Below are 115,343 nucleotides of genomic sequence, written 5' to 3' on the forward strand. Positions count from 1 at the left end.
CCAAACGTCAGCACCGTGTCCTGCCCCACTGTCGCGGCATGGGCACGCAAGTCATCGGTCGGCAACACCCCCTGCACGCCCAGGAACACCAGTTTGTCGTTGGACGTAAACCCGACCACCCGGTCCTGGCCGAACGCCCCGTTGAACAGGAACGTGTCCGCCCCGCCACCCGACTCCATCAGGTCGTTGCCGGCGCCACCGACAAAGACGTCATTACCGGCGCCACCCACCAGATGATCGTTACCATCGAGCCCGAACAGCCAGTCACCGCCAGCATGCGCCTTGAGCGTGTCCGCACCGCTGGTGCCTTTGACACTCGACTCATACGCGGTGAGGTTGTTGCCGACCTTCAAGCCGCTGCTGGTAACGCTGTGGGTCACGTCGTCCTTGAACAGCCCCCAGAGGAAGCCCGGCTCCTTGGTGACGATGCTGCCGATATCGCGGGTGATGCTGATCCCGCCTTTGGCATCGCGGATGTACAGGTTGCCGGCGCCGTCGTTGGCAAAGTCGAAGGTGTTCACCGATTTCTGCAAGTCGAGGGTGTTGTTGCCGGCGCCGCCGAGGATGACGTTGTAGCCGCCACTGTCGCGGAAGGTGTCGTTGCCGGCGCGGCCCTCCAGATAGTCGTTGCCACTGCCGCCCTGGATCAGGTCGTTGGCGTCGCTGCCGATGATAAAGGTGCTGCCCTTGTGGGTTTCGGCATTGCGATTGAGGTCCTGCACCCAGGTATTGGCGCGCGCCGGGTCCGACAGGTTGGCGACGATGATCGTCGAGTCCTTGCTGGTCAGGTCGTAGAACTTCGACTCGATGATCCGGTTCATGCCGTCGCCGTAAGCAGTCGGCAGGTGTGAGATCCAGGTCGGGATGTTGAGGATCGAGAACGGCAGCAGATTCCACGCGGTCGAGGCGTAGTGATCGTTGAAGCTGACGATGTTGTCGGTGGCCGATTCCTTCGGCGCGTCGTGCACGCCGATCGAGGCGCCGGTGAAATTCGAGCCGTCGAGGGCGCGGAATACCGGATCGTTTTCGTAACCGACGTTGAGCACCTTGTCGGTGCTGCTTTGGGTCGGTGAGGCGTAGGCAATGTAGTTGGAATCGGCGAAGAACCCGCCCCATTTACCGCCGCTCAGGTCGGCCATGCTGTTGACTGCCAACCCGCCGAGGCTGTGGCCGCTGACCAGCACGTCCTTGCCGGTCAGGCCGTTGGCCTTGGCGAACGCCACGACATCACTGAGCAGATTGCCGAAGGCCTCACCGACGTAGTTCCTGGCGTAGTCCTTGGGACCGAACGCCGCCAGCAGGTCGTTGATCACATCGCCGATGGAGTCGAGGATCAGGTTTTCCCGCGGGCCGCTGGTGCCGCGAAAGGCGATGCCGATTTCGGTCAGATGGCCCTGGGCGTCGTACTTGCCGAGGATTTCAACCTGCGCGGTAGCGTAACCGGCCTTCTCGCCGAAGAAGGTGCCGCGTGCGTCGGTCTTGCCTTCATACCCCAGTTGCGACGCGGTGATCGGCGTCCAGCCGGCCTTCTTCACGGCGTCGAGGGCGAGTTTTTCCGAGTCGGGGTTCCACGGAATGCCGGGGATAACCCCCTGGGAATCCGTGCCGCCCAGCAACGCCGTGACCAGCGTGGCCGGCAGGCCAAGGCCGAAGCCGTTGTGCTGATAACCCGTGGCAAAGCCGTTATCGAGGTTGTGGTAGGAATACAGCGTGATCGCCATGGCGTCGCTGAACAGCGCCTTGGAATCGGCTGTGCCGAAGTTTTTGTAGTCATACACACCCATTGCTATTGCCTCTCTTTTGTTGGAATTGTCAGAGATAGCTCACAGCCAGGGCGCCCCTTGGGGGACGCCCCGGAGCATTTCAGAAACTACGTTTAGCGTTTAACTGCAGGAGTGGGGCTGCTGGCGATAGCGATGTGTCTGATTAATAAATGCAAACTGACACACCGCTATCGCGAGCAGGCTCGCTCCTGCAGGGAGTACTAGGCAAAAACGAATGCCGAGTCCGACAGGTTAGCCACTCCCACCCCGATCAGGGTCACGGCATAGTCGCCAATCTTCAGCACGGTGTCGGCCCCGGACTGCGACGCGTGCTGCTTGTAGTCGTAGCCCTGCCCCGCGCCTTCGACGCCCATGAACACCAGTTTGTCGCTGCCCTGGTAGCCATTGATGGCATCGAAGCCGAACGCGCCGCTGAACAGGAAGGTGTTGTTGCCACCCACCGCCGTCATCACGTCGTTTCCGGCGCCGCCGACGAAGGTCACGTGGCCCTTGTCGCTGACCAGTTTGTCGTCGCCACCGAGGCCGAACAGCCAGCCACCGTCGGCGGTCGCGTGCAACGCATTGCCGTACGCATCGCCGTTGAGCGAATGGGTGTACTGGGTCAGTTGGTTGCCATTGCTCAAGCCCTTGGCCGTGACGCCCCAGGTGATGTCCTTGCTGCCCCACCACGACCCCGCCTCCTTGCTCACCAGCGCACCGATGTCGCGAGTCATGCTGATGCCGCCGTAGGCGTCGCGCACGTACAGCGTGCCGTCTCCGTCGTTGGCGAAGCTGAAGTTCTGCAACGGTTTCTGCAATTCGAAGGTGTTGTGGCCCTGGCCACCGAGCAGGATGTTGAAGCCACCGTCGTCACGGAACCGGTCATCGCCGGCACGGCCTTCAAGGAAGTCGTTGCCCGCCCCGCCCTTGAGCCAGTCGTTGCTGTCGGTGCCGATGATGAAGGTGCTGCCGGTGTGCGGCTCGCCGCTGCGCCCGAGGTCCTCGACCCAGGTTTTGCCCCGGGATGCTTGCTCCAGGTTGGAGACGATGATCGTCGAGTCCTTGTCGGTGAGGTTGTAGAACTTCGAGTCGATCACCCGATTCAAGCCATCGGCATACCCCAGCGAACTGTGCGCCGACCAGCTCAGCGGATTGATGATGCTGAACGGCACCAGGTTCTGTGCGGTGGACGCATAGTGGTCGTTGAAGTTGACGATGTTATCGGTGGTCGAATCATGCGGCTTGTCGTGCTTGCCCATCGAGGCGCTGCTGAACGTGGTGCCATCAAGCACGCGGAACACCGGGTCGTTCTCATAGCCGATGTTCAATACATTGTTGCCGGTGCTGCTCTGGGTCGGCGAGGCAAATGCGATGTAGTTGGCGTCCTTGAAGAACCCGCCCCAATTGTTTGCACTCAACTCGGCCACGCTGTTGACCCCGAGCCCGCCGAGGCTGTGGCCGCTGATCAAGACGTCCTTGGCAGCGATGCCATTGGCGATGGCAAACGCAGCGACGGCCTTGAGCAGGTTGTCGAAGGCGTTTTTGGCGTAGTTGCTCGCATAATCCGCTGGCCCGAACGCCGCCAGCAGGTTGTTTTTCATGTCGCCGAAGGTGTCGCTGTAGTCCAGCCCGCCGGTACCACGGAAGGCCACACCGATACCGATCAGTTTGCCGGAGGCGTCGTATTTGCCGAGCACTTCGCCTTCGGCGCTGGTAAAGCCGTCCTTCTCGCCGAAGAACGTGCCCTTGTCGCCAACCTTGCCCTGATAGCCCAGCGCCGTCGCGGTCACCGGGGCCCAGGCCGTCGCGGGCAACGGTTTGCCGGTCGGTGTGTAGGCGTACAACGTCAGCGCGATGGCGTCGCTGTACAACGCTTTGCCATCAGCATTCTTGTAATCGAACAGTCCCATGCTGTGCCCTCTCTTCCTTCAAGACCGGCAGTTCTCGCAAGAACTGCCGGCATGCCTTAGAACTGCCAGTCGAGGGTCAGACCCACGCCGTGGTTCTTCTCGTTGTTACCGATCAGCCCGTTGTAATCCAGGTTCACCCGCACATCGCGATTAAGCGCCAGACCGGCGCGTACGCCCACCACCGCCGCATCACGATCCATCGACACGCTCTGCACGGTGAACGCGCTGTTGCCATTGGCGAAGGCCAGGTGGCTGTCCGCATCGACGCTGCTCAGGTTGTGCTGCCAGCCAAGGCTCGCCCCCAGTTCCAGCTGATGCTGGTCCGACACGGCAAACGTGCGCTTGGCACGCACACCCAGGGTCGAGAGCACCACGTCGCGGTTGTCTTCGCCGCCTTTGAGCGCCGCCGCGTCACCCTTTTCGGTGAAGCTTTCGGTGTTCAGGTGCACGTACGAAAGATTGGCGAACGGCTCCAGGTTCATCGGTTGCAGGCCCAGGTCGTAAGCCGCTTCAGTGAACACCTGAGTCGTGGCGGCGTCGTGCTTGGTTTTCTGTCTGCCGCTGACACCACCGAACTGCAGCTCACGCTTCACGTCCACGCGATGCCAGCTGTAGGCCGCACCGGCGGTCAGGCGCAGTGCGTCGATCTGATGCCCCAGGTACGCACCCAAGTGGTAGCTGTCGACCGACGCCGACGAATGCGTGCCACTGCCCATGTTCAACGAGCTGTCGCTGTAACCGGTAACGAAACCCAAGCGAGTATCTTCAGCAATCAAGCCGTCGACACCGGCCAGCAAGCCACTGATCGAGCTGTTGGAGTCGGCATTGTCATGCCCGCCATCGCTCTTGCCCCACGAACCCAGGACCTTGACCCAGGCGTTGCTGCGGTCATCGGTCGGTGCACCGGCGTTGAACAGGTCACGTTCGCGCAGACGCTCGCCCACTGCCTCACGCAGGTAACGGCTGTCGTTGATCAGCAGCGTGCCGATAGCCGGGTGGATTTCGCCGGACAGTTGCTGGAAGGCCTGTTGCGCCGAGGCCGCGTTCGGCGACAACAGCAGGGTTTCGAACAGCGCATTGCCCGCGCCCAGCCGTTCAGCAGCAGCACCGACCGCACGCTGGTTCGGCGTCAGGCCGACGCTGGCGAAGGAGGCTTCGTTGCGCCCGACCGCCAGCTGGATACCGCCCGCCGAGTAATCGAGGATGCCACCGAGGAACGCGTAATCCGGCAATACCTGACCGAAGCGGCCTTCGATCCCGCCCGCTGCTTGCAGGATGTTGTAGCGGGTGCCGAGCAGGCTTTGCACTTCGCTGGTGGTCAGCAAGGTCGGGCTGTTTTCCAGGGACATGCTCACCGTCGCGCCTTCAATCACCGCTTTGCCGGTGGCGATGATCTGGTCGCTGCTGGTCGGCGACAGTTCAACGGCATAGGTCGAGCCCGGGGCGAAGGTCACGTCGCCGGCCACGTTCAAGGTGCCGATGGAGTTGCCGGGTGCCACGGTACCGCCGCTTTTCACCGACAGCGCGCCAATATGGCCGTTACCGCCGAGGACGCCGCCGTCATTCACGGTCACCGCCGATTGCAGCGAACCGTTGATCGCCAGTCGTCCCTGATTGACCAGGGTCGGGCCGCTGTAGGTGTTGTTGCCGGTCAACACCAGAGTGCCGAGGCCCTGCTTGGTCAAACCGCCATGACCGGAAATATCGTTGCGCCAGGTGTCGAGGCCGCAGGTGATGTCGGTGCAGACACGCTCGGTGGGCTTGCCCTTGTCGATGATCGCGCCGATACCCGGCAAATCAGCGACGAACTGACCCGAGCCGTAAGCCCCCTGAATGCGGAACTCTTCGGGGATGTCCTGCTCGGTGACGAACATCGCCGGGCCGTCGATGCCCTTGCGCAGGTTGATCATGCCCCAGCCGTACAGGGCGTCGATGCCCGGTGCGCCGAGGTCGGTGGCGGTAGTGCGCAGGACCGTGGCGACCTGGTCGCCGGACATGTACGGGAAGCGCTCCATCAGCACCGCCATCGAGCCGGCCACGTGTGGCGCGGCCATCGAGGTGCCATTGTAATTTTTGTAACCGGTGGTCAGGTTGTCGGCGTTGGTGCCTTCGATGATCGCGCTGTAGATTTTCGTGCCCGGCGCCGAGACGCAGAAACTCGCGGTGTAGCCGCAACGCGAAGAGAACGTGCTCATGATGTACGGATTGGCGCTGGCCAGGTCCGGGTTCTTCTGCAACGCAGCGACGGTGATCCAGTTGGGCGCGATGTCCGGGACGAAATAGCCGAGGCCGGCGATGGCGTCCGGGTTGTTGAGGTTGTAGTCGTTACCGGCGGCGAAGATCGTCACGATACCGCTGCGGGCCGCCGCGATTGCACCGTCGTAGGCGCCACCGGGTTTGGTGCCGAGCAGTGTGCGGATTTCGTTGAACTGCAATTGCGCGTCGTTGACGGTGAAGTGCGGGTACGCCGGATCGCGGCCACCGAGGTCGAAACGGTCGGTGATGCCGATGCCCCAGCTGTTGTTGATGATCCGCGCGCCGCTGGCGATCAGCGCATCCCAACCGGCCTTGTACACCGCGCCGTCGTTACCGCGGACGATACCGTCTTCCGGGCCGGGATCGCCGTTGTCGGCGCTGATGATCTGTGCGCCGAACGCTACGCCGTGCATCGGCCCACCGTCACGACTGCCAGCGGCGATACCGCCGACGTGGGTGCCGTGGGCACCGAGCTTGCCGTCGGAACCGACCGAGGGCGAGCCGTCGTACAGGAACGCATCACCCGCCTTCACCGGAATGTACGGGTCGGTGTATTCGCGGATCCCGCGCGTGACCAGGGTGATCACCTTGTTGCTGCCGGAGAACTCCGGGTGCGCGGCGTACACCGGCTGGTCGAAAATGCCCAGCTTCACGCCTTTGCCGGTATAGCCGGCGGCATAGGCGTAATCGGCACCGATCGCACCCAGGCCCCAGTCGGCCTGGAATTCGGTGCTGCGCCAACTCGAGGGATCGCCCTTGCGACCGTTTTCCACGTAGGGCGCCGCGTGCGCGGTGCCCCAACTGGTCAGTGCGCACAACACGGCGCACGTGAGGGTTTTCAGGGCAAAGCGGCCACCCGTTTGCGCGGGGGTATTGTTGTTATTCATCCAGCGACCTTCCTTAGTGATGTTGCGAAAAATCCGTTTATCTCGAATGCATGCACTGCCTTGTGGCGAGGGGATTTAAGCGGCCCCCTGCAACCTTTCAGGCAAACCGAGTCGTATGGGGCTGCGACTGCTGCGCAGCCGAACGGGGATAAATCCCCTCGCCACAGGTCTGTGTTTGCGCAGCCTGCGGCAGCTCTCGCAGGGATTGGCATCCCTCCCCTCGGTCAGAACTGCCAGTTCAAACTCAAGCCAACGCCATGACTCTTCTCGCGGCTGGACAGTTGTCCGGTGTAATCGAGGTTCACCCGCACGTCCTTGCTCAACGCCAGACCGGCCTGCACGCCCACCAATGCGGCATCGCGCAGCAGTGCCGAGCTCTCCACCGAATACGGCGTGCCGCCGCTGGCAAAACGCAGGTGCTGCCCGGAGTCGATAGCGCTCAGGCTGTGCTGCCAGCCGAGGTGGCCGCTGACGTCCAGCGATTGCTGCGCCGACAGGTTGAAGGTCTTCAGCACGCGCACACCGAGGGTGCTCAGTACCGCATCACGCTGGTCGCCGGTGCTTTTCAATGCCGCCGCATTGCCCTTTTCCCTGAAGCCTTCGGTGTCCAGGTGCACATACGCGAGGTTGGCGAACGGCTCCAGTGCCAACGGTTGCAGGTGCAGTCGATACGCCGCTTCACCGAACACCTGCGTGGTGCTCGCATCGACCTTGGCCTTCTGTTTGCCGCTGACGTTGCCGTACTGCAAGTCGCGCTTCACATCCGCACGGTGCCAGCTGTACGCCGCTCCGGTGCTCAAGCGCCAGGCGCCGGTTTCATGGCCGGCGTACGCGCCGAGGTGATAGCTGTCGACCTTGGCCGATGAATGCGTGCCCGAGCCCATGCTCAATGAGCTGTCGCTGTAGCCGGTGACCAGCCCGATGCGGGTCTGCTCGTCGAGGGCGCCGTCGACACCGGCCAGCAGGCCGCCAATCGAGGTGCTGTAACCCGCCGTGTCATGGCTCGAATCGGTGGTACCCCAGGCGCCGAGGGCCTTGATCCAGCCGTTGCTGTGCGCCGCCGAGGCATCGTGCAGACGCTCACCCAGCGCGTCGCGCAACTGGCGGCTGTCATTGATCAGCATCGAGCCGAGCGCCGGATAGATCTCGCCGCTCAACTGCTGGAAGGCGTGTTGCGCGGCCGGCGCGTCGGCTGCCAGCAACAGGCTTTCATACACCGAATTGCCAGCGCCGAGACCTTCCACCGCCGCCGCCACCGCACGTTGGTTCGGGGTCTGGCCGACGCTGGCGAACGCGGTTGAATTACGTTCTATGTCGAGCTGAATGCCGTTGCCGGAATAGTCGAGGCTGCCACCGATAAACAGGTAATTCGGCAGCACCGCACCGAACCGGCCCTGTATGCCGCCCGCCGCTTGCAGGATGTCGTACTGGCGCCCTAGCAGGCTTTGCGTCTCGGCGCTGCTGAGCAGTGTCGGGCTGTTTTCCAGCGACAGGCTGACCGTGGCGCCGCTAACGGTTGCCGTGCCGCCGGCAACGATCCGATCGCTGCTGGTCGGCGAGAGTTCTACCGCGTAAGTCGAACCCGGCGCGAAGGTTACGTCACCGGCCACGTTCAAGGTGCCGATGGAATTGCCCGGCGCCACGCGGCTGCCGCTGTTGGCGGTCAACGCGCCGATGCGCCCGGAACCGCCGAGCGTAGCGTTGTCGTTCACGGTCACGGCAGACGTCAGCGCACCGTTCACCGTCAACAAGCCGCCATTGACCGTGGTCGGGCCGCGATAGGTATTGTTGCCGGTGAGAATCAGCTGCCCGGCGCCGGACTTGATCAGGCTGCCCTGATAAATCCGCTGCGTCGCCGCTGCGTCGCGGGCGCTGCCGATGGCATAGTCGGTCTGATCCTGCTGACTGGCACCGCCCGGGACGCCGTTCTGCCAGCCCTTGTCCTGCAGGGTTTGCTGCCAGGCATTGTGTTCGGCGAGGTCCTCGCTCTGACGCTGGATCAGTGCCTTGTCGGAGATGTCATTGCTCCAGATATCGCGCTGCCCCGCCCCCAGACTGGCATCGAACGCGCCGAGCAACTGGCCCGGCCCGCGCATGGCCCGGTTCAGGTTGGCCACGCCCCAGCCGACCTGAGCGGTCGGTGCGTCGGTAGCCGAGCCATCGAGCTGCGTGGCGGTGGTCAGCAGTACTTCAAGCGCCTGCTGATTGTTCATGTACGGGTAACGTTCCATCACCAGCGCCAGGGCGCCGGTGGCGTGCGGCGCCGCCATCGAGGTGCCGGACTTGATCGCGTAACCGCCACCGGGGATGGTGCTGTCGATCTTCGCCCCCGGCGTGGTGATGCACCAGTACTTGGCGAGACCGCATTGGTTGTACTTCTGCTGATTGCCCTGGTCGAGCCCGGAGACGGCCAGCCAGTGACCTTCAAGGTCCGGCTGAAAGTACGGCAGCGCGGAACGCACGCTGGCATTCGGGTAACCGCTGTTGCCGGCACTGAACACGTTGATCACACCACGGCGCGACACGTCGCCTGCGGCGTCGAGCCAGGTGCCTTGGTTGTAGTGTTGGGCGTAGGCGGCGTGCAGATCGGCCAGGGTGCGATAGCTGACATCCGGCGGCTGACTGCCCCAGCTGTTGTTGATCGCGCGCACGCCGGCATCGGCCAGGGCGTCATACACCGCTTTGAAATAACGCGGGTCGGGGTTGGGGCCGAACAGGAAGCTGTCGTTCTTGTTGGTGTTGCCGACGTAGAGCTGCGCGTTATACGCCACCCCGTGCATGCCGCTGCCGTCGCGGGACGCCCCCATGGTGCCGACCACGTGGGTGCCGTGGGAGTCGTTGTTGGAGTTGAGGGTGCCGTCGACGTTGAACAGCGAGCCGTCAACGTAGCTGCCGCTGGCCAGTACCGGGTGATAGCGGTCGCTGGCGAACTCGGGATGGGCGGCATCGAAACCGGAATCGAGCGCGCCGATTTTCACCCCTTTGCCGGTGATGCCGGCGGCATAGGCTTGGTCGGCCTGCATGCGTTCCAGGCCCCAGTCGCGCAGAAACTCGGTGCTGCGCCAACTGGCGGGATCGCCGGGTTTGCCGGTTTCCAGGTACTGCGCCTGGGCCTGCGCAACAGAAACTGCAAGCAACAGGGTGCCGACCGATGCCGGCTTGAAGCGTACGTCCATGTTCACCACTCACTTTTATTGTTTTATGCAGGTTTTTCTGCGGTGCTGCCTGTTCCCCTCACCCCAGCCCTCTCCCCGAGGGAGAGGGAGCAGACCGAGATGTCTTGCGTCATTCAACGACCTGAAGAAACGGGTCGAATGTGGATTCAGCGCCACTCGATCAGGTCGGTGTACCTCTGAAATATCCCCCAATCGGTCCCCTCTCCCCCCGGGTGAAGCAGCCGACCGGGCTGTCTTGCGTCATTCACCGACCTGAAGAATCGGGTCGAATGTGGATTCAGCGCCGCTCGATCAGGTCGGTGTACCTCTGAAATATCCCCCAATCGGTCTCCTTTCCCTCCGGGTGAAGCAGCCGACCGAGCTGTCTTGCGTCATTCACCGACCTGAAGAATCGGGTCGAATGTGGATTCAGCACCGCTCGATCAGGTCGGTGTACCTCCGAAATATCCCCCAATCGGTCCCCTCTCCCTCTGGGAGAGGGTTAGGGTGAGGGCTGTTGAGCTACCACAAAAGCTTCATCCACCCGCGCCAGATCCTGTTCGTTCAAGGTCCCGGCGTAGTAATGCAATTTGGTCCAGGCCATCAAATAGTCGTACCGCGCCTGCGCCAGATCGCGGCGGGTGGTGAACAGTTGCTGTTCGGCATTCAAGGCGTCGAGGTTGGTCCGTTCGCCGCCGAGAATGCTCTGTTTGGTCGACACTACCAGCGCTTCCGCCGAGGTCAGCGCTTTCTGGTAAGCACGCAATTTGTTCACCCCGGACAGGCATGCACTGAACTGACGCCGCAGCTCGATCAGCGTCTCGCGCGTCTTGCCATCCAGTTCGTACTCCGCCTGTTCCATGGTGCGACTGGCCTGGCGCGTCGATGCCGACACCCCGCCACCGGCATACAACGGCACGCTGACTTCAAAACCGATGGTGTTGGTTTCGTACCGCTGGTTGTAGGTATTGCCGCTTTCCGATTCGTTCTGGCGCATCGACGCGTAGGCGCTGACTTTCGGCAAGTGCCCGGCGCGGTTGCGCTCCACTTCGTAGCGTGCCACTTCCACCGCCTGGCGTTGCGACGCCAGGTTGGGGTTATTGCTGATCGCCATTTCGTGCCAGGTGTCGTAGTTGGCCGGCATCAGCGCGAAGGTTTGGAAGTTCTGATTCAGCGGCACCAGATCACCGATATCCACCGCCGGCACACCGACCAGAGCGCCCAGTTCACGCAGCGCGGCATCCTGCTCGTTGCGCGCCTCGATCTCTTCGGCGGTCGCCAGTTCGTAACGCGACTCGGCTTCGAGAATGTCGGTGCGGGTGCCCTCGCCCTGTTTGAACATGTGCTCGTTTTGCTGGAACTGCTGCTCGTAGGCCTTCTTCTTCGCCTGGGCGATATCAATCTGATCCTGGGCAAACAAGGCCTTGGTGTAGTTGTCCAGCACCCGCACCAGCAGTTCCTGACTCTTGCCACGGAAGTTCTCGTCGGCGAACAGCGACTGCGCCACGCCTTTGCGATACGCGGCATAAGCCTCGTAGTCGAGCAACGGTTGTTGCAGGGTCAGGGCCGAGCCGTAACTGCTGTAGTTGCGGTCATCGGTACGATTGCGCGCACGTTCGTCGAGCGAGGTCGCCTTCGACGAGTTACGGCCCTTGTTGTAGGTGTAACCGATTTTCGGCAACAGCCCGGCGCGGCCAATGGCGCGGTTCTCCAGGCCGGCATCACGCTCCTTGATCGCGCCGAGGAACACCGGGTCGTTGCGCAACGCTTGTTCGTAAATCTCGAACGGCCCCATCGCCGCCACTGCCGTGTGACTCGCCAGCAGCATCATTGCCGCCGCGAGCATGGAAAGCTTATTCATACAGCCGAACATCCTTATTCCTCGGTCAACGCGGAGCCTGCCCGGTCGAGCAGCGGTTTGAACAGATAGTTGAGGAGTGAACGTTCACCGGTACGCACGAACATCTCTGCCGGCATGCCGGGCTTGATCACCAGACCGTTGAGTTTTTCCATGGCCTGATCGCTGACACTGCTGCGCAACACGTAGTACGGCACGCCGGTTTTTTCGTCGATCATCTGGTCGGCAGAAATCAGGCTGACTTCACCCGGTACCCGCGGGGTTTTGCTCTGGTTGAACGCGGTGAACAGGATGTCCACCGGCAAATGCGTACCGACCTTGTCGATCAGGTTGATCGGCAAGTGCCCTTCCACTTCCAGGCTGGTGCCTTGGGGTACGATCTCCAGCAGGGTTTCGCCCTGCCGGACCACGGCGCCTTCGGTGTGCACGCCGAGGTTGACCGCCACGCCATCGGCGGTGGCGACAATCTCGCTGTGTTGCAGGTCGAAACCGGCGGAGGTCAGTTGCTCGGACAGCGTGACGCTTTTCAACTGGGCATCGGCCAGTTGCGTGCGTACTTCCTTCTGATATTCCTCGCCGTGCTGTTGCAGTTTCAGCCGCGATTCGAGGATGCCCTGCTCCACACGGCCGCTTTCCCCGGTGTTCTCTGCCAGTTGTTGCTGCACTTGCGACAATTGACGCTGATATTCCATCAAACGGTTGCGCGGGATGTAGCCATTGTCTGCCAGCGGCTGCAGGTTGCTCAGCTGTTGCTGCAGTGAGTCGGCCTGAGCATTGAGATCAGTGCGCGCACGGCGCATGCCGGCCAGTTGCGCGGTGGCGCCTTCGATGCTGGCGCGCAACCCGGCCTGCTCGCGGTAGAACGCTTCGCGGCGGCTGCTGAACAGTTGACGCTGGCCTTCGAGCACCAGGGCCAGACGCGGGTCCGGATCACTGCTCAGTTCGGCCGGAAAGGTCACCTGCTTGAGGTTGTCACGCTCGGCCTGCCAACGCGCCAGGCTGGCCCAGGCCATGCGGTATTGCGCTTGCAGCGATTGCACGTCAGCCGCGACCTGGGTCTGGTCGAGACGAAACAGCGGTTGCCCCTGTTTCACGATCTCGCCTTCGCGCACCAGAATGCGGCTGACCACACCGCTGCTCATTGACTGCACGGCTTTACGTTTGCCTGTCACCACCACGGTGCCCTGCACCGGAATCCCCTGATCCAGCGGCGCCAATGCCGCCCAGGTGAAGAAGCTGCCGGCGCCGACGATGGCCAGAATCCAGCCCATGCGGGCGAAAAACTTCGCGTCGCGCTCCGGGCGTTCAGTGATGTAGGCGTGTTCCATGTTCGCTTCGTTTTCAGTGTTCATGCTGGCGCTGCTCATACACCCGAATTCCTTGTCGAGGGCTGGTACTGCCGGCTCATGCTGAGCCCGCCCGGTGCTTGTGCAGCTTTCTCACGTTGTTGCTCCTGCTGGCCGGACAGCGCCTTGAGCACTTCCTGACTCTGACCGAAGGCCTGCAAACGACCCTCGTTGAGTACCAGCAACTTGTCGGCCTGGGCCAGCACCGAAGAACGGTGCGTCACCAGCACCACCGTGGTGCCCTGGGCCTTGAGCTGGGCGATGGCGCTGGCCAGGGCGGCTTCGCCGACGGTGTCGAGGTTGGAGTTCGGCTCGTCCAGCACCACCAGGCTCGGCGTGCCGTACATCGCGCGGGCCAGGGCCACGCGCTGCTTCTGGCCGCCGGACAGACCGCTGCCGTCCTCGCCCAGTTGTGTGTCGTAGCCCTGCGGCAGACGCAGGATCATCTCGTGGACGCCGGCCTGTTGTGCGGCCGCCACCACTTTCTGCGGGTCGGCCTCGCTGAACCGCGCAATGTTCTCGGCGATGCTGCCGCTGAACAGTTCGATGTCCTGCGGCAGGTAGCCGATGTACGGGCCGAGCTGGTCGCGGTTCCAGCGGTGGATGTCGGCGCCGTCCAGGCGCACGATACCGCCGAGGGTCGGCCACACGCCGACGAGGACTCGGGCCAGCGTCGACTTGCCGGAGCCGGAAGCCCCGAGCACACCCAGCACTTCACCGGCACCCAGATGGAAATTGACCATGTGCAAGGTCGCTGCACGTTGCCCCGGTGGGCCCGCGCTGACTTGCTCGAAGGTGATCTGCCCTTTCGGCGCCGGCAACGCCATCGCTTCGTCGCTCGGTGGAAACGCTTGCAGCAAGGCATCGAGGCGGCGATACGCCAGCTTCGCCCCGCTCCACTGTTTCCACACGGCGATCAACTGGTCGATCGGGCTCAGAACGCGGCCCATCAGAATGGAACCGGCGATCATCATCCCGGCGGTCATGTCGCCCTTGATCACCAGCAACGCACCCAGCCCCAGCACCAGCGATTGCAGGCACAGGCGCAGGGTTTTACTCATCGAGCTGATCACTGCCCCGGTGTCACTGGCCTGATTCTGCAGGCCGAGGAAACGCGAGTGCACCTGGAACCAGCGCTTGCGCAGCGAACCAAGCATGCCCATTGCCTGAATGGTTTCGGCGTTATGCAAATGACTGGTCGCCAGTTGACTGGATTTCTGCGAAAAACCGGCGGCATCGCCCAACGGCTTTTTGGTCATGTATTCGTTGAGGCACGCCAGCGCGATCAGCAGCAGCGCGCCCGCCGTGGCGAGGACGCCGAGCCAGACGTTGAACAGGTAAATCACGAACAGATAGACCGGGAACCACGGCGCGTCGAAAAACGCAAACAGCGCCGGCCCGGTGACGAACTGGCGGATGTGGGTCAGGTCGCCCAGCGACTGCCCGGCATTGCCCTCGCCCTTGAACAGGTTGCGCTCGAACGCGGCCTGATAGACCCGCAGGTTGAAACGGCGCTCCAGTTGGCTACCGATGCGGATGACGATGAAGCTGCGGATTACCTCGAGCAGGCCGATGAAGGCAAAAAAACCAACGACCATCAGCGACAGCATCGCCAGGGTGGTTTCGTTCTGCGATGACAGTACCCGGTCATACACCTGAAGCATATAAATGGAGGGCACCAGCATCAGCACGTTAATCAGTGCGGTAAAGCAACCGACGCTGATCAGAATGCTTTTATAGTCACCCAATGCCTTGATGAGGGGAGCGGTGGCTGGGGCCTTCGCCATCTTCATTGATTATTCCTGAGAGATATCTCTCGCCAGTCATTGACGAGACTTCAAATTAATTAACCGCACACAGTCGGCGCTTTCTTTGCCGGTGGCCGCTTACACTTTCATAACAACTAGCGCTATTTAATGCGGCGCAGTTGCCATGAACATCGCGGCTTATAACCTTTCATTGACGCTTTATATTAAAACCCTTTCATGCGCTGCCTGATCAAGACTATTGCGCCGAGCGCTCAAGTGTAATCACCAAGCCTGATTTCAAAGTCGTCAGATAAAGCCCATCACGTTGTCGGCTGAAAAACTGGATTCTTGAGCCTTCCTTACCGGTGACCGACAGGCCATCGGGCTCGGGAAACCAGCCGATGGGTGTTTGCTCAAGCCATGCGCCCAGGCAGTCGGCACCTTTGCCCAGGGTCTGATTGGCCTCCAGCTCGATGACGCACGTGTTCGAGGGTTTGTCCTGCAGGGTCTGCGCCTGCGGCGCATCTTCGCGCGCCGTCAGCGTCGCCTGCCATTGCCCGGCAAATACCGAGGGATCTTCGAGTCTGAGGCTGCTTGCCATACTTGTTTCTCCAGAAATCATGATGAACGCCGCGGAAAGCCACGCCACTGCCTTGTAGGTAAAAGCTTTACTGATCATGGGAATATTCGCTCCGGCGCGTAGCCTTGCCTACAGATCCAACCGATGCAAGTAAAGAAAGCGGCGCATGACGCGCCGCTTTCCCTGTTACATCACGCCACGATGTCGCTGGTCGCTGCCTGGCCCACGGTGCTGACCTGGAAGTCGGCCACGCCGTGCCCGGAGAAGTCCACCGACAGCAGGCTGTTGCCGCCCGACGAGGTCAACACGGCATCGCCCGCCGCACCGGTGAAGGCGCTGACGAAGTGCAGGCCGGCACCTTTGGTGATGCCGGTCAGGTCGATTTTGTCCAGACCGCTGACGAAATCGAGGATCTGATCAATCGCACCCGGCTTGGAGTCGGAGCTGGCCGCGAACACGAAGGTGTCCGAACCCGCGCCGCCCCACAGCTTGTCGGCACCGCCAGCCCCGTAGAGGATGTCGTTGCCGGCACCGCCCTTGAGCTCGTTGGCCACGCTGTTGCCGATCAGCAGGTCGTTGCCCGAACCGCCGATGGCGTTCTCGATGATCGCGCCCTTGGCGATGGACACGTTACCCACCATGCCGCCAACGTCGGAGAACGAGGCATCATTGAGGTTGATCTTCTGGTTCTGGGTGAACCCGGAGAAGTCCAGGGTGTCCTTGCCGCCCGCGTCCCATACCGAGAACACGAGCTTGTCGCTCGACGACGAAGCACTGAGGAAGTCGCGACCGGTGTTGGAGTTGAAACCGTAGGTGGTGTCACCGGTACGGGTGGTGGTGTTGGCACCGTAGAGCTTCTGAATCGCCGCGATGTCGTCCATCAACGGGCCGGACGCGTAGGCTTCTACCCCGCCCTTGCTGAAGTTCTGATTGGTGTTGCTTTCACTCCAGTAACTCATAAGGCTGTAACCGCGGGTGTCTTGCCCGTAGGAAGCATCCTTGTAAGTCGGGTTGCCTTCGCCGGCGTTGTAGTCGCCAGGGTGAGACAGGCCCAGGGCGTGGCCGATTTCGTGCGTCAGGGTCTGACGCCCGTAATTGTTCAGGCCCGGTGTCTTGTTAACGTCGTAGCCACTGCCGGTCAGGTACCAGGACTGACCGTCATAGCCTGGCTCGGTGCCTGGCAGGAAGGCAAACGCTGCTGCACCGTCCAGGCCGCCGCTGTAGTTACCGAAGGTCATGTGACCGTCGCCACCACGGGCAGCTTCGGTGAATGTCACGTTGGCAACATCCGCCCAGGATTGCATGGCGAGCACGGCCTGGGCTTTCTGCAGGGCGCTGAACTGACTGAAACCGGTGACGCCCAGACCGCTGAAGTTGGCGGTTTTGGCCGTCAGAAAGGTGTAGGTCAGTTCGATCTTGCCGCTGTTGTTGAGGTCGTGCCAGGAAGCACCGTCCCGCAACAGCTGGGTAGCGGCTTGATCCACCGAGAAGGAGGGTTTGCCATTGACCGTGAGATTACCGCCACGGTCGTACTGATGGCTGAAGCTATTGATCTGGTTCCAGGCGGAGCTGGTGGCAGCCAGAGACTGCACGGCGCCGACAGGCACAAATGTGTCTGCGGTGATATCAATAGCGTTAGCTTTTACTTTCGACATAAACACACTTCCTTGTTTAGCAATGGAACAGTTTTTGTCCGATAGCGACAATCTCTGGCGAGATCGTCCTATCACTCGCCCAATGAAGGCGTAAGAAACCTGACACAATTTGAAATCTGTCGTAAAGCATTTTTTTGAGATCAAATTAAGCTGTTTCGAAAAACTGCCGTAAACAAAGCGTGCGGGGTCGAAAGAATGTTTTAAGCGATGTGCTTTCGCCTAATTGTCAGACGATTTTCTATTTAAATATTAAATATCGGTAAGTTGTTTTTTGTTAGCCGCGTCTCACTTTCCTGCACTTTATTAGTGCGTGCCAGCGCATTGATATCAATCGTTCAAATACTGGAAATCCCTGTGGAAGCGGGCTTGCTCGCGAAGGCATCGGATCAGTCAACATTGCCGTCGAATGACACACCGCTTTCGCGAGCAAGCCCGCCCCCACAGGGATTTGTAGACGCAAGAATATCAGCTGCCGGTGCGGATCTTGTTCCAGACGCGGGTACGGATTCGGTCGATGTTGAGCGGCATCGCCTCCAGCGCAAACAGCTTGCCCATCATCTCCGGGCTCGGATAGACCTTGGTGTCATTTTTGATCGCCGGGTCGATCAGGCTGTCGGCCTGTTCGTTGCCGTTGGCGTAATGCACGTAATTGCTGATGCCGGCCATGACGTCCGGGCGCAGCAGGTAGTTCATGAACGCATAGCCGGCCTTCTCGTCCGGCGCGTCGGCAGGCATGGCAACCATGTCGAACCAGATTGCCGCGCCTTCCTTGGGAATCGCGTAGCCGATCTCGATGCCGTTTTTCGCTTCCCTGGCGCGGTTTTCCGCTTGCAGGATGTCGCCGGAGAAACCCACCGCGACACAAATGTCGCCGTTGGCCAGGTCGCTGGTGTACTTCGAGGAGTGGAAGTAACTGACGTATGGCCGAACTTTCATCAACAGCGCTTCGGCTTTTTTATAGTCCTCGGGGTCCTTGCTGTGGTGCGGCAACCCGAGGTAATTGAGCGCCGCCGGCAGTAATTCCGGGCCGTTGTCGAGGATGGCTACCCCGCATTTCTGCAGTTTTTCCATGTATTCGGGTTTGAAAATCAGGTCCCAGGAATCCACCGGCGCGTTGTCGCCCAGTACCGCTTTGACCTTGGCGACGTTGTAGCCGATGCCGGTGCTGCCCCACAGATACGGGAAGCCGTGCTCATTGTTCGGGTCGTTGGTCTGCAACGCCTTGAGCAGCACCGGATTGAGGTTCTTCCAGTTCGGCAACTGGCTCTTGTCGAGCTTTTTCAGCGCCCCGCCCTGAATCTGCCGCGCCATGAAGTGGTTGGAGGGAAACACCACGTCGTAACCGGATTTACCGGTCATCAGTTTGCCGTCGAGGGTTTCGTTGCTGTCGTAGACGTCATAGGTGACGCCGACACCGGTTTCCTTCTCGAAATGCTTGGTGGTGTCCGGCGCGATGTAGTCGGACCAGTTGTACACCTTGACCGTTTCGGCCGCGTGACTGATGGAGGCGACCAGCAACAGCGGCGCCAGTGCGAGGGTTTTCTGGATCATGGGTCGATTCCTGTAGGGGCTTTTTTTGTTGGCAGGCAATCAAAGGATCAAACAATCAGAAAATCAGGACATAGGTCTTGCGCACGGTCTCCTGGATATCCCAGACACCGAGCGTGTTGGCCGGCAACATCAGTGCGTCGCCACCTTGTATGTGCAGGGTTTCGCCGCCACCGTCCGGGGTGAACGTGCAACGGCCGGAAATGAAATGGCAAAACTCCTGAGCGGTGATCTGCCGGCGCCAGCGCCCGGGGGTGCACGCCCAGACGCCGGTTTCGACGCCATCGTCGCGCTCGACACTGGTGGTCGACGCAATGGCGACCGGCTCGCCCAGCGGCACGGCCACCGGGTTGGATTCGTCCAGCTGCAATGTGGCGGTGTTCTTGAACTGCGTAATGCTCATGGTCTGACCTGCTGTTGAATAGAACGGCGTTTAGTGCATGAAACCTTCCATGAAGCCAGCCACCCGACTGGCGAGTTTGCGCCGCCAGGGCGCGGTCGCCGGGTTGGCCAGGGTCTGGTCCTCATGAACGAAGCTTTTGATGATGGCGTTGTAACCGAGCCAGCGGCACGGCTCCGGTTCCCAGGCGCGCAGGGCGTGAATGCCGCCGTCCGGCAACACCCAGGGTTGCTGCGTCAATTCGGTGTCGCGCTCGAGAATCAGGTCCGCCAGCGTACGGCCACCGAGATTGCTGGCGCCGACGCCCTCGCCGCCGTAACCGCCCGACAGCGCGATCCCGTTGGCGCGGTCGCAGAGCATGTGCGGCTTGAAATGCCGGGACATGCCGAGATTGCCGCCCCAGGCGTGAGTGATCTGCACGTTCTTCAACTGCGGGAACAGTTCACCGAACAGATAGCGGCGCAGTTCGACTTCATCGCGGGTCAGATCGAAGTTGTGGCGCAACTTGCCGGCGAACTGATAGCCGCCACGGGCGCCGAAGATCAGGCGATTGTCGGCACTGCGCTGGCCGTAGGTGACCTGACGGCTGAATTCACTGAAGGCCTGGCCGCGATTGAGCCCGATCTCGTCCCAGGTGGCCGCAGACAATGGTTCGGTGGCGACGATCAGGCTTTGCACCGGTAACTGGTAGCGCCCCAAGGGTGGCAAGGTCACCGAATACCCCTCCACCGCCGGCACAATCCAGCGACTGCGCACACTGGCCTTGGCCGTGCGCAAGCTGCCCGACTGCCAATGGGTGACCGGACTGTTTTCGTAGATCTTCACGCCCATGCCCTGAACCGTCCGCGCCAGGCCACGCACCAGCTTCGCCGGGTGGATGGTCGCTACGTGCGGCGCAAAGATGCCGCCGTACGGTTTGGCCACGCGAATCTGTTGTGCCAGTTGTTCAGGGCTGAGCCAGCGGTAGTCGTCGTCTGTCAGGCCCTGGCTGTGCAGCTTGGCCAGGTAGTCGCGCAGAGTGGCTTCCTGCTCGGGATAGCGTGCCGCGCAATACAACACGCCGCCCTTGCGATAATCGCAGTGAATACCTTCGCGTTCGAGGACGATCTCCACTTCATCGGGGATGCAGTGCAGCAGATCGAACGAGGCGCGACGCTGTTGCGGCGACAAACCGGCAAGCAAGCGATCCTCGCCCAGCATATTTCCCATCAGCCAGCCGCCATTGCGCCCGGACGCGCCGAAACCGGCGGTTTGTGCCTCGATAATGGCGATGTCCAGGCCGGGGGCGAGTTTCTTCAGGTAGTACGCCGTCCATAACCCGGTGTACCCGGCGCCAATGATCGCCACGTCGACATCCAGATCCTGCTCCAGCGCTGGCCGCGCCATGAGCGGCTCGTCGAGTTGATCCATCCACAAACTGATAGTGCGCCACGCCGGCATGCAAGACTCCGCCACTGAAAACCTTCGATGGCGTCGATCCTAGTGCGTGGGCTCAGGAGAAGTCTTGCGCGCGTGTCCGCAAAGAAATTTGTTTGGCGTACGCCTTCGGCGACTGGCCGGTGTGCTGGCGAAAACAACTGTAGAACGCCGACAACGAATTGAAGCCGGCGGCGAACGCCAGTTCATCAATACGCAACGGGGGCGCGGCAGTGTCCAGCGAGCGCAGCAAATGCTGCAGGCGCGCCTGATTGACGTAGCGATAGAAGCTCTGCCCCAGCACCTGATTCAACAGGTAGGAGATCTGATTGCGACTGTAGCCACACTCCTTCGCCACCCGTTGCAGGTCCAGTTCGGGATCGAGATAGGGTTGCTGGCGCTCGAAGTACTGCTGCAGATCGTCAGCCATAAAGCTCAGTTGGCGCGGCGACAGGCCGAGGCGACTGACCGCTGGACGCTGGCTCGGTGCCTTGCTGCTTTGATTCTGCGTGCGCACCAGCGAGGCGTATTCGTTGACGCGCCAGATCAAGCCGTCTTTGACCGTGAGCGCCTCACTGGAACGGAACGACACCAGCCCTTCACCACCGCGCAATGTCACTTCGTACTGGATGAAGGCGGTATTGCCGTCGACACGGATGCGATCGCAATGCTCGAGCAATTCGTCGGATTCTCGCGGCATGCTGACGCGCACGTACTCGCGCAATTCGTCGAGGCCGAGCACGCGGTTCTGGAAGAAATCGTTGTACTGAATGTCCGGGTGATACAGCGCCATAACGCTGTCCAGGTCGCGATGCTTCCAGCTCAAGTGATAGCGCATGACCGTGGCGGCCGTGGCCTGGGTCTGTTCCGGGCCGTCATTATCGGCGTGCATAAGGGGCTCGGCGAAAAAGAACCGAGCTTGCCCAAGTTCGGCATCTGCATCAATGCCTAATCGCTAGTGGCCTTTTGGCGATGATTGTGTAGGCCGTGACTTACATCAAAAAATGCGAAGCAATCGCAAAATGAACTGAAAAATCTCACAGGAATTTCACATCCGGATGCTACTTTTAATGTCAGTCACCGGTTGAGCCAATGAAGGCTCTTCCCTCCTAACATGGGCAAAAGGAAGCGCTCGATGAAGAAGGCGGGCAACACATGAATAAAGGGTCAAGTAAAGTTACGTTCCCCAATGCCTGCCAACTGATGCGCTGGCATTTTCATCCCATGGGTTTCGAAGCCACGATGGATGCACCGGGCAGCATGATTGCCCGCCTGTTTGATCGCGCCAGCGGTGAAACCATGATCGCCATCGCCGGCATCCCTTGCGCCACCGTGATGAATGCAGCCGATGTCGAGCGCATCATTGAGGCGGTGGAAGATGAGCTGGAATCCTTCGTACCTCCAGAATCCATTAAAAATTACGCCTAAGCTTTTGATAGAGAACAAAAAAGCCCGCACTGATGCGGGCTTTTTCATGGTCAGGCACTTTGTTTGTCGGGGCGATGGTCGACAAAGAACGGTTTGCCCTTGGCGACCCGGTCGGATGCTCGGGGCATGTTCACCGCCTGCGCGTCCTGCGGTTCGACGTACCAGTAGCAATGGCTGACCGCGCGGGTGATGCCGACGTAAGCCAGGCGCAGGATTTCGTCTTTTTGCGCCGTGTCGTAGGGTTCACTGTCGCCGCTTTTGCCCAATCCGGCCATGCGATACACCTGATTCTTGTAAGGCGAACTGGTCAGGTGCTGGCAATCGCCGAGCAAAAACACCGCATCGGCCTGCAAGCCTTTGGCACTGTGATACGTCAGCTGCTTCAGGCGTCGGGCTTCGTAGGGCAAGCTCGAATCCACATTAACTACCGACTGAATATACTCTTCAATCAATGACTTATCGCTGCTTTTTCGATAAAGCATCAAGATCGAATGACCCTGGCGATAGTGTTCGGCAAGCCGTTGCGCCAATCCCTGATCATCACGATCCAGCACATTGACCGGTTGCACCGGCTTGGGCTCGCCACTCGCCCTGGCTTTCTTGCCGGGAATCGCCGGCGCCGCGCGGACGATGTGTTCAGCCGCATCAATGATGTGTTGGTGACTGCGGTAGTTGTCGCTCAGCATCACCCGCGTGGTACTCGGTGACGGGAATTCCTTGTTGAATTCCATGAAGTAACTCGGCGAACTGCCGCGCCAGCCGTAAATCGACTGCCAGTCATCCCCGACACACAGCAACGATGAGCGTTGCGCGCCTCGCCCGACATGCATGGCCGGGCCCCGGCTGCGGATCTCCGTGAGACTGGCGCGAATCCAGGAGACGATTTGCGGCGACACGTCCTGGAATTCATCGATCATCAGGTGCGCCATCGGCCGGAGCAGTTCGTCACCGAGCAGTTTCAGATTTTCCGGCGAGTGCTCACTGAACAGCGCAAACATTCGGTTGTAGGTCATCACCGGCGGTTTCTGATCGAGCAAGTGATCTTCGAAAGCGCGCCAGAACAGACTCAGCGTCTCGAAGAAGAACCGGTCCGGGTCATCCTTGGCGAAACTCATGCGGCCCACCGCGTCGGGCACGTCCAGACCCAGGTTTTCGATGAAACCGGCGGCGGCGACAAAACAGTCGAGCAACGGCGCCGATGCCAACTCGCCCTTGACCTTGTAATCGAAGCCCGGACCGGCCGTCGCGTCGCCTGCCAACGTGGCCAGAACGCGCTTTGATGATTCGTAACTGTCCATCCAGATCAATGGCTTACGACAGAAAGCTTGAAACAGGGTGCGCTTGACCGCCCATTCCGCACGTACGGTCAGCTTGGCGTTGGGCCGGCAGACTTGCGGGTTTTCCCTTGGATCGAAGCCGAGCACGACCCAGGCGTCCAGACTCGGAATGTAGCCATGGCAGTGGAATGTCGAGCCGTTGATGTCGAACGTCTGGCGATTGGGCTCAATGCCCTTGATCGGCCAGGCACCCGCACGAAACCACAGATCCTCGACGACATCGCACAGCTCTTCATCGCGTCGGGACGCAAGCTCGGTCACCGCCATGCGCTTTTGCACATCCGGGTGATCGCGCTCCAGCTCCTTGAGCTGCAAGCCCGCCCGGGACAGCGGCTGGATCAGTTGCCGAAAACGCTCGTCTTCGTTGAACAAGCGGTGATAGCAGGCATTGAGTTGCTGGCGCTGGGCGTCGTTGATCCGCAGGTCGAACGGATTGCTGTCCACCTCGTCTTCAGCGCCCTGAACCCGGTGACTGAGGTTCTCGAACGCCTGCAAGCGCTCGAAACCCGGCAAGCTGCGCACCATCGGCAGAATGCGCGAATGGAAGGTGCGCACCAGCTCCCGCGCCTGCTTCAGGCTCAGCGGCTGGCCCCAAAGGGCGAACAGTTCGAGCAGTTTGTTGATGAAATCCTTGCGCGATTCACGGGTGAAGGTCACCACGGTCATTGAGTCGAGCTCAAAGCCCAGATAATGCGTGAGCAACAGAATGCGCAGCACCAGCGTGGTGGATTTGCCGGCGCCGGCGCCCGCGACAACGGAAGTCGACGGTGTATCGCTGAAAATCATCTTCCACTGTGCGGCGCTCGGTTGCGCGGACTCGGGCAGTAACCGCGCAACATCAGCCTTCATACGCTTCTTCAGCTCGGCGGTGAGCGGCAGGCGCCAGTCATCGAATAAATGGTTGTCGACATTCGGCGGACGATGTTCAGTGCTGCGACTGTCACGGATCAGCAGCACCTGGCGCCCTTCTTCCAACCCTTCGAGCTTGCCCTCTTTGAAGCCGTATTCGACACCGGCGGTATGACCGCTGCGGAAACCATCAGCCTGGCCGTGCAACCACGACGCTCGGTGTTGCGCGCGCAGGCGGGTCAACCCATGACCAAAGAAACGCGCGGCCAGACGCTTGAACCAGGGCATCTCGGCCAAAGGACGAAGTTCAGGGGGAAGATCGGGGGTGTGTTGCGCCACGCTGACGGACTCCGGGGTGAGGCTGTTGCGGCTATGGTGTCTGTATTCGCCGCCGAGTTCTAGCGAAATGCTTACAGGTCATCGGCTTAGCGGATGAACTGAAGGTACGATGCGACGATTTTCCAGCTGTTCCAATCAATTTATTCGATACTCATGCCGCACTTTTTACGCTTTTTATCGATGCTTTCCTGATAGATGATCGCCGTCATATACCACTGGGTGCAGTCTGCACGCCCGTGGCGAACCTTCAAAGGAGACGATCATGCTTGAACTCAGACCCTTCAGCTCGCTGGGCGGTGCCCATCACGGCTGGCTGGATGCCCATCATCACTTCTCGTTCGCCGAATACTATGACCCTCAGCGCATGAGCTGGGGCAACCTGCGCGTATGGAACGACGACGTGATTGCCGCGGGCACCGGTTTCCCGCAACACCCGCATCGCGACATGGAAATCATTACCTATGTTCGTGAAGGCGCGATCACCCACCAGGACAACCTCGGCAACAAGGGCCGTACCGAAGCGGGCGACGTGCAAGTCATGAGCGCCGGCACCGGCATCGCGCACAGCGAGTACAACCTGGAAGCGAAAGACACCAAGATCTTTCAGATCTGGATTCTGCCGACCGAAACCGGTGCACCACCGTCGTGGGGCGCGAAACCGTTCCCCAAAGGTCAACGCGAAGGCTTTGTGACCCTGGCCAGCGGCAAGGCTGGCGACGACCAGAGCTTGCGGATCCGCGCCGATGCGCGCCTGGTGGCCGCCAACATCAAGGCCGGGGAAACGGCGGAATATCGCCTCGATGAAGGGCGCCGGGCGTATCTGGTGCCGGCGACCGGCGTGATTGAGGTCAACGGTTTGCGCGCTCAGGCGCGGGACGGCGTGGCCGTGGCGCATGAACGGGTGCTGACCGTGACCGCGATTGAAGACAGTGAAATCGTGCTGGTGGATCTGGCGTAAATGGCAGGCAAAAAAAAAGGGGCGACCATGACGGTCACCCCTTTTTTCTATCTACCGCCAACACGGCTCTTATGGCGAGAGATTATCCCCACCGGGTCGCGAAACGGCCCTGCTTTTCTATTGAAGGGGACTGCTGCGCAGTCCGACGGGGATAAATCCCCTCGCCACAGATAGCCCCCTCCAAAAGCAGATAAGCCCTCACATCGCATACGCGTGGCGTTACTTGGCGGAAATGGCGCCATCCACCAAGGTCTGCGCTTCAGCCACCAGTTGCTTGAGGTGGTCATCGCTGATGAAGCTTTCGGCGTAGATCTTGTAGATGTCTTCGGTGCCCGAAGGACGCGCCGCGAACCAGCCGTTTTCAGTCATTACCTTCAGACCGCCAATGGCCTGGTCGTTGCCCGGTGCATGACTGAGGATGCTCTGGATCTTCTCGCCGGCCAGTTCGGTCGAGGTCACTTGCGCTGGCGACAGCTTGCTCAGCAGCGCTTTCTGCTCCGGATTGGCCTTGGCATCGACACGTACCGCGAACGGCTCGCCCAGCTCATCGGTCAACGCGCGATAGGCCTGGCTCGGGTCGCGACCGGTTCGGGCGGTCATTTCAGCGGCCAGCAGCGCTGGAATCAGACCGTCCTTGTCGGTACTCCACACGCCACCGTCCTTGCGCAGGAACGACGCACCGGCGCTCTCCTCCCCGCCAAACCCCAGAGAACCGTCGAACAGACCGTCGGCAAACCATTTGAACCCGACCGGCACTTCGTACAAACGACGACCCAGACGCTTGGCCACGCGATCAATCAAACCGCTGCTGACCACAGTTTTACCCACGGCGGCATCCGCGCGCCACTGCGGACGGTTCTGGAATAGATAGTCGATGGACACCGCCAGATAGTTGTTCGGAGCGAGCAAGCCACCGGACGGCGTAACGATGCCGTGACGATCGTGATCCGGATCGCAGGCGAAGGCGACGTCGAAACGCTCCTTGAGGCCGATCAAGCCCTGCATGGCATGGCTGGACGACGGGTCCATACGAATCTGGCCGTCCCAGTCGACGGTCATGAAACGGAACGTCGCATCGACTTCCTTGTTGACCACCTCGAGATCCAGACGGTAATGCTCGGCGATGGCCGACCAGTAGCGCACTCCGGCGCCGCCCAGCGGATCAACGCCCAGACGCAGCTTGGCGTCACGAATGGCATCGAAGTCGATCACGTTGATCAGGTCGGCCACGTAGGTGTTCACGTAGTCGTGACGGTGAGTTGTGGCAGCCTTGAGCGCTTGCTCGTAGCTGATGCGCTTCACACCAACGAGTTTGTTGGCCAGCAACTCGTTGGCCTTGGCCTCGATCCACTTGGTGATATGGGTATCGGCCGGGCCACCATTGGTCGGGTTGTATTTGTAACCGCCGCTTTGTGGCGGGTTGTGCGAAGGCGTAATGACCACACCGTCAGCCAGGCCCGACGTGCGCCCGCGGTTGTAGCAAAGAATGGCGTGGGAAATGGCAGGCGTCGGCGTGTACTCATCGCCCTCGGCGATCATGACCGTCACGCCGTTGGCTGCCAGGACTTCCAGCGCGCTCGCGCCGGCCGGGGTCGACAGTGCGTGAGTGTCGATGCCGACAAACAGCGGGCCAGTGATCCCTTGCGCTTCACGGTACAGGCAGATTGCCTGGCTGATGGCCAGAACGTGCCATTCGTTAAAACTCAAATCAAAGGAGCTGCCCCGGTGTCCGGATGTTCCGAACGCCACACGCTGCGTGGAAATCGAAGCGTCCGGTTGGCCGGTGTAATAAGCCGTTACCAGTCGCGGGATGTCGACCAACAATTCTGCCGGTGCCGGTTTGCCCGCAAAAGGACTGAGAGTCATGCAAAACCTCTGAAATAGAGTGGTTCAGGAATACAGCGCAGTTTACTGGCAGTTTGACCGCAGTGCGATCAGATGTATCCGGAACGCTCCCGATGTTTTTTAACGTTATTCGCCGGGCGCCAGTCGCAAGGCGTCGCTCAAAAGTCCGACGACACTGGTCAGGTCGGGGTCGCCATGGCTCAGCGGGCTCAGACGCAGATGGTGCGCATGCAAGCCCCGCAGGCTGAACAGCTCGCCCGGGGCGATGATGATCTGCTGCTTGAGCAGCCGTTGAAACACATCCCCCATGTCGACCGGCCTTAGCGAGCGGACCCACACCGTCGCCCCGCCTTGCGGCTCGACGATCTGCAACACATCGCTGCGCTCGCGCAATAACTGGATCAAGTGGGTTCGACGTTCCTTGAGCAGTCGCCGCAGTACGGTCAAATGCTGATCCAGTCGCCCTCCACTCAAGAGCCGGGCAATCGCCTTCTGGCGGATCGGCGACAGGCGGAACGCACGCAACAGGAAATGGCGCTGTAGCTCGCTACGCCAGTGTCGTGACAGGACAAACCCGTATGGAGCCTCCGCGCCGATGAACTTCTCGAACGAGGAAAACACCAGCAGGCGATCGGGATCCAGATAATCACGCAAGCGAGGGGTGTCGCCGCTGTCATCGAGTTCGCTATAGCAGTCGTTTTCCAGAACCCAGCTGCCGTGTTCGCCCAGCAAGCGGGCAATGGCCCGCCGATGAACGTCCGGCATCAGGCTGCCCCGGGGCATGCTCAACACCGACGACAAAATCACCAGGCGCACCGGTTCGCTGTTGAGCAACGACTCCAGTTGTTGCAGGTCAATCACGCCTTCGGCCAGCATCGGCAGTTCGATAACGTGAACTTCAGCAGCTTCCAGCAGGCGCAGGATCACCCAGTCGCACGGCGACTCAATCACCACGGTGGTTCGTCGCAACCCGAGCACCGCGATCAGAATTTCCAGTACGCCGCGCAAATCAGCGCCGATATAGACGTCATCCGCCTGCCAGCAATGCACCGTTGACGAGGTGTAGCGTGCGGCCAGGACGGTACGCAGCTCCAGTTCGCCACAGGGTTGAACCTGCCATTGCGGCTGGCGCGGATACTGTCGCAACAGCTCCCGCTCCAGCATCAGCAATGGGCTGTCCAGTGGCTGCAACGATGCCGGATCGTCGGCACTCAACACGCACATCCCCGGACGCCGGGCGTTGACGTAGACGGTCTCGAGCAAATCGCTGCCGCTGCCCGGTGACTCAGGTGTGATCGACGCCTGTGCGTAATACCCGGACTTGGCGATCGAATAGACTCGCCCCTCCTTCTCCAGCAGCGAATAGGCGTACTGAACGGTGGAGATCGAAACATTCAGGCGGTCCGCCAGTTGCCGCAAGGAAGGCAAGCGCAACGTCGCACTCCTGCCCGCTTCGCTGATCAGCAATGTCAGGTAGCGATACACCGCCTGATAAACGAAGTGATCTTTTCCCGTCGTTTTCACGACCCCGTATCCGAGGGCAACGATTGATAACCTGACAAATGGCTCACGTTCAGCCTTCCGCTTTCCGATCGACAATTGTCACAGCGTCGTTCACGCCCGCACCCTCTTCGCGGCTTGCCGCCTCACTGGGCGCTGGCAGACTGATCGCCCCCATGGCGTAGAGCCGGATGATCAGCCTGACCGGCAAGCCGCTGACATCGGTCATCCACTTCAGCACCTGCTCCGGCGCATGCAGGCCCTGCATGGCCCGATGCAAATCCGGCAACGCCACCAGCATGCCGGGATGGCAATGGCGCAAGAACCGCTCGAGTCCGGCCCCGCTATCAATGAAAGGCGCAAACATCAGGCACGTCAGCTGGATCTGATTCAGATCGAAATTCGTCGACAGCCACGCTTGCGCCTGCATGCGCAGGTGTTCGGACTCCTGCAAACTGTCGAACATCGAGAGCCATTGCTCGCAGACCGGTTCGGGGACCTGCTTGCGACGCATCTCCATCAGCCTGTTCTGCAGGTGCTCGCTGATTCCGGCTTCATAGGTTCGCGCCTCAATGAATTGCGCCTGCAGACCGCGCAAATGAGCCGCCACCACTGGCTCGGCGTATTCGTCGTCCCCGTGATACAGCGCCAGGTCATCAGCCTGGTAGCCCAGAAACTCACTGAGCAACGGCCAACGCTCTTCGAGCTTGCTGACGAACATGTCGTTGATATTGACGAAACCGGTGCGTCGACAGGCTTCGAACTGACCTTCAGGACGCCAGGCCGTTCGCTCCTCTTCGGTGTAGAACTCCCGGTAATAATCGCCGCCCAACCCGTCGAGCAACGGAAACAGCGTCTCGAATCCGGCGGTATTCACCAAAGGCCCGGCGATCGCGGCCTTTTGCACCGCACGACTCAATCCGTCGAGGAAGTATTGCTGTCGGCGTGGCGATTCCCCACCGATCATCGCGTCGACGCCGTTGTTCCAGCGGGCGATCTGGCCGTAGTACTCGGCGGTGGCCAGGTAGGCGTCATCCCACATTTCGAGTTCTTCACTGAAACTTCGACGATGGCCGATCAGCAGCAGGTTGAGACGGTGTGCTTCACGTCCACCGTCGCTGACCGATGCCTGATGATCGAACGGCAGGACCTCGCGGTGATCCACCATCAACAGTTCAACCCTGGGATCGTCGTAGAGGAACAGCGCGCCGTAGCTGCGGTGCATGTTTTGCAGGGCCGTGGGGCCGAAGCCATTCCAGCGCAAAGTCGCGACCCGCAACTGGAAGGTCGCGGGCGCTCGGCCGGCGATACTCAACTGCGCCGCCCGCAGAAGCGCCAGTGTATAGCAGCAATCACGGGAACCTGACTGGTTCACCAGCACCTTGAAATGACCGATGTTATCCATGCCGCCGGCGGCCACCACCAGGCGCTGAATCAGCAGTTGCAATGCTGTGCGCTCTGCGCGGGAGAAAAAGCTCAGCAAACGTTGCAATACTTGCTGGTAGACATAATTCATTGCCTGATCATGGATCGTGCTCATCGGTATTTACCCGGTATCAAAAAGATTCCTGTCGCAACGACTGAAACATCAGTCTCGCGACAATTCATCAATAAGTAATAGACGTTCAGATGCTAACACTTACAAATTCGTAGTTATTTGAAACACTTGAACAGCGAAATGCCCAAGATAAACTTTTGACATTCATTAACCATCTGTATTTAAAGGGTTTTTATCAGAGCCAAACATTCCTAGGAAACTTCCCACAAGGTCCCACGGAAAATGAGTACAAGAAAATACGAAGCAGTTTCCGAATAGGCCTACAGCGCTTAAACAGAAATCGGCGCAAGCACAATCACTTGCTGATTGATGTTGCACAGGACAAATTGAATGCACAGACATGACTCATTCCTTGAGATGAAAGTAATCATTCAATTATCAGGGCTTATATCGGGATTAGAAGATACAGATGGCGGACAAAAACCGGTTCAGATGCCGATCCGTCCCCGATACGCTACCGGGGATATCTGTTCTTTTCAGGGGGAAGTACACGCAGAAGAGTCCGTGGGGCCACGGACTCTGAGGGTTGGCTTTAAGCCGGTTCGACTTGCAGTGCGACGCGCTCGCGGCATGGGCATTCGTCCATGTAACGGTGTGCTTCTACGAACTCATTGAACGGGAATACACGGGTCTTGAGCGGCAACAACACGCGATCAGCGGTCAATTGGTTGATGTCACGCAAGGCACGCTGCAAGGCGACGTGATCCTGGGTGATACCCAATTCCGGCTTGCCGGTGAAATTGCCGATGCAGTGCACGAAGAACTGGATGTTCTTCTGGAACGCCGCACACGCCGGAAACGGTGTCTGGTTACCGCCCTGCAGGCCGTACAACACCAGGCTGCCACGCGGTGCCAGCACATCGCCAAGCAGCGACATCTGTGGCCCGCCCAGGCCATCGAAAACCACATCGACGCCACGGTTGTCAGTGATCTTGTTGATGCGCATCAACAGATCTTCTTCCTCGGTCACGATCACCTTCTCCGCACCAAGGGACAGCAGATACTCGCGCTCTTCCGCCTCTTTGGTGGCGGCAATGACCCGCACCCCCATCGCCTTGCCCAACTGTACAAAGGACGGTCCCGCACAATGGCTGGCGTCAGTCACCAAGGCAAACTGCCCGGGTTTGACCCGTGCCAGATCGGCGTAGGCAAAATAAGCGATCAACAGCGGCGTGTAATGCACACTGGCTTCGATCGGGCTGAGCACATCGGGATAACGGGTCAGCGCGGTGCGCGGCAGCACGATCGACTCGCCGTAGACCGGATAATCGTTCGGGCTTTCGGCCGGGAAGCTGGCCACCTTGTCGCCGACGGACAGGTCTTCGACATCGGCGCCGACGGCCGTCACCACGCCGGCCATTTCATGGCCAAGGCCTGAGGGCAGGCGTGCCTGGGACGAGGCCAGATTCTGACGCCAGAGTGTGTCGTACCAGCTGATGCCGATCGCCTCGACACGCACCTGCACTTCGCCAGGACCTGGCTGAGCGGCCGCATGCTCTTCGCATTTGAGCACCTCGGCCGGACCAAACTTGTGAAAACGGATCGTGCGGGACATCGCAAACCTCGTCAAATTAACCTCTAATGCCACGAACTCTATCTGGGCTTTCGACCCAAGACTATCAGTGGCTATTAATAGTCGACATGCCTGTCATTGATTCCGCAGTATGGACGGCATCGGCGAAATCCATGAAAAAACTGCTGCCATCGCCTGAGTAAAGCTGAATTTTCCGGTGCAGAGTACCAGCCTTTCCCCGTAAGATTCATGCCGGCCATTGTTCTCATATGGCTGCCCTCGTCAAGCTTGATGACTCTGCCAGGACTCCAGATGAATCGTAATGACCTGCGTCGTGTCGACCTGAACCTGTTGATCGTATTCGAAACATTGATGCACGAACGCAGTGTGACCCGTGCCGCCGAGAAATTGTTCCTCGGCCAGCCAGCGATCAGTGCGGCGCTTTCGCGCCTGCGCAGCCTGTTCGATGATCCATTGTTCGTGCGCACCGGCCGAAGCATGGAGCCGTCCGCCCGTGCGGTGGAAATCTTCGCCCTGCTCTCGCCCGCCCTCGACTCGATTTCGACTGCCGTCAGCCGCGCGGCGGAATTCGACCCGGCCACCAGTACCTCGGTGTTTCGCATCGGTTTGTCCGACGATGTCGAGTTCGCCCTGCTGCCGATGCTGCTCAAGCGCCTGCGCGCCGAAGCACCCGGCATCGTGCTGGTGGTGCGTCGGGTCAACTACATCCTGATGCCCGGCCTGCTGGCCTCCGGCGAAATCTCCATCGGCGTCAGCTACACCACCGACCTGCCGGCCAACGCCAAGCGCAAGGTCCTGCGTCGCAGCCAGCCGAAGCTGTTGCGTGCCGACACCGTGCCGGGCCCGTTAAGCCTCGACGACTACTGCGCGCGGCCCCATGCGCTGGTGTCGTTCGCCGGTGACCTCAGTGGCTTTATTGATGAAGAACTGGAGAAGCTCGGCCGCAAACGCCATGTGGTACTGGCTGTGCCGCAGTTCAACGGGCTAAGTACGTTGCTGGCGGGAACCGACATCGTTGCCACCGTGCCGGACTACACCGCTGAAGCGCTGACCGCGGCGGGTGGCGTGCGAGCGGAAGATCCGCCGTTGCCGACGCGCACGTTCGAGCTGCACATGGCGTGGCGCGGGTCGCAGGATAATGATCCGGGTGAGCGTTGGCTGCGGTCGCGGATTCAGATGTTCTTTGGCGATCCGGATAGTCTCTAGGGGTCGTCTGGCAGGCTATTCAGCTAATCATTTCTGCCTTTTCATAGACCATGGCCACTTCAGAGAGAATTGCTACATTGGGGGCATATCTGAGGGCACGCTTTGATGGTTTGAAAAGGATGCCCCCAGCATGAGGTCCAACAGTCCCCCTCTCTAAAAAACTCACCCGCTGCTGTTCCCAGACACCACCGAGTGAAGGTAGGTCAATAAGACGCTCTCCTCTACCCAAGTGCGTGAGCAACCGAGTGATACCTCCTGTGCAATTAATATCACAGGTGTAGCTTGTGAAGCTGAAAGTCCCCTTCGCAGAGAAAGATGAAGCAAATCACTCGGTGCCAATTGGGATCCGAGCCTGAAGACTTGGTACATCCCCGAGGGGGTCGGCATCGGCCCCTTGGCTCAATGGCTGCCGGTAACAGAGCATGCGGACCTGGGGCATGGACCAGAATTTTGCGTGAGAGCGCCTTACTACTACGTCATGGAGTCGATGTCCGACTGCCGGGGCTGCTCCAATTTGACCCACGTGCTCTCATTCAAGCTACCCGAGCAACAGGAACCACGTACCGGACTGTCTGCGGCTGAAAGCTGGTTGGTGGACGTCTGCTGAGCAAGAACCGTCGCATCGCCTGCGCCTCGCCGGCGTACCTGGCAGCCCACGGCACGCCACGGATTCCAGCCAGCACAACTGCCTGGTGTTCCTGCGGGCCACGCCGCAGCGCGAGTGGCTGTTCCGTGGCGTGAGCAGCGAGAGCGTACGCTTGCAGGGAAAACTGTCGGCCAATAACGGCACGGCGTTGATGAATGCGGCGCTGGAAGGCATCGGTATCGCCCTGCTACCGCAGACACTTGTGCTGGACGCCCTGAAGGATGGGCGTCTGGTTCACCTGCTGCCGGACCATTAAACGCTGGACCGACCGCTGCACTTGGTCTACCTGCTGGACAAGCAGATGACGCCGAAGTCGCGCAGTTTTATCGAGTTTATGGTGGGACGGCTTGCGTAACCGACACAGGGGCTTGCGATCGTTCCCACGCTCCAGCGTGGGAGTGACCATTTCCCCTTGAAAAATTAGGCCGCCACAGTTCGCATCTACCCCTTCAGGACATCCTCGATTAGCGCTTTATCAGAACAGCGAAAAACCACTTCAAGTTCATGTGCATCATCACCACGCCAATCAAGCACTGAATCACGCAGAATCTCCAAATATATTTTCAGCGCCTTTCTATCTAACGGAGGTAAAGCCTCGTGAAAGACCACTATCTTATGGCAGGGAATCCACTCAAAATCCCTCAAGCAATCATATAACGCGTCCCAATTAAAACCAAAATACCCCGGAAACCAAAGCAAATAATACAACGACTTAATAAGTTCATCCGCCACGCCTATACCAGGATCAACCCTGACATAAAACACCTTGGCCGAATCGTAGGAAGGCGCCTGCTCTGTAAAAACGAAAGGTAGCATTTGCAACTCTTCCTCAATTTTTTATTAAAATAAAAGTTTTATAATGATCAGACGTGTAATACATCTCCCCCCCCTTTCCAACAACGATACGCTGCGGCCCAGGGCCTGAAATACCCGCAGAAGGATGCACATATTCCGTATAGTACCCCGCAGGCTGCACTGGCAAGTCCCCTTTGTTATTCCTAAATACAGAGCCATCGTTCCTGTGCGGATAGGAACCACCTGATTTTATCCGATCTAATGTCGGACCAAGATCCACAGTACCTTGGTAGACTTTTCCTGTTTTCTGATCGACAACTGTAGCACCCTCAATAAAACGAGTGTTGATCGGACACGGTCCAGTGTTGTGTACCCATGTTTTCAGTTTACCAACATAGAACGTATGACCGATATCGACCGTGAGGTTGTAGGTTTTGCCCTGCGGTTGAAACAGCTCCAGAGACGTGACCCGTGTCGACACATTCTCGCTTGCACCATCCCCTAGAGACTGGAGCAAATCACCCGCTTCAAGGTCAATAACGGGAATAAAGTCATGCTTTGCCGGTACATAGAACGGATGCGAAGGCGTTACCAGCAGCGTTTCACTCTCAGCGGCACCGTCTGCACGGATGCTCGTGAGTCTGAGCTTGTAGATAGGCTGGTCGGAGCGTTTGTGGGTCGCCAGAATGGCGGCCGCAAATGGCTCACCTCCGTTCTCAGGCTTGCTCCAGACGATATCGCCAACATTGAGCGTTTCGATCGCCTTGGCACCCGAAGGGGTGGCGACCATGGTGCCGGCAGCGAAGCAGCACGGTCCTTTTCCGGCCCCTGGATTCACACCGAAGCCATCGGCATCCTTAGAGACGCCATTGCCGGTCTTCCCACCTTTACCGATACCCGCAACAACTTTGGTCCCCCACCCCTCGGTCAGCAACGTATAGCCCATGTTGCTGATCATGGCGGCTCTTTCGGCCACGCTGAGTTTGCGACCTGCCGCATCGTCCAGCCAGGAGGTCTTGTTCTCCCACTCCCTGAGATTGGCGCTCTCGGCGGGCGTCAACCAGCCTTCCTTGATGTACTTGGCCGTGATGATCTGGTCATCGGTCACATAGGTATTACCCCAAGGGTCATACCCTTGGGCCGGTTGTGCGATCAGCCCTGGATTGCCCACCAGCATCCCGGTCATGTCATAGGAGACCTTGTTCCGGTAGAAGCTGAGCAACTCCTGCGCAACCGGGTCGTCCATGGCAATGGTGTTGGCTTTCAGGCCTTCGACACAGGCCCGGGTTTCGCACAGGTCGATCAACTGCGAGCGTTCGGCCGAGATTTCTTCAAACTTGCTGATAAGGTCGCGCTGCTTACCCTCGGTGCAATTGCCACCGGCCTTGCAAGCCTTCAGTTCGTTAAGCAATCGCTCGGCGGTCGGGTGATCGAGGCTGTTGAACTTGGTGGCCTGCTGGGTGACCCAGCCCGCCACTTCCTGTTCTTTATCCGAGCCGCCGACTGCTGCCGAAACCGTTACGCCGATCAACTGCGAGGTCATCGCCAGCAATTGATCATGCATGTCGCCCACGAAGATCTTGTCGCCGACCGAAGCGACAAAAGCTTCATTGGCACCGGCTGCCAAAGCCCCTGTCCGGAAGCTGCCGCCCGCTGCTTCCGCAATCAGGCCACCGACAATCGCATGCGCACCGACCTTGGCCGGGATCCCGGTGAACTCCAGTTGGGTACCCAACCGGTTATAGATGGAGGCTGAAAGGACATCGGCGGCCGCGCTGATACTGGCCTGGGCAAGATTGCTCTTGAGGCTGCCACCATTGATCGCGGTATTGGTAACCGCGCCAAAGCCCTTTTCAGCCAAGGTGTAACCGACAAATTTGGTAAGACCATCAGTGCTGGCCAGTTCAAAGCCGTGGGTCGCTTTACTGGCATTTTCGGCGGAAACACCGAATGCCTTGTCCAGCACCCCCGATGCAAAGCCCGCAACCAGCCCGCTTGTCAAATACCCCTTGAGGCTTTCCGTCGAGGTGACGTCCTTGAGAACCGCGCCCAGGTTGCCTTTGTTGTTTATCGTACTGACCACTGACTGGACAACTGCAGCGGTGTAGGCTGCCGATGCAGCCGCACCAATCGCGGCGGCGGTGGTCGCACTGATCCCCACGGCTGTCGCGGCCCCGCTTGCGCTGGCGCCAACGGTAGCGGCAGTTGCTGAACCCGCCGTCAGCACTGTTACGATAATAACCACCGCCAGCATTGCCCCCGTGCCCATGCCGGAGTTGCTGTATTTGAAGGAGTCGTGGACCTCTTTCACGCGCTGCCAATCGACATCGCCACGCTGCTCGGCTTCTTTGAGCCAGGCCAACTGAGGGTCCGCCTGAACCATCGCATCAATGGTCTGGCTGACCGTCTTCTGGTCAATCTGCTTGATGTCGATATGCACGCCCTTGGCGGCAGTGATCGCCAGGTCACCCTTGCGGATCAACTCGCTCTGACGCAGGGTTTCGTCGGTATGCCCCTTACCCTTCGAGGAATTCCACGCGAGGCTGTTGTTGGTCTTCTCGTGGCTTTCCTGGCTCAGATCCTTGACGCCCTCGAAGGTGATGGCTCCGCCACTTCTCAGTGTCAGATCCGCGCCACTTTCAAGCTTCGCGACCTGATAACGTTGGTCACCACCACTGACCAGCGTCAGATCACTCCCCGTGGTGATCTGGGTGCCAACGTTGATGGTTTTTGTCACCTCATCGTGACGGGTCTGCTTGCGCCCCCAACTGCCCTTGTCTTTTTTGTCATACAGCGAGTAATCCGTATCCTGGGCCGCCAGTACATCGAGTTGTCCAACCGCTGCCAGGTAGGCCTCGTTACCGGCATTGATCCGACTCGAGATCAGCGCCATATCTTTGCCAGCATTGAAAGAAACGTCTTGCCCGGCATTCACGACACTGGAAATCTGTTTGACGTGATCTTCCTGTTTCGTGACTTTCTTCGACTTGGAATACGAATGGCTTTCATCGGCAGCCGAAGCCACCGTAAGGTTTTCGCCTGCGCCGAAATCGATGTTCCGATTTGCCTCTATCTGGCTGGCAACCACCGCCAGATCACGCCCCGCCTGGACAGAGAGGTCACGCCCCACCGTCAGATCCGAGCCATACTGGGTAACGCTGCTGCTCTTGGCGCCGGCCACAACGCTGTTGTGCTGTTCGGCGGCCGCGATGAAAGCATCCCGACCGGCGGTGATCGTGGTGTCGCCACCACTTTGCAAGGTGCTGCCAGCGCTGACGAAGTCCCGCGCGGCCTTGATGGTCAGGTCGTTCGCAGCTTCTATTCGAGACCCGCTGTCGACATACTCGCTGTGCGCGTTTTCTCCCTTGTAGCGTATGTCGGTGCCGGTCACCATGCGCTGGTTGATCACGTCACCGGCAATCGCGGTCATGCTGACATCGCCCCCCGCGATGACTCCGCCCGCCTTGTTGATGATGTCGTTACCGGCCAGCAGGTCCAGACGGTTACCGGCCTCGATCAGACCACTGTTGACCAAGTCGTTGCCGGCCGTGGCCGCCAGGTTGTTGCTGGCACGCAGGGTACCGGCGTTGTTCAGGTCCTTGCCGGCGATCAGTGTAACGTCCGATCCTTGGATCAAGGCCCCGTTCGGTGCCAGGCGATTGGTGGCCTGGGCCAGATACAGCACCGGCACCAGGACCTTCTCGCCATTCACCTCATGTTCTTCGAGCCAGACGATATCGTGGGTCAGCGCCGCGACCTGCTGGGAGGTCAGGCTGACCCCCACCGACAGGTCGAGCTGCTGCTTGCTCTTGATGGCGTTGTCCATCAGGTATTTGTAGAGCGCTTCGTCGGAGGTCTGACCGTCGATAAAACGTTGACCGGTGCGCGCGACCACCGCCTGCTGGATCAGCTTCTGTTCATAGAAACCATCGCCCAGGCGCTTGGCGCTTTCATCAGGGTTGTAGCCGAGGTTCGCCAGCAGGTAGTCCGAGCTCATGAACTGCCTGAGCTCGGTCAGCACCGGGTTGGTTTCGATCAGGTACTTCTGCGGATTGGACCGGCCCGAGGTGTCCGGCAAACCCTGCACCCGATTGATGACCTGGCTGCCCACCGAGGACACCGCCCCGCCCTGCCCCGGCAACTGGACACTGCCGGTATCACCCGGCGTGCCGACACTGATCATGCTGCCGGAGACACCGCTGCCCGTGGCCTGGCGCGTATTTTGTTCGAGTTGAAGATTGCTCGCGGCGATCCGCGCCGCATCGGTGAACTGCAGGTTGCGCGCCTGGACGCCATCCGCTCCCTGCTGGCGCTGGGCACTGCTCACCGCCGCGCTGCCCATGCTCCAGGATTGGGGCCCCGCGTTGGCCTGGCTGGCCTGCGTCGCCGAACCGCCCTGCCCACTCAGGCGGAACAGGCCGTTTTGTCCGGTTGGCAGGCTGAATCCCGGTAGAACCAGGGGATTGACCTGCTGCTTGGCAAGGTCCGGCGGCAACTGGGCATTGAGCCGGATCACGACGGGCGTGCCGGTGCCGGCCGCTTGCGCACTGAGGACTTTGTTGGCGCCCGAACCGACCCCGTAATCCTGGTGAATGACGCTGTTGTTCAGATTCTGGGACGCAGTAATCGAAACCTTGCCACCTGCCTGGATAATTGCACTGCGCCCTGAACCACTGCCATCTCTCGAAACTTCAACGTCACCGGTCTGGGTGTACGACTGCAATTGAGCAGGCAGCGCCATCAGGTTATTAGGATCATACTGGGACTGTTGGTTCAGCCCGTACCGGGTACCGAAGGCCAATGTGGTTACCAACTGGCCCGTCACGGCATCCCTGAACCGAACAGCCGGAGACGTCGTTCCGGGGCTTCCTACAGGGACAGGGCGCTCATAAGTCTCGGCAATCGCCTTGCTCAGGCCGCCAGAGTCATTGATGTAGTAAATGTTCGGGTAGTCGGGATCATTTCGCGCGTTGTAGCTGACCGCCTGGTTGACAAAGGCAAGGGCACTACCGTTATCAATCGCTTGTGTGCGATAACTGCGCGTGCGCTCGATGATGCCGCCCATCGACCCTACGTTGGTCAGGTTGCTTGCCTGGATGGAAATGTTGCCGCCTGCACTGACGGTACTCTTGCTATTGAGAAAGTTGCCACCGCTAAAAACAAAGTCACCGCCTGCTGAAAGCAAGGCCGCCGCACTGGTGTCGTTGTCCTGTCCTTCGTAAGTCTCACGAACGGCGATGCTGAGATCATAGTCCCCCCCCGAACAGTCCAGACATTTGATGGCGATAAGCGCTGAAACCAGTTTGCGCCCCAGGCTAAAACCTTCTGTGCGGTTTTCGAAGCTGGCGGCATTTATGCTGAATCTACCAATACTCTCCAACGACCCGGAGATATTGGTGACTTGAGCCGACTGAGCCTGCCCCCCATAGCCTTCGATACTGACGGTACCCAGACTGTAGAGTTGTGCCGTATGGTTAGTGAAACCGTTGACCTGTAACTTTGTGTCGCCGCCGCTGAAGATCAGGCCATTTTCGTTCAGTAAGCCAGGGGTATTCAGCAGCAGGTTGGCGTTGCTGCCCAAGGTTCCGTAGTTGTTGATCGACCCGGCGTTCACCCTCATCCCGGCAGCCGAAGTGATTCGGCCGTAGTTATTCGCCTGCCCACCGACGTTGATCAGAGTATCGGCCCCTCCGGCGATGCTGCCTGTGCTGCCCAGGTTGAACGAGGCGGCTGTCAGGCCCAGCGTATTCAGGCTGGTATAACGTCCATGGCCGTTGTAGCTGCCACTCAGGTTCAGGTTCGCAGTCCCATCGCTGGCGATCAGCCCATCGTTGTTCCAATTGCCGCCGTTGCCGGTCAGGCTGTCGGAGGCTAGCAGTTGTCCACCCGCCGTCTGGTTGAGAGTGTTGACGTTCACCGTCAGGCGCCCGGCCTGGATTACGCTGCTGTTGGTCCAACTGTCCGCCGTGAGCGTCAGGCCGCCACGGGTCACCAGGCTGCCGCCGGCATTGGTGATATTGGCGGTGCTGATATCAAAGGTGCCGTTGCCCACATGCAGCAGGCTGCCGCCTAGGTTCTGGAAGCCGCCGGCATTGAGGGTGAGGTCGCTGTTGGCGGTTTCCAGCTTGCCGTTGCGGTTGTCGAACAGGCCGCCGATCTGGAAGTCGGTCTTGCCGCTGGTGCCCAGTGCACGGATCTGGCCGGTCTGGTTGTCGAGGCTGGCTGCACGTACGCGCAGGGTGCTGTCGCTTTCAATGACACCCAGGCGATTGTTCAGCGCGCCGTTGAGGCTGAGGTCGATGCGCTGGCCGGCGATCTGCCCGCCGTTGTCGCCACTGTTGTCGAAGCTGTTGCCACTGACCTGCACCAGGCCCTTGGCGTAAAGACCGCCATTGCGGTTATCGAAGTCGGCGGTGGTGACCAAGGCATCGCTGCTCTGCGCCGCGATCCGCCCGCCATAGTTATCGATACCACCCAGGGCGCCGAGGTTCAGGCGCTGGGCCTGGACGATGCCGCCCTGGCGGTTGTTGCCCAGGTCATAGCCGTTTTTCAGCACGCCGACGATACGGGCTTCGAGGGCGCCCTTGACGCTGGCCAGGATGCCGCCACGGTTGTCGAGGTTGGCCGCGCTGACGGTCAGGTCGCCATTCTGGGCAATCAGCCTGCCGCTCTGGTTGTCGATATCGCCGCTGACCGTCAGGTTCAGTGCACCCTGCCCTTGCAAGGAACCCTTGCCGTTGGCGAGGCTCGTGGCGTCGACGCGGACGTCGCCGTTCTGGCTGTAGATCAGGCCGTCGCTGTTGTTCTGTACCGCGCCAGTGCTGCTGATGACGAGGTTGTCATTGGCCGCGACGGTACCGCGATTGCGGTTGTCCAGACTGCCGGTGATCAGGCTCAGCAAGCCCTGGCTGACCAGTTGGCCGCCCTGGTTGCCGATCTGGCTGCTGCGGCTGATCACCAGCGGCCCGGCGCTGGCGAGCTTGCCGTTGGTGTTGGTCAGGGCACCGAGCAGATCGAGGCTGACCGCGCCCTTGCCGGCCAGGGCGCCGTTGCTGTTATCCAGGTTGGTGCCGGTGAAACCGATGCTCTGCTGCGCGCTGATGGTGCCGCTGTTGTTCAGGGCCATGGCTTGCAGGGTCAGGGCCGCACCGCTGTCGATGGAGCCGCCCAGGGCGTTGTTCAACAGGCCGCTGACTGTCAGCTGCTGGGCGCCGCCACTGGATAGAATGCCGGCGCTGTTGTCGAGGCTGGCGGCGTTGACGGTCAAGGCCTGCTGGCTGACCAGCGCACCGGCATTGCTGTTGAGCAATGCGCCGCTGACGTTGACACCAAGGTTGCCGTTGCGGCTGGACAAGGTGCCGCTGTTGCGGTTGTCCAGGCTCGCGCCGTTGACGGCCAGTCCCTGCCAGCCGGAAATCAGGCCGCCCTGGTTGAGCAGGCTGTTGCCGGTCACGCCCAACTGGTTGTTGCTGATCAGCTTGCCACCGCTGTTGTCCAGCGTCCGTCCGACGAGGTTGAAGCTCTGGTTGCTGGAAAGCTCGCCACCCTGGTTGTTCAGGTCGCGCAGACGATTGAGGGTCAGGGTGCCCTTGGCGTTGAGCAGGCCGTTGCGGTTGTCGAGATCACCACCCGCCAGGTCGAGGCGGATGGCCTGGCCGCCGAGCAAGCGACCACCGTTCTGGGCCAGGGCGCCGAGGGTCAGGTCGATATCGCCCTTGGCCGAGACTTCACCGCCATTGCCGGAGTCCAGGCTGCTGGCGTTGATCGTCAGACCGCCCTGGCTGTTGATCAGGCCCCTGCCACTGTTGCTCAGGGCCATGGCGTTGAGGGTCACGGCGCCGGCACCGAGCAAGGCGCCGCCCTGGTTGTCGAGGTCGGCGCTGCTGAGTTTCAAGGCTTGAGCGGCGTTGATCAGACCCTGGCTGCGATTGCTCAGTTGACCACTGGTGGTCAGGTCGAGGTCGCCACGGCTGGTGACGGTACCGCCACTGTTGTCGAGGCTGGCGGCGCGGATATCGAGCGCAGCGGCGGCGATCTGGCCCTTGAGGTTGGCCAGCGCCTGGTTGATCCGCAGGGTCACGGCCTGGTTGCTCAGCAGTTTGCCATTGCTGTTGTCCAGGCTGTCGGCGGTCAGTGCGAAGGCTTGGGCACTGGAGATTTCACCGCCCTGGTTGTTCACGCCCTTGAGGTTGTCGAGCACCAGTGACGGCGCGTTGATCAGACCGTTCTGGTTGTTCAACTGGCCGTTGTTCAGGTCCAGGGTCAGTGCCGTGTTGCTGAAGAGCTTGCCGTCCTGCTGGTCCAGGCCGGTGACGCTGGCGACCAGGGCCTTGTCGCTGCCGATGCGGCCGTTCTGGTTGCTGACCTGCCCTGCCGTCAAGGTGAGGCTGTCGCTGCTGCTCAGGCTGCCGGTGCGATTGTCATAGGCGCCGGTACTGACAGTGACCGCACCTTTACCGCTAATCACTCCCAGCTGGGTGTTGTCAAGACTGGTACTGCTCAGGTTGATGCTGCTGTCACTGACCAGACGTCCGCCCTGATTGCCCAATGCACCGTTGGCCTTGACCTTGAGAGCCCCGGCACTCGACAGGCTGCCGGCAGTGTTGGCCAGCCCGGCGCTGCTGACGTCCAGCCGGCCTTCGCTGCTGATCAGGCCACCGCTGTTGTCGAGGTCAGCGCCGAGGGTGAGTCGTGCATCCTGGTCGCTGAGTAGTTGGCCGCCGGCATTGTCGAGGGTCTGGCCGTCCAGCGTGACGCCGGTCTTGCCCTTGAGCAGTCCCAGGTTGCGGTTGAGTACCTCAGCCATTTCGAGTGTCAGCGTCGTATCGGCAAGGAGCTTGCCGCTGTCGCTATTGTCCAGGCGCTTGCCGATCAGGCGAATATCGGCACTGCTGGAGAGTTCACCGCCGCGGTTGTCGATAGCGTCGACATCGAGTGTCAGCGCTTTTGTCGCCCCTACCAGACCGTTCTGACGGTTATCCACGGAGGCACCGCTCAGGATCAGCGCGTCGCTGGCGATCAGCTTGCCGTTGCGGTTGTCCAGGGCGGCAATGTTCGCCGTGACATCGGCCTTGCCGGAGACGGCACCGTTGCTGTTATCCAGGCTGTTGGCCGTCAACAGGATCGCGCCGTCGCCCACCAGGGTACCGCCCTGGTTGATAAACGCCCCGCTCACACCCAGGTCGACAGCCCCCCCGCTGCTGATCAGGCCCTGGCTGTTGTCCAGGCTGGCGCTACGACTGTCGAGAGAAGCCGCGGCCACCAGGCCCTTGATGTTGCTCAGCGCCTGATCGATACGCAGGGTCAGGCCCTGGTTGCTCAGCAGCTTGCCGTTGCTGTTGTCGAGGCTTTTCGCGGCCAGGGCAAAGACTTGGGCACTGGAGATTTCACCGCCCCGGTTGACCACCTCGTCGAGGTTCTTCAGCACCAGCAGCGGGCCGTTGATCAGGCCGCCGCTGTTGTCCAGGCGGCCGTTGTGCAGGTCCAGGCTCAGTTGGGTCTTGCTGAACAGTTCGCCGCCCTGCTGGTCGAGGCCGGTGACGCTGGCGGTCAGGTCCTTGGCACTGGCAATACGGCCGGAAGCACCATTGCTGACCTGGGTCGCCGTCAGGTCCAGGCGGTCGTCGCTGGTCAGCCGGCCTCCCTGGCTGTTGTCGAGGGTGCCGGTGGTGACGCGGGTGGCACCCTTGCCGCTGATCAGGCCTTTGCGGCTGTTGTCGAGGCTGCTGCTGGCGAGTACCAGGCCCTGGTCCGTGAGGATCGAACCGCCCTGATTGAGCAACGCCCCCAGGCTGTCGATCGACAGGTCGGCGGCACTGCCGAGCTTGCCGGCCGTGTTGTCCAGGCTGCCGACCTTGAGACCCAGGGCGCCTTCGCTGCTGAGCAAGCCGGTGTTGTTGAGCAGCGCGCCATCGAGGCGGATATCCAGGCCCTGGAGGGCGGAGATGTTCCCGCCGCTGTTATCCAGGGTCGTGCCGTTCAGATTGACACTGCCCCTGGCGAACAGGTGGCCCTTGTTCTGGTTGATCACTTGCGCCACGACAACGCCGAGGTCGGTCTCAGTCAGCAGCTTGCCGCCATCGCTGTTATCCAGGCGCTGTCCGCTGACACTGACGCTGCTGCGGGTGCTGGACATCTCGCCGGCACGGTTGTCGATCTGCCCCACATTGACGGTCAGGCCCTGGGTGCTGGCGACCGTACCGCCATTACGGTTGTCGAGACTCTTGCCGGTCAGCAGCAGAGAACCCTGGGCCACCAGCGCCCCACCCTGCTGGCTCAGACTGTCGATGCTGGCTTCGAGGTCGCCCTGGCTGGCAATACGGCCTAAGGTGTTGGCGACCTCCTTGGCCTTGAGACTGATCGGTCCGACTGCGCTGAGCAGACCGCCGCTGTTGTCCAGGCGGGTGCCTTCGAAGCCGATGGCCGCCTTGGCGACAAGATTGCCCTTGTCGCGGTTGTCCAACTGATCGACCAGCAGCTTGAGGTCCTTGTCGGCCTGGATCAGGCCGCTACGATTGTCCGCCGAACCGCCGCGCAAGGTCAGGTGATCCTTGCCCGCCAGGCTGCCGCCGCGGTTGTCCAGGCTGCTGGCGTTCAGTTCGATGCTGCCCGTGGCGCGCAGCTTGCCCTGTTCGCGGTTATCGAATGCGCCGTTGAGGGTGGCGCTCAGCTTGCCGTCCGCCGCAAGCACTGTGCCCGCCGCGCGGTTGTCGAGGCTGGCGGCGGCCAGGGTCAAGGCCTTGCCGGAACCCAGGATCCCACCATGGTTATCCAAGGCGTCGCTGAGGTCGATGCTTAAGCCCAGATCGCCGGTGATCTGCCCCCGAGTATTGTCCAGGCTGACGGCCTTCAGGGTGGCCAGGGTTGAACTCGACAAGGTGCCATCACGGTTATTGATCGCACCGCTGGCCTTGAGACTGAGCCCCTTGTCAGCCGCGATCAGGCCGGAGGTATTGTCGAGGCTGGCGACATTCAGGGTGACATCGGCCAGGCTGGAAATTTCCCCGCCGCGATTGCCGAGCGCGCCGACGTTGACCACCAGGTCGCCGTTGCTGGAGATCAGACCGTCCTGGCCGTTCACGGCCTTGTCGGTGGTCAAGGTCAGACGATCGACGCTGAGCACCCGGCCCTTGTTCTGGTTGTCGAGGGTGCCGGCGGTGACGGTGGTCTGCCGCTGCCCGCTGAGGGTGCCGCCCTGGTTGTTCAGGGTCTGGGTGGTGGTGATGTCGAGGTCACGGCTGGCAATGATGTTCTTGCCGAGGTTGTTGAGGCGCTGCGCGCTGATGCTGATATCGGCGTCGGTGTTGCGGGTGTTATCGAGATTAACCCCCGCTTCGATGATTCCGTTGTTGGTCAACTGGCCGCCGCTGGCGAGGGTGATGCGGTCCTTGGCGACGAGGTTGTTCTGGCTGGTCAGGTCGCCCTGGGTTTTCATGTCCAGGGTGGTACCGGCGTAGACCGGGCCTTTGGTCTCCAGGCTCTGGGCCTTGACGTTGACCGCGCCGGTCGCCGCCGTGCCGACCATGCTCAGGTGCCCGTTGGCGTCGAGCTGGATATCGCCACCGCTGGCGACCATTTTGCCGTCGAGTTTTACCCCGACACCGGCTTCGGTACCCACCAGTTTGATGGCGCCGGCGTACATGCCGCCGAGGGCCGAGGAATCGATCGCCAGTTGCGGGGCAGTGGCGGGATTGGCGGTGCGTGCCGTTGCTTTCAACGTCTGGGCATCGACATCGTTGGCGCCGGCGATGATCGCCAGGTTCTTCGCCTGGATCTCGGCATTGAGCCTGACCGAGCGGGTGATGATTTCGAAGCGGTCGATATTGTTGGCGTTAAGCCCGGCACCTTCGATGGAAACGCTGCCCTGGTCGACCTGATAACCCGACACCTGGCCGTTGGTAATCACCGCCTTGCCGGTGGTCAGGGTCGCCTGGGGTGTGTTGATAAAACCGCAGCCGCTGCAACTGATGCCATAAGGGTTAGCGACGATCACATGGGCCGACTGCCCCGCCACTTCGGTGTAGCCGCGTAACTGGCTGGGGTTACCGCCGTTGACTTCGTTGAGGATGGTCGTGGCGGCCGTGCCGTTGAAGTTCGGGTTACCGAGGATGATCCCGCCCAGTTGCGTGGACTGGGTGCGGGCGGTGGCGTTGTTGAGGATCACGCCGTTGCTGCCGACGTTGTAATCCTGGAATTGGTTGTGGGACAGGCCGCTGCCGTTGGGCCGGGCGATGTTGACGATGGGCACGCCATTGCCTGCCTGACCGAGCGTCGTCCCCGGCGCGCTGACCACAATACCGTCCGCCTGCGCCCATAGCGGCTGCCAGAACATGACGTTCGCCAGTAGAAACGCCAAGCCGCGCTTGGGAAGTCCGAGGAAGTGCTCACGGTTTTTCAGGGCAGCGGAAGGCTGGCGCGCAAGAAGCGCGGACTGGCGGACGTCCATGTCAGGAATCTCGAATCAGATGAAACGCAGGGTGAGAAGACGCTCAACTGCAAGGAGATCGTGTACGACGGGCAGCCACCCGGCCGGATACAGTCGGCAAGTGAAAACCTCGGCCGACCCCTCGAAACAAGCGGTAACATCAAAATGACATCACGATGCTAAAGAGACAAAACAATGGCGTCAATGAAATTTCGGAAAATATTTGAGTCCCGATACATGCCGGAAAATCACGTTGCCGGGGGCGATCAAAGCCGACGGGGGCCTCTCGCCACAAGGGTTCCATCGTTCCCAGTTCCAACGTGGGCATGATTGGTAATTGCCGCAGGTTCAGAGAAGATCCGCTGTGTGCGTCAGGTACACCCGGTTCCTGGATGCGTTTCTTGTCCTGGATACATCAGTAGATACCGGCAGATTGGCAGCCAGTGAGCATTTGCAAGGCGGGCGAACCAGCCAGTTTCAAAAGGGCTGCGCCACCGAAAGCCATCAAGTCCCACGCAGGATCACTGCCAGGGTGCGCGCTCGCAATTGCTCGTGCATCGCATGCGACTGGGGGCAAAAATTGGGGCACAACGCACTTTTTTTGACCTGAAGCTACCGTTTTAGAGCCCAGTCAAAATGTTCTTTGGCGATCCGGATAGTCTTTGATGCAAGGCCCTGTACCTCGGAAACGCTTCCAGCGGGCCACTGAGTTATCCATGAGTCTTACACCCGCTCCCTCGAAGTGAGCGGGACGCGGTGAACCGTCGGCCAACCGGAAGACGGCCGCCAATTTCTGTGAACGCTGTTCTCCTCTGAATTGACATTTATCAAGCACTGAAACGCCCTTCTCGCCGAGATTGAAGTTCAACGTCCGCGGCCGATGCAAACAACTTTGTCTTCGTGGAGGCGAGTCATGGCTATTCAACTGCAAGACATTCAACCCATCGTTCCGCCCGCCAAGCCGCAACCTCTGAATGTCAGCCTCCGTAAAGTCGAGCCCAGACGCTTGTCGCTCAGCCTGCTGATCGCCCTTGTGGTGGGTTCGATGATCGGCAGCGGTATTTTCAGCCTGCCCCAGAACATGGCCGCCAGCGCGGGCGCCGGGGCGATACTGATAGGCTGGTTGATCACCGGGGTCGGCATGTTATCGCTGGCGCTGGTCTATCAGAACCTGTCCAACCGCCAGCCTGCCCTGGACAATGGCGTGTTTGCCTATGCCCGAGCATTGGGGGGTGACTTTCTTGGCTTCAACTCAGCCTGGGGCTACTGGATCAGCGCGTGGATTGGCAATGTCAGTTACCTCGTCATTCTGTTTGCTGCGCTGAGTTATTTTTTCCCGCTGTTTGGTGAGGGCAATAACAAGGCTGCGATTGCCGGGGCGTCCGTGGTGTTGTGGTTGCTGCACTGGATGATTCTGAGGGGCATGCGTACGGCTGCGCGAGCCAATGCGCTGACGACAATGGCCAAGATTGTTCCGTTGTTGCTGTTTATCGGTCTGGTAGTCGCGGCGTTCCAGCGCCAAACCTTCAACATTGACTTCTGGGGCTCGCCAGCATTGGGCAGCACTCTGGATCAAGTCAAAAGCACCATGCTGGTTACCGTCTGGGTGTTCATCGGCATTGAGGGTGCCAGCGTGTTCTCCGCTCGAGCCGCAAAACGCGCCGATGTCGGACGTGCCACAGTCATTGGCTTTGTCATCACCTTATTGCTGTTGATTGCGGTGTCCTTACTGTCGCTGGGCATACTCAGACAGCCAGAGCTGGCCGCCCTGAAGAACCCTTCGATGGCAGGCGTCCTTCTCGCAGCGGTCGGCCCATGGGGTGCGGTGTTGATCAGCATCGGCTTGATCATCTCGGTGGGCGGCGCCCTCCTTGCATGGACTTTACTGGCTGCAGAATCGATCTTCACACCGGCCAGAGAAAAGGTCATGCCCCTGTCGCTGAGTGAGGAAAACACGCGTGGCGTCCCCGCCAACGCGTTGTGGCTCACCAACGGTTGCATTCAATTGTTTCTGTTGCTGACGCTTTATTCGAGTGCCAGTTACCTGGCGCTGATCTCACTGGCGACGTCGATGATTCTGCTGCCTTACCTGTTCAGCGGCGTGTACGCCTTGAAAGTGGCGTGGCAAGGCCAGACTTACGCCGGCCACCGTGGACTGCAACTGCGCGACATCGTCGTCTCTCTGGTTGCCACGTTCTATTGCGTATGGCTGTTGTACGCCGCAGGCCCCAAATATCTGTTGCTCAGTGCGCTGCTCTACGCACCCGGTTCGCTGATTTACCTGGGAACCCGCAAGGCGCGTGAGGGGCGATCGTTCAGCGCACCCGAAATCGGCCTGCTGCTCATCATCTGGGCGGCAGCCGCTTACGCCGGCTGGATGCTGTGGTCGGGGGCGCTGACCCTGTAAATCGCTGTTTCGCCTATGTGTTTCGTCCTGGCAGGGAGCGAACAGGGAGGTCTGCCGACTGCCGTCCATCTAAGAGGAGCATGAAGAAATGAGCGACTCCGTAAAGAAAATGCCTGTAAAGACCGAGACCAGTACCAGCCAGCATCCGCTGGCTGCAGACCTCTGGCGTCCCTTGGAAAAATTACGCCAGCAGGTCGATCATCTGTTCGAAGACTTCAACCGTGGTTCGGGTCTGTCGCCCTTTGGTCGTAGTCTGTTCGACGCCGAACCGTTCTGGCGTCGTGAGCTCATCGGCCATGGCATGCCGGCCGTGGACATCACCGAGAAAGATAAAAGCTTCGAAATCAGCGCCGAATTACCCGGCATGGATCAGAAGAATATCGAGATCAAACTGTCGAATGGCAGCCTGATCATTAAAGGGGAAAAGAAAGAAGACAAGGAAGAAAAAAGGAAGGGCTACCACCTCAGCGAGCGCCACTATGGTGCCTTCGAGCGGGTCTTTACCTTGCCCAAAGGCGTCGACGCCGAGAAAATCGACGCGAGGTTCAGCAAAGGCGTGCTGAGCATCTCGCTGCCGAAAAAGCCTGAAGCCATGAAAGCGGACAAAGTCGTGCCGATCAAAGGCGAATAAGTCCCCGGCTGCCCTGCCCCTTTGCCGAAGAATCGGCAAGGGGCTTTTTGTCGCCTCGAAACAGCGTGTGCTGTTCCTCCGAAAAATATCGAAAGGCCCGACTCGCTGGATCTTTCGAATCCCCGGGTAACTGGAGAATCCCGCAATCAGCAGCACCATTACAAAGGCCAGGACCCCACAAAGTGTTGATGGTGGCAGGATCGGGCAAACACTTAGTGATACCAGACCGATGCCCGGCCATTAACCAGTCATGGCTGGTGCTGACATCGACAGTAAAATGCTGGCCTTGGCTGCGCGTGAAATATCCTCCAACAAGGCTAGGTCAAGGGATCGAGCAGGGCCTGGAAATGTCCACGGTTGCTGATTCATTGCGCTGGGTGCATAGGTGGCGGCATTGATCAGGCGCAGGATGACGCTATCGTCGATCGCGTGTCGAGTGCCGACCGGAAATAGCCTTTTCGATATTCGTGTTTGCTTGCCTCCAACAGCGGTCCTGTGAGAATGATCGCGCTACACCGCCAGTACGCTGCAAGGCACCTGATACAGAATGTGTTCGGTAGTACTGCCCAGCAGTTTGTCCAGCCCATGGTATTGCACCCGGCCCATGACGATCACATCCACCTGCTGCTCCTCGGCGAACTCGCTGAGCGCCGCCACCGGATGTCCCACTACGAAATGACGACACTCGGCGGGCACACCATAGCGATTGGCCCATGCGATGTAAGACGCCTCCAGTTCCTTGCGCAGGGCTTTGGTCAGCGCCGAAACTCTCAAGCCATCGCCCAGTTCCTCCAGGTACTCCTGGGAAACGTCATAGGCGTACAGCAGGTGCAATTCGGCATTGCACTGGATGGCGAGCGCCGTGGCCTGCTCGATGATGCGATCATTCAGCCTGTCGTTTTCGGCCTCGGTGCTGGCTGCATCGACTGCCGCCACGATCTTGCGCGGCAAGGCATGACCCGCACCACCCACTAGATAAACCGGCACTGGACAGTGACGAAGCAGTCCCCAGTCCAGCGGCGTAAAGAACGCCCGCCTGAGTAGCGATTCATGCTGCACTTGCTTGATCAACAGGTCGGGTTGCATTTCGCTGACGAAGTCGAGAATTTCTTGTTGCATGTCTTCAGACCATGCAACTCCGCTCGTCACCTCAAGACCATTGCCGCGCATCACGATCGCCTGACCCTCAAGCCAGTCACGATGGTCCTGCAAGTACTGCGCGCGCGCCTGCTCCCGATCCCCCTCTTCCAGCAGCGAGAGGACATCCAGCGACTTGACGAGCGCGGCGATATGCAGCGTCGCGCCACTGGCCATGGCCAGGGCGGCTGCGTGGTTGATGACCGTCGAATGGCGCAGGGCCGGGTTGATGATCAGCAACAAGCGTTGATATTGGCTCATGATCTGCCTCCAGACAGGTGAAACACGCGCCCTGTGACCCAAGCGAACCGAGCCGGCCCCGAATCTGGCACCAAGGTCAATGTACAGTGCGCTGCTGGCGGGGGCAGACGTTGATAAAAATCAAACGCAGACCGTCTGAGACTCTTCACGACCCTGAAAAAGCATGAGCGCCCGGTATTCGTCTGAACGGTCACGGATTGCTACGCCGAATTGATCTGGGTCAATCCGCAGAGCCGCAAATCAGATCGAAATAGCCTTGTGCATTGCACCCTGTGTCGAGCCTTTTTTATCTCATGTGAGGAGCATCCCGACATGCCCGACTCATCGGTAAATCAGTGGGACGCATGCAGACCGGCGACGCGATCCATCCGCCAACCATCATTCGTGTTTTTTGCTTTGTGAAGGCTAACGACCATGGTCACCAATGACTCAATCAAATCGAGTGTCACTGGCACGAACGCAATCAGCCACAGTTGCGCACTGTTTGAAGAAGCCGATCGACTCAACGATCAGGCCTATGCCGTACTTGAGGAACCGTTTTCCACGCAGACCATGCACAAGTTCTCAGAAGCCAGAAAACGTGCCGACGAAGTGTACCGTCAGGCCTGGCAGGAATGGCAGTACTCCCACGGAGGGACCGGTCACTGAGCCGTTCCGGGACCGAGTTCGACTCGATCGCGATGATTTGATCCGCATCGGCGCGAATCGGTACGTCTTGCCCGTCAATCCGCACGGACGGCGCGCCAGTGATCACTCTTTTGGGGCTCGGGCCAGTTGATTTTTATCAACGGCGGATGCCAGCACGGTCACACCGGCTTGACCATCATCAAGCTGCAAGGCGCTCGGTTGACCAGGCTTTCCGCCGTGCCGCCAATAAAGCCGTCGAGCCCGTGATGGTAAGACGTGCCCAGCACCACCAGGTCGAATGCATTTTTCCGGGCGAATAACTCGATCACCCGATACGGGACACCGGTCAGCAGATGTCGGTGACTTTCATCAAGACCATAACGCTCGGCCAGCGCTTCGAAGGCTTCTTCCTGAGTGTCGTTGATCGCCTCGCGCAAACTGTGATCCAGACTCAGGTTCGGCACACTCATTGCGGCATCGCCCACCACCGACCAGTTACTCACGTTCAATAGGTGCAGCGAGGCACCGCAGGCTCTGGCCAATCTCGAGGCCAGACCGAGAATGCGGTCGTTCAGGCCTTGAGTCAGGTCCTCGAGATGGGACAGGTCCACCGCCGCCAGGATCTTCAACGGTTTCGGGTTTACGGCGTCGGTCACCAGGTGCAAACAGGCGGGGCAATCTCGCAGCAACAACCAGTCCAGTGGTTGATGAAACGCCCGATCAAGCGCCGGGACATGGTGGGCATCCTTGATCACCAGATCGGCGTGGAAGTCATTGACGTACTCAAGCACATGCGCCGGTGTCGACTTTGCCCAAACCACTTCGGTCGTCACTTGCACGCCGCTGCCGCGCTCAAACCGGGCTTGCTGTTCCAGCCACTGCCGATGCACCTGCAAGTAACCCTCGCGCGCCTGCGCCATGGCTTTGTGGTCGAACAAACCGGCTACCGCCAGAGCCTGGACGTAATCGAACGCAACAATGTGCAACAACGCTCCGCTGGCCTGGGCCAATGCCTGGGCTCGATCAAACGCCGGGGTGCGGGTCATCTCGGTGGGGGCAATCAACAGAATCCGCTTCAGTTTGAACATCACGTACCTCTGCTGGCAGTGCTATGCCGGCCTGGTTGCCAGCCCGACGTCCGTGTCCGGTTTGATGCAATCGCCAACTATTTACGCGCTGCCTTTTCAGCCATCCGCTTGGCGCGCTCATTGGCGTCATCGGCTGTACGCTGTGCCTGTTCAGCCTTCAATATCGCTTCATCGGCCCGCAAACGTGCCGTTGCCGCATTGTCTTCGGCAGACTCAAGTCGTGCATCGATTTCCTGAGCATGGCGGTTACTGCATCCGGTGGTTGTAGCCAACAGGATACTCAGCACGATGATGGACAAGCGCATGTTCATGGTTTCCCCTTGATTGATTGCGACATTGCTAAGTCGATGGTCTGAGTATCTGGCGATGTCCGCTACCGACTCTGATTTTTGTCAACTAATGACGGCATCGGTGGATGGCCGTGCAAACGGGCGTTGTTGATCTATCTCAATGAAGCTCCGCCGCTCAGGCGTAGAAAAAGACTGACCGGCATTCGCCGAACATGAACAACCTTTCAGAAGAGAGAACGCCGTCATGAGCGATTTGAATCTGCGCAAAAGCATTTTGGAAGAGCTCGGATTCAGCCAGACATCAACGCCGCCGACATCGGAGTCAGTGTGGAGAACGTGGTCACGCTCGAAGGCCGGGGCCACCTGTGGCGTGAGCGCCAGAACGTTGAACCAGCGGCTTGGTCAGTGCGAGGCGTGACGAGAGTCGAAGATCATTTGTGCTGGCGTGAATTCAATTCTCCGACCACCCCCGCTTCGATTACCACTTGATGCTGGAGAGTCACGATGCTGGTCGTCACTTTGATCAACACCCTGGTGGTAATCGCTGCCGTGTTGATTCATTACGAGTGTTTGTTACGCCTGAACGACTGGCTGCCGAAATTGAAAAACTGGAGCCGTTTTCGCATCGTTGCCGGGGTGTTTGGCGGGCTGCTGGCCCATGCCATCGAGGTCTGGTGCTTCGCCGTGGTTTACTTTCTGATGTCGCGCTCCGGTGAATGGGGGCGCCTGACGGGCAGTTTCGACGGTTCTTACATGGATTGCGTGTATTTCTCCTTCACTACCTACACCACCATTGGTTTCGGTGACATCTCCCCGGTCGGCAATCTCAAGTATCTCACTGGCCTGGAGGCCTTGACGGGACTGGTGCTGATCACCTGGACCGCGTCATTCCTGTTCCTCGAAATGCAAAAATACTGGAAGAGCAAATAGCCGTTCAATACGCACAAGACCTGATCTACATCAAACCTTGCGACCAGTCCTCAAGCTCAATAGAGACGAAGTTGCCAACGCCCCCCCTGAAACCGGGTGGCCCCGTTCGTCCGTAATCACGGTGGAAGGCCAAATGAAAAGCACGTGCGAAGCAAAGAGACCTATGCTTACCACACCCCCTCGTGGCGTCTTCCTCATGCACGAAACATCTCCCCCGTCGGCGTTATGTCTCAAGGCAGCGTGCTCCAACTGCAGCGTACTTGAGTTGTGTCTGCCGATCGGCCTGGACGGGGCGGAGGTCGAGCGGCTCGACACCCTGATTGTCCAGCGTTTAAAGGTCAGGAAAGGCGCCGCCCTGTACCGTGCCGGGGACCCGTTGCGCTCGCTGTACGCCGTGCGCGTAGGCTCCTTCAAGACCAGCGTGTTGTCCGTCGATGGCCGCGAGCAAGTGACCGGTTTTCACATCCCTGGCGAAATGCTCGGTCTGGACGCCATCAGTGCCGATGAGCATGCATGCACTGCATACGCCCTGGAAGACAGCGAAGTCTGCCCGATACACTTCGCGCAGCTGGAAAAACTGGCGCAGAGCCTCCCTTCCCTGCAACACAACCTCAATAAACTGCTGAGCCGGGAAATCGTCCGCGACCACAGCATGTTGATGCTGATGGGTAACATGAACTCCGATGAGCGTCTGGCGGCATTCCTGCTCAACCTCTCGCAACGCCTGAGCTCTCGTGGCTATTCCTCCAAAGAGTTCGTGCTGAAAATGCGCCGCGAAGAAATCGGCTCCTACCTTGGGCTGCGTCTGGAGACGATCTGTCGTGGCATCGCCCACTTGCGCGACCAGGGGCTGGTGGAGATCGCCGGGCGCAACGTAAAAATCCAAAACCTGGACGGCCTCAAGCAGATGGTGTCCGGCTGTAATCGCCAGACTCACTGACCCCGTCTGCAACGGAGGTTGATCATGCGCGCCATGGTGCTGCACGCCCCCGGCCAACCCTTGCAATGCGAAGAGCGCCCTGTCCCGATACCCGCCTCCGATCAGATCCTGCTCAAAGTGCTGGCCTGCGGCGTCTGTCGCACCGACCTGCATTTGCTCGACGGTGAGTTACCGCAAGCCGTATTCCCACGGGTGCCGGGCCACGAAATAGTCGGTGAGGTCACGGCGGTGGGCCAGGATGTAAGGCCTGACTGGATCGGCCGACGGGTCGGCGTGCCCTGGCTGGGCTGGACATGCGGCGAGTGCGGGTTCTGTCGTTCGGGTCGGGAGAACCTGTGCGATCAGGCGCGGTTCACCGGTTGTCAGCTGGACGGCGGCTACGCGGAATACACGGTTGCCGATCCGCGCTTCTGCTTTGCCCTTCCCGAGACGCTTTCAGACCAGCAAGCTGCGCCCCTGCTGTGTGCCGGACTGATCGGCTTTCGTGCGCTGCAAATGGCTCGTGGCGCGAAGCATCTGGGACTTTACGGGTTCGGCGCTGCGGCACACCTGGCGATTCAGGTGGCGCTCGGACGCGGCCAGAAGGTCTACGCGTTTACCCGTCCCGAGGACGACATCGGACAAGCCTATGCCCGCTCCCTGGGCGCAGAATGGGCCGGACCATCCGATCAGCCGCCACCACACCTGCTCGATGCCAGCCTGATCTTTGCGCCGGTGGGCGCACTGGTGCCGGCGGCGCTGGCGGTGACGGACAAGGGCGGCTGCGTGGTGTGTGCCGGGATTCACATGAGCGACATCCCGACGTTCCCGTATCGTTTGTTATGGGGTGAGCGCAGTGTCCGCTCGGTGGCCAACCTGACCCGCGAAGACGGTATTGCGTTTTTCCAGGAGCTTCAACACACGCCCGTGCACTGTGACGTCACCCGGTTTGCTTTGGAAGACGCCAACCAGGCCTTGGCATTTTTACGAGCGGGGCAATTCAACGGGGCGATTGTGCTCACACCGTGACCACGTGCCTGACTGCCAGAATGCTCCCTGGCACCGAATACAAGGCGCGTTCGGTGGTGCTGCCGATCAAGCGATCGACGCCCACCCGATGCACCGTCCCCATGACCACCACGTCGGCCAGATACTCTTCGACAAACTCACTGATCACCTGCACCGGATGGCCCATGACGAAGTGCCGGCGCTCTGGCGGCACGCCATACCGCTCTGCCAGCGTGACGAAGGCAAGATGCAGGGATTCGCGTAACTCGCTGGCAAAATCGCCACTCCAGCCGCCAGTGACCATCGGCGCATCGCCATTGAACGCCGCTGACAAGTCGTAGGCATACAACAGGTGCAGCGGGACGTCGCATTGCAATGCCAGCGCATTCGCGGTCTGGATGATCGTGTCGTTCAAACCGCTGATTTGTGTCGCTGGATCAAACGGATCCACCGCGGCTACCACGCGATGCGGCAATGCGTACCGGATGTGATTGACCAAGTGCAAGGGAACCGGGCACTCGCGCAGCAAGTGACAATCGAGCGGCGTGATGAAGACGCGTTTGAGCGCCGGTTCCAGCGTCACATCCTTGATCACTAGTTCGGACTTCAGTGCCTTGACGGCTTTCAGGATTTCCAGCAGCGGATGGCTGGTGAAGATCACGTCCACCGTCACATTCAGTCCATAGGCGTTGAGTTGCTCGAGCTCCTCGGCTACCCAGCGACGATAGCGGTGCTGATAGCGCTGTGCATCCACCCCATCGATTTTGTCCTCCCATAAGTGCGTAAACGGTACCGGCTCGACGAAGGCCCGCACATCCAGCGCCGCTCCGTTCGCCTTGGCCAGCGCGATAGCACGCAGCATCGCCGGAGATTGATGCAGCGTCTGGTCAGCGACCAGCAACAGACGTTGATATTGACCCATTACACACCTCGGCTCGGCACCGGCGCTTTGGGCCGGTAGGTTCAAGACTGCGCCTGCCTCCCTGCCTGACGTTGATTTACATCAAACCGTTGCCAATGAAGAACACCATGGAAAAGGACGACCGCCAATTGATGCGCCCTCTCACAGAAAAGGATCTGTCAGCGCGAATACAACTTCATCAACCGCCTGCCCCGCGAACCAGGCACATGCGCGTGCTCGCTCTGCCCGACCAGTTGATGGCCACTGACAATAAACAGCGCACGGCATTCATCGCCGTAATACTTGGGGCGATCTCTTTTCAGGACTGTAGGGTTTGCTGCGGCTTGATGGCCAACACACTGCACGGTGCTCGATGCAGCAACTGTTCGGCGGTGGTGCCGAGCAATTTGCTCAAACCGTGGTGCTGCACCGTTCCCATGACAATCACGTCAACCTGATGCTCGAGGGCGAACCCGCAGATACTCGGCACCGGCGCACCCTCGATGAAATGCCGGCACGCATCCGGTACGCCGTGACGTTCGGCCAAGGCCGCAAACGCCTCATGCTGCGCACTGCCCAGCGCCTCATAGATCCCGGTAGCCAACGGCAAGGCGCCGAACCCGATGTCCGTGGCGTAAACCGCCGCCCAGTCATACACATGCAACAGTTCAAGGCTGGCATCACATTGCTCAGCCAGCCGGGTGGCTGCATCAATGATCTGATCATTGAACAGGCAATCCTGTTCTTCGCTACGCAAGACATCGACGATGGCCAGTACATTGCGCGGGCGTGGATGGGTGTCACTGGTCACCAGGTGCACCGGCACGGGGCAATCGCGCAACAATTGCCAATCCAGCGGTGTGTAGAACACCCGCTCCAGCGCGGATTCGTGCCGGGCATCCTTGATGATCAAGATCACCGGCATCTCGTTGATGAACTGCAGGATCTCGGCAAAGGGATCCTGAACCCAGACCACTTCGGTGGTGACCGTGATGTGATGCCTTGCCAGCAACGACGCCTGTTCTATGAGCCACTGCCGATGAGTGCGCAGATAACCATCGCGGGCCAGGCGGATTTGCTCAGGAGCAAACAGCCCGGCCACTGCCAGCGCCTGCACATAATCGAAGGCCACGATGTGCAGCGGCACTTGCATGGCCAGCGCCAGCGCGGCGGCACGCTCGAACGCCGGCGTGCGTTCCATGGCGGGCGGAGCAATCAACAGTAAACGCTGAGTTTGCGACATGGGATACCTCGGCACGTGGCCAGCCAGAAGGAAACAGACCTTCAGCGTGAACGCTACGGCCGCTGGCAAATTGATCTTTGTCAGCAACTGCACGGATCGGTGGACATCACCCGAGCAAAAGACCACTTCGATCAATTAGAGCAACAAGGTGCCTGCCCACATCGCCAGCGTCAGCAATAGCTGGCCGGGAATCACATAAGCGGCAAAGCGTTTGCCGCCGCTGACCCAGGCCACTACGCATTTGCTCACCGAGTTACTGCTGACGGCGATCAGCGCAGGCGCAGCGATCGCGTCGTAAGGCAACAGCCCGGCCTTGGCCAGGCTGGCAACCGAGGCCGTGGCGGAATGCGCGTCGGCGAAGCCGGTCAATGTCGCCGTGAGCATCACGCCCACCTGGCCAAAGTGGCTGAGCATCGCCGACGACACCAGCGTGATGCCGGTCATGGTCAGTGTCACGACCAAGGCGAGTTTGAGATTGAATGCCCCTGCGGACTTGATCGGCTCGCTGCTCGTCCCCCTCCCCGGGTCGGGAAACATCAGGCAGACGCCGTATAACGCCGTGGCGACCAAGCCGAAACACAACGGCGCCCACACGCTGCGCAGTAGAGCGGGATCAACGGTAGCGAGGATCAGCCCGGCCTGAATCACCGTGGCAAGATTAGAGAAGATTGCGGCCGCGCCGAGGGTCCTGATGTTGGCCGGTTCAAGGCTTGCCCGTTGGCCCATGGTGGCAATCGTCACCGTACTGGAGGCGAATCCGGAGGCAATTGCGCTGACCACATAACCATAGCGAGTGCCCAAGGTGCGCACGGCGACATGGCCGATCGCTCCAACCAGCATCAGCAAAACCGTCAGGGTACAAATCGTGCGCAGATTGATCGCCGCGTAAGGGCCGATGTAACGGTCTGGTGCCAATGGCAGCACTACCAGCGCCGCGATCAGCAAAACCAGGCCGTCGCGCATCTCGACTTCGCTCAACTGGCTGTTGGCAAAGTGATGCAGCTTGTCGCGATAGGCCAGCAACCCCGCGATGACCACGCCAATGGCAATTGCCAGCGCGGGTGCGGTGCCACACAACGCGCCGAGCACCAACACCGTAAGCAAGGCTATTTCGCTGGTCACCCCCGGGTCGTCGCTCAGGCTGCGCCAATAGGCGACGGTGATCAGCAAGGTCACGCAGGTCGCCATAATCCCCAGCAGCAGAGCCGCGCCGACCTGCAGCGAGACATATCCCAGCAACGCGGTAATGGCGAACGTGCGCAATCCGGCGCTGTCACGTGTAGCGCCGGTGCCTTTGTGCCGCTCACGCTCAAGACCGATGAGCAGGCCGATCCCCAGCGCTGCCGCTGCACCAGAGAGATCGAAGAGTTCATTCATGGTCTGTAGCACCCGGCAGAGGTTTTAAGCGCAGCCCTGCGGTCACCTCAGCGCGATCATTCAACGCACTCGCCCAAGCGCTGAGTGACAACCGGCTCTGCGGGCAACGTCTGACCGAAGGCGTTGGGCCAGACGTGGGGCGCGTCGATGCGTGTCTGGAGCAGGCCTGCGAAGTCTTGCGCTGCGTCCAGATGCTTGAAGTTTACGTCCCAGTCATCCAGATGCACGACCCAGCCATGGGGTGCTTGTCTTTCTGTGATCTTGATGTTCATGGAAACCTCGATCAAACGGCAGGTCGACCGCATTCTCGGCACTGGGCAGAGCTTGCGCCGGGACTGCAGACCGGAAGTTGATAATGGTCAACAATCCGTGGAAGCGTTGGGCTTTTTCATTTGTGCGTCCCTTTTGCATTTCTGTGCGACAGATCCCGTTTCAGGGCTCCCGCAAGGCTCTGGCACGGTGTTAGTTTGTAAGTGTATGTGTCTCAGCGTTGAGACACTCTCCCTTTACTGCCCTGCAAAGGAATGCCCTTCGTATGAATTTCCCTTTCAAACAACTGGCTGCCACCACCTTGATGCTGGCCGGGCTTGCGGCTTTCACTGCTCCGGCCCAGGCCAACATTACTCCGCAGCAAAGTGCTGAAATCCTCAAGGCCTACAGCGCCGAAACGACTACAGATTTCCGCCAGTTCCTGACCAGCCTGGCCAAGAGCGATCTGGCCAGGACTGCCGCCATTGGCCCGGCCATTGGCGCCTTTCTGGATAACAAAACGCTGACGGCTGAGCAGCAGAACGAAATCTATCGCCTGCTCGGCCTCTATGCCCGCGTGAAATACAGCGCAGCCGCCACCGAGACGCTGCGTGAGCTGGTGGAGATCCCGACCTATCGCAAGGACGGCGTTGCCCAGCACGAGAACCCGGAATTCATCAAGATCGGCGAGAAGATCAAGAGCCTGGCAGAGTCCTTCCATCTGAATTTCCGCAACATCGACAACCGCGTGTATGAGATCTCGCTCAACGGCGCTGGCGATGAAGTCGTCGGCATTCACGCGCATGCCGACGTGGTGCCGGTAACGCCGGAAAACTGGGTGCTCAAGGATGGCACCCGCCTCGATCCATTCAAGATCACGCTGATCGGCGACCGCATGTATGGTCGCGGCACCGAGGATGACAAGAACGGTATCGTGGTCACGCTCTACGCGATGAAGGTCATCAAGGACGAGAAACTGCCACTGGCCCGCAACTTCAAGTTGCTGGTGGACACCACCGAAGAAACCACCGGCGACGCGATCCCGTACTATTTCGAGCGCAACCCGACGCCCAACTACAACCTGGCGCTGGATGGCGGATACCCGGTGGTGATTGCCGAGAAAGGCTACGGCACGGTGATGGCCGAATTCGCCAAGCGCAAAGGTGAAGGCAAAGGTGCGGAAATCATCTCGATGACCGGCGGTCTGGCGACTAACCAGATCCCTTCCGCATCCGTCGCCACGATTGTCAGCGATAAACCGGCCGCACTGGCCGCCAGCCTGCAAAAGGCCGGTACCGAGTTCGCCAAACGCAACGGCGGCAATTTCCAGGTGAGCGCCAAGGTTGACGGCAACAATGTCTTGCTGACGGTGACCGGGGTGTCGGCCCACTCCTCCGAGCCGGAATCCGGGGTGAATCCGGTGGCGCGGATGCTGGTATTCATCAACAGCCTTGATGGCAAAGTCGCGCTCAAGCACAACCACATCACCGATGCCGCTCGGTACGCCGCCGACAACTGGGGCCTGGATTACCTCGGCAACACACTGGGCGTCGGTTTCTCCGACGCCTTCATGGGGCCGCTGACCACTTCGCTGACTTACGTCGCAATGGACGACAACGCCTTCAAACTCGCGGTCAACCTGCGCGTTCCGAAGGGCAAATCGCCGGAGAAGCTCAAGGCTGAAATCGCCGACAAACTGGCAGCGTGGAGCAAGAAGAATCACGTAGCCGTCGCCTTCGACTATTCGATTGCCGAACCGATGTATCGCAACCCTGAGGGCGAATGGGTCAAGGCGCTGCTGGCGGTCTCGACGGAAAACCTCGGTATGAAACACGAGTTCGGTACGTCCGCTGGGGCGACGTCGGTGCATGAGTTGCCAAATGGCGTGCAATTCGGTCTGGCGCGCCCGGAGGTCAAGTACACCGGCCACACCGACGGTGAATTCAAGACCGTCGATCAATTCCAGCTCGATCTGCAGATCGTCACGGAAATGATGGGCCGGATCGGCCAGTTACCGAAGCTTTAACAGCATTTGTGGCGAGGAAGCTGGCTCCCTCGCCACAGTTTTTTAATCGCCGGATAATCCTCGCCGCTCATCGTTGCGCAGCAGGCAACACAGAATGATCATCAAACCGATTGATAGCCACCTAACGAAAGGTGCATGCTAGAGGGCTCGCTCGAGCCTTATATCATTCCGAATGATAGTTACCTTTGCTTCATTCGATTCGTGCCATCACACCTCGCCGAGCATCATCCGCCCATCTTCAATACATTGGCGGATGCATCCATGGAACAGTCACTCAAACATTTGCGCTTCCCGTTGGCCCTGTTGGCCGTGCTGGTGATGAGCGCTTGCGGCAAGACTCCGGAGACTGCCGCCACCATGCCCGCAGCGAAAGTCAGCGTGGCCAAGGTGTTGGAACAACCGGTCAACGAGTGGGACGAATTCACCGGGCGCCTCGAGGCGCCGGAAACCGTTGAAATCCGTCCACGGGTCTCCGGCCAGATCGACAACGTCGCCTTCACCGAAGGTGCGCTGGTCAAGAAAGGCGATTTGCTGTTCCAGATCGACCCACGTCCATTCCAGGCCGAGGTCCGCCGCCTCGAAGCCCTGGTCGCCCAGGCCCGCGCCAACGCCACCCGCAGTGAAAACGAAGCCGGCCGCGGTGAACGCCTGCGTGCCAGCAACGCCATCTCTGCCGAACTGGCCGACTCGCGCACCAGCGCTGCGCAAGAGGCCCGCGCCGCCGTCGGCGCCCTGCAAGCGCAACTGGACCTGGCCAAACTGAACCTGAGCTTTACCCGCGTAACCGCGCCAATCAGCGGCCGCGTCAGCCGTGCCGAGATCACCGCCGGGAACCTGGTGACCGCCGACACCACAGCGCTGACCAGTGTCGTGTCCACCGACAAGGTCTACGCCTACTTCGACGCCGACGAGCGCGTGTTCCTCAAATACACCCAGCTCGCCCGTAACGGTCAACGCGGCGCTACCACCCCGGTGTACATGGGCTTGTCCAATGAAGACGGCAACCCGCACCTCGGCCAGATGAACTTCGTCGACAACCAGGTCAACCCGAAAACCGGCACCATCCGTGGTCGTGCGGTGTTCGACAACAGCGACGGCACCTACACCCCGGGCCTGTACGCACGCTTGAAACTGGTCGGCAGCGGCACCTACAACGCCATGCTGATCAATGACGAAGCGGTCGGTACTGACCTGGGCAAGAAGTTCGTGCTGGTGATGGATGCGGACAACAAGACCGCCTACCGCGCTGTTGAACTGGGTCCGAAGATCGAAGGCCTGCGCATCGTCCGTACTGGCCTGAACAAGGACGACACGATCATCGTCAAGGGTCTGCAGCGAGTACGTCCGGGTTCTCCGGTCACCCCTGAAGTAATCCCGATGGCCAGCGAGCAAACCATTGCCGCCCTGGCTCAACAACGTCAAGCGCTGGAAGCCAGCAACCTGCCCAAAGTCGCCCCTGCCAAAGGCGCGTCCGGTTCGGTTGTGAAGCTGGCTGCTACGACCCCACGCGGTTAAGGGACGACAACTCCGATGAATTTTTCCCAATTCTTCATTTCACGGCCGATCTTCGCAGCGGTGCTGTCGCTGCTGATCCTGATCGCCGGTGCGATCTCGCTGTTCCAGCTACCGATCAGCGAATACCCGGAAGTCGTGCCGCCAACCGTGGTGGTACGTGCCAACTTCCCGGGCGCCAACCCTAAAGTCATCGGTGAAACCGTGGCCGCTCCACTGGAGCAGGCCATCACCGGCGTCGAGAACATGCTGTACATGTCCTCGCAGTCGACCGCCGACGGCAAGATCACCCTGACCATCACCTTCGCCCTGGGCACTGACCTGGACAACGCGCAGGTTCAGGTGCAAAACCGGGTGACCCGTACCGAGCCGAAGCTTCCAGAAGAAGTGACGCGCATCGGTATCACCGTCGACAAGGCATCGCCCGACCTGACCATGGTTGTGCACTTGACCTCCCCGGACAAGCGCTACGACATGCTTTACCTGTCCAACTACGCGATCCTCAACATCAAGGATGAGCTCGCTCGCCTGGGTGGTGTCGGTGACGTGCAACTGTTCGGCATGGGCGACTACTCGCTGCGCGTCTGGCTCGATCCGAACAAGACTGCTTCGCGCAATCTGACTGCGACCGATGTGGTCACGGCGATCCGTGAGCAGAACCGCCAGGTCGCGGCCGGTCAATTGGGTGCGCCCCCTGCCCCGAATGCCCAAAGCTTCCAGCTGTCGGTCAACACTCAGGGCCGTCTGGTCTCCGAGGAAGAGTTCGAGAACATCATCATTCGCGCAGGCGACAATGGTGAAATCACCCGCCTCAAGGACATAGCTCGCGTTGAACTGGGCTCCAGCCAATACGCCCTGCGTTCGTTGCTGAACAACCAGCCGGCGGTCGCAATCCCGATCTTCCAGCGCCCTGGCTCCAACGCCATCGACATCTCGAACGAAGTTCGCGGCAAGATGGAAGAGCTGAAGAAAGGCTTCCCGCAAGGCATGGACTACAGCATCGTCTATGACCCGACGATCTTCGTGCGCGGCTCGATCGAGGCGGTGGTTCACACCCTCTTCGAAGCACTGATCCTCGTGGTACTGGTGGTGATCCTGTTCCTGCAGACCTGGCGCGCCTCGATCATTCCACTGGTGGCGGTGCCGGTATCGTTGATCGGTACGTTTGCGGTCATGCACCTGTTCGGTTTCTCGCTCAACGCGCTGTCACTGTTCGGCCTGGTACTGGCGATCGGTATCGTGGTGGACGACGCCATCGTGGTGGTGGAAAACGTCGAGCGGAACATCGAACTCGGACTGACACCCGTCGAGGCCACCAAACGCGCCATGCGTGAAGTGACCGGCCCGATCATCGCGACGGCGCTGGTGCTGTGTGCGGTGTTTGTGCCGGCAGCATTCATCTCCGGTCTCACCGGGCAGTTCTATAAGCAGTTCGCACTGACCATTGCCATCTCGACCGTGATCTCGGCGTTCAACTCGCTGACCCTGTCGCCGGCATTGGCCGCTGTGTTGCTGAAAAGCCATGACGCACCGAAAGACCGCTTCTCCAAGGTGCTCGACAAGATCTTCGGTGGCTGGCTGTTCCGTCCGTTCAACCGTTTCTTCGACCGTGCCAGCCATGGCTACGTCGGCACCGTGCGCCGGGTTATCCGTGGCAGCGGCATCGCTCTGCTGCTGTACGCTGGCCTGATGGTGCTGACCTTCTTCGGTTTCTCCAGCACGCCGACCGGTTTCGTACCCGGCCAGGACAAGCAGTACCTGGTGGCCTTCGCGCAACTGCCGGACGCCGCGAGCCTGGATCGCACCGAAGACGTGATCAAGCGCATGTCCGACCTGGCCCTGAAACAACCAGGCGTGGAAAGTGCCGTAGCGTTCCCCGGCCTGTCGATCAACGGCTTCACCAACAGCCCGAATGCCGGCATTGTGTTCGTGACCCTGAAACCGTTCGACGAACGTAAAGACCCGAGCATGTCCGCCGGTGCCATCGCCGGCGCCCTGAACGGTCAATATGCGAACATTCAAGAAGCGTACATGGCGATCTTCCCGCCTCCGCCGGTACAAGGTCTGGGCACCATTGGTGGTTTCCGCCTGCAAATCGAAGACCGGGGCAACCTGGGCTACGACGAGCTGTACAAAGAAACCATGAACATCATCACCAAGAGCCACAGCGTGCCGGAACTGGCCGGCCTGTTCACCAGTTACACCGTGAACGTGCCGCAGGTCGATGCCGCCATCGACCGCGAGAAAGCCAAGACCCACGGCGTGGCCGTCAGCGACATCTTCGACACCCTGCAGATCTACCTGGGTTCGCTGTATGCCAACGACTTCAACCGCTTCGGGCGCACCTATCAGGTCAACGTTCAGGCCGAGCAACAGTTCCGCCTCGAATCCGACCAGATCGGCCAGCTGAAAGTGCGTAACAACAAGGGCGAAATGATCCCGCTGGCGACCTTCATCAAGGTCAGCGACACCTCGGGCCCGGATCGCGTGATGCACTACAACGGCTTCATCACCGCTGAAATCAACGGTGCGGCAGCCCCCGGCTACAGCTCTGGCCAGGCCGAAAAAGCCATCGAGAAACTGCTCAAGGATGAACTTCCGAACGGTATGACCTACGAGTGGACCGACCTGACCTACCAGCAGATTCTGTCCGGCAACACCGCGCTGTTCGTGTTCCCGCTCTGCGTACTGTTGGCGTTCCTGGTGCTCGCCGCACAATACGAAAGCTGGAGCCTGCCACTGGCGGTGATCCTGATCGTACCGATGACCCTGCTGTCGGCCATCACCGGCGTGATCATCTCCGGCGGCGACAACAACATCTTCACTCAGATCGGCTTGATCGTACTGGTGGGACTTGCCTGTAAGAACGCGATTCTGATCGTCGAGTTCGCCAAGGATAAACAGCTGGAAGGTCTCGACCCGCTGGCTGCGGTACTGGAAGCCTGCCGTCTGCGTCTGCGGCCGATCCTGATGACCTCCTTCGCGTTCATCATGGGTGTGGTGCCACTGGTGTTCTCCAGCGGTGCCGGTGCCGAGATGCGTCATGCCATGGGTGTGGCGGTGTTCTCCGGGATGCTCGGGGTGACCTTCTTCGGTCTGTTGCTGACGCCAGTGTTCTACGTACTGATCCGTAACTTCGTCGAACGCGGCGAAGCCCGCAAAGCGGCCAAGGCCATGAAACTGGAGGCGCAACAATGAGTCTGAAAGTCTTCCTGCCGAGTCTGCTGGTGCTGGCCCTCAGTGCCTGCGCCGTCGGCCCCGACTACAAGACCCCAGCCACGGAGGCGGCCAACATCACGGCCGTCACCGATGGCGCCGCCGGGCAAAAGAACTTCGACCGTTCGAAATTCGAAGGCATCTGGTGGCAGCAATTCGACGATCCGACCCTCAACCAGTTGGTGACTCAATCGCTGCAAGGCAACCGTCAACTGCGCGTGGCGTTCGCTCGCTGGAAAGCCGCTCGGGCGATTCGCGACGACGTCAGCAACGATGCGATGCCGACCATCACCAGCCGCGCCAGCAGTGATCTGGCCAAGGGGCAAATCCCCGGCCAGACCACTAAACGGGTCAACAGTGAACGCTACGACCTGGGCCTGGACATGGCCTGGGAACTGGACCTGTTCGGACGCATCCAGCGCAACCTGGAGGCCAGCGACGCTGATCAGCAAGCGGCTGAAGCCGATCTGTATCAGTTGCAAGTCACCATGATTGCCGAACTGGTGGACGCTTACGGCCAACTGCGCGGTGCGCAACTGCGCGAAAAGATCGCCGTGGCCAACCTGGAAAACCAGCAAGAGTCGCGCAAGATCACCATCAGCCTGCGTGACGCCGGTGTGGGTGATCAACTCGACGTCGAACGTGCCGATGCGCGTCTGGCCTCGGTCGAAGCCAGCGTGCCGCAATTGCAGGCCGAACAGGTTCGACAGAAGAACCGTATCGCCACCCTGCTGGGTGAACGCCCGGACAAACTGACCGTCGACCTGAGCCCGAAAGAGCTGCCTGCCATTGCCAAGGCGCTGCCGATCGGCGACCCGGGTGAGCTGCTGCAACGGCGTCCGGACATCCTCAGTGCCGAACGCAAACTGGCGTCGGCGACTGCCCGGATTGGCGTGGCAAAAGCGGACCTGTTCCCACGGGTCAGCCTCAGCGGTTTCCTCGGCTGGACAGCCGGGCGCGGTTCGCAAATCGGCTCCTCGGCGGCCAACGCCTGGGCGCTCGGCCCGAGCATCACCTGGGCGGCGTTCGACCTTGGCAGCGTGCGTGCCCGTTTGCGCGGCGCCGATGCCGATGCCGAAGGCGCACTGGCAACCTACGAGCAGCAAGTGCTGCTGGCCCTGGAAGAGTCGGAAAATGCTTTCAGCGATTACGGCAAACGTCAGCAACGCCTGATTTCGCTGATCCGCCAGAGTGAATCGAGCCGCAAGGCTGCCGGACTGGCCGAGATTCGTTACCGCGAAGGCACCACGGACTTCCTCGTCCTGCTCGATGCACAGCGTGAGCGTCTGAACGCCGAAGACAGCCAGGCCCAGGCCGAAGTCGATCTGTATCGCGGCATCGTCGCGATCTACAAGGCCCTCGGTGGCGGCTGGCAACCGGAGACGGTAGCCAGCAAGTAAACGATTGTTAAAGAGCTCCTTTGGTTGGCCGCAACCAACCAATTTTTTGCCCCGCGTATCATTCGGTCGCGGGGCTTTTTTGTGCCTGTTTTTCAGTCAGTGAAACTTTGTGGGCGCAAGCCTGCTCGCTCCCACAAGGGTCAGTGGTTTGCTTGAGGCTTTGGGTTTTCCAGGACGGTAACGGTGGCCGTAGTGCCCGCGCGAAGCCGGTTCTTGCCGGCATAGTCGCCGTCAATGTCGATCCGTACCGGTACTCGTTGCGCCAGTTTCACCCAGGTGTAACTCGGGTTGATGTTGGCCAGCAGCCGGCTGCCCGGGGCGTTCTCCCGGTCGGCAATGGCGAAGGCGATGCTTTGCACCGTGCCACCGAAGGTTTCTCCGCTCATTAACTGAATGCGCACCCGGTCACCTTCGCCGATACGCGGCAGCTTGGTTTCTTCGAAGTAACCGCTGACATAGAAGCTATCGCTATCAACCAGGGCCAACAGCGCTCCGCCGGCCACCGCGTAGTCGCCTTGTCGGGTCAGCAGATTGGTGACATAGCCGCTGACCGGAGACTCGACGCGAGTGCGCTGCAAGTCCAGCTCCGCCTGGGTCTGTGCAGCAATCGCCAACTGCACATTGGCTTGCGCCAGCCCGAGGTTGGCCTGGTTACGCAACAGGTCGGCCTGCGCCACCGCCACATCAGTGCTGGATTTCTCCCACTCCTCACCAGAGATCGCAAATCCCTGTTTCAGCATACGCCGCCGACGTTCTTCGCTCTGGCGCTGCTTGAGCAGCGCTTCACTGGCGACGATCGTGGCCTGGGATTGCCCCAGCGTTGCCTTCGCCACTTCAACGGAGCGCCGCGCATGCTCGACTGCCAGGCGGTAACGCGCGGGGTCGATTTCCATCAGCAACTGGCCTTTGTCGACATGCTGGTTGTCCTGCACTGCCAGACTGACGATGCGCCCCGATACATCCGCTGACAAGGTCACCACATCCGCCCTCACCCGGGCGTCCCGGGTCCACGGCGCACGGGTGTAATGCTCCCAGGCAAACCAGCCGAGCACAATCGCCAGCATGACGACCGCCAAGGTCATCAATCGCGTCACTAACACTTTCAAAGCATCAGGCTCCCATCAACAGAATCAGCGTGGCACAGACGCAGGCATACAAAGCGCCTTCGAACAGTGCCTCATGCCAGACCAGTCGCAAGACCCCCAGCCGTCGCAGGCCCCAATCCAGCACCATGAAGACCGGAATGGCCAGCAACAGGGCCTGGGCAATGGGCGGCAGGTAAACGCCGCCAATTTCGAAATCAATGGGCAAGGGCCGGCTCTCCTTCCGGGACGGTGCGCTGCAGCTGATCGCCGTGGCGCTTGAGGAATGACACAACAATCAACAGGGCCACGCGCATGCGAAACACCGACCACAGGTGTTCATGACTGGCAATGTGCAGATCATCCAGCTCATCGCCCAGCGCATGCAATTCGGTGAGCGGCGCTTGCCGGACATCCGGGCGACCGGCAACAAAGCGCCCGGTATGGCGCAACGCCGAGGACAGGCGCTGATTGAACGCATCGGACAGCAACCCATTGTTCTGCGCTTGCTGGCGCAGTTGATGCATCGCCACTCCCAGCGCGATGCACGCCAGGCTGATTTCATACCGTTGCTGCATGTCACGGTCGTTCACGGCCGGCAACAGGCCCAGCATGCTGGTCAAACGGTCGACCATGCGACTTTCGAAAGCAAACTGCTCCGCATCCGTGGGGGGCACTTTCGTCAACTGGTACACCTGCTCACGCGCTTCGTTGTACAAACGGCGAAGACGCCAGGCCGGACGGAACGGAAAAATCCACGCGTAGACGAGCAGCGCAAGCATGGCCGCGCTGACATAGGCGCCCGCGAATTCGAACCATTGAATCGCCGTATTCTGCCCGGTGCCGACATTCTGCGGGCCAAGCATCAGAAAACTCGACAGCCCCAGCCCCATGCCGATGCCCGCCGTCGCCGGGCTCGAGAGGCCGACCGCGATTACATACAGCAGCGGTGCCAGCAACAACGCCAACAGTTCGAAATCACTGATCGCCGGTACCAGCATGAATTGATAGAGCGCGGAAACCAGCAGCGCCAGGCCCAGGCCACGGGCATAGCTTTGCGCCGCCATCAGCGGGCGTGGAAACGTGGCCATCAGCGAACACAGGATGCCCACCAGAATCATTCCGCCCCGCGCACCATCCCAGGCGGTTTCGATCCAGATCAGCCCGGCGACCAGCAACGCGGTAAAGGCGCGGACAGCGTTCATCGTCGCCAGGGTGAAATCCAGATGCAGCGGGCTGGCCTGACCGCGATGAAGGCAACTGGCCTCGCGCCCGTCCTGAATCGCATCGCTCAACTCAAGTATCTGCTCCAGTTGCTGCAACAGCCGCGCCTGTTCCCAGCGCAAGGCCCATGCCAGGGAACGCAGGGTCGCGCTCATGTCTTCGGTGAGTTGTTCGGCCTCGTAGGCCAGCGCTTCGAACTGTTGCTGTAGCGTCACGAAGGCATGCCGCCGTTCAGCGGGCAGCGATCGGCCCTGCTCCGCCAACTGATCGAACAGCGCCAGTTCTTCACCACGCAGGCGCTGGACCTCAAGCGGCAACTCACCCTCCCAGCGCTCGGTCAGCAGTTCTCGCTGATGGCGCAACGCGGTCAACCGGGATGTCAGCAACATCAGCTGATTGCCCAACAGCAGCACCAGATTGTTGGCACTGCGCAACCGTGGCGCGTCGAAATACAGGTGCCGACGCAAGCCCTCGAGGGCGCTGATTTCACCAAGCAACTGCATTTGTCGGCGCTGGAACTCGGCGTCGCTTTCTTCGGTACGCAACACGGCAGCGGCGTGGCTGGCAGCGAGCTTGATGACCTGATCGACTTTGGCAAAATACCCCTTGGCCACCGCCTCCGGCCGCGCGGTCAACAAACTCACCACGCACACACACGCCACAGCCAGCAGGGTTTCGGTGACGCGTGTGACGGCCAGCAAGAAGGTGCCGTCCTGATCCGGAATCGCCAGCAATGCCACCACCACAGCGGTGTAGCCACTGAGTACAAACGCCTGAGAACTGGTGTAACGCAACAGCGTACCGCCCGCCGTGCACAGCGCCAGCCATAGTGCCAGTGTGGCAATGAACGGCAATGGCGCCTGCGGAAAAATCGCCATGATCAGCACCGCCACCGCAGCGCCCAGCGTTGTCCCGATCACTTGGCCAAAGCTGCGCGCCAGCGCCATTCCGGCCAGGGGCTGACTGACGATCACTACCGCCATGATCGACCACTTCGGTTGGTCCAGATCAAACAGAAACGCCAGGTAAAGCGTCAGCAGGCCGGCGGCGATGGTGCGCAACGCGAACAGCAGAACTGCCTGGCTGGGGTGAATGACCGCTTTGAAGTAAGTGAGCAGCGCTTGCATGGGCACACTCGTAAAGTAACTCCTGCTAGCGTAGACACTGCCATGAAAGCGTGACGGTTCACAGAGTCGACGCAACGTGTAGGGCGATTCGCAGGTATGGGTTTGACTCATGGCGCTCGCTGACCGAAGCTTGCCGTTCTGCCAAAAAAACGCCAGTTCACGGAAACCTGCATGTCTTCATCGCGCCGCTACCTGTTGATCAGCCTTGCCCTTGTGCTTGTTGTCGTCGTGGCGTGGCTGTCTTTGCGCAGCACGGCCCCGGTCGTTCCGGAAGCCATCCGGCGTGGCTACAGCGAAGCGCTGAGCGCTGCCCGCACCGGTCAGCCAGGGGCTGCACGTCAGCTGTATCAGCAATTGGGTCGACCGGATCTGTCGATCAAACGCCGCGTCTGGCTGCACGCCGAATTACCTAACTATCCGAGCCCGCAGGCCTTGAAACTGGCTGACGCCGACCTGCAAAACGAAGCCCCGGAGGTGCGGCTGGCGGCGATCCACAGCGTGGTCGGTCTGGTGCCTGGCGGGCAGCGCAGCCTGTTGCTGGGGCCGATGCTCGACGATCAAGACCAGACCGTTCGCTTTGCCGCCATCAATGCCCTGCTCGGCCTGACGCCGGATGAACTGGGGTTGTATTTCGCGCCGTTGCAGCAGGCGATTGACGGTTGGGAGCAGGCGCTCAAGGCGCAACCGGAAAGCGCCGCCACCTACGCTCAACTGGCGCGCCTCTACCTGCATAACGCTGAACTCAAAGAAGCCCAGGTCGCGCTGGACAATACTCTGCGTCTGGAGCCCGGCAACCTGCAGGCTCTGGTCATGCAGATCGACGTGCTCGACCGCCAGGGTCAGAGCGACGCCGCCCGGCAACTGCTCGCGCAGCAACTGAAAGCCCAGCCCGACTCCGCGTATCTGCAACATACCCTCGGGCTGTGGCTGTTGCACCACGGCCAACGCGAATATGCCCTGCTCGGCCTGTCCAAAGCGGTCGAGCTCGAACCCGACAACAAGGATTATCGCTATGACCTCGCTACCACGCTGCACAGCGCGGAGGAGCTGGAAGCGGCGCAGAAGCAGTTGCAGGAAATCGTCCAGCGGCACCCGGCCGATCGCAAAGCGCGAGTGCTGCTGATCAGTTACTGGAAAGAAAGCGGGCAACTGCAGAATGTGCAGATTCTGCAGGCGCAGCTGGAACAGTTGAATCCGGATGATCCGGCGTTGCAACAAGGGCTCTGAACACGATCGACAGATCGCGGCCTGCGGGGATTTCAGCACACATCCTCAAGGCTCTCGAAATAAAAATCGGAACTGCCATCCCTGACGAGGGTCAAGTATTTCAGGCGACCGCTTTCAAGAAAGCGCCTCGCCTCCCCTAGTCATGAGAGGGCATTTTTTGTCTACATCTAACGCGTTGATCAGTGCAAAAGCCGCTACCGGCATCGAGGGTCTGGATGACATCCTGGCCGGTGGCCTGTCTCGCGGACATGTGTTTTTGCTCGAAGGTGAACCCGGAACCGGCAAAACCACCGTCGCTTTGCATTTTCTCCTGGCCGGCGCCAGCGCTGGCGAACGCTGTTTGTACATCACGCTGTCGGAAACCGAGCGTGAGCTGCGCCAGGGTGCGCTGTCCCACGGCTGGGAGCTCAATGAGAACATCGAAATCTTCGAGCTGACGCCGCCGGAAAGCCTGCTCAATGCCGAGCATCAACAGAGTCTGCTGTACTCCTCAGACCTGGAACTGGGCGAAGCGACCAAGCAGATTTTCGAAGTGGTCGAGCGTTTCAAACCGACTCGCGTGGTGCTCGACAGTCTGTCGGAAATTCGCCTGCTGGCGCAAAGCTCCTTGCGCTACCGCCGACAGATTCTGGCGATCAAGCACTACTTCGTGCGCTACGACGCCACCGTTCTGCTGCTCGACGACCTGACCACCGAATCCCTCGACAAAACCGTGCACAGCGTGGCCCACGGTGTGATTCGCCTTGAAGAACTGACACCCAACTACGGCGCCGAACGTCGACGCATCCGGGTGATCAAGTATCGCGGGCAAAAATACCGTGGGGGCTTCCATGACTTCACCATCATGGGCGACGGCGTGCATGTCTTCCCGCGCCTGGTGGCCGCTGAACATCGAAGTGATTACCCGCGCCTGCAATTGACCAGCGGCATCAAGGAGATGGATTCCTTGCTCGGTGGTGGTGTCGAAGCCGGCTCCAGCACCTTGATCCTCGGCCCGGCCGGTACTGGTAAATCGCTGATCTCGATGATCTTCGCCGCAGCGGCCGTGGGCCGGGGCGAGAAAGCAGCCCTGTTCATTTTTGATGAAGAGCTGGGCCTGCTGTTCGAGCGCATGCGCAATATCGGCATCGACCTCAAGGCCCTGCAGGCCACCGGTAATCTGCTGATCGAGCAAGTCGATGCCGCCGAGCTGTCACCGGGCGAGTTTTCGCACCGGGTGCGGCGTTGCGTCGATGAGCGCGACATCAAAACCGTGGTGATCGACAGTATCAACGGCTATCAGGCCGCCATGCCCGAAGAGAACGCGCTGGTGCTGCACATGCACGAGTTGTTGCTGTACCTGAACCGCAAGGGTGCAGCGACCTTCATGACTGTTGCCCAGCATGGCCTGGTGGGCGACATGCAGGCCCCGGTCGACATCACTTACCTGGCCGACACGGTGATCCTGCTGCGCTACTTCGAAGCCATCGGCAAAGTCCGCCGGGCGATTTCCATCATCAAGAAACGTACCGGCAGCCATGAGTCGACCATTCGCGAATACCGGATTTCCTCTCAGGGCATGACCATCGGCGAACCGCTTGATGCCTTCCAGGGCGTGCTGCGCGGAGTGCCCACCTATCTTGGCGCGAGCAACCCGCTGCTGCAGGAAGAAATATTGTGACGGTGTCGGTACCGCTGGCCGAACGCGCGCTAATCCTGGCGCCCATGGGTCGCGACAGCCAGGTTGCCCTGATGATCCTCAACGAAGCGGGCTTCGGCGGCCATATCACACCGGATCTGGGCGCGTTATGCGAGCAACTGGAGCCCGGCGCCGGGCTGCTGTTGATCGCCGCCGAAGCGTTGCGTGGTCCGGATCTTGAGGCGTTATTTGATTACCTTGAACAGCAACCGGCATGGTCGGACATGCCGATCGTGCTGCTGACCCATCATGGCGGCCAGGAACAGGGCCCGTCTTCGCGCCTGAGTGATCAACTGGGTAACGTCACGTTCCTTGAACGGCCGTTTCATCCGGCGACGCTGGTCAGTATGGTCTCGGCCGCCCTGCGCGGACGCCGACGACAGTACGAGGCACGTGACCGACTGATCGACCTGAGTGAAAGTGAACGGCGCCTGCAATCGACGCTGGAGACTCTCGAACAACAAGTCGAGGAACGCACCGCGCAACTGCGGCACAACGAAGAAGCCTTGCGGCAGTCGCAGAAAATGGAAGCGGTCGGCCAGCTCACCGGCGGTATCGCCCACGACTTCAACAATATGCTCACCGGGATCATCGGCAGTCTCGAACTGCTGCGTCGGCGTCTGGCCCGTGGGCGTACGGATGACCTCGACAGCCTGATCGACCTGGGCGTCACCTCGGCCAACCGCGCGGCGGGCCTGACCCACCGTCTGTTGGCATTTTCCCGCCGGCAGTCGCTCGACTCCAAAGCCGTGCAAATGAACGCACTGGTGGAGTCGATGGGCGAACTGCTGCAACGCAGCCTCAACGAAAGCATCCAGCTGGACATGCGTCTGAATGACCGGCTGTGGGTAGCCGAGGCGGATCCGAATCAACTGGAAAGCGCTCTGCTCAACCTTGTGCTCAATGCCCGCGACGCGATGCCCGAGGGCGGCAAACTGGTGGTCGAGACCAGCAATCAGGTCCTGGACCGCGAACTCACCGAGGCCTACGACAACCTGGAGCCCGGCGATTACGTGATGCTCAGCGTTACCGACAATGGCAGCGGCATGCCACAGAGTGTGATCAGTCGGGCGTTCGACCCGTTTTTCACCACCAAGCCCATCGGTCAGGGCACCGGCCTGGGTCTGTCGATGATCTACGGTTTCAGCAAACAATCGCGTGGTCACGTCTCGATCGACAGCGAAATTGATCAGGGCACCACCGTCAAACTCTATCTGCCGCGCTTTCGCGGTGAAGAACTCTCGCGCTCCGAAGACATCGCTCATCAGGCGCCCGAGGCACTGCATGGTGAAACCGTGCTGATCGTCGAAGACGACCCGGCCGTGCGCTTGCTGGTCAGCGCGGTACTCAGTGAACTGGGTTATGCCTTCGTCGAGGCCAGCGATGCCGATGGCGCGGTACCGATCCTCAACTCAACCCAGCGCATCGACCTGCTGATCAGTGATGTCGGCCTGCCGGGCATGAATGGCCGGCAACTGGCAGAGGTCGGACGGCAGTACCGTCCGGGTCTCAAGGTCTTGTTCATTACCGGGTATGCCGAGCATGCGGCCGTGCGCGGCGGGTTCCTCGACTCCGGGATGCAGATGATCACCAAGCCTTTCACCTTCGATCTGCTCACCGCCAAGGTGCGCGAGATGATCAATACCTGAACAGCGCCTGTAGAGGGCGCTGATGGGGTCAGGCGAGCAGTTCCTGGATCTTTTCCTGTAATACGTCCAGATCGAAGGGCTTTTCCAGAATCGGCGCCTTGCGCGTGATCGGGCTGCCGGTCTCGCGGATTTCCTGCGGGTAACCGCTGATAAAGATCACTTTGAGATCGGGTCGCAGCTTCACGGCGGGTTCGGCGATCTGCACGCCGGAAATGCCGCCAGGCAGGCGAAAATCGGTGATCAACATGTCCAGATGCGGTTTGCTCGCAAGAATTTCGAACGCCTGCTCGCCGTTTTCGGCCTGCAATACGCGATACCCCTGCCCCGACAAGTAATCCGTCAGGATCATCAAGATAACCGGTTCGTCCTCGACGACGAGTACTACATCTTGTGCATCTACGCTCATGGGAAGCCTTTGTTCGGTCAATAGCTGCTGATACGACCGTGCGGTCACTCAGAGGTTGCGTCGGATTTGCCGTTTTCCTGGATTGGCAGACAAACGCGAAACAGGGCGCCTTCGTTGATTTCACTCTCGACGACGATGGAACCGCCATGGGCGGCGACGATCTGCTCGGAAATGAACAGACCCAGCCCGAGGCCGGCCACTACCGTCTTGGCGGAGACCCGTTCGAACTGTTGGAAAATACGTTTCTGATTCTCGGCACTGATGCCGATGCCGCGGTCCTGAACCTCGACCCGCGCCTCATCGCCTTCACGGTAAACGCGCACCTGGATCGGGCTTCGGCCGCCGTAACGCAGGGCATTGGTCAGCAGGTTGGACACCACCTGCTCGATACGGAACTCGTCCCAGTGACCTTCCACCGGCGCCGGCGCGGTGAAAATCACTTCGGTTTCCGCCGCCTCCATTTGTTGGGCAAAGTTCTGCAGCAGGTTGGCCACCAACTGCGACAGATCGAAACGGTTCGGCCGGATCGACAGTTTGCCGGTACGGATGCGCGAGACATCGAGCATGTCTTCGATCAGGCGAATCAGGCTTTTGATCTGGCGCTCGTCGCGGTCGACCATTGCGTGCATCTTGTCGAGGGTGAACGCGGCGGCGTTGTCCCGCGCCAGGTGCATCTTGCGCAACTGGGTTTCCAGGATCAGGCCGTTGAGTGGCGTGCGTACTTCGTGGGCGACGATGGACATGAAGTCGTCGCGCATGCGCACCGCCTGCTCCAGTTCCAGCTGAGTGCTCTGCAGTTGTTGCAGCAGCGCTTCCTGCTCACGGCGCGCCTGCTCCAAGGCTTCGACCTGTTGCTTCATGGCCTTGCTCTGGCGGTAGAGGTCGACGAAGACGTTGACCTTGCTCTTTACCGCGTGGATATCCAGCGGTTTGTGCAAGAAGTCCACCGCCCCGCTCTCGTAGCCCTTGAACGCGTAGTTCAGTTCACGGCCGGCAGCGCTGACGAAGATGATCGGAATGTTTTTGGTTTTCTCGGTGCCGCGCATCAACTCGGCGAGTTCAAAGCCGTTCATGCCCGGCATTTGCACGTCGAGGATGGCCATGGCGAATTCGTGCTGCAACAACAGCGACAATGCCTCGTCCGCTGACAGCGCCTTGTACACGCTGCGGTCTTCGCGCTTGATCAGCGCTTCGAGCGCCAGAAGGTTTTCCGGCAGATCGTCGACGATCAGCAGTTTGGCTTGGATATTACTCAGCATGCGATTCGTTCCAGCTCGACAAGCAGACGGCCGATGCCGTGAATGGGTAGGACATGGTCCGGCTGCTGCAGTTTCAGCGCAGCCCGGGGCATGGTGGCGACTTGCGCCTCTTCGGGATCCTGGACAATGGTCAGACCGCCACGGTGTTTGACTTGCGCCAGGCCGCGCGCGCCATCGTGATTGGCGCCGGTCAGAAGAACAGCGGCCAGCGCGGGACCGTAGACGTCGGCGGCCGATTCGAACAGGTAGTCAATCGACGGCCGCGAATGATGCACGCGATCTTCAAGGCTCAACGACAGGCTGCGATCTTTCTCCACGGACAGGTGATAGCCCGGCGTCGCGAAATAAACGGTGCCGGCGGCAATGTCCTGTTTGTCGACGGCCTCGTGCACCGGCATCTCCAACCGCCGGGAGAAAACTTCGGCCAACAGGCTGCGACGTTCTTCCGGCAAGTGCAGGACGACAATGATCGGCAGCGCGTAGCCCCGGCGCAGCGGCCCGAGCAGCGACAGCAACGCTTCGACGCCACCGGCGGAAGCCCCGACCACAATCGCCTCGACGCGAGGCAAATCCACGGTCTCGTTCATGATTTGCGGTAGATCCGTTCTTGCTTCACCAGTGGCTCGAACTGATTGGCATAGCTGGAAAAATCCAGCGTCTCTTTGCTGCCCAGCACCAGGAAACCGCGATGGCAAAGCGATTCATGGAACAGCCCGAAAGCGCGGTCCTGCAGTTTCTTGTTGAAATAGATCAGCACGTTACGGCAGGAAATCAATTGGGTTTCCGAGAACACGCTGTCGGTCGCCAGACTGTGGTCGGCAAACGTCACGTTTTCGCACAGGCTTTTGTCGAAAATCGCATAGCCATAAGCAGCCGTGTAGTAGTCGGAAAACGAGCTCTGGCCGCCGGCCTGCTGGTAGTTGGCGGTGTACGCCCGGACGTTCTCCATCGAGAAAATCCCCTGCTTGGCCTTTTCCAGCGAGCGCGGATTGATGTCGGTGGCATAAATGATCGTGCGATCGAGCAAGCCTTCCTCGCGCAGCAGGATCGCCATCGAATAGACCTCCTCGCCCGTGCTGCACCCGGCGATCCAGATCTTGATCGACGGATAGGTGCGCAGCAACGGCACCACTTCCTTGCGAATGGCGAGGAAGTGCGACGGATCGCGGAACATCTCGCTGACCGGAATCGTCAGCAACTGCAACAACTGCATGAACGCGGTCGGATCGTGCAGGACCTTTTCCTGCAGCGCCGAAATGGTTGCGCATTCGAACTGGGTCAACGCGTGTTGTACCCGGCGCTTGATCGAGGCGCCGGAGTAATCGCGAAAATCGTAGCTGTACTTGAGGTAGATAGCCTCGATCAGCAAGCGCAATTCAATTTCGCTGTTTCGTTCAACGGAGCTACTGCGTTCCACTAAATGCGTTCCATTTTCGGTAACCACACGCGAATCAGCGAGAACAGGCGATCCAGGTCGATGGGCTTGGCCAGGTAATCATTGGCGCCCGCCTGCAGGCAGCGCTCCTGATCATCCTTCATGGCCTTGGCCGTTACCGCGATGATCGGCAGTTTGCGCCAGCGCGGATCCTTGCGGATTTCCGTGGTGGCTTCAAAACCATCCATTTCCGGCATCATCACGTCCATCAGCACCAGGTCGATGTCCTCGACTTCATTGAGTTTTTCAATCGCCTCACGGCCGTTACGACCGATCACCACGACTGCGCCCTTGTGTTCCAGCGCACTGGTCAGGGCGAAAATGTTGCGCACATCGTCGTCCACCAGCAGCACTTTGCGACCTTCGAAGACCTTGTCGCGGCTGCGCGCAGTCTTGAGCATCTTCTGCCTTTCATGGGACAACTGCGATTCGACTTTGTGCAGAAAGAGTGTGACCTCATCCAGCAAACGCTCAGGCGAGCGTGCGCCCTTTATGATGATCGAGCGCGAATACTTGCGCAGATCGGCTTCTTCATCGCGCGTCAGGTTGCGCCCGGTGTAGACAATCACCGGCGGGAACGAGCAGATATCTTCGGTGGACATACGCTTGAGCAACTCGTTGCCGAGCATATCCGGCAACTTCAGGTCGATGACCATGCAGTCGTAGATCGTTGTGCGCAACAGCTCGAGAGCGTCCTGGGCCAGGCCCACGGCAGTGATTTCGATGTCTTCATCGCCGATCAGGCGCGCAATGCTTTCGCGCTGCAGGTCGTCATCCTCGACCAGCAGCACGCGCTTGACCTTCTGCGTCAGCTTGGCTTCGAGACGGGCAAACACGTCCTTGAGTTCTTCGCGAGTGGTCGGTTTGACCGCATAACCGATGGCGCCCATGTGCATCGCCGCTTCGACGCGGTCCTCGACCGAGATCACGTGCACCGGAATGTGCCGGGTGCCGGGATGCTCTTTCAGGCGCTGCAACACGGTCAGGCCGGAATGGTCCGGCAGACGCATGTCGAGCAGGATTGCATCCGGGACGAACTCGCTCGCCAGGTTATAACCCTCGTCCGCACCGTGGGCGACCAGGCACTGATAACCCAGTTCATGCGCCAGGTCGTAGAGGATATGGGCGAAATTCGGCTCGTCCTCCACCACCAGAATGCAGCGGGTGGTGAACGGCGCCTTGTCGCGATCATCGGCAAACCGTGGAATGTGCACCGGAGCCATCGGCGATGCCGCAGGTACGACCGGCGCGCTGACCACCGGGGTCGGCAACGGCGGCGGTGTATAGGCCATCGGTGTGCTCGGGATTCTGGCTGACTCGCTGTACTGCTGCGGCAGCACCAGGGTGAACACACTGCCCTGCCCCGGGGCACTGCTGACACTGATCGAGCCGCCCAGCAGCGTGGCCAGATCCCGCGAGATCGACAGCCCCAGGCCAGTGCCGCCGTATTTGCGGTTGGTCGTGCCATCGGCCTGCCGGAACGCTTCGAAAATGCTTTCCTGCTGATCGGCGGCAATGCCGATACCCGAATCGCGCACGATGAATGCGACACGATTATCGGGCTGGCCAGTGATGGTCAGGCTGACCGCGCCCGCTTCGGTGAACTTCACGGCGTTGGACAGCAGATTCTTGATCACTTGCTCCAGACGCTGGCGATCAGTGAACAGGGTCACCGGCGCGTCCGGTTGCAAGTCAACGCTGAAGGTCAGGCGCTTGTCCCCCGCCAGCGGTTCGAACACGTTGCGCAGGCTGTCTGCCAGACGCGCGACACTGGTGTTCTCCGGAATCACTTCCAGTTTCCCCGCCTCGACCTTGGAAATGTCGAGAATGTCGTTGATCAGGTTCAGCAGATCGTTACCGGCCGAGTAAATCGATTCGGCAAATTTCACCTGCTCGGCAGTGAGGTTGTCCTGCGGGTTTTCCGCCAGCAGCTTGGCCAGAATCAGCGAACTGTTCAGCGGTGTGCGCAGTTCGTGGGACATGTTGGCGAGGAACTCGGACTTGTACTTGCTCGAGCGCTGCAGTTCTTCGGCGCGCTCTTCGAGCTGCACCTGGGCCTGATTGAGTTCGGTGTTCTTCAGATCCATCGCGTCGCGCTGTTCGGCCAGGGTTTGCGCCTGCTCGGCCAGCTGTTCGTTGGTCTGCTCCAGCTCGATCTGCTGGGTTTCCAGATGCGCCTGGGATTCCTTGAGAATCCGCGACTGTTCTTCCAGCTCTTCGTTGGCGGTTTTCAGTTCTTCCTGCTGCACCTGCAACTCTTCGTTGAGCTGCTGGGTTTCGGCGAGGACTTCCTGCAAGCGCTGGCGATAGCGTGCCGCTTCGATGGACGTGCCAATGTTGCCGGCGATCAGTTCCAGCAGTTCGATATCGCGATCGTTCAGCGGGCGCAGGAAGCCCAGTTCGATCACGCCGTTGACCCGGTCATCATCGCTGGTCGGCACGACCAGTACGCTGTGCGGCAGGCCTTCACCCAGACCGGAGCTGACCTTGAAGTAATCGGACGGCACCGAATCAAGGCGAATCAACCGCGCATGGCGGGCCACCTGACCAACGATGCCTTCGTCATTGTTGATCGACTGGTCCTTCTCCTCTTGCTCGCGGGAGAAACCGTAAGTCGCCACGCGCTTGAGGCCGCCGTGTTCTTCACGCACATACAGCGCGGCCACGGCCGTACCGAGGTATTGCGCGCAGAATTGCAGAATATTGCGACCCAACAGATTGAGCGTGAGTTGGCCCAGCACTTGCTCGGCGAGTTCAGTCTGACCGTTACGCAGCCAGGCCTGTTGCTCCAAACGTGCGGCACTGGCTTGCTGGGCGGCCAGGTTGGCGCTGTAGTTGGTCGACAGATTGACCAGATCGCGGCGGCCGATGTAGGCCAGCAAGCCACTGATACCGGCGATAAACAACAGGTACAGGCTGATGCTCCAGATCGTGGTCCGGCGCACGTCCTCATTGCGCGTGGTGCGCAGCATCTGCTCGGTGTCAATCACGTCTTCGAATTGCTTGCGAATCTCGTCCGTCAGCCGTTTGCCCCGCCCCGCCTTGACCGCGCCGCGGTAATCGCCGCTGGAACGCTGCAGATCGATCATCGTTTGCGCGTAGTTGGCCCACTCGACCTGCAACGCCTGCAGACGGCGCAGACGATCGGTTTGCACCGGATTATCGGCGGTCAGCTCAAGCAAGGTGTTGAGCGCCACATTGATTCGTGGCTTGGCGGTCTCGTACGGGTCGAGGAAATGCTCGTCGCCGCTGAGCAGGAATCCGCGCATGCCGGTTTCCAGATCCACGGTGAGTTTCACCGCTTCGTTGGCGTTATTGATCACCCGATCGGTGTGCTCGACCCACTGGATGACCGACAGCAGATAAGTGATCAGCGAGACGAAGAACACGGCACTGACCAGGCCGACGCCCAAGGGCAGGCTGATGTTGCGACTCAGGAGTTTACGAAACCGTTGTTCATCAACCGAAGACGGAGAGGACATGGGGCAGCCTTGTCGAACTGTTGAAAACCAGAGAGTTTGCCCCAAAACGGCACAGTGGTTCCATTTTTCTCACCGTTTTAGCAGTGATTTCCCGCTTTTGCCCGCGCTGACCCGGCGGTCAACGGTTATCCTTGCCGTCAGGTGTCTCGCGATTCTTTTTTGTATCCGTGCGGGAACTTGTGGCCATGCGCCACTTACTCATGCAAGAGCCCGGCACTTTTGATCGACCGGCGCCCCTGAATTTTACCTTTGAGAGCCCTGATTATGTCCGACACCCCGCCCATCATCCTTGTTGTAGAAGATGACAACATCGTGCGCATGTTGATCGTTGATGTGCTGGAGGAGCTGGGATTCAAAGTACTTGAGGCCGATGGCAGCGAGCAGGCCCTCGAGACGCTCAAGGATCCGGCCCTGCGCATTGATCTGATGATGACGGATGTCGGCCTGCCGGTGATGGATGGCCGCGAACTGGCGACTCACGCCCGTCTCCTGCGCCCTGACCTGCCTATTCTGTTTGCCAGCGGCTACGCCGAAAGCATCGACGTGCCCGCCGACATGCACGTGATTGGCAAGCCCTTTTCGATTGACCAGTTGCGGGACAAGGTCACCAGCATTCTGGAAAACTGAAACCCCGCCGGCCATTGCAGTCATGCACAGCGCCCCGGAATAACCAGAGGGAACCCGCCCTCCGGTTAATCCAGCCTTTATTGATTCGCTCGATCGCGCTTCGCTTTTTGCCGCTCTCTGAACGCAGTGATGTCATCGCTGGTGACCTTGCCTGCTTCAGGTCGAGCTGGTGTGGTATCAGGCTGCACCGCCGGCACAATGGCCTCCTCGGCACTGACCGCTTCGTTGCCAAAGTCGAGATCGGAGAACAGGTCATCTGCCCCCAGCGGCTGGCGGAGCTTGTTACCGACCTCGCGCCCGCCCCCCTTCAACGGATTGATGTCACTTGCCGCGATGGCACGATTGATCGCTTTCGGGTTGGGTATGAACCTTCCGCGTGAGTCGTAGGCTCCCAGAATCAAGGCGGGAGGCAGATCGACGCCATAATTGATCTCCAGCGGTGGCAGGGTCTTCAAGCCGGAATCGGGACGAAAGGCCAATTCGGTATTGGCATACAGATGAAAACCTTCCAGCTGCCGTGCATCAATGAAATAGGTATGGCCGCCCTTTTGCCCGCCATAAACGAAGGCGCCAGCCCCATCCTTCTTATAAAAGGCGGAGGTGGAGATACCTGCGCCATCGGGACTGAGCGCGTCATGTGCACCACCGTAACCGCCCTTTAAACCGTTGATTTCATCGAGGTGCCTGATCGGCGCGCGCTGAGTGAAACCCTTCTCGAAAATAATCGCCGGGTCGCGCATGTCTCCCCGGAACACGAAGCCCTGATAGACATAGCCTTTTTCCGGGCCGGAAAGACGCACAAGTTGGGTATTCGTCGCTAGTGTCTGTGCCACGTTCGGCCCGCCGGCCAGCTCCTGCAAATACCCGGCAACCAGCAAACCTTTGCCTGCCTCGGGTATTTGCTTGCCGGTGGTGCTCGCCAGTTGCTGGCGAAGCCGGGTTGCCGATCGGCGCAACACTGAAGGTCGATTACTGTTCTTGAGCGCCTGAAGCACCCGCCGGCTGATGTCTTTTTTGGCCAGGGCTGACAGGGCTTTGCCGAGTATTTTCTCAGCGATGGGGCCGGCCAGTTCAGCCAGCACGCCGATGGCTGCGTTGATTCTCAACCGCTCGGCCTCGGACGGGTCATCCGATATCCCGGCACGCACCAGATCCGTTGCAGAGGCCCCAAGCCCCAACAGAAAGGGAATCAGCATACGAATCGGCGCGGAAGCCAGCGCGCCTGTTCCGCCGTACGGCAAAGAGGCCGCAAACGCGATGCACTGCAGAAGATACCCTGCGGCTTCCAGGGCGATATCGGTGAGACGCTCAGCCTGAGTTGAAACCAGCGTGTCGATGTCTGCCAGCGCCCTGTCGACCTGACGATCGAACAACGCCTGGCCGATATCCGGGCGGGATTGAAAGACCAGTTCCCGATAATTGGGTCGGGTGACAAAAACAGGAAACTCCAGGCCTCGATATTTGAAATCACGTACATGGGGCTTTTGCTGATCGCGCAAGGGAATCCGTTTCAACAGGTGTTTCTGAAAGTCGCTGTTGTTTTCTACAAACGCTCCGCGGGCGTCGTGGCCGGCGGGAAATTCGTAGGCAGCACTGTCTTCGCCCAGGAAGAACACCACACCGCGCCCAAGATTGCTGTGGCCAATAAATACGGCATTGTCGACCTTCAGATCAGGATCGCTGTGCAGATTGATGACGCGTGGCGCAATCAAGCCTTTGAGGTAATGGAAAGCAATAAGTTGATCGTCAGCAGAGCGCTTGTCGCTTTTGATGAACTCCACGACCAACTTGTTCAACTCGGCTTTTTTCAGCAGGCGAGCGAAGGCCGCCACTGCAGGGTTACTCAGGTTATCGCTGACGTAGTGTTTGAAGTCAGTCTGGTAGTCCGCGTCACTGAAACTGTCAACCAGCGCTTGCGGATACTCGGCGGGCCATTGAACCTCGACCCCGTAAAAGGGTTTCAACTGACGCAAGTGATAGTCCGTGCAGATTTCTGCCAGGGTAAACGTCTTCTCTTTCCAGACAATCGGTTTTTTCTCCCCTTTGAGCGAATCACTGCGTTGGGGCGAGTCAAGATCGTAATATTTAACCGCTAACTCGGAGTCAAACTGAATTGTTTCGCGCAGCTTCTCGTCTTGCACAATCTTCAGCACTGTTTCATCAATGCAATCCCGAATAAAGCTGGCCGGATCAAAACCCACGGGATCCGTGATGATCGCGCAGCCTTTCCAGACACTTTCCGCCAATTCCCTGGTATTTACACCGTCAAAAACATCATCTTGAGGCGCCGTCAGGCGGGCTGTTCGGGGATTCAGGGATAGTGCAACTTCTTCCAGTTCCGCCAATGGGTCCAGCAGCCACGACAACGAATCTTCGAAATCCTCATGAATTCCTGGCAAATACTTACTCATCATTAATCTCATGCGCACAGTATTAAAATGCAGGATGCATTTTTTTCACTACTGTCGGTAAACGCAAAACTAACAACCCTTCTTCGCTTTCATAAAGACAATAGTTATTAGCATTCTTTGCTTCAGCCACAACCCATCAACTATGGACTTTTATTAATCCGCGTGGCGAATCGCTGCATCCAGCCTTCGCGCCTGTGGTTTAATTGCGCCCATTTATATGCCCCCTACTGCTGCGAAGGAACATGTTTCATGACTCACCCCACTGCCACCAAAGTCCTGGTCATCGGTTACGTCTGGCCGGAACCGCGCTCTTCGGCGGCCAGCGGGCACGTCATGCAGATCCTAGAAACGTTCTTGCAACAAGGCTGGGAAGTCACCTTCAGCAGTCCGGCAAGCCCCGGCGAGCACATGGCGGATCTGGCAGCGCTGGGCATTCGCGAAGTGCCGATCGAGCTCAACAACAGCAGCTTCGATACCTTCATCAGCGAACTGGCGCCGGATATCGTGTTGTTCGACCAGTTCATGATGGAGGAACAGTTCGGCTGGCGTGTTGAACAACATTGCCCGAACGCCCTGCGCGTGCTGGAGACGTCCGATCTGCAAAGCCTGCGTCATGCTCGCCATCAGCGTCTCAAGGATCGTCTGAAAAACAACAGTGATCAGGATGACTTCAGCGACCTGTTTGCACCGGCACTGCACGAAGAGTTCCTGTCCATGGCCGACAGCGATCTGGCCAAACGCGAAATCGCCGCGCTGTACCGCTGCGACCTGAACCTGATGATCTCCGCCGTGGAAATCGCCTTGCTGGTCGAGCAATTCGGCTTGCCACGGCATTTGCTGCATGAGTGCCCGCTGATGGTTGATTCGCCGAGCGCCCCGCCGCGGGCATTTGCCGATCGCGCGCACTTTCTGAGCATTGGCAACTTCCGGCACGCACCCAACTGGGACGCGGTGCTCTGGATGAAATCCACAGTCTGGCCGCTGATTCGTCAGCAATTGCCGGATGCGCAGTTACACATTTACGGTGCTTACACGCCGCCCAAAGCCACAGCCCTGCATAACGCCGCGCAGGGTTTTCATGTGCTGAACCGGGCCGAAGATGCGTTGCAGGTGATGGCCGCGGCGCGGGTGTGCCTGGCTCCTCTGCGTTTTGGCGCGGGTATCAAAGGCAAATTGCTCGACGCCATGATGTGCGGTACGCCCAGCGTGACCACGCCGATTGGCGCTGAAGGCATGCACGGCGATGCGCCCTGGCCCGGTGCGATCACACACAGTGCCCGCGAGTTCGCCACCCGGGCTGTTGCGCTGTATGCCGACGAGGCGCTTTGGCAGGCAGCCCAACAGACAGGCAACACCTTGCTCGGTGAGCGCTACCAACGCGCCATCCATGGTCCGGCGCTGATTGAAAAACTGCGTTATTGCCAACAGAACCTGCAAACTCTGCGAGCACAGAACTTCATCGGCAGTATGCTGCGGCATCACTCGCACAAAAGCACACAATATATGTCGCAATGGATTGAAGCGAAGAACAAAAATAAATAAAGCGCAAAAAACATACTTGGCATCAAACACAATATAGCCAAGCTGCAAACTTTACTTTAGAACTTCCTGCCTGCGCCATGCACAACTTCAGCATTGGCGCAAAATCACTAAAACATGCAGGAAGCAAACAATTGAACAATCAAGTATTCAACTTTTCGCCGAATAACTGGATGGCGGCGACACCGCAGATCGACTCTTTATCGCTGCTGGAACTAACACTCCCCGGCACTCACAATGCCGGGAGTGACTGGCAGGCCTCGTACCCTTTTTTCGGACCACCCCGCCACTGGCTGGCGTGTCAGCACGATTCTTTTTATGCCCAGTTGCATAACGGTGCGCGTGCGCTTGATATCCGCTTGAGTTGGGATCCCAAGGGTGTGGGGCTTGGGAAGTTCCGAGCCCAACACAACGGTTTTCTCAATTCAAGAACATTGGGCGACCTGCTGACCGACACCAGAAATTTCCTCGATCGCAACCCGGACGAGTTCATTCTCATCGACTTTCACCAACTGGAAGGCGAAGGGTTCAACTTAGTCTACTTTCACGACATGGTCATTCACCTGCTGGGCGATCGCATTATTCCTGCGCATAACCAACACCTCAGTCTGGGGCAACTGAAACGCATCAGTACGCAGCAACGGGTACTGGTCGCAGCGCCGTTGCCCAGAGAAGTGAATCGAAGCGTGTTTCTCGAACAGGTCATGCACAAGTGGAGCGGCAATGGCATCACCCATAGCGATGAGCTGCAGCACTACATCAGCGAAGTGATGAAAAGCCCGCCCGGGACCTGGAGACCGTGGTCGCTGTCCGCCACCAGTTACAGTGCTCTGGGTGGGCCGGTGGACATTCACCGTGAACTCGACCGCTGGTTTGATCCGCAAACCAGCGATTGGGCCATTAATTGCAACATCATCAATGTCGACTTCATCGAGGAAAGCCGGATTGTCGCGTACTGCCGGGCAGTGAACCTGAAAAAGGCCTTGGGCAGGCCCGCGTCCTATATGAGTCTGATGGCGGGGTAAGGCAACCGGACCAGCGCGTCTCAACGCTGGCAACCCACACGCCAAACGAGGCATGATCAAGGGGCGATAACAAAAAAAGTGCCTTGTCATGACCCGAACCGCCCGCGTGACCGACCCCTCCTACGAGTTGATGGATGACCACAACGGGTTGTCCATCATCTACCGTCAGCATGGTTTTCCTTGCCCGTTAGTGCGCTGGCACTTTCACAAGGAGTACGAACTTCACTTGATCGTCGCCAGTTCCGGCAAGGTGTTCATCGGCGACTACATCGGCAACTTTTTTCCTGAAACGCTGTTTCTCACCGGCCCCAACCTGCCGCACAACTGGATCAGCCAGGTGGAGGAAGGCGAAGTGGTCGAGAAACGCGACATGCTGGTCAACTTCACCGATGAGCTGTTCGACAGCGGACACCACGTGTTCGCCGAGCTCAAGACACTGGCTCCGCTACTGGAGCGCGCGCAGTACGGCATCGAATTTCGCAACAAACGCACAATTCGCCAGGCCATGACGTTGATGCAACGGATCGCCGACTCAGGAGGCATCACCCGTCTTGGGCACTTCTTCATCCTGATGGAATTGCTGGCGGCCAGTGACGACTATCAACTGCTGTCCGGCGCCACCACTCCGCAACTGGCCGACGAACACAATATCGACCGCACCAACCGCGCGGTGGATTACATCTTCGCCCACTACGCCCGGGAACTGCCGCTGGAAGAAGTGGCCGAGCACCTGGGCATGAAACCCACCTACTTCAGCCGCGTGTTCAAACAAGCCACCGGCCGCAACTTCATCGAGTTCGTCAATCGCCTGCGCATCAGCAAGTCCTGCGAATTACTGGCCGACGGCGACAAACCGGTGACCGAAGTGTGTTTCGAGTCGGGGTTCAACAACATCTCCAACTTCAACCGGCGTTTTCAGCAGCTCAAGGGCATGACGCCCTCGCATTATCGGCGCCTCGCGGTGCAGCGTCTGACTGAACAAAACCACGGCTGACAACACAATTCTCCCGCAGGTCTTGAACTATTCAGAGTCGAAGACCTGTACTGACTGGATAACCCCTCCCTGGGTTCTCGCCCGCAATCGCGAGTGCAAAAAAGTATCGGTTCAAGTGCTACGGATGATTTGTCAGCCCGACGAATGAACGCTGTAATCAGTGCACATTCTTCCTGCATTCGGAAGACACAAAAACAATAACTGTCCTTCTGCCGTCTCCGGGCGCAGAAAAGGAGTGCACGATGCAACCCACTGCAAAAGCTCTGCTTGCCCTCACCTGCATGACCCTAAGCAGCGTCAGCCTTGGCGCCCAGACCCTGACCATCGCCACCGTCAACAACAGCGACATGATTCGCATGCAGAAGCTCTCGAAAAACTTCGAGACCGAGCATCCGGACATCAAGCTCAATTGGGTGGTGCTGGAAGAAAACGTCCTGCGCCAACGCCTGACCACCGACATCGCTACCCAAGGCGGACAGTTCGATGTATTGACCATCGGCATGTACGAAGCTGCACTGTGGGGCGCCAAAGGCTGGCTGGAACCGATGAAAGATCTGCCGGCCAGTTATGCCCTCGACGATGTGTTCCCGTCGGTGCGCGAAGGCCTCTCGGTCAAAGGCTCGCTGTACGCCCTGCCGTTCTACGCCGAAAGCTCGATCACCTATTACCGTACCGACCTGTTCAAGGAGGCCGGCCTGACCATGCCCGAGCGTCCGACCTGGGAACAGATCGCCGGCTTCGCCGAAAAACTCACCCACAAAGATAAAGAGCAGTACGGCATCTGCCTGCGCGGCAAGGCCGGCTGGGGCGAGAACATGGCGTTGATCACCACGGTGGCCAACGCCTATGGCGCGCGCTGGTTCGATGAGAAATGGCAACCCGAATTCAACGGTCCGGAATGGAAAAACGCGCTGAATTTCTACGTCGACACCATGAAGACATCCGGCCCGCCGGGCGCTTCGAGCAACGGTTTCAACGAAAACCTGGCGCTGTTCAACAGCGGTAAATGCGCGATCTGGGTCGACGCCAGCGTCGCCGGCTCGTTCGTCACCGACAAGACCCAGAGCAAGGTCGCCGACCACGTCGGCTTCACCTTCGCGCCCCATCAAGTCACCGACAAAGGTTCGGCGTGGCTGTACTCGTGGGCGCTGGCGATTCCGACCAGCTCCAAGGCCAAGGACGCCGCGAAAGCGTTCAGCGCCTGGGCCACATCCAAAGAGTACGGTGAACTGGTGGCCAAGACCGACGGCATCGCCAACGTACCGCCGGGCACCCGGGCCTCGACGTACAGCGACGCCTACATGAGCGCGGCGCCGTTCGCCAAGGTCACGCTGGAATCGCTGAAAGCGGCGGATCCGAGCAAACCGACGCTGAAACCGGTGCCTTACATCGGCATTCAACTGGTGACCATTCCTGAATTCCAGGGCGTGGGCACTCAAGTCGGCAAGCTGTTCTCGGCGGCGCTGATCGGCCAGACCACGGTGGACCAGGCCCTGGCCGCCGCACAGCAAACCACCGAACGCGAGATGAAGCGCGCCGGTTATCCCAAGTAACCGTCACTTAACCTGTGGGAGCTGGCTTGCCAGCGATGGGGCCGGCACCTTCAACATTGATGTCGACTGCTCAATCGCCATCGTGGGCAAGCCCGCTCCCACAGGGTTCGCGTCGATGTCAGGAAGGTTGTCTTTCCTGAACATGTATCTGCACCCAAACGGTTGTGATCACCATGAATACTTCAACTGCCAAAGCCCACCTCGATCTGTCGCAACCCCAGCGTAAAAACCGTGTGGCCAATCCCGGCTGGTTTCTGGTCAGCCCGTCGGTGGCCCTATTGCTGCTGTGGATGATCGTGCCGCTGGGCATGACCCTTTACTTCTCGGTGATTCGCTACAACCTGCTCGATCCGGGGGTGAACGAATTCATCGGGCTGGAAAACTTCAGCTACTTCCTCACCGACTCGGGCTTCCTGCCCGGCGCCACCAACACCCTGTTGCTGGTCGGCAGCGTGCTGCTGATCAGCGTGGTGTTCGGTGTATTGATCAGTGCCCTGCTGGAGGCCAGCGAATTTCTCGGCCGCGGCATCGTGCGGGTCATGCTGATTTCGCCGTTCTTCATCATGCCCACCGTAGGCGCGCTGATCTGGAAGAACCTGATTTTCCATCCGGTCTCGGGAATCCTCGCGTACGTCTGGCGGCTGTTCGGCGCCGAGCCGGTGGACTGGCTGGCGCACTATCCGCTGCTGTCGATCATCATCATTGTCTCGTGGCAATGGCTGCCCTTCGCGATCCTGATCCTGATGACCGCCATGCAGTCCCTCGACCAGGAACAGAAGGAAGCCGCACGCCTCGACGGCGCCGGACCTGTCGCGATCTTCTGGCACCTGACTCTGCCGCACCTGGCGCGGCCGATTGCCGTGGTGGTGATGATCGAAACGATCTTCCTGCTGTCGGTGTTCGCCGAGATTTTCACCACCACCAACGGCGGCCCCGGCTACGCCTCGACCAACCTCGCCTACCTGATCTACAACCAGGCGCTGGTGCAGTTCGACGTCGGCATGGCGTCGGCGGGCGGTTTGATTGCCGTGGTCATCGCCAACATCGCCGCGATCATTCTGGTGCGGATGATCGGCAAAAACCTGACTGACAAAGCCTGAGGCCCGCCATGACTCTTCAACAATCCCGCCGGCTGCAAAGCCTGCTGCTCGGCACCCTGGCCTGGGCCATCGCGATCGTGATCTTCTTCCCGATCTTCTGGATGGTGATGACCAGTTTCAAGACCGAAATCGACGCGTTCGCCACGCCGCCGCAGTTCATCTTCACGCCGACGCTGGAAAATTACCTGCACATCAATGAGCGCAGCGATTACTTCAGTTTCGCCTGGAACTCGGTGGTGATCTCCTTCAGCGCCACGGCCCTGTGCCTGCTGATCGCGGTGCCGGCGGCGTACTCGATGGCGTTCTACGAAACCCAGCGCACCAAAGGCACGCTGCTGTGGATGCTCTCAACGAAAATGCTGCCGCCGGTGGGCGTGCTGATGCCGATCTATCTGCTGGCCAAGAGTTTCGGCCTGCTCGACACGCGCATCGCGCTGATCGTGATCTACACCCTGATCAACCTGCCGATCGTGGTCTGGATGGTTTACACCTACTTCAAAGACATCCCCAAGGACATCCTCGAAGCCGCGCGCCTTGACGGCGCCACGCTGTGGCAGGAGATGGTCCGCGTGCTGCTGCCGATCGCCAAGGGCGGCCTCGCCTCGACCGTGCTGCTGTCACTGATCCTGTGCTGGAACGAGGCCTTCTGGTCGCTGAACCTGACCTCGTCGAAAGCCGCGCCACTGACCGCGCTGATCGCCTCGTACTCAAGTCCTGAAGGCTTGTTCTGGGCCAAGTTGTCGGCGGTGTCGACTCTGGCGTGTGCGCCGATCCTGATCTTCGGCTGGATCAGCCAGAAACAACTGGTGCGCGGCCTGTCGTTCGGCGCCGTGAAATGAATCTCACCAACTCAACACAATCCCCTGTAGGCCTTCGCCAGCTCGCGATAGCGAAGTGTCATTCAGCGGCGCTGTCGGCTGACACGGTCCCATCGCGAGCAGGCGAAGGCCTACAGAAAAGCCTGCAAGGCTCATACGAATAACAACATTGCGGAGGCCCACCATCATGGCCAACCTGAAAATCAAGAATCTGCAAAAAGGCTTCGAAGGTTTCTCCATCATCAAGGGCATCGACCTGGAAGTGAACGACAAGGAATTCGTGGTCTTCGTCGGCCCGTCCGGTTGCGGTAAATCCACCTTGCTGCGGCTGGTCGCCGGCCTTGAAGAGGTCAGCGGCGGCACCATCGAACTCGATGGCCGCGACATCACCGAAGTCAGCCCGGCCAAGCGCGACCTGGCGATGGTGTTCCAGACCTACGCGCTCTACCCGCACATGACCGTGAAGAAAAACATGTCGTTCGCCCTCGATCTGGCCGGTGTGCCGAAGGCCGAAGTCGAGAAGAAAGTCGGCGAGGCAGCGCGGATTCTCGAACTCGGGCCGATGCTGGAACGCAAGCCTAAACAGCTCTCGGGCGGCCAGCGGCAACGTGTCGCGATTGGCCGCGCCATCGTGCGCAATCCGAAAATCTTCCTGTTCGACGAACCGCTGTCCAACCTCGACGCCGCCCTGCGGGTGCAGATGCGTCTGGAGCTGCTGCGCCTGCACAAGGACCTGCAGGCGACCATGATCTACGTGACCCACGACCAGGTCGAAGCGATGACCATGGCCGACAAAGTCGTGGTGCTCAATGGCGGCAGGATCGAACAGGTCGGCTCGCCGCTGGATCTTTATCACAACCCGGCCAACCTGTTCGTCGCCGGTTTTCTCGGCACGCCGAAAATGGGCTTCCTCAAGGGCAAGATCGCCCGCGTCGACAGCCAGACCTGCGAGGTCTCGCTGGATGCCGGTACGCGCATCACCTTGCCATTCAACGCCGCCAGCCTGAGCGTCGGCAGCGCGGTGACCCTGGGCATTCGCCCGGAACATCTGGAGCCCGCACAACCGGGCGACTGCACCTTGCAAGTCACCGCCGACGTCAGCGAACGCCTGGGCAGCGACACCTTCTGCCACGTCACCACACAGGCCGGCGAAGCGCTGACAATGCGGGTACGCGGGGATCTGGCCAGCCGCTACGGCGAACAACTGAGCCTGCACCTGGACCCGGCCCACTGCCATTTATTCGATGCCGAAGGCGTGGCGTTGACCCGTCCGCTGCGCGCTGCAGCCTGATTTCGAGACTTGCCCGATGAAACTGAATAAACACAACCTGCACCGCCTCGCGGCCGAAGTGAAGCTGCCCGCCTACCGCCTCAGCGACACTCGCCAGGGCATCGCGCACATTGGCGTCGGCGGCTTCCACCGCGCGCATCAGGCGTATTACACCGATGCACTGATGAACACTGGCGAAGCGCTGGATTGGGCCATTTGCGGAGTCGGCCTGCGCGCCGACGACCGCCGCGCCCGCGACGATCTCAAGGAGCAGGACTACCTGTTCACCCTGTTCGAACTCGGCGACAGCGACGATACCGAAGTGCGAGTGATCGGCGCGATCCGCGACATGCTGCTGGCCGAAGACGGAGCCCAGGCGCTGATCGACAAACTCGCCGACCCGCAGATTCGCATCGTCTCGCTGACCATCACCGAGGGCGGTTATTGCATCGACGACAGCAACGGCGAATTCATGGCGCACCTGCCGCAGATTCAGCACGATCTGGCGCACCCGAGCGCACCGACCACGGTGTTCGGCTTCCTCTGCGCAGCGCTGGAAAAACGCCGTGGCGCAGGCACGCCGGCGTTCACGATCATGTCCTGCGATAACCTGCCGCACAACGGCGCGGTGACCCGTAAGGCGCTACTGGCTTTCGCCACCCTGCGTGACACAGGGCTGCGCGACTGGATCGAACAAAACGTCAGTTTCCCCAACGCCATGGTCGACCGCATCACGCCGATGACCAGCACCGCGCACCGCCTGCAACTGGCCGACAGACACGGGGTGGATGATGCCTGGCCGGTGGTCTGCGAGCCGTTTGTGCAGTGGGTGCTGGAGGATAAATTCGTCAACGGTCGCCCGGCGTGGGAAAAGGTCGGCGTGCAGTTCACCGACGATGTTTCGCCTTACGAAGAGATGAAAATCAAGTTGCTCAACGGCAGCCACTTGGCGCTGACGTATCTGGGTTTTTTGAAGGGTTATCGGTTTGTGCACGAAACCATGAACGACCCGCTGTTCGTACGTTACATGCGCGCCTATATGGACCTCGACGTCACCCCGCAACTGGCGCCGGTGCCGGGGATCGATTTGAGCGAGTACAAGGACACGCTGGTGGCGCGGTTCTCCAATCAGGCGATTGCCGATCAGTTGGAGCGAGTGTGTTCGGACGGTTCGTCGAAGTTTCCCAAGTTCACCATTCCGACCATCAACCGGTTGATTGCCGATGGGCAGGAGACTAAGCGTGCGGCGTTGGTGGTGGCGGCGTGGGCGTTGTATTTGAAGGGTGTGGATGAGAATGGTGATACCTATTCGATCCCGGATCCGCGCGCGGCGTTCTGTCAGGCGTTGGTGGCGGACGATGCTTTAATGACTCAGCGGTTGTTGGCGGTTGAGGAAATTTTCGGCACGGCGATACCGCGTTCGGCGGAGTTTGTCGCGGCGTTTGAGTGGTGCTGCAACAGTTTGCGCGAGGACGGTGTGACGCGGACGCTGGAACGGATACTCGCCTGAAAAGCCCCTCACCCTAGCCCTCTCCCGGAGGGAGAGGGAACTGACCGAGTGGTTTGTGCAAGTTACATCGACCTGAACGTCCGGAGTCGAACTCAGGTTCTGAGCAGCACCTGATTGAGAGGTCGGCAGTCGAACTCAGGTTTTGAGCAGCCACTGATTGACAGAACCGGAGTCGAACTCAGGTTTTGAACAGCCCCCGATCGGCTCCCTTCCCCCTCGCCCCCTTGGGGGAGAGGGTTGGGGTGAGGGGGTAAGCTCTTGATCTTCACCACACCCGAGTGGTTCACACATGACAACACAACAACTGTTCCTGGGCATCGACTGCGGCACCCAAGGCACCAAAGCCATCATTCTCGACACCATCAGCGGTCAAGTCCTCGGCCAGGGCGCCGCCGCCCACACGATGATCAGCGGCGCCAACGGCCGCCGCGAGCAAGACACCCAGCAATGGCTGGAAGCCTTCACCCTCGCCACCCGCCAGGCCTTGTTGGCAGCAAATGTCGACGGCCAGTCAATCCTCGGTATCGGCGTCTCCGGCCAGCAACACGGCCTGGTCTTGCTCGACGATCAGGGCCAGGTACTGCGCCCGGCCAAGCTTTGGTGCGATACCGAAACCAGCGCCGAAAACGACCGCTTGCTCAAACACCTGGGCGGCGAAAAGGGATCACTGGAACGCCTCGGCGTGGTCATCGCGCCGGGCTACACCGTGTCGAAACTGCTCTGGACCCAGGAACAACATCCGGCGGTTTTCTCGCGCATCGCCCACATCCTGCTGCCCCATGACTACCTCAACTTCTGGCTCACCGGCCGCGCCTGCAGCGAATACGGCGATGCCTCGGGCACCGGTTACTTCAATGTGCGCAGCCGTCAGTGGGACTTGCAATTGCTGCGCGACATCGACGCCAGCGGTCGCCTGCAAGCCGCCCTTCCGGAGCTGATCGACGCCCACCAGCCGGTCGGCACGATCCTGCCGAGCATTGCCGAACAGCTCGGCCTCAACCCCGCCGCACGGGTATCCAGTGGCGGCGGCGACAACATGATGGGCGCCATTGGCACCGGCAACATTCAGCCCGGTGCAATCACCATGAGCCTTGGCTCGTCGGGCACGGTGTACGCCTATGCCGATGCGCCCACCGTCAGCCCGGACGCCTCGGTCGCGACGTTTTGTTCTTCCAGCGGCGGCTGGTTGCCGCTGATCTGCACCATGAACCTGACCAATGCCACCGGCGCGATTCGCCAGCTGTTCGACCTCGACCTGGAACAGTTCAACACGCAGGTGGCCCAGGCGCCGATCGGTGCCGAGGGCGTGACGCTACTGCCGTTTTTCAATGGCGAACGCGTCCCCGCCCTGCCCCACGCCAGCGGCAGCCTGCACGGGCTGACGCTGGACAACCTGACCCAGGCCAATCTGTGTCGCGCCGCCGTCGAAGGCACCACCTTCGGTCTGCGCTACGGGCTGGATTTACTGCGCCACAATGGTTTACAAAGCCGCAGCATTTGCCTGATCGGCGGTGGCTCGAAAAGCGCGGTGTGGCGGCAGATCGTCGCCGACATCATGAACACCCCGGTCATCTGCACCGAACAAAGCGAAGCCGCCGCCCTTGGCGCGGCGATACAAGCGGCGTGGTGCGAATCCTGGTCGAACGGCCACGAAGACACGCTCGCCGCCCTGTGCGAACGCTGCGTGAAGCTTGACCTGAACAGTGAAACCCTGCCGGTCGCCGCGAATGTCGCGGCGTTCCAGCAGGTCTATGAACGCTATCAACAGCATGTCGCAACCCTATAAGAGCGAACAATTATGTATCTGGTGTGTGGCGAAGCCCTGTTTGATTTCTTCAGCGAAGACGATGCCAGCGGGCAGGCGTCGAAAGTCAATTTCAAGGCGATTGCCGGCGGCTCGCCGTTCAACGTCGCCGTGGGTCTGCGCCGTCTTGGCGTGGACTCGGCGCTGTTTGCCGGGCTGTCTACGGACTACCTCGGCCGGCGCTTGCAACAGGTGTTGCAGGAGGAAGGCGTGCGCCCGGACTATCTGGTGGATTTCGCCGCGCCGACCACCCTGGCAATGGTCGCCGTAGGTGCGAACGGTTCGCCGCATTACAGCTTTCGCGGTGAAGGTTGTGCGGATCGGCAGTTGAGCCTCGCCCACCTGCCGTCGCTGGATTCGCAGGTACGTGGTTTGCACATAGGCTCGTTTTCGCTGGTGGTGCAGCCCGTCGCCGATACCCTGCTCGCTCTCGTCCAGCGCGAAAGCGGCAAACGCCTGATCACCCTCGACCCGAACGTGCGCCTCAATCCGCAGCCGGACATTGCGCTGTGGCGCGAGCGCGTGGCGACGCTGGTGCAACTGGCCGACATGATCAAAGTCAGCGACGAAGACCTGAGCCTGCTCTACCCCGAGCAGGATCCGCAGCGCGTGATCGAAAGCTGGCTCGAACATCGCTGCCAACTGGTATTCCTCACCCGTGGCGGCGAAGGCGCGAGCGTGTTCAGTCGTGCGCACGGCTCGTGGTCGGTGCCAGCCTGCTCGGTGAAGATCGCCGATACCGTCGGCGCCGGCGACACCTTCCAGGCAGCGCTCATCACCTGGCTGACCGAGCACCGGCTGGATTCGGTTGAAGGCGTACAACAACTGAGCCGCGAACAGATCGACGCCATGCTCGGCTTTGCCGTGCGGGCCGCCGCCCTGACCTGCAGCAAGGCCGGTCCGGATCTCCCCTATCGTCACCAATTGTCCTGAGCGCGTAGACTGTCGCCCTTTTTCACGCGTATGACGGGATGACGGCTTTTGAATTCAGGGCAGACGGTTGGACTTCTGGTACTCGCGACACTGTTGACCGGGTGCGGCACCTCGCCGCCCCGTTCCCCTGAAAACATCTGCGAGATTTTTCGCGAAAAGAGCGACTGGTACGACGCCGCACAAGTCACGCAACGGCGCTGGGGCGTGCCGATCCAGGTGCCTTTCGCGATCATGTATCAGGAGTCCGGTTACCGCTACGACGCCAAGACCCCGCGCAAATACCTGCTCTGGGTGATCCCGTGGGGCCGCGTATCGACCGCCGCCGGTTATGCGCAGGCCAAGGACGAAGTGTGGTCCGACTATCAGAAAAGCACCGGGCGCAATTGGGCCGACCGCGAAGACTTCGACGACGCAATCGACTTTGTCGGCTGGTACATGGACAAGACCACCTCGATCAACGGCGTGTACAAATACGACGCCTATAACCAGTACCTCAACTACCACGAAGGCTGGGGCGGATTCCGCAACAAGACCTACGCCAGCAAAGCCTGGCTGATGCCGACGGCGCGCAAGGTGCAGAGCCGTTCAGACCTGTATGCGCAGCAATATGCCGGATGCAAGGAGGATCTGAATCGCGGCTTCTGGAGCCGGTTCTGGCATTGGCTGTAACAGCCATTTCAAGGACTCCATCGAGAGCAGGCTCACGCCTACAGGGGATCTGCGGTGAACACTAATCTCGTGAACACCAAAGAAACCTGTGGGAGCGGGCTTGCCCGCGAAAGCGCTCGATCAGACGCTACAGATAGAAGCCTTACAACAGCGAAAAGTTGTAACTCACAATCAACCGGGTCTCATCCACATCCCGGGCGAACTGCTCGTAGTTGGTGCGGTAAGTCGCATTACGCAGGCGCAGGCTTACATCCTTGAACGTGCCGGTCTGAATCACGTACTTCAATTCGCTGTCACGTTCCCACTCTTTGCCTTCCTGATCACTGCCCGGCACCTTGACATGGTCACCGTTCACATAACGGGTGAGGAAACTCAGGCCATTGATGCCGATTGCCTTGAAGTCATAGTCATAACGCAACTGCCAGGAACGCTCCTGCGCGGCGGCGAAATCGTTGACCTGGACGTAGTTGACCAGATACGGATTGCTGCCATCGAGGTAAGGCATCGAGTTGTCGCCGTTCATGCGCTGCCAGCCGGCGCTGAAAGTGTGGCCGCTCAACGCGTAAGACAGCATGCCGCTCAACGCTCGGTTGTCGATGGACCCGGCCTTGGCATCGCCGCTGTCAGCGCTCTTCAGCAAACGCAGATCCGCCTTTAACACACCATCGCCCAGCGGCTGATTGCCCAACAGCCCGACGAAGTGCTGGCGATAGATATCTTCCAGTTCCGCGTAGTGATACTGCGCGGTCAGGCGATCATTGATCTTGTAGTCGACGCCGTACATGTCGAAATGATCGGCGGTGGTGTTGCACGCGTAGCGCTTGTTCTTGCAATGCACGCGGATGTCTTGCGAATCGCTGGAATCGCGCGCGGTGTACTTGTCCAGGCGTGCAGCCATGAAGGTCAGGTCCTGCACTTCCCTGGAAGTGAGCATCGCACCGTTGAACATCGTCGGCAGCAGGCGACCGTCGTTGTACTTGAGCAACGGCAGGTCGGGCAGCAGCGCGCCGTATTTCAGCACCGTGTCCGAGACCTTGACCTTGGCGGTCAGGCCCATTTTTGCGTACTGACCTTTCGAGCCGCGCGGGTTGTCACCGCTCGATGGCAACAAGCCGCTGTTGCTGCGATCAGGGCTGGAATCGAGTTGCAAACCGAGCATGCCCAGCGCATCGAGACCGAAGCCGACTGTGCCGTCGGTGTACCCCGATTGCAGATTGAGAATGAAACCCTGAGCCGACTCTTCACGCTTGGAGGCGCCCTGATCGTTCGAGGTGTGCCCATCACGGAAATCGCGGTTGAAGTACACCGTGCGCGATTCGATTTTCGCCGTGGTGTCTTCAAAAAATCCGCTGGCCTGAGCCTGCGCGGCAAAACCGGCGCACAGCACAACAGCTCCGAAGCCAAACGACTGGCGCGGGGTGATCAGGGGGAATGGGGGACGCATGAAAAACTCCAACAATGCAGCGTTTGCGCAGAGGCGCAATAAGCCAGAAAAATAGCTCCCGTCCCGGGTCAGGCTGAGCCGGGAGAAAGTGAACACGCAGGGGTGAGTCGCAATGATGGCAGATGGCTTTGACGTGCCACAGGCGACTTTAGTCTGAAACTGACTGATGATTCTTCAGTGCCGGTTCGGACAGAACCGTGTTAATTGCGCACGCACGCTCGCCTGAAGCACGTGTATTCATTAGGCCAAAGGCTTTATGTAAGGGTTTTCCCTATGCCATGAACACCCCGCCCCTACGGCATTTGCGCCTTGAATGAGGCGATTTAATCCTGCACCATCTGTCCCCTGCTTATTCAACGGACGGAATTCAAGGCATGCTGGACGCCAACGCAACCCACATTACCCTCACGCTTGAAGGCGCCAACACCGACCTGCAAGTCCTCAGCTTCACCGGTCGCGAAGCCCTCAACGAACCGTTCCGTTTCGACCTCGAACTCGTCAGCGCCCGCCCCGACCTCAAACTCGAAGAACTGCTGCACAAGCCCGGCGTCCTGACCTTCGGCCCTACCGGCGAAGGCAAGATCCACGGTCTGGTCTATCGCATCGAGCAAGGCGACTCCGGCAAGACCCTGACCCGCTACAGCATCAGCCTGGTGCCGCAACTGGCCTACCTGCAGCACAACCATGATCAACAGATTTTCCAGAACCTCACCGTTCCGAAGATCATCGGCCAGGTGCTGGAAGATCGCGGCATTCTCGCCGACGCCTACAGCTTCCAGCTCGGCGCCGAGTACCCGGAACGCGAGTACTGCGTGCAGTACGACGAATCCGACCTGCATTTCATCCAGCGTTTGTGTGAAGAGGAAGGCATTCACTTCCACTTCCAGCACAGCAGCAGCGGGCACAAGCTGGTGTTCGGCGACGATCAGACCGTGTTCCGCAAACTCAAACCGGTGATCTACCAGCAAGACTCCGGCATGGCTGCCGACAAACCCGTGATCAAGCGCTTCAACCTGCGCCTGGAAACCCGCACCACCCGCGTCAGCCGCCGCGATTACGACTTTGAAAAACCGAAGATCCTGCCCGAAGGCGCGGTCAAGTCCGAGTTCGCCCCGGACTTGGAGGACTACGACTACCCCGGCCGCTTCACCACCCGCGAGCGCGGCAAGTTCCTTTCCACCCGTGCACTGGAACGCCATCGCAGCGACTACAAACTCGCCGAAGGCAAAGGTGACGAACCGACCCTGACCAGCGGCCATTTCCTCACCCTCGCCGAACACCCGCGTGCCGAATGGAACGACCTGTGGCTGCTGCTGGAAGTCTTCCATGAAGGCAAACAGCCGCAGGTGCTGGGCGAAAACGTCACCAGCGACGTCACCGACAACAAAAGCGATTTCCATCAGGGCTACCGCAACAGCTTCGTCGCCACCCCGTGGGATGCGCACTACCGCCCTGCCCTTGAACACCCCAAACCAAAAGTCCTCGGCAGCCAGACCGCCGTCGTCACCGGCCCGGCAGGCGAAGAGATTCACTGCGACCAATACGGCCGCATCAAGGTGCAATTCCACTGGGACCGCGACGGCCAGGCCAACGACAAAACCACCTGCTGGATGCGCGTCGCCAGCGGCTGGGCCGGTGCGGCGTACGGCGGCATTGCCATCCCGCGCATCGGCATGGAAGTCCTCGTCACCTTCCTCGAAGGCGACCCCGATCAACCGCTGGTGACCGGTTGCCTGTACCACAAGGAAAACGTCGTCCCCTACGACCTGCCGGCGAACAAGACCCGCAGCACCTTCAAGACCCTGAGCTCACCGGGCGGCAAGGGCTACAACGAATTCCGCATCGAAGACAAAAAAGGCGTCGAGCAGATCTACATCCACGCCCAGCGCGATTGGGACGAGAACATCGAGCACGACCAGAAGATCCGGGTGGGCAACGAACGGCATGACACCGTTGAAGCCAACACGCTGAGCGAGTTCAAGGTTGAAGAGCACCGGATTACCCATCTGGATCGAATCAGCGAAATGCGTGCAGATGATCACCTGACGGTTGCGGTGACTCAGCATGTGAAGGTGGGGACTGCGCAGTTTGTTGAGGCTGGGTCAGAAATTCATTACTACGCTGGCGACAAGGTTGTGGTTGAGGGTGGCATGGAACTCACGGCCAAGGCTGGTGGGAGTTTTGTAAAGGTCGATGCTGGTGGCGTGACCATCAGTGGCGCTGAAGTGAAGATCAATACCGGTGGTGCGCCAGGGGTTGGAACGCCTGCTGCGCCGTTACTGCCGGGGATACTAAAAATAGCTGATGCAGACAAACCCGGGTTACCGCTTCTGGCATTGATAAAACAAAATATCTTGTTCCGCCGCACCCGATCCGGGGTATGCGAAGTTTGTGAGGCAGCTAAAGCAGCCAAAGGAGCGAAGCAATGACCACGCTTCCGAATTCTCAAGGATTCCTTTTGATAGATGGCGCAAGGTTTGATGACGCGTTGAAATGGTTGCCTAAAAAGTATCCTGGTCATCGCTTCATGCCACTACTGCAAGCCACTCCTTACGCCCCGATAGCTGAAGCAGGCCCCATCTTGCTCGACGCTCTTAGCGACAGCGCAGCTCGAAACGACTGGTTGCAAGGAGATGCAAACTTAAATGACGCTGTATGGCTACAAACTCAGAAGCCAATGGTTGAAATTTTTAAGCTCCTTCAGCGCCGCACCCGGATCTACTCTCCTGACCGCCAAGAATATTGGTTACGGCTGGCCGACGGTCTACCACTGCGTCAGGCATGGCTATCAGGAGCAAGCTGGCCGGCCGGTTTTTGGTTCGGAGTTGAAAGCGTCTGGTTACGTCATGAAGGAAAAGTGCAGCTCGCATGGACCAACAATTTCCCTGATCTAGATAGCGCTCCAGCTGATACCGGCATTGATGCGCAGATTGTGCTCGACTGGCCTTTGTTACAAGCGCTGGCAACAGATACAGACACTCCGCAGGAGGCGGTGTAATGACTGACAAACCGACTATCAAACCCGCTGCGTGTCCGTTGATTACCGCGGTCGTACCGTTGCGTTATGCTATAGGGCCTTCTCACGCCATTGATGTCAGCGCGTTCGACTTGCCACCTGTAAATGGAACGTTTCCAGAGTTGGGAGATGACAACGATTCCACCCGCGATAAGGCACTGAACTACACAGCGCGATTACTACGTAATGGTTGGTTGTACGTTTGGCAATCATCTCCTGAAAAGCTGATTGAGTTTAGTGTTGAAGCTGCGATGCTGAAGGAGACCTCTCGCGGCGGCAAAGTACTCGACGCATCCTCCAAACCTTACTTGATGTTGCCCGCAGGGACACCCGCGATGATCTCGTGGTCTCCCGCCAAGTGGAGCGACAAACAATTCTCCGCAGCGAAAGATCAAGCTAAAGTCCGCACGAGAGTCATGCGAAACTTCACTCCCGGTGCTGCACCCGCTAGCGGCAAGGCAGCCAGCATCCATGAGCGCATCGGCGATTATATGGAGCCTATTGGCTTCAAATGGAGTTGCGTGCCGGAAACCAAAAATAAACCTAATTGGTCATCAATGTTGGATGACATGAAGCGGTGCGAACAGCAAGCTTATGTTATTGCTGATGATCCATGGGGGGTTTGGATTGACTTGGCTGCTATGTTGCGTTCTCAGCATGGCGCCTTTGACCAACGTCGTAAAAAACGTTCAGAAGACTGGGCTATGGCGGGAGCACTGAAGTCTCTTGCTGATAATGATGCCAAGATCAAAGAGCAACTCCCCTCAATCACACGCTACAAAGAACTGAAAACAGCCTGGGAAGAGCTGGATACTGAAGAGGTTCGTTACAATGATGATCGCCGCCGTCTTTCTATTTTATGGAATGACTGGTTAAAAACATTTGAGGCGAAAGGCCCTTCGACTTTAGACACGGCAGCTGGTCACTTCGACATCACCACTCCAGACTCGCGAACAACTCTTGAAATAAATTTCGCTTCTGCATGCCTTGGCCCCTCTAGTTGCAGTCTTAGCGCAAAAGCATTGAGTGAAGCGCTTGATCCTGATAAACAAGGGGCAGGGAAGCCTTGGTTGCTGTGGGCGTTACTGGGACTGAGTCAGCGCTTAACAATTGCGGAAATTAAATCTATCGTAGATCTCGCAGATGCAGCTAGAGATAATATACCTGGCCTTGCGAGCGCTTCAGTAAAAACAAGCAAAGCGATAGCTCTGGCAGCCGCAATCAATAACGCCGCAAAAAACTTAACAACGCACAACCCTGCGAAGTCACAAGAAGCTTTACTACTAGCACTTTCACCAATACTAGGTTCAAACTTACAAAACCCTGCGCCAGCAGAACAAAAAATATCAAAAATTTATCTGAGCGCTGCACTTGGCCGCAGCCAACAAAAACTAAATATCGAAAAGGTTAATTCAAGACAAATCGGGAAGTGGATTAGCGACCTACTCGAAACAACGCCCTCCCACTCCCTAGAGAAAAGTGCATCCTCCTCTTCAATGGCATTAGAAGATGGACTTCCATTTTACTCTTTAGCGCCAACTGCAAGCGCTGACGCATCAAAAGCCAAGCTTCCTTCTGTTTCCAACATAGTTAAAAATGAAACAAACTTAACAAACCTATTAAGCCTAAGCAAAGCCTCACTAGATAAAGCGCCAATCAAATGCCTCGTTGCAATTTTTGCAGCACTAAATCTCAGATCAGCTGCTAATGATGCTTGGAATACACCTTCTGCGAAAACAATTCTCAGCTCTATAGGTGGGGCTTTTGGTATGGCGGCCGCGTCTGCCGCGATTTGGCAAAAAGTCGCGGAAACTAACTGGGAGGCAGCGTTAACCGCATCAGGCAAAGAATCTTCTGTCGCACGTGTCGCACTGGCTGACGCATTAGGTTTTGGCTGGAAAGCCGCAGGACTACAGACTCTTACGGCGGCCGTGGACGTACTCGCATATGGATTAGACACTTTTGAAGCATATCAGGCGGGTGATTATGACACTGCAAGCGTCAATGCAGGACTAACTGCTGCCTCGTCAGCAAATATCTCTCTTTATGTAAAAACATTCCGTGCAGTACGTGCCGCTCGGGCGGCAGTTATTGCTGGAGACGCTGCCGCGATTGGACGAGGCGTGACACAGGTCCCTCATATCGGTTTTAAAGCATTAGGACTCAGCATATTAATTGTCGGCGGTATTGTCGCAAGACTATACACACAAGACACTCCCTTAGAAAAATGGATAAAGGGAACTAAATTTGGAATTAGCCCCGCTGACTGGTCCGGGGACTATAAAAAAACAATGAATGAATTTTATAAAATTGTTTTCCCGATTAGTTTTGATGCTTATCGCTTAAATGAAATGAACCCATACAAGGGCGTAATTGAGAGCACATATCTCCTGCTGAAGCTACCAGGCAAAGAAAAACTCACGCCAAACATGGTTAAATTTGAGGGAGAGGAGATTTGGGGCGGAATATTTGGTCTTGGTGGAAAGCGTGAAAAAGTTATCTGGACGAGTAGTGATTTTGACGTGCACTCGGGCACGCGAATTTCAAAAGAATCCGAAACTGCAGTCTATAGACGCGTATATCACGTAGATCGCGAAGGTCGGGCATTGAACAGCATATCCGGAAAACTGACTTATTCACCTCTAGAGGGTTTGAGTCTGCCCCCTATTGACATCAAGGAAATAGCATGGATCTAAAAAACCTTATCGCCCAAGCAGCATCGAAATACGGCAACACGTCGAACGTCGTATTGAAAGCCAGCGAGAGCACCGGACAACCTCCATGCGAACTATTTATCACCGATGAACATACAGAGAATTACTTAACGTTACAGATGCCAGGAGATGCAGATAGAGGAGGTATAACAGGCATAGCGGCAGGCGTAGGATCTCTCGCAAGTATTGCATTGGCATTTATGATGATCATAAAAGGCCGCTGGGATCTTGTAGGCCTTTGTATTTTCCTTGCCGCAGCCATGTTCCTTATTCCGTTTTATTTTGAAACGCGAAAACCACTGCCTTTACCTGTATTATTTAATCGTAGAACAAAAGAAGTTTATTTTGATCAAGATGGTGATTTGTTTCATACGCCATGGGACAACATTCAAGCTATCGCGTGTGAATTTCAAATGACAAGCATTTATACGGGCGGTATAAATAACGCTTCTCTCGAAATACTAGTAAAACGTCTAGGCGACCCTGACAATGCTCTTATGGTTAGTTTGGGCTCCCCAATGGGCAAGACACTTGATATGCAAAAAGGGTTTTGGGAATACATTCGCAGCTACATGAATAATGGCCCATGGTTTGATGAAAATGGCAACCACGCAGAATCCGATGAATTCATAAAGAAAACGCTTTCGAGCAATATTAGACCGTCAGATTTTTTGGGATATTGGAAAAAAACGATCACAGATAAAAAGGTCAAATCCGGACACTCTAACTATTTAACTGCATCTGACGCTTTTATGTTTATTGGACACTTAATTTTTTTCCCAACCAATGCTATACAAGACTTCACATACAATTATGTGCAGAGAAAAACACGAAACTTATGGCCAGAAATAGTTACAGAACGCTTACATCAAGACGGCCCCACACTTAGACTCATAGACTTAGAACGCGAGCGCGGTTTTTCTGTTTGATTCAGGATCACGAAACCAAAAGATAATAGCTTTACTACTTTTTACTTGAAGGCACGCACTACCGCCCATCGAGCTCAAGGAACTGCCATGGTTTTAGAACAGCAATGAAAAAAATCATGACAAAATATGGCGATGCTCCTACCGCAGTTCTTAGTGACGACGAGTCGACGGGGGAGCAACCACTTGAGCTTTTTATAACTGATAAACATACAGAACACTATCTTTCACTAAAGGTTGGCAGTGATCGAAACCGCGGCTTGCTTAGCGGACTTCTCGGGGGAGTTTCAGCTCTGATCGCACTCATCATTGGCGTTTGGATGGCTTTACTGGGCAAGTGGGACGGAGTGGGCTGGATGTTACTTTTCGGGATTCCGTTGCTCATTTTTCCAATTATCATCGAAACAAGACGTGCTTTACCACTTCCCATAATTTTCAACCGACGAACACAGGAAGTCTATTTCGACAACGAAGGAGAGCTCTATCACACTCCTTGGAAGGGAATAGAGGCTGTAGCTTGCGAGTTCGACATAGTTGGCCTTTATTCTGGGAGCGTCCGAAACGCCTCGCTTGAAGTGTTAATGAAGCGATTGGGAGAGCCTGAAAACGAAATTATGGTCAGCATTGGTACGCCGGCGGGAACGTCTTTAGAAATGCAGAAAGGATTTTGGGAATACATTCGCTCTTATATGAACAACGGCCCATGGTTCGACCACACTGGAGCTCATAGCGAATCGAATGACTTTGTAAAAAGCCAGTTAGACCTAAACTTAAAACAATCTAAATATTTAGGCGCATGGAGAAAAATCATTCATGAAAAAAAAGAAGCTGGAGATGGAAGCAATTACTTAACTGGCACTGATTTTTTAATGCTACTAAACAATATAGCCTTCTATCCATCAAACAAGATTCAAGACTTTGTTTATGAAAGAGCAAAGCGTCGCTCGCGCAACCGTTGGACCACTGTCGTGACTGAACGACTGGAAGCGGATGGTCCAACGACAAGATTAATTGATTTGGAACGCGAGCGTGGTCTCACTGTTTGATTAAATGTTGGAGATCCTCAGCTTGGTAGCGGCATGTGCAGCCTCCTCACAAGCTTACTGAATCCAAGTTAAAGCAACCCTCTTGATTCTAATCCAGGAAAAATTGAAGTGTGACTAATCGGTTCGCGAGCAGTGAAGTCCTCTCCAGGCATAAAGCAGGAATGTAACCTCTTACCTTGGATTTAGTCATTTGATAGATATTGCCGCGAACACACGTCGAAAACGAACATGGCGACGAAGACGATTAGCCCTAGCTGTACTGGCATTGCTGCTTAGCTACGCCACCCCAAAAATCATTGATCTATTTCGTACGCCCGGCGCCATGCTGACGTCAGAAAATTACACAGACCGTCCAATTTTCAGCTTTTGGATAAATGATCACTGGGGCGGTAACGGAGGCATGACCTGCTGTTGAAGCATCGCTGGCAACACCGCTAAAGTTGCGTGGATTCTGAGCATGTCTAAAGCTCAAGAGGATCAGGGAATGAAGATCGAAAGACACGAAGTGCAAGTACACTTGCCTTCACGCAACCGTGGCGATGACACGTTGCATGTCTATTTTCTGCCGAGCACTCGTATCGAGTTGCTGTGGGCATCGACGGTGCTGGATCCGCGTCATCACTCAACGGAATCCTTGCCACGCTGAAACACGGGTAGTTTCTCACGCCGTCCCGTGGCTGAGTCCTATCAATTTTTCATGAAACCGGCGCCTTCCAATTCATCATCTGCTGCTGTGCCACCTGCAGCAAGTCATTGCCATCCTGTGTCAGCAGGTAAAGCGCATGGGTGATGTGTGGGATGTCCTGCACGTCGGCGTGCTTGAAGCACAGGCAATGCAGGGTTTCGAGCAGGTCGGCGGAAGCGCGGACGCGCTGGACTGCGGCTTCGAGGATGTCTTTCGGGTTGGCTTGGGTGTCGATGATCAGCGTCGGGGTTTCAGTGACGTTGCTGCTGAGGGGGAGATAGCGATTTAGCAGCGGTTTAATTATTGGCATCTTGATTACTCAACTGTATTAGAAGGTAACCGCCATAGCCGTGACCAAACGGTGGGAGGCGGCCGTGTACAGGCTTGGTCAACCGAGAACAGTTCAAACTCAGCTCGCCCGAAGGCGTCCTGCACACAGCCGCCACGGCAATGCACTTCACGGACCAAGAGATCCGCGCGGGGCAAATGATGGCACATATGCAATGAACTTTTCTCAGGTGACCAAACCCGAACCACTGATTTTGCAGCGGCACCAGACAATAACCGCCCCGCTCCCACCGCCGAAAGCAGACAAGGCAACCACCGCTGTAGGAATCCGCCCTGCGCCCCGCAGAAAACCACCTCACTCCCTGACAGCCGGCGTTCAGCCCGGTTAACCATCCCTTAACGCCGAGGTCAAAAACTCTACTGAACCGCACGCCTTCAGCCGTTTTGGCTGTTGCCCGGTGCGGCAGGTTCGGGTGAGTCACGCCGAACGCTAGAACCGCCACTCGGGAGTCCTTTCATGAACATTCGTCCTTTATTGCTCACCGCCGCCCTCGCCTGCACCGCGTTTGCCGGGCTGGCCCAGGCCAATGACACCTCTGCCACTTCCAAAGCCGTGCCGTATCAGTACGGCATGCCGCTGCAGGTGGCCAAGGTGGTGTCGTTGACCGAACCGTCAACGCCGCTGTGCAAAGTGGTTACGGCAGACATGAAGTACATTGACAACGCCGGTAAGCCCGAGGAGATCAGCTACCGGAAATTATCCGACGCGTGCAACTTCCAGAACTGACAGAAACGTCTGATTTGCCGGTTTGCGGTAGGCGTGGGGTGTTTCGAAGGTTATGCTCGGGGCCTCCTCACTGCCGCAAGGATTGGCCATGCAGTTGTCGTTTCGCACGTTGTCGAGCATCACCTCCTCTTTGTGTTTTCTGCTGGCGCTGGTCTGGGGCTTTTTCCCGGATATCCTGCTGGCGACCTGGAGTATTGAATATTCCGAAGGCGCCGGGTTTGTCGCGCGGCGTGGTGCGGTGCTGTTTGCGGCGCTGGGAGTGATGTTTTATCTGGTGCGCACGGCACCGCCGTCGTTGGGGCGCAATGCGCTGAGCAACGGGTTCATCGTTGGGTGTTTGGGTTTGGCAGTGCTGGGGTTTACTGAATGGCTGAACGGCCATGCCGGCCCCGGGATTCTGCTCGCGGTGCTGGTCGAGTTCGCGCTGGGCCTTGGTTTCGTGCAGGCCCGGCGCGTGACGGTCGAACTGGGTGAAACGGTGCGTTAGATGGCTCTGGATCGTGGACTGTAGTGATGTGGTGCAATTTGCTTGCTCAGATCCGAACGCAGCCCGGCGATCAGTTCGTTGATTTCGCGACAGCCATTGAGGTGGCTGGCATCAATGCCGCTCACCAGCAAATCGACCTGATCGGTCTGGTGATCGCCGAACACCTTGACCGTCATCGACAAGTCCGGCGACAGCGTGCACTGGCAGCGTTTCGGCAGAAAACTGCTTTCAATGATGTTGCGTAGTTCCAAGGCAGACAGAAACATGGCGAAACCCTCTCCTTACTGTGAAATGCCAATCAAGTATTCACGCTGACCGTTGCTGACCCTGCACGGGTGTGTCCCCGCTGTTTCCCTGGGTGTGGCACGCGGCGGTACTGCGAAATGCCCATTGGAGTGTAGGCGCCCAAATCCGGTGCGCCGCACTGTAAAGACGCATAAAACGTGCCTTCCATCGGATCGTTTCGACCCTTTTAGAATCAAGCACTTGGCGACGTGGCCAGTATTTTGCCAATTGCAAAATGCAAGAAATGCCTCTACGGGTACCGCAATTTGCACGTCGACGCCGGTTTGCATTCATCGCCGATGACAGTGAGAATGCCCGCTATCTACCCTACACCCGCATGGAGGCTTCTATGGGTTCTTTACGCACTTACGCGACCGCCGGCCTGATCATCGCCAGCCTTTCCACCTCCGCCCAAGCAGCGAAACTCGAAGACGTCGCGCCGTACCCCAAGGCCGAGGCCGGGTTCACCCGTCAGGTCATTTACCTGCCGAAGCAGGATCAGGAAGAAAACTTCCAGGTCGAGATCCTTGCCGGCAAAACCCTGGAAGTCGACTGCAACCGTCAGCGCCTGGGCGGGGTTCTGGATGAGAAGAATCTTGAAGGCTGGGGTTATCCCTTCTATCGTCTGGAAAAAGTCATCGGTCCGATGAGCACGATGATGGCCTGCCCGCCCGGCAACCAGAAGAAACGTGCGTTCGTGCCGGTCGTCGGCGATGGTTTCATGCTGCGCTACAACAGCAAACTGCCCGTGGTGGTTTACGCGCCGGCGGACGTCGAAGTGCGTTATCGCGTCTGGTCGGCGTCGGATAAAGTCGGCACAGCTCTTCGGGAATAACCGGAACAAGGAGCGTCCTGCGTGATTACCTGCCATGTCAGATATGTCATCGATCCTTACCAGTTGGCCGAGTTCGAAGCGTACGCAAAAGCCTGGCTCGGCATTGTCGAGCGATTGGGCGGCACGCACCACGGCTACTTCCTGCCCTCCGAGGGCGCGAGCAATATCGCCTATTGCCTGTTCAGTTTTCCGTCGCTGGCGGATTACGAAAGCTATCGGCATATCGCATTGACCGACGCGGAAAGCACCGCGCTGGTGGCCAATCTGGTCGAGAAAAAATTCATCGTCAGTTACGAGCGCAGCTTTCTGCGCCCGTTGCTACCGTAACCCCCCTTATGCCGGGACGCTGCATGCAGCAGCGCGCTCGGCGACGTGGCGCAGGCTGTCGAAATTGATATTGGCCCCCGAGTCGATCGCAACGAAGGTCTGATCACGAGCGCCGGTGCGCACCACGTAGCGCTTGATCCCGGCAACCGCCAACGCGCCGGAAGGTTCGGTGATCGAGCGGGTATCGTCGTAGATATTCTTGATTGCGGCACACAGGTCGTCGTTGCTGACAGTGATCACCTCGTCCACGCAGAAACGGCACAGTTCAAAACCGTATTCGCCAATCTGCGCCACGGCCACGCCGTCGGCGAAGGTTCCTACGCTGGGCAGCACCACACGGTGATCGGCTTCCAGCGCAGCCTTGAGGCATGCTGAGTGTTCAGATTCGACGCCGATGATGCGCACTGACGGGCGCAGGTATTTGACGTATGCCGCGATCCCGGCGATCAAACCGCCGCCGCCGACCGGCACGAAGATCGCGTCCAGCTCGCCTTGATGCTGACGAAGGATTTCCATTGCCACGGTGCCTTGTCCGGCGATCACGTCCGGATCATCGAACGGCGAAACGAAGGTACGCCCGGTCTGCTCGGCCAGTTGCAACGCGTGGGCCAGGGCAAAGGGGAAACTCTCGCCGTGCAGCAGCGCTTCGGCACCGCGACTGCGCACGCCCAGCACCTTGAGTTCAGGTGTTGTCGAGGGCATGACGATGGTGGCGGCGATACCCAACTCATGCGCCGCCAGCGCCACGCCTTGGGCGTGATTGCCCGCCGACGCGGTGATCACCCCGCGCGCCTTCTGCTCATCACTTAACTGCACCAGTTTGTTGTAGGCGCCACGGATCTTGAAAGAGAACGTCGGTTGCAGGTCTTCACGCTTGAGCAGGATGCGGTTGCCCAGCGCTTCGGACAACGCCGGCGCCGCCTGCAACGGTGTGCGCACGGCAATGTCGTACACCGGTGCGGCGAGGATCTTTTTCACGTAGTGCTCTAGCAGGGCTTGCTGGTCGCTCATTATCGTCTCCTGACTCATCCGGCTTGTGCAGGAGCTACCGCCGGCAGCTCCTGCATGAGCCTTGTTGAAACCCTGGAGACAGAAAGTAAAAACCCGCCTCTAGGGCGGGTTGGGTGCTGCAGCCGTGCGCTAGCCCGCCAAATAAGGAATGGCGGTAATAATGCTTGGCTGGCAGCGCAGTACGGTCGAAGTCATGGGCTGGAAATTAGCCCGGGCGCTGCTGGCAAGTCAATGGCCAATTTTGCGCAGCGGCGATAGTCTGGCAATTGAGCTCATCACTTCAAGGAACGAATACATGCTGTCTATCGCCCTGCCCCTCACGGCATTGCTCGCATTTGCCGGTTACACCGTTTCGGTGATGCTCCAGGCTGAACAATCGCTGATCGATTTCGGCATCAGCCTGATGTCACGGCCTGACACCGCCCAAGTGGTGATTGATTTGTATCTGCTGGCGACGTTGGCCGGGATCTGGATGGTCAAGGATGCGCGTACTCGCGGACAGTCTGCCTGGTCGGTGCTGCCGTACTTGCTGTTGACGGCGACTTTTGTGTCGATCGGGCCGTTGTTGTATCTGGTAGTGCGCGGGATTAGGGAGCGCAGACAATCGGTTGGGCAGGCCCGAGCAAGTTGATCTGGACTTCTCGGCGCTGATTCGATGGCCTTCGCGAGGGCTCGCTCTTACAGAGAGCGATGCCTTTTCTCTAGCGCAGTATCACCAATGGCGTCTTCAGTTTTAACTGACTCAGTCTTCACCGCTGTAAAGAGACTCTGTAGCGGTCCCCGCTTGAGGCCAGGAGACGATAATTGTCTCCTGGCGTGCCAGGGGCCAATCAAGGGCTTGGATTATTTGCAGTTTGCACTCGTGATTGAAGTGTTGATCCTGCGGATGGCCCCACCTTCCCGAGCAATTGCCACTGCAGGAGATCGGGCGCACTTATTTTTGTTTTACCGCCACGAACGCCGCGGTTTCGTAGGGCACCGTCACCACATCCTTGTTGCGCAGTTGCGGTTCCGAAGCGATCAACGCACGGACCTGTTCATCGACTTTTGCCCGTTGGGCGTCCGGCAGCGCAGCAATGAAACTGGTCGAGCGCACGCGATTGACAATCACGTCTTCCGGCGATCCGGTATGACCATGGTGAAACTGCTGCAGTTGCAGCGCCCCGAACACCGGATGTGGAAACGCCTTGCGCCAGGCGCCGGTGTAATAGCGCGGTGTATCGCCTTCGAGTGCGTTGACGATCGCATCAAGCTTGGGCACCCAACTGACTTGCGTGTCGCGCAAATTCCAGATCAGCCCTAACTTGCCGCCAGGTTTGAGAACCCGGGCGATTTCCGTCAGCGCCTCGGCACTGGCGAACCAGTGAAACGCCTGCGCGCAGACCACCACATCCACGCAAGCGTCTGGCAACGGCAAATCGGTCGCTGTGCCACTCACCGCCAATACCTGTGGCCAGGCTTCCGAGAGTTTTTCCAGCATCTGCGCCACCGGTTCTACCGCAATCACTTGCGCGCCCGTCGCCACCAGCCGACCGGTAAACTTGCCGGTGCCAGCGCCCAGGTCGATCACCGTTTGGTACCGGTCCAGGCCCAGCGTCTCGCTCAACCATTGACTGACTTGCGGCGGATAATCCGGCCGTCCTTTGACATAGGTCTCGGCAGCGGTTTTATAGCCGGCGGCGGCTGAGTGATGGACCTGATCGTTCATGGCAATTCTCCTGACGGTCAAACTTCGGATCGACGGCAGACGCGGACGAGCATAGCGCTTGAATTTGTGCCTACCTTGAACAGTCACTGACAAAGCAATGAATAAAATTTCACCCTGTGGTGTTCATAGTGAAACATAACCCTCTGTGGAGCCTTGCCCATGACTATCCGTTCCGTTATGTTCGCCGCCCCGTTGCTGCTGGTCGCCGCGATGTCGAGCCAGTTGACCTTCGCCAGCGGTGATGAAGCAGCGCCGGTGAAGAAACCCGAATGCCCCAAAGGCCAGGTCCTGGACAGCAAATCGCAGAAGTGCGTGCTGCAAACCAGTAGCCTGTTGCCGGACGCCGACCGCACCGATTATGCCTACCGCCTGGCCAAGGCCGGTCGCTACGAAGAAGCGCTGGCGCTGCTCGACACGCTGAAACAGCCGAACACGGCCAAGGCGCTGAACTACCGCGGTTATGCCACGCGCAAACTGGGACGCACCGACGAAGGCATCGGTTATTACCTGCAATCGGTAAAACTCGATCCGCAGTATGCGCAAGTGCGCGAATACCTCGGCGAGGCCTATGTGATCAAAGGCCGCGTCGACCTGGCGCAAGAGCAGTTGCAGCAGATCAAGTCGATTTGCGGCACCGCCTGCGAGGAATACCAGGACCTGGCTGAGGCCATCAACGATTCATCGAAAACCTGAGCATTTATAAGGACCGCCGTCATCGTCAGCGATCAGGCCTTCAGAGCAGAACTCGGACAGCACCTGGCGCGCCTGTGGCGCTACGGTTTGCTGCTGTCGCGCAATC

The 115,343-nt window shown here is 59.1% G+C and carries 84 protein-coding genes and 1 pseudogene (2 of these 85 only partly in view); 44 read left to right on the plus strand and 41 right to left on the minus strand.

The annotated features are described in order from the left end of the window. The 13 genes from PseuLF5_RS03935 to PseuLF5_RS03995 form a co-directional block, all read right to left on the minus strand. Positions 1 to 1,784: the 5' portion of a polyurethane esterase gene (locus PseuLF5_RS03935; RefSeq protein ID WP_322374499.1), read on the minus strand. It extends 70 nt beyond the left edge of the window; the window shows 1,784 of its 1,854 coding nt (coding positions 1-1,784); it begins with the start codon at positions 1,782 to 1,784; its stop codon lies off the left edge, out of view. A gap of 200 nt (positions 1,785 to 1,984) precedes the next feature. Next, positions 1,985 to 3,673 (minus strand): polyurethane esterase, encoded by a 1,689-nt coding sequence (locus PseuLF5_RS03940; protein WP_340132977.1) that lies wholly within the window; start codon positions 3,671 to 3,673, stop codon positions 1,985 to 1,987. Between the two features lie 56 nt (positions 3,674 to 3,729). After that, complete coding sequence (locus PseuLF5_RS03945) at positions 3,730 to 6,816, minus strand: autotransporter domain-containing protein (RefSeq protein WP_340132978.1); 3,087 nt, start codon at positions 6,814 to 6,816, stop codon at positions 3,730 to 3,732. Positions 6,817 to 7,040: 224 nt separating this feature from the next. Then, complete coding sequence (gene eprS, locus PseuLF5_RS03950) at positions 7,041 to 9,992, minus strand: autotransporter serine peptidase EprS (RefSeq protein ID WP_340132979.1); 2,952 nt, start codon at positions 9,990 to 9,992, stop codon at positions 7,041 to 7,043. A gap of 481 nt (positions 9,993 to 10,473) precedes the next feature. After that, positions 10,474 to 11,844: a TolC family outer membrane protein gene (locus tag PseuLF5_RS03955; RefSeq protein WP_340132980.1), complete on the minus strand. Its 1,371-nt coding sequence runs from the start codon at positions 11,842 to 11,844 to the stop codon at positions 10,474 to 10,476. A 2-nt stretch (positions 11,845 to 11,846) separates the two neighbouring features. Then, entirely contained in the window at positions 11,847 to 13,196 is a 1,350-nt protein-coding gene (locus PseuLF5_RS03960; RefSeq protein WP_186745231.1) for an HlyD family type I secretion periplasmic adaptor subunit, read from the minus strand. Beyond that, on the minus strand, positions 13,193 to 14,968 hold the full coding sequence (locus tag PseuLF5_RS03965) for a type I secretion system permease/ATPase (protein ID WP_123468597.1): 1,776 nt from the start codon (positions 14,966 to 14,968) through the stop codon (positions 13,193 to 13,195). The genes PseuLF5_RS03960 and PseuLF5_RS03965 overlap by 4 nt, the downstream gene beginning before the upstream one ends. Positions 14,969 to 15,179: 211 nt before the next feature. Next, complete coding sequence (locus tag PseuLF5_RS03970; RefSeq protein ID WP_158277043.1) at positions 15,180 to 15,602, minus strand: AprI/Inh family metalloprotease inhibitor; 423 nt, start codon at positions 15,600 to 15,602, stop codon at positions 15,180 to 15,182. Positions 15,603 to 15,694: 92 nt separating this feature from the next. Next, positions 15,695 to 17,158, minus strand: a complete 1,464-nt coding sequence (locus PseuLF5_RS03975) for a serralysin family metalloprotease (RefSeq protein ID WP_123468593.1) — start codon at positions 17,156 to 17,158, stop codon at positions 15,695 to 15,697. A gap of 465 nt (positions 17,159 to 17,623) precedes the next feature. Continuing rightward, positions 17,624 to 18,709: a polyamine ABC transporter substrate-binding protein gene (locus PseuLF5_RS03980; protein WP_340132981.1), complete on the minus strand. Its 1,086-nt coding sequence runs from the start codon at positions 18,707 to 18,709 to the stop codon at positions 17,624 to 17,626. 55 nt (positions 18,710 to 18,764) lie between these two features. Continuing rightward, on the minus strand, positions 18,765 to 19,109 hold the full coding sequence (locus tag PseuLF5_RS03985; protein WP_123468586.1) for a cupin domain-containing protein: 345 nt from the start codon (positions 19,107 to 19,109) through the stop codon (positions 18,765 to 18,767). A gap of 30 nt (positions 19,110 to 19,139) precedes the next feature. Then, positions 19,140 to 20,546, minus strand: a complete 1,407-nt coding sequence (locus PseuLF5_RS03990) for an NAD(P)/FAD-dependent oxidoreductase (protein WP_222832953.1) — start codon at positions 20,544 to 20,546, stop codon at positions 19,140 to 19,142. Between the two features lie 52 nt (positions 20,547 to 20,598). Further along, positions 20,599 to 21,414: an AraC family transcriptional regulator gene (locus PseuLF5_RS03995; protein WP_267794807.1), complete on the minus strand. Its 816-nt coding sequence runs from the start codon at positions 21,412 to 21,414 to the stop codon at positions 20,599 to 20,601. Positions 21,415 to 21,677: 263 nt separating this feature from the next. On the opposite strand from PseuLF5_RS03995, the gene PseuLF5_RS04000 reads away from it, so the two are divergent. Continuing rightward, complete coding sequence (locus tag PseuLF5_RS04000) at positions 21,678 to 21,950, plus strand: DUF1652 domain-containing protein (protein ID WP_123468581.1); 273 nt, start codon at positions 21,678 to 21,680, stop codon at positions 21,948 to 21,950. Between the two features lie 50 nt (positions 21,951 to 22,000). Here PseuLF5_RS04000 and PseuLF5_RS04005 read toward each other — a convergent pair whose 3' ends face one another. Then, positions 22,001 to 24,475 (minus strand): UvrD-helicase domain-containing protein, encoded by a 2,475-nt coding sequence (locus tag PseuLF5_RS04005; protein ID WP_340132982.1) that lies wholly within the window; start codon positions 24,473 to 24,475, stop codon positions 22,001 to 22,003. A gap of 262 nt (positions 24,476 to 24,737) precedes the next feature. On the opposite strand from PseuLF5_RS04005, the gene PseuLF5_RS04010 reads away from it, so the two are divergent. Next, entirely contained in the window at positions 24,738 to 25,433 is a 696-nt protein-coding gene (locus PseuLF5_RS04010; RefSeq protein WP_128616375.1) for a pirin family protein, read from the plus strand. Between the two features lie 219 nt (positions 25,434 to 25,652). On the opposite strand, the gene pgm is transcribed toward PseuLF5_RS04010, so the two are convergent. The 4 genes from pgm to PseuLF5_RS04030 all read right to left on the minus strand — a co-directional run bounded on the left by pgm (position 25,653) and on the right by PseuLF5_RS04030 (position 31,891). After that, positions 25,653 to 27,299 carry a phosphoglucomutase (alpha-D-glucose-1,6-bisphosphate-dependent) gene (gene pgm, locus PseuLF5_RS04015; protein ID WP_322374491.1) on the minus strand — a complete coding sequence of 549 codons (1,647 nt, stop codon included), beginning with the start codon at positions 27,297 to 27,299 and terminating at the stop codon, positions 25,653 to 25,655. A gap of 105 nt (positions 27,300 to 27,404) precedes the next feature. Next, positions 27,405 to 28,802 carry an aminotransferase-like domain-containing protein gene (locus tag PseuLF5_RS04020; protein WP_340132983.1) on the minus strand — a complete coding sequence of 466 codons (1,398 nt, stop codon included), beginning with the start codon at positions 28,800 to 28,802 and terminating at the stop codon, positions 27,405 to 27,407. Between the two features lie 49 nt (positions 28,803 to 28,851). Next, positions 28,852 to 30,318 carry a hypothetical protein gene (locus tag PseuLF5_RS04025; RefSeq protein ID WP_267794814.1) on the minus strand — a complete coding sequence of 489 codons (1,467 nt, stop codon included), beginning with the start codon at positions 30,316 to 30,318 and terminating at the stop codon, positions 28,852 to 28,854. A 550-nt stretch (positions 30,319 to 30,868) separates the two neighbouring features. After that, the gene (locus PseuLF5_RS04030) at positions 30,869 to 31,891 is read right to left on the minus strand and encodes a zinc-dependent alcohol dehydrogenase family protein (protein ID WP_007914918.1); all 1,023 of its coding nucleotides are present in this window, start codon (positions 31,889 to 31,891) and stop codon (positions 30,869 to 30,871) included. Between the two features lie 270 nt (positions 31,892 to 32,161). On the opposite strand from PseuLF5_RS04030, the gene PseuLF5_RS04035 reads away from it, so the two are divergent. From PseuLF5_RS04035 to PseuLF5_RS04045, 3 genes are all read left to right on the plus strand, one after another. After that, the gene (locus PseuLF5_RS04035) at positions 32,162 to 33,076 is read left to right on the plus strand and encodes a LysR family transcriptional regulator (RefSeq protein ID WP_123468563.1); all 915 of its coding nucleotides are present in this window, start codon (positions 32,162 to 32,164) and stop codon (positions 33,074 to 33,076) included. 352 nt (positions 33,077 to 33,428) lie between these two features. Further along, on the plus strand, positions 33,429 to 33,683 hold the full coding sequence (locus tag PseuLF5_RS04040; protein ID WP_340133269.1) for a hypothetical protein: 255 nt from the start codon (positions 33,429 to 33,431) through the stop codon (positions 33,681 to 33,683). A 19-nt stretch (positions 33,684 to 33,702) separates the two neighbouring features. Next, positions 33,703 to 33,978 (plus strand): LysR substrate-binding domain-containing protein, encoded by a 276-nt coding sequence (locus tag PseuLF5_RS04045; protein WP_340133270.1) that lies wholly within the window; start codon positions 33,703 to 33,705, stop codon positions 33,976 to 33,978. A gap of 185 nt (positions 33,979 to 34,163) precedes the next feature. Here PseuLF5_RS04045 and PseuLF5_RS04050 read toward each other — a convergent pair whose 3' ends face one another. Together PseuLF5_RS04050 and PseuLF5_RS04055 are read right to left on the minus strand one after the other, a co-directional pair. Next, entirely contained in the window at positions 34,164 to 34,538 is a 375-nt protein-coding gene (locus PseuLF5_RS04050; RefSeq protein ID WP_340132984.1) for a barstar family protein, read from the minus strand. 13 nt (positions 34,539 to 34,551) lie between these two features. Beyond that, positions 34,552 to 46,962, minus strand: a complete 12,411-nt coding sequence (locus PseuLF5_RS04055) for a two-partner secretion domain-containing protein (protein ID WP_340132985.1) — start codon at positions 46,960 to 46,962, stop codon at positions 34,552 to 34,554. Positions 46,963 to 47,854: 892 nt separating this feature from the next. Here PseuLF5_RS04055 and arcD point away from each other — a divergent pair. Together arcD and PseuLF5_RS04065 are read left to right on the plus strand one after the other, a co-directional pair. After that, a complete protein-coding gene (gene arcD, locus PseuLF5_RS04060; protein ID WP_340132986.1) occupies positions 47,855 to 49,348 on the plus strand; it encodes an arginine-ornithine antiporter in 1,494 nt (497 codons plus the stop codon). Positions 49,349 to 49,436: 88 nt separating this feature from the next. Then, positions 49,437 to 49,979 carry an Hsp20/alpha crystallin family protein gene (locus PseuLF5_RS04065; RefSeq protein ID WP_340132987.1) on the plus strand — a complete coding sequence of 181 codons (543 nt, stop codon included), beginning with the start codon at positions 49,437 to 49,439 and terminating at the stop codon, positions 49,977 to 49,979. 510 nt (positions 49,980 to 50,489) lie between these two features. On the opposite strand, the gene PseuLF5_RS04075 is transcribed toward PseuLF5_RS04065, so the two are convergent. Next, the gene (locus PseuLF5_RS04075) at positions 50,490 to 51,377 is read right to left on the minus strand and encodes a universal stress protein (protein ID WP_340132988.1); all 888 of its coding nucleotides are present in this window, start codon (positions 51,375 to 51,377) and stop codon (positions 50,490 to 50,492) included. A gap of 414 nt (positions 51,378 to 51,791) precedes the next feature. Here PseuLF5_RS04075 and PseuLF5_RS04080 point away from each other — a divergent pair, with 414 nt between their 5' ends. Continuing rightward, complete coding sequence (locus PseuLF5_RS04080; protein ID WP_186746032.1) at positions 51,792 to 52,025, plus strand: hypothetical protein; 234 nt, start codon at positions 51,792 to 51,794, stop codon at positions 52,023 to 52,025. A gap of 158 nt (positions 52,026 to 52,183) precedes the next feature. On the opposite strand, the gene PseuLF5_RS04085 is transcribed toward PseuLF5_RS04080, so the two are convergent. Further along, on the minus strand, positions 52,184 to 53,092 hold the full coding sequence (locus PseuLF5_RS04085; RefSeq protein WP_340132989.1) for a universal stress protein: 909 nt from the start codon (positions 53,090 to 53,092) through the stop codon (positions 52,184 to 52,186). A 77-nt stretch (positions 53,093 to 53,169) separates the two neighbouring features. Further along, entirely contained in the window at positions 53,170 to 53,403 is a 234-nt protein-coding gene (locus tag PseuLF5_RS04090) for an Lpp/OprI family alanine-zipper lipoprotein (protein WP_123468558.1), read from the minus strand. Positions 53,404 to 53,718: 315 nt separating this feature from the next. On the opposite strand from PseuLF5_RS04090, the gene PseuLF5_RS04095 reads away from it, so the two are divergent. From PseuLF5_RS04095 to PseuLF5_RS04110, 4 genes are all read left to right on the plus strand, one after another. Continuing rightward, positions 53,719 to 53,871 carry a hypothetical protein gene (locus PseuLF5_RS04095; RefSeq protein WP_445262411.1) on the plus strand — a complete coding sequence of 51 codons (153 nt, stop codon included), beginning with the start codon at positions 53,719 to 53,721 and terminating at the stop codon, positions 53,869 to 53,871. Between the two features lie 15 nt (positions 53,872 to 53,886). Beyond that, positions 53,887 to 54,312, plus strand: coding sequence for a potassium channel family protein (locus PseuLF5_RS04100; RefSeq protein WP_123468554.1), 426 nt, complete (start codon positions 53,887 to 53,889; stop codon positions 54,310 to 54,312). A 196-nt stretch (positions 54,313 to 54,508) separates the two neighbouring features. Beyond that, complete coding sequence (fnr, locus tag PseuLF5_RS04105) at positions 54,509 to 55,252, plus strand: fumarate/nitrate reduction transcriptional regulator Fnr (protein ID WP_340132990.1); 744 nt, start codon at positions 54,509 to 54,511, stop codon at positions 55,250 to 55,252. Between the two features lie 24 nt (positions 55,253 to 55,276). After that, positions 55,277 to 56,260 (plus strand): zinc-dependent alcohol dehydrogenase family protein, encoded by a 984-nt coding sequence (locus PseuLF5_RS04110; RefSeq protein WP_222832960.1) that lies wholly within the window; start codon positions 55,277 to 55,279, stop codon positions 56,258 to 56,260. Here the strand turns inward: PseuLF5_RS04110 and PseuLF5_RS04115 are convergent. The 4 genes from PseuLF5_RS04115 to PseuLF5_RS04130 form a co-directional block, all read right to left on the minus strand. Next, positions 56,250 to 57,161, minus strand: a complete 912-nt coding sequence (locus PseuLF5_RS04115) for a universal stress protein (RefSeq protein ID WP_340132991.1) — start codon at positions 57,159 to 57,161, stop codon at positions 56,250 to 56,252. The genes PseuLF5_RS04110 and PseuLF5_RS04115 overlap by 11 nt on opposite strands. A 298-nt stretch (positions 57,162 to 57,459) precedes the next feature. Then, positions 57,460 to 58,383, minus strand: coding sequence for a universal stress protein (locus PseuLF5_RS04120; protein WP_186746022.1), 924 nt, complete (start codon positions 58,381 to 58,383; stop codon positions 57,460 to 57,462). 135 nt (positions 58,384 to 58,518) lie between these two features. Next, positions 58,519 to 59,760 (minus strand): MgtC/SapB family protein, encoded by a 1,242-nt coding sequence (locus PseuLF5_RS04125; protein ID WP_340132992.1) that lies wholly within the window; start codon positions 59,758 to 59,760, stop codon positions 58,519 to 58,521. A gap of 56 nt (positions 59,761 to 59,816) precedes the next feature. Further along, complete coding sequence (locus tag PseuLF5_RS04130; protein WP_340132993.1) at positions 59,817 to 60,032, minus strand: hypothetical protein; 216 nt, start codon at positions 60,030 to 60,032, stop codon at positions 59,817 to 59,819. 263 nt (positions 60,033 to 60,295) lie between these two features. Here PseuLF5_RS04130 and PseuLF5_RS04135 point away from each other — a divergent pair, with 263 nt between their 5' ends. The 4 genes from PseuLF5_RS04135 to PseuLF5_RS04150 all read left to right on the plus strand — a co-directional run bounded on the left by PseuLF5_RS04135 (position 60,296) and on the right by PseuLF5_RS04150 (position 68,163). After that, complete coding sequence (locus PseuLF5_RS04135; protein WP_340132994.1) at positions 60,296 to 62,035, plus strand: dipeptidase; 1,740 nt, start codon at positions 60,296 to 60,298, stop codon at positions 62,033 to 62,035. A 261-nt stretch (positions 62,036 to 62,296) separates the two neighbouring features. Next, positions 62,297 to 63,550, plus strand: coding sequence for a multidrug efflux RND transporter periplasmic adaptor subunit MexE (mexE, locus tag PseuLF5_RS04140; RefSeq protein WP_123468538.1), 1,254 nt, complete (start codon positions 62,297 to 62,299; stop codon positions 63,548 to 63,550). 15 nt (positions 63,551 to 63,565) lie between these two features. After that, complete coding sequence (locus tag PseuLF5_RS04145) at positions 63,566 to 66,745, plus strand: efflux RND transporter permease subunit (protein ID WP_123468537.1); 3,180 nt, start codon at positions 63,566 to 63,568, stop codon at positions 66,743 to 66,745. Further along, entirely contained in the window at positions 66,742 to 68,163 is a 1,422-nt protein-coding gene (locus PseuLF5_RS04150) for an efflux transporter outer membrane subunit (protein WP_340132995.1), read from the plus strand. Before PseuLF5_RS04145 ends, PseuLF5_RS04150 begins: the two co-directional genes overlap by 4 nt. Positions 68,164 to 68,303: 140 nt before the next feature. On the opposite strand, the gene PseuLF5_RS04155 is transcribed toward PseuLF5_RS04150, so the two are convergent. From PseuLF5_RS04155 to PseuLF5_RS04165, 3 genes are read right to left on the minus strand one after another with little or no spacing between them, the layout of a single operon-like run. Then, complete coding sequence (locus PseuLF5_RS04155) at positions 68,304 to 69,245, minus strand: HlyD family efflux transporter periplasmic adaptor subunit (RefSeq protein ID WP_437180120.1); 942 nt, start codon at positions 69,243 to 69,245, stop codon at positions 68,304 to 68,306. Between the two features lie 28 nt (positions 69,246 to 69,273). After that, entirely contained in the window at positions 69,274 to 69,474 is a 201-nt protein-coding gene (locus tag PseuLF5_RS04160) for a DUF1656 domain-containing protein (protein WP_123468531.1), read from the minus strand. After that, complete coding sequence (locus tag PseuLF5_RS04165) at positions 69,464 to 71,596, minus strand: FUSC family protein (RefSeq protein WP_340132996.1); 2,133 nt, start codon at positions 71,594 to 71,596, stop codon at positions 69,464 to 69,466. The genes PseuLF5_RS04160 and PseuLF5_RS04165 overlap by 11 nt, the downstream gene beginning before the upstream one ends. 171 nt (positions 71,597 to 71,767) lie before the next feature. On the opposite strand from PseuLF5_RS04165, the gene PseuLF5_RS04170 reads away from it, so the two are divergent. The 3 genes from PseuLF5_RS04170 (at position 71,768) to PseuLF5_RS04180 (ending at position 76,150) form a co-directional block, all read left to right on the plus strand. Continuing rightward, entirely contained in the window at positions 71,768 to 72,823 is a 1,056-nt protein-coding gene (locus PseuLF5_RS04170; RefSeq protein ID WP_340132997.1) for a tetratricopeptide repeat protein, read from the plus strand. 157 nt (positions 72,824 to 72,980) lie between these two features. Then, a complete protein-coding gene (locus tag PseuLF5_RS04175) occupies positions 72,981 to 74,483 on the plus strand; it encodes an ATPase domain-containing protein (protein ID WP_340132998.1) in 1,503 nt (500 codons plus the stop codon). Next, positions 74,480 to 76,150 carry a response regulator gene (locus tag PseuLF5_RS04180; RefSeq protein ID WP_267794857.1) on the plus strand — a complete coding sequence of 557 codons (1,671 nt, stop codon included), beginning with the start codon at positions 74,480 to 74,482 and terminating at the stop codon, positions 76,148 to 76,150. The genes PseuLF5_RS04175 and PseuLF5_RS04180 overlap by 4 nt, the downstream gene beginning before the upstream one ends. A 28-nt stretch (positions 76,151 to 76,178) precedes the next feature. On the opposite strand, the gene PseuLF5_RS04185 is transcribed toward PseuLF5_RS04180, so the two are convergent. The 5 genes from PseuLF5_RS04185 to PseuLF5_RS04205 are packed head-to-tail and all read right to left on the minus strand — an operon-like array spanning position 76,179 to position 82,732. Further along, complete coding sequence (locus tag PseuLF5_RS04185) at positions 76,179 to 76,556, minus strand: response regulator (protein WP_103304982.1); 378 nt, start codon at positions 76,554 to 76,556, stop codon at positions 76,179 to 76,181. 44 nt (positions 76,557 to 76,600) lie between these two features. Continuing rightward, a complete protein-coding gene (locus PseuLF5_RS04190) occupies positions 76,601 to 77,815 on the minus strand; it encodes a hybrid sensor histidine kinase/response regulator (protein ID WP_123468519.1) in 1,215 nt (404 codons plus the stop codon). Beyond that, positions 77,809 to 78,402: a chemotaxis protein CheB gene (locus PseuLF5_RS04195; protein ID WP_340132999.1), complete on the minus strand. Its 594-nt coding sequence runs from the start codon at positions 78,400 to 78,402 to the stop codon at positions 77,809 to 77,811. The genes PseuLF5_RS04190 and PseuLF5_RS04195 overlap by 7 nt, the downstream gene beginning before the upstream one ends. Beyond that, complete coding sequence (locus PseuLF5_RS04200) at positions 78,399 to 79,232, minus strand: CheR family methyltransferase (protein WP_123468515.1); 834 nt, start codon at positions 79,230 to 79,232, stop codon at positions 78,399 to 78,401. The genes PseuLF5_RS04195 and PseuLF5_RS04200 overlap by 4 nt, the downstream gene beginning before the upstream one ends. Continuing rightward, on the minus strand, positions 79,232 to 82,732 hold the full coding sequence (locus PseuLF5_RS04205; RefSeq protein ID WP_340133000.1) for a response regulator: 3,501 nt from the start codon (positions 82,730 to 82,732) through the stop codon (positions 79,232 to 79,234). The genes PseuLF5_RS04200 and PseuLF5_RS04205 overlap by 1 nt, the downstream gene beginning before the upstream one ends. Positions 82,733 to 82,996: 264 nt before the next feature. Between PseuLF5_RS04205 and PseuLF5_RS04210 the strand changes: the two genes are divergently transcribed. Further along, positions 82,997 to 83,359, plus strand: a complete 363-nt coding sequence (locus PseuLF5_RS04210; RefSeq protein WP_123468511.1) for a response regulator — start codon at positions 82,997 to 82,999, stop codon at positions 83,357 to 83,359. A gap of 77 nt (positions 83,360 to 83,436) precedes the next feature. Here the strand turns inward: PseuLF5_RS04210 and PseuLF5_RS04215 are convergent, their stop codons facing one another. Beyond that, the gene (locus PseuLF5_RS04215) at positions 83,437 to 85,770 is read right to left on the minus strand and encodes a hypothetical protein (protein ID WP_340133001.1); all 2,334 of its coding nucleotides are present in this window, start codon (positions 85,768 to 85,770) and stop codon (positions 83,437 to 83,439) included. Positions 85,771 to 86,019: 249 nt separating this feature from the next. On the opposite strand from PseuLF5_RS04215, the gene PseuLF5_RS04220 reads away from it, so the two are divergent. From PseuLF5_RS04220 to PseuLF5_RS04270, 11 genes are all read left to right on the plus strand, one after another. After that, positions 86,020 to 87,312, plus strand: coding sequence for a glycosyltransferase (locus PseuLF5_RS04220; protein ID WP_340133002.1), 1,293 nt, complete (start codon positions 86,020 to 86,022; stop codon positions 87,310 to 87,312). Positions 87,313 to 87,482: 170 nt separating this feature from the next. Next, the gene (locus PseuLF5_RS04225) at positions 87,483 to 88,334 is read left to right on the plus strand and encodes a phospholipase (protein ID WP_336346922.1); all 852 of its coding nucleotides are present in this window, start codon (positions 87,483 to 87,485) and stop codon (positions 88,332 to 88,334) included. Between the two features lie 88 nt (positions 88,335 to 88,422). Then, on the plus strand, positions 88,423 to 89,328 hold the full coding sequence (locus tag PseuLF5_RS04230; protein WP_123468503.1) for an AraC family transcriptional regulator: 906 nt from the start codon (positions 88,423 to 88,425) through the stop codon (positions 89,326 to 89,328). A gap of 242 nt (positions 89,329 to 89,570) precedes the next feature. Further along, positions 89,571 to 90,881 carry an ABC transporter substrate-binding protein gene (locus tag PseuLF5_RS04235; protein WP_340133003.1) on the plus strand — a complete coding sequence of 437 codons (1,311 nt, stop codon included), beginning with the start codon at positions 89,571 to 89,573 and terminating at the stop codon, positions 90,879 to 90,881. Between the two features lie 173 nt (positions 90,882 to 91,054). Then, entirely contained in the window at positions 91,055 to 91,981 is a 927-nt protein-coding gene (locus tag PseuLF5_RS04240) for a carbohydrate ABC transporter permease (RefSeq protein ID WP_123468499.1), read from the plus strand. An 8-nt stretch (positions 91,982 to 91,989) separates the two neighbouring features. After that, positions 91,990 to 92,820: a carbohydrate ABC transporter permease gene (locus tag PseuLF5_RS04245; RefSeq protein WP_034154211.1), complete on the plus strand. Its 831-nt coding sequence runs from the start codon at positions 91,990 to 91,992 to the stop codon at positions 92,818 to 92,820. Between the two features lie 166 nt (positions 92,821 to 92,986). Next, positions 92,987 to 94,090, plus strand: a complete 1,104-nt coding sequence (locus PseuLF5_RS04250; RefSeq protein WP_340133004.1) for an ABC transporter ATP-binding protein — start codon at positions 92,987 to 92,989, stop codon at positions 94,088 to 94,090. A gap of 16 nt (positions 94,091 to 94,106) precedes the next feature. Continuing rightward, entirely contained in the window at positions 94,107 to 95,579 is a 1,473-nt protein-coding gene (locus PseuLF5_RS04255) for a mannitol dehydrogenase family protein (protein WP_340133005.1), read from the plus strand. Between the two features lie 289 nt (positions 95,580 to 95,868). After that, positions 95,869 to 97,365 carry a xylulokinase gene (gene xylB / locus PseuLF5_RS04260; protein ID WP_340133006.1) on the plus strand — a complete coding sequence of 499 codons (1,497 nt, stop codon included), beginning with the start codon at positions 95,869 to 95,871 and terminating at the stop codon, positions 97,363 to 97,365. Between the two features lie 12 nt (positions 97,366 to 97,377). Further along, positions 97,378 to 98,316: a carbohydrate kinase family protein gene (locus PseuLF5_RS04265; protein WP_340133007.1), complete on the plus strand. Its 939-nt coding sequence runs from the start codon at positions 97,378 to 97,380 to the stop codon at positions 98,314 to 98,316. Positions 98,317 to 98,364: 48 nt separating this feature from the next. After that, a complete protein-coding gene (locus PseuLF5_RS04270; RefSeq protein WP_128615273.1) occupies positions 98,365 to 98,985 on the plus strand; it encodes a transglycosylase SLT domain-containing protein in 621 nt (206 codons plus the stop codon). Positions 98,986 to 99,127: 142 nt separating this feature from the next. On the opposite strand, the gene PseuLF5_RS04275 is transcribed toward PseuLF5_RS04270, so the two are convergent. Further along, positions 99,128 to 100,429, minus strand: a complete 1,302-nt coding sequence (locus tag PseuLF5_RS04275) for an OprD family porin (RefSeq protein WP_128615272.1) — start codon at positions 100,427 to 100,429, stop codon at positions 99,128 to 99,130. 374 nt (positions 100,430 to 100,803) lie between these two features. On the opposite strand from PseuLF5_RS04275, the gene PseuLF5_RS04280 reads away from it, so the two are divergent. The 6 genes from PseuLF5_RS04280 to PseuLF5_RS04305 all read left to right on the plus strand — a co-directional run bounded on the left by PseuLF5_RS04280 (position 100,804) and on the right by PseuLF5_RS04305 (position 108,777). Beyond that, the gene (locus tag PseuLF5_RS04280; RefSeq protein WP_340133008.1) at positions 100,804 to 102,858 is read left to right on the plus strand and encodes a type VI secretion system Vgr family protein; all 2,055 of its coding nucleotides are present in this window, start codon (positions 100,804 to 100,806) and stop codon (positions 102,856 to 102,858) included. Then, complete coding sequence (locus PseuLF5_RS04285; RefSeq protein ID WP_340133009.1) at positions 102,855 to 103,427, plus strand: DUF4123 domain-containing protein; 573 nt, start codon at positions 102,855 to 102,857, stop codon at positions 103,425 to 103,427. Before PseuLF5_RS04280 ends, PseuLF5_RS04285 begins: the two co-directional genes overlap by 4 nt. Next, complete coding sequence (locus PseuLF5_RS04290) at positions 103,427 to 106,141, plus strand: toxin VasX (RefSeq protein WP_340133010.1); 2,715 nt, start codon at positions 103,427 to 103,429, stop codon at positions 106,139 to 106,141. Before PseuLF5_RS04285 ends, PseuLF5_RS04290 begins: the two co-directional genes overlap by 1 nt. Then, positions 106,132 to 107,088: a hypothetical protein gene (locus tag PseuLF5_RS04295; RefSeq protein WP_340133011.1), complete on the plus strand. Its 957-nt coding sequence runs from the start codon at positions 106,132 to 106,134 to the stop codon at positions 107,086 to 107,088. Before PseuLF5_RS04290 ends, PseuLF5_RS04295 begins: the two co-directional genes overlap by 10 nt. A 104-nt stretch (positions 107,089 to 107,192) precedes the next feature. Next, positions 107,193 to 108,131 (plus strand): hypothetical protein, encoded by a 939-nt coding sequence (locus PseuLF5_RS04300; protein WP_340133012.1) that lies wholly within the window; start codon positions 107,193 to 107,195, stop codon positions 108,129 to 108,131. A 457-nt stretch (positions 108,132 to 108,588) separates the two neighbouring features. Next, a complete protein-coding gene (locus PseuLF5_RS04305; RefSeq protein ID WP_336346812.1) occupies positions 108,589 to 108,777 on the plus strand; it encodes a hypothetical protein in 189 nt (62 codons plus the stop codon). 49 nt (positions 108,778 to 108,826) lie between these two features. Here PseuLF5_RS04305 and PseuLF5_RS04310 read toward each other — a convergent pair whose 3' ends face one another. Continuing rightward, complete coding sequence (locus PseuLF5_RS04310) at positions 108,827 to 109,126, minus strand: hypothetical protein (protein WP_340133013.1); 300 nt, start codon at positions 109,124 to 109,126, stop codon at positions 108,827 to 108,829. 495 nt (positions 109,127 to 109,621) lie between these two features. On the opposite strand from PseuLF5_RS04310, the gene PseuLF5_RS04315 reads away from it, so the two are divergent. Further along, the gene (locus PseuLF5_RS04315) at positions 109,622 to 109,891 is read left to right on the plus strand and encodes a DUF2790 domain-containing protein (protein ID WP_123468473.1); all 270 of its coding nucleotides are present in this window, start codon (positions 109,622 to 109,624) and stop codon (positions 109,889 to 109,891) included. A gap of 88 nt (positions 109,892 to 109,979) precedes the next feature. Further along, positions 109,980 to 110,378, plus strand: a complete 399-nt coding sequence (locus tag PseuLF5_RS04320) for a hypothetical protein (protein ID WP_123468471.1) — start codon at positions 109,980 to 109,982, stop codon at positions 110,376 to 110,378. Here PseuLF5_RS04320 and PseuLF5_RS04325 read toward each other — a convergent pair. Beyond that, entirely contained in the window at positions 110,375 to 110,644 is a 270-nt protein-coding gene (locus PseuLF5_RS04325; protein WP_123468469.1) for a DUF1652 domain-containing protein, read from the minus strand. The genes PseuLF5_RS04320 and PseuLF5_RS04325 overlap by 4 nt on opposite strands. 368 nt (positions 110,645 to 111,012) lie before the next feature. On the opposite strand from PseuLF5_RS04325, the gene eco reads away from it, so the two are divergent. Continuing rightward, positions 111,013 to 111,498 (plus strand): serine protease inhibitor ecotin, encoded by a 486-nt coding sequence (eco, locus tag PseuLF5_RS04330; RefSeq protein WP_322374468.1) that lies wholly within the window; start codon positions 111,013 to 111,015, stop codon positions 111,496 to 111,498. A gap of 21 nt (positions 111,499 to 111,519) precedes the next feature. Then, positions 111,520 to 111,825 carry an NIPSNAP family protein gene (locus PseuLF5_RS04335; RefSeq protein ID WP_123468465.1) on the plus strand — a complete coding sequence of 102 codons (306 nt, stop codon included), beginning with the start codon at positions 111,520 to 111,522 and terminating at the stop codon, positions 111,823 to 111,825. Between the two features lie 30 nt (positions 111,826 to 111,855). On the opposite strand, the pseudogene ilvA reads toward PseuLF5_RS04335, so the two are convergent. Continuing rightward, positions 111,856 to 112,836, minus strand: a pseudogene (gene ilvA, locus PseuLF5_RS04340) (threonine ammonia-lyase, biosynthetic); the annotation flags it as partial. A gap of 295 nt (positions 112,837 to 113,131) precedes the next feature. On the opposite strand from ilvA, the gene PseuLF5_RS04345 reads away from it, so the two are divergent. Further along, a complete protein-coding gene (locus PseuLF5_RS04345) occupies positions 113,132 to 113,467 on the plus strand; it encodes a DUF2834 domain-containing protein (RefSeq protein WP_340133273.1) in 336 nt (111 codons plus the stop codon). A gap of 303 nt (positions 113,468 to 113,770) precedes the next feature. Here PseuLF5_RS04345 and PseuLF5_RS04350 read toward each other — a convergent pair whose 3' ends face one another. After that, positions 113,771 to 114,544, minus strand: coding sequence for a class I SAM-dependent methyltransferase (locus tag PseuLF5_RS04350; protein WP_123468458.1), 774 nt, complete (start codon positions 114,542 to 114,544; stop codon positions 113,771 to 113,773). Between the two features lie 159 nt (positions 114,545 to 114,703). Here PseuLF5_RS04350 and PseuLF5_RS04355 point away from each other — a divergent pair, with 159 nt between their 5' ends. Both PseuLF5_RS04355 and PseuLF5_RS04360 read left to right on the plus strand, forming a co-directional pair. Further along, positions 114,704 to 115,237, plus strand: a complete 534-nt coding sequence (locus PseuLF5_RS04355; RefSeq protein WP_123468456.1) for a tetratricopeptide repeat protein — start codon at positions 114,704 to 114,706, stop codon at positions 115,235 to 115,237. A 63-nt stretch (positions 115,238 to 115,300) separates the two neighbouring features. Then, positions 115,301 to 115,343 carry the 5' portion of a sigma-70 family RNA polymerase sigma factor gene (locus PseuLF5_RS04360; RefSeq protein WP_445262412.1) on the plus strand. The gene runs 440 nt beyond the window's last position, so only the first 43 of its 483 coding nucleotides appear in the window; the start codon lies at positions 115,301 to 115,303; the stop codon falls past the right edge of the window.

The organism is Pseudomonas sp. LF-5 (assembly GCF_037626295.1).
GTDB lineage: Bacteria > Pseudomonadota > Gammaproteobacteria > Pseudomonadales > Pseudomonadaceae > Aquipseudomonas > Aquipseudomonas monsensis.

What these genes read in the sequence shown, in the direction of transcription:
- PseuLF5_RS03995 (WP_267794807.1), bottom strand. Translation starts at nt 21,414, where the DNA reads ATGCACGCCGATAATGACGGCCCGGAACAGACCCAGGCCACGGCCGCC.
- PseuLF5_RS03970 (WP_158277043.1), bottom strand. Translation starts at nt 15,602, where the DNA reads ATGATCAGTAAAGCTTTTACCTACAAGGCAGTGGCGTGGCTTTCCGCG.
- PseuLF5_RS04345 (WP_340133273.1), top strand. Translation starts at nt 113,132, where the DNA reads ATGCTGTCTATCGCCCTGCCCCTCACGGCATTGCTCGCATTTGCCGGT.
- PseuLF5_RS04170 (WP_340132997.1), top strand. Translation starts at nt 71,768, where the DNA reads ATGTCTTCATCGCGCCGCTACCTGTTGATCAGCCTTGCCCTTGTGCTT.
- PseuLF5_RS04265 (WP_340133007.1), top strand. Translation starts at nt 97,378, where the DNA reads ATGTATCTGGTGTGTGGCGAAGCCCTGTTTGATTTCTTCAGCGAAGAC.
- PseuLF5_RS04240 (WP_123468499.1), top strand. Translation starts at nt 91,055, where the DNA reads ATGAATACTTCAACTGCCAAAGCCCACCTCGATCTGTCGCAACCCCAG.
- PseuLF5_RS04050 (WP_340132984.1), bottom strand. Translation starts at nt 34,538, where the DNA reads ATGCTACCTTTCGTTTTTACAGAGCAGGCGCCTTCCTACGATTCGGCC.
- PseuLF5_RS04225 (WP_336346922.1), top strand. Translation starts at nt 87,483, where the DNA reads ATGGCGGCGACACCGCAGATCGACTCTTTATCGCTGCTGGAACTAACA.
- PseuLF5_RS04210 (WP_123468511.1), top strand. Translation starts at nt 82,997, where the DNA reads ATGTCCGACACCCCGCCCATCATCCTTGTTGTAGAAGATGACAACATC.
- arcD (WP_340132986.1), top strand. Translation starts at nt 47,855, where the DNA reads ATGGCTATTCAACTGCAAGACATTCAACCCATCGTTCCGCCCGCCAAG.
- PseuLF5_RS04295 (WP_340133011.1), top strand. Translation starts at nt 106,132, where the DNA reads ATGGATCTAAAAAACCTTATCGCCCAAGCAGCATCGAAATACGGCAAC.
- pgm (WP_322374491.1), bottom strand. Translation starts at nt 27,299, where the DNA reads ATGACTCTCAGTCCTTTTGCGGGCAAACCGGCACCGGCAGAATTGTTG.
- PseuLF5_RS04255 (WP_340133005.1), top strand. Translation starts at nt 94,107, where the DNA reads ATGAAACTGAATAAACACAACCTGCACCGCCTCGCGGCCGAAGTGAAG.
- PseuLF5_RS04325 (WP_123468469.1), bottom strand. Translation starts at nt 110,644, where the DNA reads ATGTTTCTGTCTGCCTTGGAACTACGCAACATCATTGAAAGCAGTTTT.
- PseuLF5_RS04320 (WP_123468471.1), top strand. Translation starts at nt 109,980, where the DNA reads ATGCAGTTGTCGTTTCGCACGTTGTCGAGCATCACCTCCTCTTTGTGT.
- PseuLF5_RS04035 (WP_123468563.1), top strand. Translation starts at nt 32,162, where the DNA reads ATGAATCGTAATGACCTGCGTCGTGTCGACCTGAACCTGTTGATCGTA.
- PseuLF5_RS03960 (WP_186745231.1), bottom strand. Translation starts at nt 13,196, where the DNA reads ATGAGCAGCGCCAGCATGAACACTGAAAACGAAGCGAACATGGAACAC.
- PseuLF5_RS04125 (WP_340132992.1), bottom strand. Translation starts at nt 59,760, where the DNA reads ATGAATGAACTCTTCGATCTCTCTGGTGCAGCGGCAGCGCTGGGGATC.
- PseuLF5_RS04220 (WP_340133002.1), top strand. Translation starts at nt 86,020, where the DNA reads ATGACTCACCCCACTGCCACCAAAGTCCTGGTCATCGGTTACGTCTGG.
- PseuLF5_RS03990 (WP_222832953.1), bottom strand. Translation starts at nt 20,546, where the DNA reads ATGCCGGCGTGGCGCACTATCAGTTTGTGGATGGATCAACTCGACGAG.
- PseuLF5_RS04110 (WP_222832960.1), top strand. Translation starts at nt 55,277, where the DNA reads ATGCGCGCCATGGTGCTGCACGCCCCCGGCCAACCCTTGCAATGCGAA.
- PseuLF5_RS04120 (WP_186746022.1), bottom strand. Translation starts at nt 58,383, where the DNA reads ATGTCGCAAACTCAGCGTTTACTGTTGATTGCTCCGCCCGCCATGGAA.
- PseuLF5_RS03975 (WP_123468593.1), bottom strand. Translation starts at nt 17,158, where the DNA reads ATGTCGAAAGTAAAAGCTAACGCTATTGATATCACCGCAGACACATTT.
- PseuLF5_RS04115 (WP_340132991.1), bottom strand. Translation starts at nt 57,161, where the DNA reads ATGGGTCAATATCAACGTCTGTTGCTGGTCGCTGACCAGACGCTGCAT.
- PseuLF5_RS04280 (WP_340133008.1), top strand. Translation starts at nt 100,804, where the DNA reads ATGCTGGACGCCAACGCAACCCACATTACCCTCACGCTTGAAGGCGCC.
- fnr (WP_340132990.1), top strand. Translation starts at nt 54,509, where the DNA reads ATGCACGAAACATCTCCCCCGTCGGCGTTATGTCTCAAGGCAGCGTGC.
- PseuLF5_RS04145 (WP_123468537.1), top strand. Translation starts at nt 63,566, where the DNA reads ATGAATTTTTCCCAATTCTTCATTTCACGGCCGATCTTCGCAGCGGTG.
- PseuLF5_RS03940 (WP_340132977.1), bottom strand. Translation starts at nt 3,673, where the DNA reads ATGGGACTGTTCGATTACAAGAATGCTGATGGCAAAGCGTTGTACAGC.
- PseuLF5_RS04085 (WP_340132989.1), bottom strand. Translation starts at nt 53,092, where the DNA reads ATGTTCAAACTGAAGCGGATTCTGTTGATTGCCCCCACCGAGATGACC.
- PseuLF5_RS04100 (WP_123468554.1), top strand. Translation starts at nt 53,887, where the DNA reads ATGCTGGTCGTCACTTTGATCAACACCCTGGTGGTAATCGCTGCCGTG.
- PseuLF5_RS04285 (WP_340133009.1), top strand. Translation starts at nt 102,855, where the DNA reads ATGACCACGCTTCCGAATTCTCAAGGATTCCTTTTGATAGATGGCGCA.
- PseuLF5_RS04215 (WP_340133001.1), bottom strand. Translation starts at nt 85,770, where the DNA reads ATGAGTAAGTATTTGCCAGGAATTCATGAGGATTTCGAAGATTCGTTG.
- PseuLF5_RS04130 (WP_340132993.1), bottom strand. Translation starts at nt 60,032, where the DNA reads ATGAACATCAAGATCACAGAAAGACAAGCACCCCATGGCTGGGTCGTG.
- PseuLF5_RS04310 (WP_340133013.1), bottom strand. Translation starts at nt 109,126, where the DNA reads ATGCCAATAATTAAACCGCTGCTAAATCGCTATCTCCCCCTCAGCAGC.
- PseuLF5_RS03965 (WP_123468597.1), bottom strand. Translation starts at nt 14,968, where the DNA reads ATGAAGATGGCGAAGGCCCCAGCCACCGCTCCCCTCATCAAGGCATTG.
- eprS (WP_340132979.1), bottom strand. Translation starts at nt 9,992, where the DNA reads ATGGACGTACGCTTCAAGCCGGCATCGGTCGGCACCCTGTTGCTTGCA.
- PseuLF5_RS04165 (WP_340132996.1), bottom strand. Translation starts at nt 71,596, where the DNA reads ATGCAAGCGCTGCTCACTTACTTCAAAGCGGTCATTCACCCCAGCCAG.
- PseuLF5_RS04250 (WP_340133004.1), top strand. Translation starts at nt 92,987, where the DNA reads ATGGCCAACCTGAAAATCAAGAATCTGCAAAAAGGCTTCGAAGGTTTC.
- PseuLF5_RS04190 (WP_123468519.1), bottom strand. Translation starts at nt 77,815, where the DNA reads ATGCTGAGTAATATCCAAGCCAAACTGCTGATCGTCGACGATCTGCCG.
- PseuLF5_RS04080 (WP_186746032.1), top strand. Translation starts at nt 51,792, where the DNA reads ATGGTCACCAATGACTCAATCAAATCGAGTGTCACTGGCACGAACGCA.
- PseuLF5_RS04355 (WP_123468456.1), top strand. Translation starts at nt 114,704, where the DNA reads ATGACTATCCGTTCCGTTATGTTCGCCGCCCCGTTGCTGCTGGTCGCC.
- PseuLF5_RS04010 (WP_128616375.1), top strand. Translation starts at nt 24,738, where the DNA reads ATGCTTGAACTCAGACCCTTCAGCTCGCTGGGCGGTGCCCATCACGGC.
- eco (WP_322374468.1), top strand. Translation starts at nt 111,013, where the DNA reads ATGGGTTCTTTACGCACTTACGCGACCGCCGGCCTGATCATCGCCAGC.
- PseuLF5_RS04030 (WP_007914918.1), bottom strand. Translation starts at nt 31,891, where the DNA reads ATGTCCCGCACGATCCGTTTTCACAAGTTTGGTCCGGCCGAGGTGCTC.
- mexE (WP_123468538.1), top strand. Translation starts at nt 62,297, where the DNA reads ATGGAACAGTCACTCAAACATTTGCGCTTCCCGTTGGCCCTGTTGGCC.
- PseuLF5_RS03945 (WP_340132978.1), bottom strand. Translation starts at nt 6,816, where the DNA reads ATGAATAACAACAATACCCCCGCGCAAACGGGTGGCCGCTTTGCCCTG.
- PseuLF5_RS04290 (WP_340133010.1), top strand. Translation starts at nt 103,427, where the DNA reads ATGACTGACAAACCGACTATCAAACCCGCTGCGTGTCCGTTGATTACC.
- PseuLF5_RS04135 (WP_340132994.1), top strand. Translation starts at nt 60,296, where the DNA reads ATGAATTTCCCTTTCAAACAACTGGCTGCCACCACCTTGATGCTGGCC.
- PseuLF5_RS04230 (WP_123468503.1), top strand. Translation starts at nt 88,423, where the DNA reads ATGACCCGAACCGCCCGCGTGACCGACCCCTCCTACGAGTTGATGGAT.
- PseuLF5_RS03985 (WP_123468586.1), bottom strand. Translation starts at nt 19,109, where the DNA reads ATGAGCATTACGCAGTTCAAGAACACCGCCACATTGCAGCTGGACGAA.
- PseuLF5_RS04090 (WP_123468558.1), bottom strand. Translation starts at nt 53,403, where the DNA reads ATGAACATGCGCTTGTCCATCATCGTGCTGAGTATCCTGTTGGCTACA.
- PseuLF5_RS04150 (WP_340132995.1), top strand. Translation starts at nt 66,742, where the DNA reads ATGAGTCTGAAAGTCTTCCTGCCGAGTCTGCTGGTGCTGGCCCTCAGT.
- PseuLF5_RS04235 (WP_340133003.1), top strand. Translation starts at nt 89,571, where the DNA reads ATGCAACCCACTGCAAAAGCTCTGCTTGCCCTCACCTGCATGACCCTA.
- PseuLF5_RS04075 (WP_340132988.1), bottom strand. Translation starts at nt 51,377, where the DNA reads ATGAGCCAATATCAACGCTTGTTGCTGATCATCAACCCGGCCCTGCGC.
- PseuLF5_RS04305 (WP_336346812.1), top strand. Translation starts at nt 108,589, where the DNA reads ATGTCTAAAGCTCAAGAGGATCAGGGAATGAAGATCGAAAGACACGAA.
- PseuLF5_RS04315 (WP_123468473.1), top strand. Translation starts at nt 109,622, where the DNA reads ATGAACATTCGTCCTTTATTGCTCACCGCCGCCCTCGCCTGCACCGCG.
- PseuLF5_RS04195 (WP_340132999.1), bottom strand. Translation starts at nt 78,402, where the DNA reads ATGAACGAGACCGTGGATTTGCCTCGCGTCGAGGCGATTGTGGTCGGG.
- xylB (WP_340133006.1), top strand. Translation starts at nt 95,869, where the DNA reads ATGACAACACAACAACTGTTCCTGGGCATCGACTGCGGCACCCAAGGC.
- PseuLF5_RS04275 (WP_128615272.1), bottom strand. Translation starts at nt 100,429, where the DNA reads ATGCGTCCCCCATTCCCCCTGATCACCCCGCGCCAGTCGTTTGGCTTC.
- PseuLF5_RS04025 (WP_267794814.1), bottom strand. Translation starts at nt 30,318, where the DNA reads ATGAGCACGATCCATGATCAGGCAATGAATTATGTCTACCAGCAAGTA.
- PseuLF5_RS04300 (WP_340133012.1), top strand. Translation starts at nt 107,193, where the DNA reads ATGAAAAAAATCATGACAAAATATGGCGATGCTCCTACCGCAGTTCTT.
- PseuLF5_RS04055 (WP_340132985.1), bottom strand. Translation starts at nt 46,962, where the DNA reads ATGGACGTCCGCCAGTCCGCGCTTCTTGCGCGCCAGCCTTCCGCTGCC.
- PseuLF5_RS03980 (WP_340132981.1), bottom strand. Translation starts at nt 18,709, where the DNA reads ATGATCCAGAAAACCCTCGCACTGGCGCCGCTGTTGCTGGTCGCCTCC.
- PseuLF5_RS03955 (WP_340132980.1), bottom strand. Translation starts at nt 11,844, where the DNA reads ATGTTCGGCTGTATGAATAAGCTTTCCATGCTCGCGGCGGCAATGATG.
- PseuLF5_RS04000 (WP_123468581.1), top strand. Translation starts at nt 21,678, where the DNA reads ATGAATAAAGGGTCAAGTAAAGTTACGTTCCCCAATGCCTGCCAACTG.
- PseuLF5_RS04350 (WP_123468458.1), bottom strand. Translation starts at nt 114,544, where the DNA reads ATGAACGATCAGGTCCATCACTCAGCCGCCGCCGGCTATAAAACCGCT.
- PseuLF5_RS04245 (WP_034154211.1), top strand. Translation starts at nt 91,990, where the DNA reads ATGACTCTTCAACAATCCCGCCGGCTGCAAAGCCTGCTGCTCGGCACC.
- PseuLF5_RS04155 (WP_437180120.1), bottom strand. Translation starts at nt 69,245, where the DNA reads ATGACCTTGGCGGTCGTCATGCTGGCGATTGTGCTCGGCTGGTTTGCC.
- PseuLF5_RS04205 (WP_340133000.1), bottom strand. Translation starts at nt 82,732, where the DNA reads ATGTCCTCTCCGTCTTCGGTTGATGAACAACGGTTTCGTAAACTCCTG.
- PseuLF5_RS04065 (WP_340132987.1), top strand. Translation starts at nt 49,437, where the DNA reads ATGAGCGACTCCGTAAAGAAAATGCCTGTAAAGACCGAGACCAGTACC.
- PseuLF5_RS04185 (WP_103304982.1), bottom strand. Translation starts at nt 76,556, where the DNA reads ATGAGCGTAGATGCACAAGATGTAGTACTCGTCGTCGAGGACGAACCG.